Genomic DNA, 114998 nt, shown 5'->3' with positions numbered 1-114998 from the left:
CACCTGATTTTGGTGATTTTCTGGCAACTGTGCAGCAGGCACAACAACTCCTAGGAGAACGGGCTGTCCCGATCGTTTTAGGTCCTTTGACATTTCTCCGCCTGAGCAAAACAGAATTAGACAAAGAACGGGTAGTGGCAAGACTGACAGAACGCTATCTACTGTTATTACAGCAGTTGCAGCAACTGGGAGTGACGGAAGTACAGATACATGAACCCACCCTTGTGCTCAGTGATGCCAATCAGTGGCAGGCACTTTATCAGTCTGTTTACCACAGCCTAGGGACTGTGGGAGTACCCATTCAACTGGTTACCTACTTTGATGACTTGGGAGCAGCCTATCCCTGGGTGATGGCATTACCAGTAGCGGGCATTAGTTTGGATTTCACGCGGGGAGAAAATCTCTCTCTCCTGGAAAAGTATGGTTTTCCTAGGGACAAACAGTTGGGTGTGGGAATCATAGATGCCCGCAATGTCTGGCGGCTGCAACCTGAGGGGGTGATCAAAACCCTTGCTGTCATCCGATCGATAACTGATAACATCCGACTACAGACTTCCGCATCTTTGCAATTTGTGCCCTATGACGTGGAGTTAGAGACTAATCTGCCTGCTCCCCTAAAAAATGTCCTTAGTTTTGCCCAACAGAAACTAGGGGAGTTGCGCTGGTTAGCCGATTATCTAGAGGACAGAGACACCCACAGTGCCAAACTGGAGTTACTAAAGCAGCAATGGCAGGAGTTTGCCTCCTTCCGCCCCGTCAATACCGCTGTGCAAGAGCGTTTAGCCCATCTCTCCCCTGCAGACCTGCAAAGACCTCTGCCCTACGCAGACCGCCAGGAGTTACAACCCCCCTTACCCCTGTTGCCGACTACAACGATCGGGTCTTTCCCCCAAACTGCAGCAATTCGCCGGCTGCGGCTCCAGTACAAACGGGGAGAGATCACGCAAAAGGAGTACGAGCAGGCGATCGATGCTGAAATTGCCAAATGTATTCGTTGCCAAGAGGAAGTGGGGTTAGATGTATTGGTGCACGGAGAATTCGAGCGTACCGACATGGTGGAATTTTTCGGGCAACAACTGGCAGGCTTTGCTTTTACTGAACACGGTTGGGTGCAGAGCTATGGCAGTCGCTGTGTTCGTCCCCCCATCATTTACGGTGATATTAGCCGTCCCCAACCTATGACCCTGCGGGAATTTAAGGTCGCCCAATCCCTGACGGACAAAATTGTCAAGGGCATGCTCACGGGCCCCGTCACCATGCTCAACTGGTCTTTCCCCCGTTCGGATATTTCCCGCCGAGAACAGGCTTGGCAAATTGCTCTGGCTTTGCGGGACGAAGTGGCAGACCTACAGGCAGCAGGGGCAAGGATCATCCAAATCGATGAACCAGCTCTGCGGGAAGGGTTGCCCTTGAAACAAGAGCGCTGGGATGAATATCTCACCTGGGCAGTGGATGCTTTTCGTCTGGCAGCGGCGGTAGCGAGACCAGAAACACAAATTCACACCCACATGTGCTACTCCGAATTTGGGGACATCATCCACCACATTCAGCGCCTCGATGCCGATGTTCTCTCGATCGAAAACAGCCGTAGCAACAACGCCACTCTGTGGGAGATTGCTGCAGCGGGATACAAGCACCAGGTGGGCAACGGTGTTTATGATGTCCACAGTCCTGCCATACCGAGCGTTGCCCAGATACTAGAACAACTACGAGCTGGGGTGGAGAAACTCCCCGTGCAACAGATTTGGGTCAACCCAGACTGCGGCTTGAAAACTCGCCAATGGGAAGAAGTAATCCCTGCCCTCAAGAACATGGTGGAGGCAGCCAAGCAACTGCGGGCAAAACTCTAGGTCATAGAGTAAGTAATCAGGGGGAATTTTCCCCTTGACCCTAGCAGAAAGAGAAAGGCAAGCTATAAACGCAGGAGATTAATGGTACAATCCTGGTGAAACTTACGACTTTGCGCCCCCGATTCCAACTCCACGGTGATCGCCTCTAGGCTAATTGTCATGTAACCAAGGGGAAATGTAAGCATGCTTTCTGCGTACAGTAGATGGTCTTGCGTCTGCCAATCCAAAAGCCAGCGGGGTCCATCTACCAATTTGCGGGTCTGACAGTCTTTCAACCACAGTTTTACCGCCCACTTCCCGGCTTGCTGGGGAATTGTCACCCTCAGGGTAAGGGGTCTACCTGGTTCAATCGGTTCAGGGGGTAAACTCACATGGGGCACAGGGGGAGGAATAAATTCCTCCGTCTTAGGGGGAGGTGGCGGCGGGGCTTCCTGCAGTAGCTCAGCAATGGGAGCAAAAATATCGTCCAAATCAGCAAACAGGGTGTCTTCTTCTACCACTGTTACCTTGCCATTGGTTACCTCCTGTTGGGGGGGAGTCATCGGCTGCATAGGGGAGCTTTTGATGGGAGGTAGCTTTACCTCTGGTTTGGCAGACGGTGGGGGAGTGGCAGGGCGCAGTCTTTCTGGGGGGAAGGTAAAAGTTAATGTGGCAATCGTATGGTTTTGGTAACGCACTTCTCCCAGGAGCACCAAGAAATCTACCAAATCAGGTAACTCGATCGGCAAATTAAACTCACCGGCACTGACAGCAAAAGTGCGATCGAAGAGGGGGCTGAGATTTTGCGGATGCATAACCAATACCTGCAGTTCCCCTGCTTGACTGGTAGTACCCCTGATATGGACAATCCTTTCCTGTTCCAAGAGAAAGTGGGTAGTAGCGAGATGGAACTGCGGCACTGCCGCTTCCTCTGCCTGGTCAGGTAAAACCACCAGTTCTAAACTAGTAGCAAAGTCCTTGCCCACTCTACAGTTAATCTGCCAACTGCCCTCCCTCAGCTGAGTAAAGGGCATAACCAGCAATAGCCCCTCCTCATTGATTTCCTGCTGCACAGACTGGCTAAGCTCTTGCTGCTCTGCTGTAGCAGGGGTGTAGTGCCAGGTAATGTCTACGGCTTGGCGCTGAAATCCCGATCGTGCTGCTAGACGGTATTCTCCTGCTAGAACTTCCACTTGGGCTGACTCCAGGGGCAACCAGGAGCGGTCTCCCTTCTTCTGTAATAGAAATTCCCAGCTGACCATACCTACCTGCCCACTCTCGCTAAAATCTTAGCGCAGAATCTGAAGAAATCATGGTAAAACCGACAGTTACCCTCCCCCCGCCCCTAAATTAACAGCAAGAACTAACACAACTGTCAGCCATGATGGACAGAGAACAAGCAGCAGCTATCCTGAGGGACAGTTTTGAACTTGTGCGGCAAAAAGAGGAAGACTTTGCCCGATCGGTTTACAGCTACCTCTTTTTCAGTGCTCCCTCTGCGCGGGCTTTATTTAGCCACACCAACTGGCCACAACAACAAAAAATGCTCATGGGTGCCCTGATTTTAATGGTGAAGAACCTGCACAACCCTAGTCTATTCCGCACGACCATGCGTGCCCTGGCAGAAAGACACGTCCGCTACGGAGTTAAAGCTGAATACTTTGCCCCCTTTAACCAAGCCGTCCGGCAATCCCTAGAACAACACCTAGGCAAGGATTGGTGTCCCGCAGTGGAGGAAGCCTGGGAATACGCCTTTGCCCAAATCCGTGAGCTGATGCTGGAAGCAGGCGTACCCACTTAAAAAGTGCTAGGATGGGGATACAGAGAAACAAAGGTTTATGCATTTTTTTGTGCAAAGAGTCGCGCCAGCAATAATTTTCGCTCTGTTTCTGTTGACTTTGGTAATTGTTACCTCCCGATCGTTTCTACCCCAGGAATTACTCCTTCCTGCTACCTAGCTCCCGCCTCCTCCTAAGGGAAGAAGCTCTGTTTTGTCAATAGGTAAATACCCCCAATCTATTGAAGATTCTATATGATTCCCTAGTGGGAAATTGGATTGATGTTTATGAAGAAAAGTTAAATTTTGTGAAAGAATAGAGAGTAGGTATTTACTCACGGTTTATAGAGAACAATGCAACATTTCCCTTGGCTTACGACTATTATTCTGTTACCCCTGGTGGCGGCTTTATTGATACCGGTTTTACCAGATAAGGAAGGCAAAAATATTCGTTGGTATAGTTTGGGCGTTGCTCTACTAGATTTTGTCCTAATGGTCTATGCCCTGTGGCGCAATTACGACCCCACAGCAGTGGGCTGGCAGATGGTGGACACGCTCCCTTGGCTGCCCCAGCTAGGGTTGTATTGGTCAGTGGGGGTAGATGGCATTTCCCTTTGGCTGGTGTTGTTGGCAGGACTAGTGACCACGTTGGGGATATTTGCTGCTTGGCAAGTAGATCACAAGCCCCGCCTGTTTCATTTTTTGATGCTAGTGCTCTATGGTGCCCAGATTGGTGTATTTGTCGCTAAAGACATGCTCCTGTTTTTCCTGCTGTGGGAGATTGAGTTGATTCCTGTATATCTCTTGATTTCCATTTGGGGGGGAGCAAAGCGGCGCTATGCGGCGACTAAGTTTTTGTTGTACACAGCAGCAAGTTCGGTATTCATTCTCCTGTGTGGGTTAGCTATGGCGTTTTCTGGGGAGACGAGTTTTGATATTGCCCAACTGGCAACCAAGGACTATCCCCTAACCCTGCAATTATTCCTTTATGCTGGTCTCTTGATTGCCTTTGGCACCAAGTTAGCCGTTTTCCCTCTCCATACCTGGTTGCCCGATGCCCATGGGGAAGCCTCTGCTCCTGTGTCCATGATTTTGGCGGGCGTTCTGCTGAAGATGGGGGGCTATGGTTTAGCCCGGTTTAACCTGGAAGCCCTCAGTGATGCCCACATCTACTTTGCCCCAGTATTGGCGATTTTGGGTGTAGTCAACATCATCTATGGCGCTTGCAGCTCCCTTGGTCAGGGCAACATGAAGCGGCGCTTGGCTTACTCTTCTATCTCCCATATGGGGTTTGTGTTGGTGGGTCTAGCTTCTTTCTCTGATTTGGGGATGAGCGGTGCTCTCCTGCAGATGATTTCCCATGGTCTGATTGCAGCAGCCCTCTTTTACTTGGCAGGGGTAACCTACGACCGTACCCATACGTTGGCAATGGCGCAAATGGGTGGTATTGCCCGCTCGATGCCCAAGACGTTTGCTTTATTTACTGCGGCAGCAATGGCTTCCTTGGCGTTGCCTGGGATGAGTGGCTTTGCTAGTGAGTTGTCTGTATTTGTGGGCTTTACGGCTAACGAAGTCTACGGCGACACCTTCCGCACGGTGACGGTGTTGTTAGCAGCGGTGGGTCTGATTTTAACACCCGTTTATTTGTTGTCCATGTTGCGGCAAGTGTTTTATGGTCAGCCTGTAGCGCAGATGGTGAGCGAGAATAGAGGGGCTAACTGCTTTGGTCATAGCTGCGCCCTTGAGCCAGAGACGATTTTCACAGATGCCAAGCCCAGGGAGGTATTCATTGCTCTCTGTTTCTTGGTGCCTGTGATTGCCGTCGGCTTATATCCCAAGCTCTGTACGACGGTGTTTGATGCTAAAACAGTTGCTGTCAATGCCGAGGTCAGACACTCCTTTGCTACAAGTAAGTTACCTGCTTTTGCGGCACGAACAGCTCCTCTAGTGGCAGAACTCCGCTAGGGGAAGGTAGAAGAGGCAGGAGTTTCAAGCAGCCCGATCGAGTTTGCTGGACTCTCTGCCCTTTTTCCTGTCTGCTTCGTCGCTAATCTGCAGTTGCAGGGGGAGTAAATCTAGAGTGCGCCAGAATCGATCGAATAGCCTGGAGCTGTAGTGAGTTAGGCTAGGGTACTGGGTTAGGCAATTCTGAATATCGTACAGTTGCTGGAGCAGGTTAGCACGGTAGAAGGCTTGGGCAGCGGCAGAACGAGCAGACAGAGTTCGGCAAAGGGAGGCAAGAAACACTTGCAGTTGCAAGGCAAAATCCCGATGGTAAGGCTGGCTTACTTCTATTAGTTCTGTCGCAAGGTGCAAGCGTTCTTGGGAATTCAGTTTACCTGTTTGCAGGTCAGAGAGGGTCTCTGCCAAGGCTAGGCAGTAATCCCAGTCGATGTAGAATTTGCCCATATCTTGTGGGTGACTAGAGGATACCGAGGGTGCCGCCGTAGACTGCTTTTGCCCCCAGTTCTGCTTCGATGCGCAGGAGCCGATTGTACTTAGCCACTCTTTCACTGCGACAGAGGGAGCCGGTTTTAATTTGCCCGACCCCCGTTGCCACTGCCAGGTCAGCGATCGTGGTGTCTTCCGTTTCCCCGGAGCGATGGCTAATTACCGATCGGTATTTGTTAGCTGTAGCCGTCATCACAGTTTCCAGGGTTTCCGTCAGGCTGCCAATTTGGTTGAGTTTGATTAAGATGGCATTAGCGCACTTTTCCTGAATGCCCCGTAACAGACGAATTTTATTGGTCACAAATAAATCATCCCCTACTAACTGAATATTCCCTAGTTCGGTAGTGAGAGTTTGCCAGTTGCCCCAGTCCTCTTCCTGTAGTCCGTCTTCTAGGGAAACGATCGGGTATTTCTGCACCAAATCTTTGTAGTAGGCAATGGTAGCACTTGGATTATGACTTGTGCCATCGAAGGTGTATTTGCCATCCTTGTACAATTCGTTAGCTGCCACATCCAGTGCCAGACTGATCTGTTTACCAGGGGTATAGCCTGCTTTTTCGATCGCTTCGATCAGCAAATCCAAGGCTGCCTGGTTGGACTCCAGGTTAGGAGCAAAACCCCCCTCATCCCCAACACTGGTGGAGAGTTTGCGCTCATGCAACACTTCCTTGAGCTTAGCAAATACCTCTGCCCCGTAGCGCAGTGCTTCCCGAAACGTAGGCGCACCGAGGGGAACGATCATAAATTCCTGAATATCGACATTATTATCGGCATGGGCACCGCCATTGAGGACATTCATTAAAGGGATAGGCAACACATGGGAGAGGGGATTGCCCAGGTAACGGTAGAGAGGCAACCGCAGGTACTGGGCTGCTGCCTTCGCCACTGCCAACGAGACTGCTAAAATTGCATTCGCTCCCAGATTAGCTTTGTTGGGGGAACCATCTAGCTGCAGCATTGTGCGGTCGCACAGTTCTTGGTCACGACTGTCTAGTCCCACCAAAGCGGGCGCAATTTGGCTATGTACATTCTCTACCGCCTTGAGGACACCCTTACCCCCATAACGGCTCTTATCCCCGTCCCGCAGCTCATGGGCTTCAAAACTCCCCGTCGATGCCCCACTGGGTACTTGGGATAAACCGATCGTGCCATCAGCTAATCTTACTTCTGCTTCTAGGGTAGGTCTCCCTCGCGAATCCAAAATCTCTCTGGCAACAATGCTGGCAATCGCCGCTTCCGTCTTTAGCATAATCCCACTCGTACTTGTTGACCTCAATCATAGTGGGAGATTAACTGCCCCTAGGAATAATTTTGGCTTTACTTCAATTTCTACTAACAGAACTTAACACAACCTGAAGAAAATGGACGTAACTGGACTCGAACCAGTGACCTTCACGATGTCAACGTGACGCTCTAACCACCTGAGCTATACGTCCCTGTGAGCTTCTACTATAGCACAAGTAATTACTTTTTATTCCCTAACCAACCGAAGAAACCGCCCTCATCTTTCTTGCCTTTAGTTTGTGTCTTTGATTTCAGTTTTTCTACTTCCTTCATCCCTAACAAGGCAATGGGGTTTTGCGGGTCATACTTCAATGCCTGCTGGAAGCTGACCTTTGCCATGCCCGGCACGTTTTGATGGAGATAGACCTTACCTAGGAGAGCATGACAGAGGCTGTTTTGGGGTTCTAGTTGTAAAGCTGCCCGCAATTCCTGGAGTGCCATTGTCCACAATTCCGCCTTCATGTGTTCCTGGGCCCTGACAATGTGTTGCTTGGCTGTAGGGGGGCTAGGTTTGCTAGTGTCTTTGACAGTACGGAAATCTTCGTAGCGGACTGCTGGTGCACTTTGGGGACTATGGGGACGAAAACCTTCCTGCAGTAGGAGATAAACTAAATTTAGTTCACTCAAACAGTTAATGTAGTCCCAAGTTTTGCTTAAATCCTGAAATTGTTTAGCAGCAATCTCTGTCACTAACCGCTCGTATAAACTGATACTGGGATTCGCTATTAACCTTTGCGCTGCTTCCGACTGGGGGGTAAAATCTTTGACGGATTGCTTCATTAGCCGCTTCGCCAGAAGACGTAGCAGGTCAAGATACTCCGATCGTTCCCGCTCCTGCTGCAAAACAGCGTAGGCAGGGTTGACTAACCGCGATAAATATTGATGAGCTTGGGGGTTCTGAGGTACAAGGTCTGGGTGGAGTTGCTTAGCCAGGGTGAGATAGCGCTGCCTTAGAGCCTCGGCAGTAGAGCTGAGGGGTACTCCCAAAACAGCATAGTAGTCATCAAGGTCATACCTGCCAATACCCTTGGTTATTTTGTAGGTTCTCACCTGTGCCACCATAGCTTTTCCCTATTCCTCTTTACACTTAGGCTACCCGCCCCTCCCTGGTCAGTGATCACCAAGGCTACGTTAAGTTTTATTAACAAAGTGAACCGATCGGTAAAACCAGTGGCGAAGTTGGGTAAGGGGGAAGTAAAGGACAGGGGACCACAAGCTAGTGAGGACAGCACAGGAGAGGGCAATGCGCTGATGGGCAGTCCAGACCTGCACAAGGTCTTCCCCGAGGCAAGTACGTTGGAGGGCGTTAATTGTTTCACTGATGACCACCATGGCAAAGACGATGAGAGCAACGGAGATGAAATCCTCCTGCACATAGCGCTGTTTTTGTAACATAGCTGTCAGACCCCCACTGATTCCTAAACCCAGGGCATGGGTGGGCAGGATACCTGCTGCGGGAGGCAACACAAATGTGTCCTGAAGTAACCCCAGGCAAACACCCACTCCTACTGCTAGGGGGATTGGCCGCCGTAGACTCCAGCCCACTAACCAAATCATGAGCCAGTTAGGGGCATAGCCAAAAATAGTTGTCCCCGGTAAACGAGCGGGTAACAACAGAAGACAAAGGAGTAAAGTTCCCCCTAACCCCAGACTATACAAACAGGTACAACGCAGGATGTGGCTCACGATGGCAGTACCCGCACATACTCTAACCAGCCCAAGGGTGCTAAAAATTCAACCACTGCTTCGGGAGCAGGCTGTTTATTGACATCTACCGATCGCACTCGCCCTACGGGAATGCCCTGGGGAAACAGAGAACTGACAGGGGAAGTGACAACAATATCTCCCGCTTTTACGTCCGCATCCCGCACAAAAAATTCCACAAGCCCTGTATTTTGATTTTGTCCCCGCAAAATGCCCATCACCCGCGAGCGGCTGACCATCACCCCTACCTGACTGGACATATCACTGATTAACAACACTTGGCTACTGCGCTCCCCCGCTTTAGTGACTCTCCCTACTAAGCCCCCCTGTCCCTCTACTACTGCCCCTGGCTGGATACCGTCCTGTTTGCCTTTGCCAATTAGTAACTGCTGCCACCAAGCATCAGCACTTCTGCCAATCACGGGTGCCCAAATGGCATTAGGTTGGCTAGCAGAAGGTAGCTGCAGTAAGGCTTGGAGTTGGGCAATTTGATTTTCCAGCTCGGCAATGCGGGCTTCCAATCCTTGTATCTGAGCGTCCCGTAGGTAGTCCTGGACAGAAATTGTGGCTTGAAAGGGACGGCTAAAAAATTCGTAAATTTCTCCCAAAAGCAGAGAATCTCCCTGGCGGAGGAGAAGAGCGAAGTAAATCCCCACACAAATCAGACCGACTTGCCAGCCGTAGCGCCACCAGCCCTTACCCACCTGCGCCATAGGATTAGGTCTGTCCCTTGGCAAAGTTAAACCGACTGATCGTCAGGGCACGATGGAGATTTTTATAGTCTTCTAGGACTCTCCCCGCCCCTAAAACTACACAATTAAGGGGAGCAGGGGCAACTAGTGTGACAATGCCTGTTTCGTGACTGATCAGGGTATCCAGTCCCCGCAACAAAGCACCACCCCCAGTCAGCATAATCCCCCGATCGATAATATCTGCCGCCAATTCGGGGGGAGTATTTTCCAGGGTACGTTTGACAGCCTCTACAATCACAGAGAGGGGTTCTGCCATACTTTCGCGAATTTCCGAAGTTTTTACTGTTACCGTGCGGGGTAAGCCAGAGGGGAGATGTAAGCCCCGTACTTCCATACTCTCTTCCTCTCCTGTGGGATAGGCGGAACCAATACGAATTTTGATCTCTTCCGAGGTGCGCTCCCCCACCACCAAGTTGTGTTCCCGTTTCAAGTAATTCATAATGGCGTTGGTCAGTTCGTCCCCTGCTACCCGCACCGATTCGCTAATTACTATCCCCTGCAAACTGAGGACAGCTACTTCCGTTGTTCCCCCTCCAATGTCCACAATCATATTGCCTGTAGGTTCTGTCACGGGTAACCCTGCCCCGATCGCTGCTGCTAGGGGTTCATCGATGGGATAGACTTCCCGCGCCCCTGCCCGCCGGGTGGCATCCATGACAGCTCGCCACTCCACTAAAGTCACACCACTGGGGATACCGATGGCAATGCGGGGGTTGAACAGCCCGCGCCGTACCCGCTGGATAAAAGCTCTGAGCATCATTTCCGCCGCATCAAAGTCAGCAATTACACCGTCGCGCAGGGGTCTAACTGTCCTAATGTCTTTGGGAGTACGCCCGATCATTTTGTTAGCCTCGTGACCCACGGCATAGGCAGTCCCGTCCCGTTCATCGATCGCTATTACCGAAGGCTCCTGTAGGACTATACCTTCCCCTGCTACATAAATCAGGGTGTTGGCGGTGCCCAAGTCAATGCCGATGTCTTTAGAAAAGCGCAGAATTGACACACTCCTTCTCCCAAACTGAATCTATACTTGGCGGACAGCGTAATTACGAAAGCGATTGAGGTCAGCTTGCAGGGTGGACTCCACCAGTCTCCCTAGAAACAGTCTGTCCATAACTTGCCCAATGATGCCCGGGATGGCATAGGCAACTGTCATCTTCACGATTGTGTGGGGATGGCGGTCATAGAAACGAATTGCTCCCCGATTAGGCAGTCCATCGATCGCTTCCCACTGAATCAATTGTAGGGGTATTTCCCTGACAACGCGGGAGCGCCAGGTAAAGTGAAATTGTTGTGTCCCTAGTACCCAGCTAGAGAGACCAGGCTGGTCGCGGGAAACCTGTACAGCTTGAATCCACTGCATCCAGTTGGGCATTTGTTCCAGGTCGGACCATAAGCGCCAGACATCTGCCACTGGTCGTTCCACTTGCACTTGGACAGTATGCTCTAACCACCCGTCTGGATTTGCCATTGTGTACAGTTCTTAACGTTGGCTTTATTCTATCAGGATTTACAGCAGTGCAAAATACCGCAGGGCATCTAAAATGGCGGCAGCGTAATCAAATTGGGAGAGGAGCAGTCGATCGCTTTGCTGTTGTGCGTACCACTCTAATAATTCCGGCTGGGCATTTTTGACAATCACACCGTAGAACTGGGGCTGGTACATAGTTATGTCATTGCCGGAGTCGCCGCAGACGAGGGTAGGGAGGGCACTAATCCCTAACTGTTGCTGTAGCCACAGAATAGCTGACCCTTTATGGGCGTGAGTAGGGGTTATATCCAGGGTGTTTCTATGGCTGAAGGTAATGTGGCACGGTAACTGGTTTGCTGACAGTAACTCAGTAATCTTGCTGATAGTAGCAGTGTCATCTTTAGTTATCAAATAAAAACTCAGTTTCCAAGGATTTTGTTCCCGATCGGATTGGGGGATTAAGCCCGGAAAACCCTGTAGTAAATGGGCAATTTTGTCTCTGTGCCAGTCCCGATCGATATATCTAGTCCAGGCTGGGTCTGGGTAGCTGCGGTGATAAATGGCTGTGCCCACACTGGCAATTAAATAATCAGGAGTCAGCAAAGGAGTGTGAGTCAGTAACTGAAAAAAGCCCATTAAATGAGCAACAGAGTCAAAATTTCTGCCTGTAGCATAGAACAGATAAAAGCGATCGCGGTGGGGCAACAAATGTCTAATTAGGTTGAGTGTCGCTTCATTGTCCCCAATTAGAGTATTATCCAGGTCTGTTACCAACAGAAACTGTTGCATTAGGCGATAAACTCTTCCCCCACCGTGTGGATTTTAATAAAATTGGTGCTATGGCTGGCAAGGACAGGGGTTCCGCCAACAATTAAAATCTGGTCGCCGTCACAGGCAACTCCCCTACTGCACAGCAGCTTTTCTACCATTCTGATAAAACTGGCGACACTGCCCACTTCAGACACCCACAGGGGTGTAATCCCCCACAGCAGATTCATGCGGTAATAGACCGATCGGTCTGTCGTCACAGCATAGACGGGGGTACGCAGACGTTCAGCTGCCACCAGGCGAGCACTCTCCCCCGTAATACTACACAGGACAATAGCCCGTAAAGAGAGAATTTCTTCGATCGTGTGAATCGCCTCACTGATGGCATGGGGAGCATCATTAGTTTCTGGCGGGTCATTGACAGGGTGATAGACAGCTTCGATCTCACGGGCAATTTTCACCATCATTTCCACTGCCTGCACTGGGTATTTACCTACCGCTGATTCCCCTGAGAGCATAATGGCATCAGTGCCGTCGAGGATAGCATTGGCAACATCACTCGCTTCGGCGCGGGTAGGACGGGGATTTTCAATCATGCTTTCTAGCATCTGGGTTGCTGTAATTACGGGAATGGCATGGCGATTGCATTTTTTGATAATTTCCTTTTGCGCGAGCGGCACTCTTTCTGGACTGAGTTCCACCCCAAGGTCACCTCTGGCCACCATCACCCCATCAGCGACTTGGATGATTTCATCTAGATGAGCCATAGCCTGGGGCTTTTCAATCTTGGCAATTACGGGCACATCGTAGCCCATCTCTTTAATCTTCTGTTTCAGGAGAGTCACATCCTGAGGTTTGCGGACAAAACTCAAAGACACCCAGTCCACACCCTGCGCTAAGCCAAATTCCAAGTCCTGCAGGTCTTTGGGAGTCATGGAGGGCAAGCTGAGGTCAATATCGGGCAAATTCACACTCTTACGGCTTCTGAGCATGCCCCCCCGCACAACTTCACAGACAGTGGCAGAATCCTTGGTGGCAAGTACCACCAGTTCCATCAGACCATCGTCTAGGAGGACACGGTTACCAGGTTTGGCTTCGCGGGCGAGAAAAGGATAATCAATAGGAATGGTGTTGGGCTGATTACGCCAGACTTCCAGGGGAACAAGCTCCACTGTTTCCCGAATTGCCAGGGGAATAGGTTCTGGCAATACTCCCACACGAATTTTAGGACCCTGCAGGTCTTGTAGCACTGTAACAGGAATGTCTAGTACCTGAGAAATGTGGCGGAAGGTGGCAATTATATGGGCGTGATCATCGTAGGAGCCGTGGGAAAAGTTCAACCTAGCTACGGATAACCCCGCTTTGATCAAAGCCTCCATCACCTCCGGTTTGTTGCTGGCAGGCCCGATCGTGGCCACAATCTTCGTCCTCTGGGGTAGCATAATTTCCTATCCAATTCCGGGCTTGATTAAGGCTTGATTATAAAAAGCCAGCAGGCACAAACCCCTGGAAGAAAGTCTAAAATCCTAGTAAATCTGCTATCATGGTTTTTTACAAGGGGCTATGGCGCAGTTGGTAGCGCGTCTCAATGGCATTGAGAAGGTCACCGGTTCGAGTCCGGTTAGCTCCATGGAGCAGGCTGGGAGCGGAAAGTGGTAAGGCGAAGTAGTTTGTCTAACTCTTGTACATCGATCGGTTTGGTTAGATAACCGTCGGCAAACTCTTGCACTCTAGCTTGTACATCGCTTAGAGCATGACCAGAGGTGATGAGAACAGGCAGGAATGGTCTGTAGTCTTTAATAGCCTTTGTTGCTTCTTCCCCACTCATCAATGGCATTTCCAAGTCTAGGATAGCAACATCAAACTGCTCTACCTTTGCCCTCGCCACTGCTTCTTGTCCGTTGCTCACTGCTACTACTCTGTGACCCTTGCGAGTAAGTATACGCTCAATAACCAGACGATTAGTAGGGCTATCTTCTGCCAACAAAATCCGTAAAGATGGGAGAGTATCTTTCATTTCGGGGTGAGATTCCTCAGGGGAGGGCGGGCTTGCCAAGGGAACAGTTAGGACAAATGAAAAGGTAGTACCCTCCCCCTTGGCACTGGTAAGTTGTAGATGACTGCCCATCAATTTTAATAACTCATTACTAATCGACAAGCCCAAACCTGTGCCACCATACTGCTTACTAACCTGATTATTAGCTTGACTGAAGGGAGCTAAAATTCTCTGCTGTTCCTCGGGTGTCATCCCAATCCCCTGGTCTCTTACCTGCACTTCTACTACCGCCTGTTCATCCGATCGTTCCACTAACACAAACTTCAACGTGATGGATTTTCCCGTAGGCGTGAACTTGACAGCATTACCTGTCAGGTTAAGTAGAACTTGGCGCACACGGTCACCATCTACACTTACCCAACTTGGTATATGGTCGTCGTAATCGAGGATTAAATTTACTTGCTTTTCCTGTAGTTGGGGAGTAACGATCGTTTGCACCTCCCTGGCAAGAGACTCTAGGTTGGTAGGTTGTGGCACCAGTTCCAATTTCCCCGCTTCAATTTTAGCAAGGTCAAGCACTTCATTGACGAGGGCAAGGATTGCTTTGCTGGAAATGTAGGCAATGTGATAGTATTCCTGCTGAGCTGGCTCCAGATTTGTTTGTCCTAGTAGATGCAAACTACCGATTACCCCATTGAGGGGAGTACGAATCTCGTGGGAGAGAGTAGCCACAAAGCGTGACTTGGCTAAATTTGCCTCCGCCAGAGCTTTGGCATACTGGTGGATTTTTTGCTGATACAGCTTGGACTCAAACAAATGCACCGCTTGCTCAGCCAAAGTCTGTAACATTTGTACTTTCTGCTGCTCAATTTGACGTGGTACAAAATCAATGATGCAAAACGACCCCAAGGAAAAACGGCGGGGAGAAATTAGGGGCACTCCCAAATAAAAGCGAACATGGGGGACTTGGCATACAAGGGGACTGTCGCTTACCTGAGCATCCTGAGTAGCATCCTCAACTATAAAGGGGCTCTCGGAAAGGATGGTGTAACTGCACATGGCATCTTGCCTTCCTACTTCACAAACTGGCAATCCATAGGAAGACTTGACCCACACCCGATCGGCATCGACCAGGTTTATCATAGCTACGGGAGCTTGACAGATATTTGCAGCTAGGAGAGTCAGCTTATCGAAATCTGGCTCAGGCGGCGTATCCAATATGCCGTAACGGTACAGTTCCTGCAAACGCTCAGACTCGTTGCTAGGTAGTGGAGCTGGAGGCATAGGTTTTTGTGGAATGTACTGCTACATCTTACCAAAATCGGGCACGGGATTCAGGATAATTGAAACTCTGGTATCGAAGAACTAGCAACTAGTTTCTGGAGAGTCTGCTCTAGTTGCTCAAAATCGATCGGTTTTGTCAAATAACCATCCGCAAATTCCTGTACCCTAGCCTGTATATCAGTAAAGGCATGAGCAGAGAAAATCACAATGGGTAAACTTGGTTTAAAACTCTTGATTAGCCTAGCAGCTTCTTCTCCTGACATAAGAGGCATTTCCAAGTCCATGACAATGACATCAAACTGTTCTTGTCTCGCTTTTAATTCTGCTTCCTCGCCGTTACTGGCTTCCTCAACTTGATGCCCTTTACGGGTGAGGAGACGGTTGATAACCAGACGGTTAGTAGGACTATCCTCTACCAACAGAATTCGCAATGGTCTAGAAACATCCTTCATGTTTTTTGCAGAATGGTTCATTTCAGGTGGTGGGAGTGCTATCGGTGCAGACAACGTAAAAGAAAATGTTGTTCCTTGACCCTTGACACTGGTAACCGACAATTGACTGCCCATCAACTTGAGCAGTTCATTACTAATCGATAGACCCAAACCCGTACCACCATAGGTTTTGCTAATTCTGGAGTTGGCTTGCGCAAAAGGACTGAGGATGCGCTGTTGTTCTTCCTCGCTCATGCCGATCCCCTGGTCAGTTACCCTTACTGCTACGGTTGCCATATCCTCTACCATTTTCACCAAAGAGAATTGCATGACAATCCACTTACCAGGGGGTGTGAATTTAACAGCATTGCTGATTAGGTTGAGAAGAATTTGCCGTAAGCGATCCCTGTCTAAATGCAAGCAGGCAGGTATGTTCTTATCGTAGTCAGTAACTAGAGTAAGCTGCTTCTCCTGCATCTGCGGCACAACGATCGTTTTAACTTCTTGTACTACCTCTTCTAGGTTAGTGGGTTGGGGAATTAGTTCTAATTTCCCTGCTTCAATCTTGGCAAGGTCTAGCACCTCATTGACTAGAGACAGTAGAGCTTTGCTAGAAGTTTGAGCAATGCGGTAGTACTCCATTTGACTCGTATCCAGCGTCGTCTCCCCCAGTAACTGCAAGCTACCGATGATACCATTGAGGGGAGTGCGGATTTCATGGGAGAGAGTAGCAACAAACTTGGACTTAGCTAGGTTCGCCTCTGTCAACGCCTTGGCATAGTCATAGATTTTGATTTGGTACAGTCTCGATTCCAGTAGGTGTACCACCTGCCTAGCCAAAATACGGAGCATTTCTATACGATCGGGGGAAATTTGGCGTGGGACAAAGTCAACTACACAGAGTGAACCCAAACGGAAACCCTTGGGAGTAATCAGTGGAAAGCCTGCATAAAAGCGCACGTAAGGAGGATAGAGAACCACTGGGTTATCACACACGAGGGGGTGGGTAGTAGCGTCTTCCACAATAAAGGGTTCATCAGACAGGATAGTGTAGGCACAGAAAGCTTGCTCTCTGGGAGTTTCCGAACCTGCCAACCCATAGCAAGATTTGAACCACTGCCGATCGGTGTCAATCAGTGTCACCAAAGCTGCGGGAGTTTCGCAGATCATCTTAGTTAGCCTAGTGATGTCATCAAAGTCTGGTTCTGGTGGAGTATCCAGTATTTGGTAGCGATACAATTCCTGAACGCGCTCGGACTCGTTGTCGGGAATAGGAGCAGCAGGCATCACTAGGTACAGAACTCAGCTGTATTTATTCTACCCTAGGAAGTACGAGTGTATAACCAAGGAGTTTGTAACTTGCCAAGGTTGCCATCAAGGAACACAATAGGTGCGTAAGGCAAGCAAGGTGGACTATGAAAGACGTACTGTGTATTATCCTAGGCGGTGGGCAAGGGACAAGACTATATCCCCTAACCAAACTACGGGCAAAACCGGCTGTGCCCCTGGCAGGAAAGTATCGCCTAATTGACATTCCTGTAAGTAACTCCATCAATTCTGGGATTGACAAAATCTATGTTTTGACTCAGTTTAATTCTGCCTCCCTCAACCGTCACATCAATCAGACCTACCGTCCCTCTTCCTTTGGGGATGGTTTTGTGGATGTCTTAGCTGCTCAACAGACACCGGAGAATACGGATTGGTTCCAGGGGACAGCGGATGCGGTGCGGCAATATTTGTGGCTGTTTGAGTCCTGGGATGTGCGGGATTATCTCATTCTCTCTGGGGATCACTTGTACCGTATGGATTATCGGCTATTTATTGAACGCCATCGGCAGACCAATGCTGATATTACTTTGGCAGTTTTACCCGTAGACTCAAAACGGGCTTCGGCTTTCGGGTTGATGAAGTTAGACAGCACCAATCGGGTAATTGGTTTTAAGGAAAAACCCAAGGGCTTGGAGCTAGAGGAAATGCGAGTTGACACTTCTATGTTGGGCTTGAGTCGAGAAGAGGCTATACAAAAGCCGTTTATTGCTTCTATGGGCATTTATGTCTTCCGTAAACAGGTTTTAATCGACACCCTGCGTAATAACCCCTCTCACATTGATTTTGGTAAAGAAGTCATCCCCAATGCGATCGACAAGTACAATGTGCAGACCTACCTCTTTAATGGCTATTGGGAAGATATTGGTACGATCGATGCTTTTTATCACGCCAACATCAATCTAACTCGCTACCCCAATCCACCTTTCCAGCTCTACGAGGAAGATGCTCCTATTTACACCAGACCCCGTTATTTACCCCCTACCCAGGTGGTGGACTGTCAAATCACGGACTCGATTGTCAGTGATGGCTGTGTAATTGAGCGGTCTAGGATCAGTCATTCCGTGTTGGGGTTGCGTCTGCACGTGAGAAATGGTTGCGTGATTGAGGACTCCCTGTTCATGGGTTGTGATTTCTACCAGAAGAAGGAAGAAATTGACCAAGATATTGCCTGTGGTAGGGTGCCGATGGGAATTGGGGAAAACACAGTTATCCGGCGTGCCATTATCGACAAAAATGTGCGGATTGGCAAAAATGTGCAGATTATCAACAAAGACCATGTGCAAGATGCTGACTTTGAAGAAAAGGGATTTTGCATTCGTGGTGGTATCGTTATCATTCTGAAAAATGCCACTATTCCCGATAACACCATCATTTAACTAATTGCTTCTTTGGATCGCTTGGATGGTTTGAGCTGTCCGATCGATCCAGGTTTGGTTCTGTTGTTTTTGGTAGAGCTGCAAAGCGGTCTGTAGGGAGTTGAGGGCTTCCTGTTTTCTGCCCGTGCGGCTATAGACTACGCCCAAGGTGAAATGGGCATCAGCTAGGTTGGGTTGCAAAGCAATCGATCGTTGTAGGTGTTGCACAGCGCTGGGTATATCTCCCTGCAAAAAGAAGAGAGCACCGAGGTTGTAGTAGGCTTGGCTGTAGCCGGAATTGAGGTTGATAGCTTTCTGGTAAGCATCAAGGGCACTGTTGTAATCCCCCTGTTCTTGGTAGAGTAAGCCTAAATGATAAAAGGTTTCGGGTTTTTTGGGGTCTAGTTTTTGGGCGGTCAACAGAGCAGTAATTGCCCCTTTGTTATCTCCTATAGCTTTGCGGGCTAGTCCTAAGTTGTAGTGGGCATTGGCAAAATTCCGATCGAGTTCTATAGCTTTTTGCAGATAGGGAATAGCCCTTTGGGGTTGACCCCTGTCTAGGAAGACGGCACCCAGGTCACTGTAAGCAGGGACAAAATCAGGTTTGAGTTTAATCACCGTCTGTAGGACTGTGGTTGCCTCCGCCAAATTGCCAGTCTGAGCTAGAGCTAATCCCAGGTTGTAGTGGGCAGGAACAAAACTGCTGTCCTTGGCAATGGCAAGACGATAGAGAGGAATAGCCTGCTGGATATTGCCTACTTTGACAAAACCATTACCTCGCTCCACTAACTCCCTTGCTTCTTCTGTATTGGACTGACTGCTAACCCTACCCCCTAAACCCACTAACAAACACAACAGTAGGCATATCGTCTTCATTGCAACAGTTCTGCAAAACCCTTTTGTTTCTTTGATTTTGTCTTTTTAGCAGCTGTCGTAGTTGGTTGGACTATCTGATCTTCTAAACCCAGGTCAGGCGGTAATTGCCGATTTGCCACTGCTTCCATCAGCTTGATGTGCTTAGGTAAAAGTAGATGATGGGAATAGCGCTCTAGGACGGTCTCTCTAGCTTTTTGCCGGATTTGGGCATACCGATCGGGATGGTCTAACACTTCTTCTATCCGATCGGCAATCTTTTCTGGGCTGAAGAAATCCACCAACAAACCGTTCTTGCCATCCTCTATTACTTCTCTTACTGGCTCAGTATCTGACCCTAAAACCAAACAACCCGCCGACATAGCCTCAATCATCGACCAGGAGAGGACAAAAGGACGGGTAAGGTAGACATGCACACTGGAAGCCTGGATCACCTGCAAATACTGACCGTAGGGCAACCCACCTGTAAAATGCACACGGGACATATCGAGGGGCACTTTTTCCAGCATCATATCTTTGTAGGTTGTGCCCGCAGGAGCTGCCTTGCCGTAGCAAACGCGATTTTCTCCCACAATCACCGCATGACAATAGGGACGACGAGCCAAGAGAATGCCCAGAGTTTCAATGAACTGGGGGAACCCACGATAAGGCTCCATGCCCCGCGCTACATAAGTCACTAGTTCGTCCACATGGGAGAGGTCGAGGTTTTTATCAGGCAAGACTAACTTCGCCCCTGGTTTGGGTTTGAAATACTCTGTGTCTACCCCATCGTGCAAGACCGTAATTCGGGGATGGAAGACTTCAGGAAATTGACTGCGCTGCCAGTAGGTGGGAGAAATCCCCCAATCGCAATGACCTAAATCCATGAGGATGGGAGCGTTTTTGGTGCGAATGCGCAGGTAATCATCGGCACTGAGGGGTTCACTGGGGTCAAAATCCGCATCTGCGCCCCGCGCGTTGTAATACCACTCAAAGTAGCTGAGGTGGGCTGCCTTGGGGAAAATATCTTTGACGTAGAGACTGGGACCCCAACCAGAGTGGGCATACACCAAATCGGGGTAGAAACCTTTGCGCTTGAGGTCTTCGCACATGCGATACACCCCTTGCCCCTGCAGCACTGCCCCTTCCAAAGTACGGACATAGTGATGGGTTTGGGGACTAGGTTCCCGCGCTACCTGGTACATCACCTTGAGTACCCCGCTGATTTGCAGGTTGTTTTCTGTCTTAGTGCCAAACACCAGTTGATTTTTGGGGTCACGACCCAGGAGAGTGGCCACGTGCCGAAACTGAGCCGGAAAGTTAGGATGGAGAAATAAAACGCGCATAGACAGACTGTCCCAACCAGAACAAAACAGCAGGGAAGCGATCGGGTCGCCAGTGCTTGATAATTCTAAAACATTCTCTCCCCAGTTGACTAAAAATATGCAGGAGAATTCTATTTTTCACTTTTGTCGGCACTTGTTGATAGTGGGGATGACTCAATACCTTGCACCAAACGGCATAAATCTCTGCCCACACCCGATCGTTTTTTTCATTTTGCCAGGTGGTTTGGTGGGGATGGACACGAAAGCTACTTAATTCCCGATCGATAAACCCCACAGGAAAATTAGCCATAATTCTTAACCACATTTCTAAATCGCAGTACTGGTGAAACTGGGGGTCAAACAGCCCTAAACGATCGAAGACTGCCATATTAATTAGTACATTACTTGGTTCGCCAATTTTGTTATCGGGGGGAGCTAGAAAGTGGGGGTCAGAAAAATAAGCTAAACCAGATTGGAGGGGTGTAATTTGTTGCCAGTGACTAGTTAAATCCCTGAGCCAAGATAACTGGGGGGGGAGTTGACCAATAACCGATCGGCGACTGAATACCATACCCACCTGGGGATGCATCTGACAAAAATTGACCATCTCCGCCAGACAATCGGAGTACAAAACATCATCTTGGCAGAGCAATTTTAGGTACTGAGTTTGGGGTAGATAGTGCTGGATAAACTCAATCCCATAATTCCAATTAGGGACTAGACCTAATCGATCGTGTTCCAACACATAAACAGGGAAATTAACAGTAGCCCGAAAACTCCGAATGATCTTCAGGGTGTCATCCGTGGAGTCATCATCGCTGATTACTAGGTTAAAGTTCCGATAGGTTTGGTGACGGACAGTGGCGAGGGTTTCCCCTAAAAATTGTCCCCCGTTATAGGTAGGAATGAGGATGGTGACCTCCATCACATAGACAGGCTAGAGGTGACAGGCACATCAAACAGCATAGTCGTCATGTAGCGTTCTGTCCATTCCGTGCCGAATGACTTTTCCAAAACCCTCCTAGTTTTATCGTTTTGTTGTTGTTTGAGGCAGTAGTTTTGTTGGCGGGAACGAATATGGTCTATCTCTTCTAAAGACTGCAGGGGCTGCGTCTCTATAGCAATTTCACAGTGAATGACCAAATACTCTTCCACTCTTTGTAAAAATTTCTGCCCTTCCTCAGGGTCGGTTAAACGGGCAAATAAACAATAATCGGAGAAAATATCTCCCCACTCGGGCAACGCCCTTGGTTCTTTCAACACTAAAGGTGCCAACTGACTGAGTCTCCTTTGATAACACAAAGGTAAAGACCGATCGGGATTGACGGGGGAAAGGTCCACAATAGCAGCACTAATTACACCCGTCTTACTCCCCACCAAATCTGTGCCAAAGATAGGTAGAGAATATTCCGATCGGGGGAACATGACGCAGTGCAAAATATCCAAGCCTTGACTAAGATGGGCTAATTCCAAATGCAACTTGCGAAACTGGGGAGCTTGGTAACAACGATTTTCAATTGTCAGGCGTTCTCCTTCCAGTGCCCCTTCCACATAGCCCAAATCCGCTGGCATGTCGTCGTAGGGAGCTAGTTCCAGATACTGCTGCCAAAGTGATTCAATCCGATCGGCTAACTGCCCCACCAGGGGATGAACAAACTCCCGCAGACCTGCCTTCATAAATGCCCAGTGAAATTTAGGTAAGAATTACAACACTTTCTATCTTAGTTCAACTAATGTGGCGTAATGTTAAGTTTGCTGTAGGCAAGAGAATACATCTGCCAGAGTATGGTGGGGACGCTGTAACCAAAAAGCCTGCAACCCTGCCCCGATCGCTCCTTCGTAATCTTCTCGCCGACTATCCCCCACATGCAATGCCTGAGTAGCTGGAACTTGCAATTGGGCTAGAGCTGTCTGAAAAATCAGCCGATCGGGTTTTGCGCCGCCCACCTGGGTAGAAATAATCACCCTTGCAAAAAAAGACGATAGCCCCAGAGCTGCCATGACTGGAAAAAGACGGGAATCAAAGTTAGAAATTACTGCTAAACGGTAACCGCGCCTTTGTAGTTCTGTTAGTACCTCCGCAGTTTCGGGATAAACTTCCCAGGGGTCAGCCTTGGCAAAAAAGTCGTATAGACGCTGGAAAAAGCGATCGAAGTCAGTAAATTTGCCGTAATAACCCGCTGCTTGAAACGTCTCCACTGCCCGTTGATACCACCATTCGTATTCCCTCTCAGGAATTAGAGCAGGGGGACAGCCAGGAAACGCCATGGGGGGAGCAGCCTGAAATACCTGGTAAAAACACCGATCGGTTACTTGCGGGTCAATCTCTACGCCCCACTCCTGTGCTACCACCTGGTACATCTGCCCCACACTGCCCCGCACCCCAAACAGAGTGCCCACAGCATCAAAGAAAATAACCTCTACCACGGATAAATCCGCAACCGCCGGTTTGGCTCTACCCCAAAACTATCCGATCGCAGTTGATAGTGCTCCACTAACTCATGCTGCAGCTTGCGGATACTCGCCGATCGGGGCAACAATTCTACTGCCTGTCTTTTGGGAATCACAATCTGTTCCACCGCTAGGCGGGCTTCTTCCAAAGCCTCTAGTTCATCCTCGGAGTCCCCATAGGCAAAGTCATACAAATCCGTCAGAGGTTCGTCTAGGTGTAGCATCCGCCGCAGCGCCCGCGTGATTTGGGGTAGGGCATTGCTTTTGACCGTATGCACAGGAATATCCCGCGATTCAATTAACTGTCGTAGCTTGCCATTACTCCTGAAGTGGGAGCGTAAAGTTAACACCATATCCGCTTGGTCGATTTCCTTGCAAAACACGATCGGTAACTGCAACGTACTTGCCACCTGTTCCGCCTGCTGCCTACTCACCCCGTAGAGATACACATAGGTCACCTCCCCCTGCTTCTCCCCTGGGGCTGGGACATGGGTTTCCTCCTCCTCCGAGGCAGGGGGTAAGGGCTTCATCTTACCCGTCGATCGCCAACCCTTAGCATAGGGATTAGTAATCAATTCAGGGCTAGAGGGCAGTTCGTGCGTAATCGTTACCTTACCTGTACTGTCCACCGATCGGATTTGGCGGCTAGGTTCTCTCCCCCGCAGCAGATTGTCGATCGTGTCTGCCACATCCGTATGGACAATCCAGCGATAGCGCTCCACCATTTCCACGGCAATTTCAAAAGTAGGGGGCGCTTTCCTCTCTAGGATACTCTTTTGCGTACCACGGCGGCGGGCTTCCTCATCCCCCAAAGTCACCGACTGAATCCCACCAATTAAGTCAGACAGAGTAGGATTTTTGATCAAATTTGCCACCTCATTCCCGTGGGCTGTACCGATCAGTTGCACCCCCCTTTCCGCGATCGTGCGGGCAGCCAAAGCCTCTAACTCTGTGCCAATCTCATCAATGACAATCACCTGGGGCATATGGTTTTCCACCGCCTCGATCATGACTCGATGTTGTAACTCTGGCTGTGCCACCTGCATGCGTCTAGCTTTACCAATGGCGGGGTGGGGTATATCGCCATCCCCAGCAATCTCGTTGGAGGTATCAATGATCACTACCCGTTTATTCATCTCATCTGCCAAGATGCGGGCAATTTCCCTGAGGGCTGTTGTCTTGCCCATGCCTGGTTTACCGAGGAGCAGAATCGATTTCCCTGTTTCAATCAAATCCCGAATCAACTCGCTGCTACCATAGATAGCCCTGCCCACGCGACAGGTAAGACCGATAATCTGTCCCTTGCGGTTACGGATAGCACTGATGCGATGTAAAGTCCGTTCTATACCAGCGCGATTGTCACTACTAAAATCCCCTACCCGTTCCACCGCTGTCTGTAAATCCTGCCAAGTTACGGGCTGATTGGAGATATAGGCAACTGTGTCAAAGTAACGCGCTTCTGGCAATCGCCCTAGGTCCATGACTATTTCCACCAATTGATCAAAGTTACCCAGGGCGGTAAGGGGATAACGGATAGAGTCGGGCAAAATTGCCAACAATTCCTCAATGTTATCAGTGACCTGTCTACGCAGAATGTCCGACATAGGCTTGCAGCGATCGTTGTTTCAGGGAGTTAACAAAAGGGGCTACCCGTGTGAGGGCTTGCTCCAATATTAAGGGAAAATCTTCAATCCTTGCCCCCACAGGTAACCGATCGAGGAGGTCTGCCACCAAGGCGCGGGCATAACTGCCGTAGGCAACCCCGTGGACAGGCAAGCCTTTTAGGTGCGCCACCGTTGTCCCATTTGTCCCCCCCGCCAGCTGCACAAAGCCTGGGAGATTCATTGCTAGCACTTTCTGCCCCAGCCGAATAGCTTGATGGGTAGTACCTGCCCCAATATCACCACTCATCGGTTTGCCGTCAGTTTGCCACAGTAGCAGAGCAGGGGGGGGCTGCATCGTAGTCAACAATGCCCTCAAATTGGCCTCCAGGTTAGGATGGTCAGGAAAACTCACTGCTACTAATTTTAGCCGCCCTAACCAAGGGGCTAACTCTCGCCACAATTGCCCAAAGGCGGCTATCCGATCGCTCGTAGTATGAATTTCCAGCGCATCAATCGGCAAATCCACCAAGTCCCGCCAGTCGTAGTGCTGTTCCCGCGTAGTGATGATACCCAGGGGACAGACAGGCAAACATCTACCACAGCCATAGCAGCGATCGGTACTCACCCCCGACCAACTAATTGCTTGGGTAGGGCAGACCCGCTGACAGGGAGCACTACAATCCTGGGGACAGAGTTGGTGATCAAACTGGGCCTTGCGAAAATGTAAGTCCTCCCCATTGCTGATACTGACCATCAACCAGGGTTTGCCCCCTGCTGCCTCTATGCCCTCCCTCGCCACGCGTACCACACTGGGGTCAGCCGCCACATCAATACAATCAGCTCCCGCCTTCGCATAGATAAAACAGAGATTCCGCACGGTGGGTAGGTGTTGGTAGCTAGCACCGCAGATAAGTTTGAACCACTGACCCGATCGGAGGGCGTTCACAGGCGAGGTCTCAGGCATTTGCCCCTCATACTAAGGCAGAAATTGGCAATAGGCAAGGCAATTTTTAGGGAGAAACGGCAGTATTGGAGGAAGAAGTGTTACTAGAGGGAGAGAACTCCTGGAGGGATTCAAAACCAATCCACTCATCCTCTTCTAAAGTATCAGGAGTGAGCACCAAATACTTCATCTCCACATCGGGAGCAAGGGTGATAATGTCACCGTGCTGCAGGTCATAAGAACTAACTTTGGTTTGCTTGTTGATAGTGACACCATTAACACTGGGCTTACCATCTATACTGCCATCCAGGATGCGGTAAATATACTTACCCCCCTCCCCTTTGGGAATGCGTAGCAATGCGGCATGATATTTCGAGACAAATTTAGAGTAAATCTGGATTGTGTTATCGGTTTGCCTACCGATTGTGTAGCGTGATGCCCCCAGTACAACCTTACGCTTGCCCCGCGTATCCGATATGAGTAACGTATGTTGGGTCTCAGGCTCTTTCATGGCGGCAGACGGTAGCTAAAATTATTTAATATAATAGCAGCGAGCTGTTACTCTAGTTTATCACACCCTGATCTATGGAGCTGTTAGACCTAAAGCGTCAGATTGAACAGTTGACTTTACGCCTGGGGCAAGCCCAGGACTATCTTTGACTTACCCCATTTACAAGCCCATCTCTATGACCTAGAGAGGCAATCTACTACACCCGACTTTTGGGATAACGGGCAAAAAGCCCAAAAAGTGCTCAAGGAACTGGATAGTATTAAAGGTACACTCCAGCAGTGGCAGTCCTGGCAGAAGCACCTCGAAGACCTGCAGACCATCCTGGAGCTATTGACAGAGGGAGAAGACCATAGCCTCAGCCAAGAGGCAGCGGAGCGGCTCCGAACATTGCAGCAGGAGCTCGATCGGTGGGAACTAGAGCGTCTCCTCGCAGGTCCCTACGACCAAAATGATGCCGTTCTGACGATTAACGCGGGGGCGGGCGGAACAGATGCCCAGGACTGGGCGGAAATGCTCCTGCGAATGTACACGCGCTACTGCGAAGCTAGGGGTTACAAAGTGGAGCTATCTGACCTATCAGAGGGAGAGGAGGCAGGGATCAAGTCGGCAACCCTAGTAGTCTACGGGCGCTATGCCTACGGTTATCTCGCAGGGGAAAAAGGTACCCACCGCTTAGTACGTATCTCCCCCTTCAATGCCAACGGTAAGCGGCAGACCAGCTTTGCCGGTGTAGAAGTCATGCCCCTTTTAGACGAAGAAGTGCAACTAGAGCTAGACCCCAAGGAATTGGAGATTACCACCAGCCGATCGGGGGGCAAAGGCGGGCAAAACGTCAACAAAGTGGAAACAGCGGTGAGAGTTACCCACATCCCTACAGGTATTTCCGTGCGTTGCAGTCAGGAACGCTCCCAGTTACAAAACAAAGAGAAAGCCTTACAGCTATTGAAAGCCAAACTCTTAATTATCGCTCAGGAACAGCGAGCACAGGCGATCGCCGACATCAGAGGGGACATGGTAGAAGCTGCCTGGGGCAATCAAATCCGCAACTACGTATTTCACCCCTACCAACTGGTGAAAGACCTGCGCACAGGCATAGAAACTACTGACATTCAAGCGGTTATGGACGGTGACTTAGAACCCTTCATTCAAGCTCAACTGCGCTCCCTACCACAAAAAAACTAATAAAAAACCCCCAACTGGGGGTAACTCTATCTAGGCTAGACCAGTATTGCGACCGGGCTTACCTGCCGCTAGTTCAACCTTGAGAATTTTGCCACCCATCTTCTGGATGCGCTGCTGTTCTTGGAACCAGTTGTCGTAGGGTACGAGCTTAGTGAAAAAGGTATTTTGTAACTCCCGCTGTGTCCGAATCCGCGTTTGACTGGGCACACAGGCTGTGATCTTAAACATCCGCATAATCGGTTCTCCTCTAAGTGGTAGGAGGGGGATGACCCCCCAGCAGTATTTAACTCAAACCAGAGCAGATGTAGTCAAAGTACACGCCCATTTCCTTGCCCGCCTCAGGACCAACTAGGGCAGCCGTAACTTCCTTCATCGCTTGGATAGCTTGGATAGTGGAAACGATCGGTACCCCCAAGGAGTTATAGGTTTCCTTGAGACCGTTCAACACCCGCTCATCGAGGATAGAGGCATCCCCTGCCAGCATAGCGTAGGTGGCATAGCGCAAGTAGTAGTCCAGGTCACGGATACAAGCAGCATAGCGACGGGTAGTGTACATGTTGCCGCCAGGACGAGTGACATCAGAGTAGAGTAGAGACTTAGCCACCGCCTCCTTAACGATGCTAGCAGCATTGGCAGCGATCGTGTTAGCGGCGCGTACCCGCAGTTCCCCAGTGGCAAAGAAGGCTTTGAGCTTTTCTAAAGCAGCTACATCCAGGTATTTACCTTGAACGTCAGAGGAATTGATAACAGCAGTAATAGCGTCTTGCATTGTCGATATTCTCTTATAGGGGTTTGCACTGAAAACTAAAAAATGCAGGGTTACTGCATAGCGCTGACAACATAGTCGAAGTAGAAACCAGCTTCAGCGGCATCTTCGGGAGAAAGCAAGGAAGAAGCAACATTCTTCATGCACCGAATTGCCTCTGCTACCGCGGGAATAGGTGTACCCAGGGAGTTATACATTTCCTTTACGCCCACTAAGCCGATTTCCTCAATGGGAGTAACGTCCCCAGACACGATCCCGTAAGTAATCAAACGGAGATAATAATCCATATCCCGCAGGCAGGTGGCAGTCATTTCTTCACCGTAGGCGTTGCCCCCGGGGGAAACAATGTCAGGGCGCTTTTGGAACAACTGGTCACCAGCTTGCTTGATAATCCGCTCACGGGACTCTGTTAACGTTTGGGCAATCCGCAGACGGCGCTCACCAGAGCTGACAAAGCTACGAATGCGGTCTAGCTCCCCAGGACTGAGGTAGCGTGCTTCAGCGTCCGCGTTCACGATCGACTTCGTGATTACACTCATTTAAGTTTTTCCTCCACAAGAATCTAAAAGGCTTTATGCCCACTTCTGATTATAATGAGATTTCTGACACTCCTAGTCCTTTCGGACGAAAATTTTGCCCCAGTTTTAGGATTGACCCCAATTCCTCGGCAAAAAGGAGTATCAAGGGACATAACATATTTTTATACACTGAGGTAACTCTCAGACATTCCCACACACTTCTTAACAATTCTCGGTGCCCAGAAAAAGCCTATGGTAAAGCGGATCGTCATTATCGATGACCAGGAAACTGCGCTACAGGGGACAATTAACGCCCTTAAGCCCCACTACCCAGAGGCGGAGTTTTTGACTGCTCACAATGCCCGATCGGGTTGGGAAAAGGTCGATCGCTACAAACCTGACCTATTGATCATGGATTTATCTATGCCTGAGGAAGCCGGTGCTCCTCCCCAAAGTGAAGCAGGCATTAAACTCCTGCGCAATATTATGGACAAATACAAGCAACTCAACATTGTTGTCCACAGCATTGACCCCATGCCCCTAGTGCGCCTACGTCCAGCCATTGATGCCCACGAAGGGGGATTTACCGTTGCCAACAAAGCCATGACCATTCAGGAGATGGTGACCAGGGTGGAATGGGCAGTTCAAGGTCTGAACTACACCCCCAGAGAAATCCGAACGGGCGTAGAAGTCCGTCCAGAATGGTTAGAAGTCTTACACCTAGCGTTCAATGAGTCCCTGACTGACAAAGCTATTGCTGAGGTAATGAATGTTTCCGAGCGCACGGTGCGTAACTACTGGAGTAAGATGCAGGATGCCCTCGGTGTCTATCCCGAACCAGGCAAAAACATTCGCGTCCAGACTGGTAAACGAGCACGGGAAGAAGGCTTGATTGACTAATAAAAAAACCGATCAGCACTAGACCGATCGGTATCTACTCAGGAATAGCTAGGAACTACTCCTTAGCTACAGGGTCAATAGGAGCCATTTCCAGTACAGGTTCTTTCTTGCGATCGATACCCTTTTCAAAGCCAGCAGCAGCTGCTCTCGCTCTCCCTGCGTGCCAGAGGTGTCCCACCAAGAAGAAGAAGAACAGGCAGAAGTGGGAAGTAGCCAGCCAAGAGCGGGGAGACACATAGTTCACGGCATTAATTTCCGTGATTACACCACCCACAGAGTTGAGAGAACCTAGGGGGGCATGGGTCATGTATTCAGCTGCACGGCGGATTTGCCAGGGTTGTACGTCATTCTTGAGCTTATCGATGTCCAAACCATTGGGACCACGGAGAGGCTCCAACCAAGGACCACGGAAATCCCAGAAGCGCATCGTTTCCCCACCAAAGATAATTTCCCCCGTGGGCGAACGCATCAGATACTTACCTAACCCAGTCGGACCTTGGGAAGTAGCAATGTTAGCCCCCAACTTTTGGTCCCGCACTAGGAAGGTAAAAGCTTGGGCTTGGGAAGCCTCAGAGCTAGTGGGACCGTAGAACTCACTGGGGTAGACAGTGTTATTGAACCAAACGTAGCAGGTAGCGATGAATGCCATCAGAGAGAGGGCACCCAAGCTGTAGGAGAGATAAGCTTCCCCCGACCAGATGAAAGCACGGCGTGCCCAACCAAAAGGCTTGGTAACAATGTGCCAGATACCACCGGCAATGCAGATAAAGCCAATCCAGATGTGACCACCCACCACGTCTTCTAGGTTGTCAACACTGATAATATTACCCTCACCGCCGAAGGGAGCCTTGAACAGATAGCCAAAAATAATTGTGGGGTCAAGGGTGGGGTTAGTTACTACCCGCACGTCGCCGCCACCCGGCGCCCAAGTATCATAGAGACCACCCAGGAACATTGCCTTGATCACCAGTAGCCAAGCTCCCAGACCCAACAGGATCAGGTGGATACCAATGATCGTGGTCATCTTGTTCTTATCCTTCCAGTCATAGCCGAAGAACTGGGAGTAGTTCTCCAGAATTTCAGGGCCACGAATGGCGTGGTAAATACCACCCAGACCCAACACGGCAGAGGAAATCAAGTGCAATACGCCAATCACGAAGTAGGGATAGGTATCAATCACTTCCCCACCAGGACCAACACCCCAACCCTGGGTTGCCAAGTGGGGCAAAAGGATTAGACCCTGCTCATACATGGGCTTATCGGGGGTGAAGTGAGCTAGCTCAAACAGAGTCATAGCCCCTGCCCAGAACACAATCAAACCAGCATGGGCAACATGAGCACCCAACAGCTTACCAGAGAGGTTAATTAGGCGCGCATTCCCAGACCACCAGGCAAAACCACTGGTTTCCAAACTGCGTCCGCCTACACCCAGGCTATTAAAGTTAATGGTCGTAGTCACGACTGTAAAACTCCATGAAAACTAGTCATCTATTATGCAAAGACCAGCTACCTACAGTAGTAGATAGCCGATCGGACTGGTAAGAGAAATTAGAGAGCGTTACCGCGAGGCAGCACTTCTTCAGGGAAGACAAACCGTTCAGCCGGCTGGTCTTGGGGAGCCATCCAGGCCCGGATACCTTCGTTCAACAGCAGGTTCTTAGTGTAGAAGGTTTCAAATTCGGGGTCTTCTGCCGCCCGCAACTCCTGGGACACAAAGTCATAGGCACGGAGGTTCAAAGCTAGACCTACCACACCAATACTTGCCATCCACAAACCAGTAACAGGCACAAACAGCATGAAGAAGTGTAGCCACCGCTTGTTAGAGAAAGCAATCCCGAAGATTTGGCTCCAGTAGCGGTTAGCGGTCACCATGGAGTAGGTTTCCTCCGACTGGGTGGGATTGAAAGCAACGAAGGTGTTAGCATACTCCCCATCCTTGTAGAGGGTGTTCTCTACGGTAGCACCGTGAATGGCGCAAAGCAGAGCACCACCCAAGACACCAGCTACCCCCATCATGTGGAAGGGATTGAGAGTCCAGTTGTGGAAACCTTGGAAGAAGAGAATAAAACGGAAAATACCCGCAACACCGAAGCTAGGTGCAAAGAACCAACCTGCTTGCCCCAAGGGATAGAGCAAGAAGACAGACACATATACCGCAATGGGAGCAGAGAAGGCAATTGCGTTGTAGGGACGGATACCGACCAGACGGGCAATCTCAAACTGACGGAGCATAAACCCAATCAGACCAAAGGCACCATGCAAAGCGGTAAACGTCCACAGACCGCCAATTTGGCACCAACGGGTAAAGTCCCCTTGGGCTTCAGGACCCCAGAGCAAGAGCAAAGAGTGCCCCATGCTCAAAGAGGGAGTGGAAACAGCAGCAGTCAGAAAGTTGCACCCTTCCAGGAAGCTGGAAGCTAAACCGTGGGTATACCAAGAGGTAACGAAGGTGATGCCAGTGAAGAAGCCACCAATAGCGAGAAAAGCACAGGGGAAGAGCAAGAGACCGCTCCAGCCGATGAAGACAAACCGATCGCGCTTGAGCCAGTCATCGAGGACATCAAACCATCCCCGCTCTACCTGTTGTGATCTACCAATTGCTATAGTCATCGCGTTAAACCCAGTGATTTGTTAACGAGTGTAGAGCTAGAACCTTGTGTTAAGAATTCTAGCCTAACTACAATTGCTCTCAGCTTAACACATCTTAACGTTATCCAGAACACCACCTCCAGGAGTAGTTGCGCCTCAAGTCTTCTGGCAATTTGTTACATCGCTGTTGTAGGATAATTTAATAATTTTTTAATATTTCTGGTATCGATCGGTATAAGTGCTTATACATCTTGAAGGAAGGGCAAGCTAATGTCAGTGTGGCAAAATAATTGGACAGAGCGGGAGAGGGGCAAGTCTGTGGCAAAACATTTACTGGTTGGTTCAACGCGGGGAGGGAGTGGTAAGTCAGCGGTTATCTTAGGTTTGGGGTTGCACCTGCAAAAGCGTGGGCTAGCGGTAGGGTATGGTAAGCCCTTAGGTACATTTACTTCTAAGGAGTTACCCCAGGATGCCTACCCACTGGAGGTGGATGTCAAGTTTATTACCCAAGCTTTGGGGTTGCCCCCCAGTTTGATTCGCCCTACGTTGCTGTACCTCGATCGTCGTTCCTTAGAGCAGCAATTGCGTGCTCCCCAGGATTACAGTTCCCAGCTACGTCAGTATCACGCCTACAGTGAGGGGGATTTGGTACTAGTGGAAGCCCCAGCCAATACAGCAGAAGGAGCAATTTTCGGACTGTCCTTGCGACAAATGGCTGAAGCCCTGGCAGCTCCCATTTTGTTAGTGGTACGGCACAGCGATTTGCTGGTGGCAGATCACCTCCTAGTGGCAAAAGAGCGCATGGGGGGCTACTTAATGGGGGTAGTAATCAATGACATTCCCCCCCAGTCCATGGAGTTTGCCCGATCGGTTTTGACTCCTTTTTTAGAAGAGCGGGGAATTGCGGTGTTGGCGGTGATGCCCGAAAGTCGGATTTTGCGCAGTATCAGTGTAGCTGCCTTGGTGGAGGAGTTGGAAGCAGAGATACTCTATGCCCCTGACACTTTGCCGTTGACAGAGATTCTGATTGAGGACTTGAAAATTGGGGCTATGGATGTCAATTCTGCCCAGGTGTTTTTCCGCAGCGCTCCCCAAAAAGCAGTGGTAACAGGTAGCAGCAGAGTAGATTTGCAACTGGCAGCCCTGGAAACATCCACAGTTTGTCTAATTTTGACGGGTACCCCCCATGTGACACCAGAGGTACGGCAGCGGGCAGCGGAATTTGAAGTGCCCATCCTAGCTGTTAACAAGGACACTCTGACAACAGTAGAGATCATTCGGGAGTGCTTGGGGCAAGTGCGGTTACAGGAAGGGCTAAAAGTGAAATGTATTGTGGATTTACTGAGCGACCACTTTGACTTCCCCCGCTTCTATCGTCTGATGGAACTACCGGTGGCTGCAGCTAAGCCTTAGGTAATTGGATTGTCACCTGGGTACCCACTCCTTCGGTACTATCGATTCCGATCGTGCCTCCTATCTGTTCCAGGAGTTGTTTAGCAATGGCTAGACCAAGACCACTACCTTCGATCTCCTTATTTACCTTGTCACTGCGGAAGTGGCGTTGAAAAACGTGGGGTAAGTCTGCAGTAGAAATGCCTATGCCTGTGTCTTCTACTACAATTTGGCAGTGATGGTTGGTTACAGCCACTGTGAGAGTAACATTGCCACCAGGGGGTGTATACTTGATGGCGTTGTCCAGAATGTTACCGATTGCTTCCCGTAAGGCACTGGGGTGAGCTTTGACCAAGACAGGGTCTTTGGGCAGGAGGGTAGTAAACTGGAGACCCTTACTGTGGGCTAGGCTGGCAAAGGATGTGGCGATCGGTTCCAGTACCTCCGTCAGGTTAATAGGAGCAGGGGGTAGCAACAGGGAAGTAGCAGCAGGGGAGAGCAGGGGTGTTTGCTTGACTTCCCCTAACAATTCCTGCAGGTGAACAGTTTCCCGCACAATGCCCTTAGCAAGGGAATGATTGGGGTCGCTAGGTAAAATCCGTTTCACCAGTAGTTGGGCAAAGGTACGAATAGCAGTAACAGGATTTTTCAGTTGGTGGAGAAGATTAGCTAACAAGTCCCGTTCCTGTTTTTGTTGCTGCAACAGCCACTGATACCGCTGGTCTAGGGCACAGGCAATCGCCAGGGTACGACCAATTGCCTCTATTTGTTGTTGTTCTGCCGCTGTCCAGCCCTTTTCCTTTTCTGACACCAGTAACCCCAATATCCCCTCTTCATAGACCAGGGGCACAATCAGACGTCCTTGGGACAAGTGGGAGTCCCGATCGGGTGGTAAAGCTGGTTTGTCCTGGGGATAAGAAGCTAATTCCACCCACTGGGATGTTCCCTCAGGAGTAGTTTGGGCTAGATAAAGCACTGCCGACAGTAAACCCAGACTCTGCACCGCCAAGAGCAATTGGGCTTGCACGATCGCTTCCAGATCGGGACTAGCAGTAAACATCACAGGGCGCTGAGGAGTAAACAAAACAAACCTACCAGGACAACGATCGTACTAAACACGTTATTCCAACTTTGATGATAACTGCGAAAAGTTTGTTTTTCCCCCACCAGGGGACGCAGAGTAGCAAGATCAAGCACAGGAGCACGGAAGCGGCGAAACCAACCCGCCACGATCACTGATTCCCCCGTCAATTGTTCCAGTCTCTGCACCACGGCAACGCGGTCCTGGTACCACTCGATCGGTTCTGCTAGGGCATTGACGAGCAAGATTCCTCCCTGGTCTTCCAGTTTTAGCAGATAGCGCAAGGGGTCTTGAGCACTGTAGCTGAGGAGTTCCCCTGGCAATTGTACAGGTTCTCCCCGTACAGCACTGGCATAGGGGTCAAGGAGGAGACTGACTAAATCTGTATCCCGCACCCGCCGATAGGGAGGAAAGCGCAATGCCCCCACAAACATCAAACCGAAGCCCCACCCGAGGGAAATAAAACTAATAGTTAGCCAAGAATTGTACAGATCGAGGAGGACATTGAGAACTTCAGCCCCAATCAATCCAACCAGAGGGGCTAACCAGGGAGAGACATGGATTAAGAAATCCCGACCAAACCGATGGCGCAGTTGTCTCTTACTGAGTTTTCTGTTTAGCAAGTCAGAGAACTGATACTCAGGTATTAATCCCAATTGTTGGGCATAGAAAGTTAATCTACGCAGACGTTTGCCGATGGGGGGATGGGTAGATTGCCACTCCAGCCAACTTGCCCAGGGGTTAAAGAGTTCCCACAAAAACACCTCATAAATATTTTTATCCGACTGCCGTGAGTAAAGAATTTCCCAAGCAATACCAACTGCGATGACATTCTGGTAGTCGTAGACCCCCAATCCCCGTGTTGATGCTAGAATCCTTGCCTGCATTTCCTGGGGAATACCTGCCACTAAACCCCTAGCCATTTTGGGCAGCGCCCGCATCACGCCATTGGGATTACCCGTCAGTTCCGCCGCAAACCGATCGTTCAAATAGGTTGTTGCCCTGAGTAAACCACTGCTCAAATAATGACTGAGGTCAAAGAAAAAGTGGGCAGCAATAGCACACCATTTCGCCAACCGTGCCAGATACCATTTGACCTTACTGGATTTTCCCTGTTTGAGAACAAAACTCCATCGCTCTAACTGTACAGATAGCAGATAGAAAAGCTGCGTTGGAAGGCTGACAAACGTTAAAATGAAACAACTGCCGTTAGCTATTCTACCCAACAAATGGGCAATCGTACAGGCAACTTCATCCTCATCTAAAACTTCAAACAGCCCCCTGCTGACAACTATGCGCACTGAATTCGGTAAAACGCCATAACAAAAAGCAACAGGCTGGGGAGCATCAATCCAACCCAAACGGGGAATACCTAAGTTGCGCACATCACAGAAAAATTGCACCAATTCTACTGCCTCAGGACTACGGAATTCCAACTCCCCCCAAGTGATCCACTGCACATTTTGATAGCGTTTTTGCGTAATATCAATCAGCCAGGGGGACATAAAATAAAGTAGTACAGACGTAATGACAGTTACAGTCCCTAAAACCCACCACCAACCAGGGGTAATTTCCAAGACAAATCTGGTCAACCAAAACAGATAAAACCCCAAAATCAGACTAACAAAAACAAGCAAAGTAGCGATAGCAGCACCTAGACAAATCCACCGATCGCCCTTTTTTTGAGATAAAACTACGTTACGACGGCGATAGCGATTAGCTTGGGCAGTAACTACTGCTTCAGTTTGGGGAGCATTCGCCACCACAGGAACAAACTCACCCAATTCCTTTTGTAAATTCAGTAAATACTTTTTTGCCCAATCTTGAGTTTGTAGGTCAGCAGAGTTGAGTAATTTCTCACAGAGTGCTCTAGCTTTGTCCAACTGCCCCGATCGATGCCAGGCAGTAACTAACCACATCTGGGCTTGGAGAAAATCGGGGGCATGGGGGTCGGGGTGGTCTTGACAGTAGGCTTGCAAGAGAGCGATCGCCTCCGTATAGCGCTTCCTTTGCAGATATTCCTTGGCAACTCTGAGGGACATAACTAAATCCCAACTCCCCTATAATTTTACCCGCCCTTGACATTATTTTACTGTTAACCCTTGGCACTAATAGCTAAACATAATAAACTCAATTAGAGGGCTTGAGGGGAATAATGAACAAGCTGTTTAGGTATGTAACCGTTAGCTTAGCCATTTGTCTACTGATTGGGGGTATTTACTTTATCAACCGATTTGTCACTTCTTCCTCAAGTTTTACTCTCCAAATTCTCCATGCTAGTGATTTAGAGGCCTCCCTCAATGCTATCAAGGATGCGCCGAATTTTGCCGCCGTTGTTGATGCCTTGCGTCCCACTTTTGCCAATACAATTGTCGTTTCTAGTGGGGATAACTACTTACCTAGTCCCTTCTATAATGCCAGTACTGATCCCAGTTTAGCGGCACGGTATAATTTTACTCCAGGCAAAGCTGATATAGAAATAGCCAATGCCATTGGGTTGCAGGCTTCTGCCTTTGGCAATCATGATTTTGACCAGGGTTTACGGCAAGTGCGGGATTTAATAACACCAGATAGCAAACGGGGCTATAGTGGTGCTAATTTCCCCTATTTGAGTGCCAATTTAGACTTCCAACCAGGGGACATAGATGCTGATAGTATAGCTCCTGATGGAGAGGAAGTTAGTCAAATTGCCCATAAAGTTGCCCATACCGCTGTCATTACAGTCAATGGTAAAAAGATTGGTTTATTAGGAGCAACTACCACTAGATTAGCTCAAATTTCTAGCCCTGGTAAGGATGTTGTTGTCAAAGGTTCTGTTGATAACACTGACCAAGTAGATAGCAAAGTTCTCCAACCATATGTTGATAGTTTAACTAAGGCGGGAATTAAATACATTATTCTCCTTGCCCACCTGCAGCAAATACAGAATGAAATTGAATTAGCATCTCAACTACGGGATGTGGATGTAATTATTGGGGGTGGTTCCCATCAAGTATTAGCCAAACCCACCGATCGTTTAAGACAAGACCCCCCTGATCGCCCTTTTGACACTTATCCCATCCAAAAAACTACAGCCACAGGAGAACCGATCGTTATCGTTAACACGGGGGCAAATTATCGTTATGTTGGTCGTCTGGTAGTTACTTTCGATGACAAAGGTATCATTACAAGAATTGATCCTGTCAGCGGTGCCTACGCTACAGACCCAGAAGGGGTAAAGGCAGTGAACGGCAAACCCAATCCCCGTGTCAGTCAAATAGTAGCAGAGATTGCCCGCATTATTGAGACAAAAGAGAAAAATATCTTTGGTCAGACGACAACATTTTTGAATGGAATACGCAATGAAGTACGCACGGAAGAAACTAACTTAGGCAATCTCGTTGCTGATGCTAATTTAGACTATGCTAAAACAATCGATCCTGCCACTGTCATCTCCTTCAAGAATGGCGGTGGCATCAGAGCACCGATCGGGGCAGTTACAGGTAATGGCGGTAGTGAACCAGTGCAAAGAATCCCCCCCTTAGCTAATCGATTTGCCAATAAACCAGCGGGGGCAATTTCCCAGTTAGACATTGAGACAGCCCTAGCTTTTAATAACAGTCTGACCCTGGTGACATTGACTGCAGCACAACTCAAACAAACCATGGAACATGCTGTTTCCCAATCAGCTCCTGGGGCAACTCCTGGTCGCTTTCCCCAAATCAGTGGTTTTAGTTTTAGTTTCGATCCGCAGCAGCCAGTAGGGCAGAGAATTCAATCTCTAGTAGTTGGTCAGGATGTCGTAGTAAAAGAAGGTAAACTACAGGGCAATCCCGACCGTACTTTTCGGGCAGTGACTCTTAATTATTTAGCTGATGGTGGTGATGATTATCCCCTACCTAGGTTTCCTAACTTAGACAGAAAAGATTTGGCAACAACCAAGCCGATCGGGTTTGATACACCTGGCAGTGAACAATATGCCCTTGCTACCTATCTGAGGAAAATTGGCACTGTCAATCTTGTGGATACAGCTGCCCAAGCTGACCAAAGAATTAAGAATTTAGCGTTGCAATGATACTATGGTAAATCTGCTAGAACTCCTACAAGAACCTTTTATGCAGCGGGCTTTGTGGGGGGGAGTTCTTCTAGGAATTTTGGGGGGATTATTAGGCTGTTTTGTCATTTTACGTGGTCTGTCTTTGTTTGGGGATACATTGGGTCACGCTAGCATTTTAGGGGTAGTAATCGCCGCTTTAACAGAATTACCACCTACTCCTACACTGATCTTGTTCGCTGTCATCTTTGGTATTACTATTCGCTTGTTAGCAGAACGTACGCACTTGGGGGAAGATACAATTTTGGGAGTAGCTTTAGCGGGGTCTGTGTCTTTGGCATTGATTGGCTTTACATTTGTGCGAGGATTCCGCGGCAATCTGACAGCTGTTTTATTCGGCGATATTTTGGCAATTAGTAATTCAGACTTAGTGATATTAGTAGTATTGTTAGCAGTAGTGATAACAGGTATCTACTTTACACTGCCCCAGCAAGTTTTAATCAGTCTTAGTATCGATTTAGCCCGGGTGAAAAAAATCCCTGTTTTAACCTATCAGTATAGTTTCGTTATTTTACTGGCAGCAGTAATAGCTTTATCCCTAAGAGCGGCAGGTATCTTATTAGTAAATGGTTTTTTGGTTATTCCTGCTGCTACTGCCCGTCTTCTATGTAATAGGTTTATCCCATTTCTGATGTTATCTGCCACAATTGGTGTCCTTAGCGCTGTAACAGGTGTAGTTACTTCTGCTTGGTTTAACCTGCCGTGTGGCCCTTGCATAATTTTGCTGCAGATATTATCCTTTCTAGGAGCAGTAATTAGCAGTAGACACTAGTGCCCGCAAGCGCAATTCAAAGGGAGTAGGATTAATGTAGTGCCAGTTGAATACAGGCAAGGACAGTGGCATTTGTCTGCTAGGGGGAACGGAGAAAATAACGTTGCTACAAATCGATCGTTCAAACTCTTTACTGAAGCGGTAGCACGGTTCACCACGCCGTTGCCAGAATTTGAGAATGTCAGTGACAGAATTAACTTTATATCGTCCACGATAAATAGCTTCTACAATTGCTAGTCTAATCCATTCAGGGTCAAACTCTGCCCACTCTTCTAGTACCCTTTCCACGGAAAGATTGCCACAGTCAAAACGATAATAGTGGAGTAAAGCGGATAGACTAGCCATAAAGAATGACATAGTTAAATGGTACGAGTTTATGATAGCATGAGCTAGTTTTGACAAAAAACACTCTGGATTAGTTAGGCTAATCTCTAGGAGGGCGAGGAAAAAGTTTTAACCTGCACAGGAGTTTCTGTGGTATACTGTAAGCCCTGGGGGTCGGTGCCCGAGTGGTTAATGGGGGCGGACTGTAAATCCGCTGGCTTGCGCCTACGCTAGTTCGAATCTAGCCCGGCCCACCACTTTAGGAGAGTGTGCTGCTATAGCTCAGTAGGTAGAGCACGTCATTGGTAATGACGAGGTCACGGGTTCAAATCCCGTTAGCAGCTTAGTAAAGCTATCAGACTAGCAGGAGCCACGGTAGTGTAGTTGCTGGCTAGAGAGCGGGCTTTGTAAATTTTTTGTAAGTTTTTTCGTTTGTTTGGCCAATTTTAGCCTAGATAATAACCACAAGTGTAAGAGGAGAACAAAATGAATGTTGATGAACTAGTTAAAACATCCCTCAATCTTGTTACAGAGGGAGTGTTGAAGGCTATTGTTGCCATAATCTTATGGTTTGTGGGCAGACGGCTGATCAGTTTTGCCACCAGTTTAGTGGGCAAGGGACTGCGGGGACAAAGATTTGATGCAACTCTCGCTAGCTACATTGTCTCCAGTTTGGGGGTCTTACTCAACATAGTTTTGGTAGTAGCAATCCTGGGCTATTTTGGCATTGAAACCACTTCTTTTGCCGCTTTACTAGCAGCAGCTGGTGTAGCGATCGGGGCAGCCTGGAGTGGCTTACTAGCAAATTTTGCCGCAGGTGTATTCCTGGTAATTTTCCAGCCCTTCCGAGTGGGGGATTTTGTTGCGGCAGGGGGAGTAGAAGGCACTGTCAATGAAATTGGGTTGTTTGTTACCACAATTACCACGGTAGATAATATTCGCACCTACGTCGGTAATAACAGGATTTTTGCTGATAATATCCGAAACTTTTCTGCTAATCCCTATCGCCGCGTAGACTTAGTTGCCCAGTTAGATCACAATGTCAATCACCAAGAAGCAATCAGATTACTGCGGGAACGTCTGGTGAATATTCCCAATGTAGTGTCTAACCCTGCCCCTGAGCTGGAAATTTTAGAATTTAACCTGGCGGGAACCGTGCTAGCTGTGCGTCCCTACTGTCATAATGATCATTATTGGCAGGTGTATTTCGATACTAACCGCGTGATCCGGGAGTGCTTCACGGAAGCCGAGTTCCCTGTACCCCAACACCATCTGCATATCGAACAAGGCTAAACCTATGTTCCTCTCCAACCCCTGGCTCCTCGGTGCACTGGTCAATGGTGTGTTGCTCACTATCGGTCTATTCCTACCCCGCAAGGCGCTAACCACAGCGGGTCTATTCCATGCCTTTGCATTGGGGGTGCTACTGTGGGGCTGTCTGGGTTGGCAGGGCTACCTGGTGATGATGACCTATTTTCTGCTAGGGACAGGGGTAACTTATGTGGGCAAAGACATCAAGGAAGCCAGGGGAATTGCGGAGAAACGATCGGGGGCACGGGGACCAGCTAATCTCTGGGGGTCCGCCTTTGTGGCAACGGTCTGTGCCGTGGGCTATGTTTTTTTTCCCCATCCCCTCTGGCAATTGGGCTATGTTGCCAGTGTGGCTACTAAGCTTGCTGATACCATGGCGAGTGAGGTAGGCAAGGCTTACGGACGAACTACTTATTTGATCACTAATTTGCAACTAGTGCCCCCAGGCACAGAAGGAGCAGTAAGCCTGGAAGGTACGCTGGCAGGGATATTGGGAGCGATCGTCCTTGCCTTGGTAGGCTGGCTTGTGGGTTTAATTAGCAATCCCCAGGAATTACTCCTCTGCGTGGGAGCGGCTTTTATTGCCACTAATCTAGAAAGTGTGATCGGCGCTACCCTACAATCCCGCTGGCAGTGGCTGACTAATGAAATCGTCAATGCTATCAATACCTGCTTGGGGGCAACGATCGCTGTTGGGTTACGGTTACTGATTAGCCGCTAAGCTATAGACGCTCACCCGCTGGCGAGTTTTGCCGTAGCGTTCAAATTTGACTACCCCATCGATGAGAGCGAAGAGAGTGTCATCTCCACCAATGCCGACATTTTTGCCAGGGTGAAACTTGGTGCCCCGTTGGCGTACTAGAATGTTCCCTGCTCTAACTACTTGACCACCAAAGCGCTTTACCCCTAACCGTTGGGCATTAGAATCCCGACCGTTGCGGGTGCTACCAGAACCTTTCTTATGTGCCATGTTGCTTCTCCTTCCTCGTCCTTCCTATTGTACTGTAGTGGGCTGGGGCGCAGCGTCCAAACGGATGGTATCAACCATAATTCTAGTCAGTTGCTGCCGATGTCCCCGTTTCTTGCGCGTCTTTTTCTTAGGTTTCATCTTATAAACGATCACTTTTTTGGCTTTGTAGTGCTTGAGGACTGTCACATCAACACAAGCATTAGGGACATGGGGTTGCCCCACCACGATCGTGCCATCGAGGTTGACCAGTAGGACATTGGTAATAGAGAATTTATCCCCTACTTCTCGATGAAGTAATTCGACATCGATAAAGCGTCCTGGCTCTACCTGGTACTGTTTGCCACCTGTTTCGATAATTGCGTAACCCATAACTTGCTCCTAACTAAAGTTAACGCTGGCAGGGCACAGGGTCAGCCCCTTTCAAGCGCAAAGAATTCTATACTAGCATGAAGCTCTGGTTTTGGGTAGGTAATACCCGAGGCTTAACTATGGAGAAGTGCTGTACCAAGTTAACCCAATTTCTACTTCCTTGCTTCTGAGTCGATTATTGCGATATTATTGCATTTGGTTAGAAAATTATGGCTAGGCAGTGCGATACTCTCTCATCTTCTGTGTAGTGGTTTTCCTGGGGATTTTTCTCTCCCCTATCCTGTTTGTTTTAGGTAGCATTTTTGCCTATAACCACGAAACTTGGCACCACCTTGCCCAAACAGTTCTCTGGGAATATATCCTCAACTCTATTTATCTATCGATCGGGGTGGCCGTCGGCACTGTAGTCATCGGTGTCAGTACGGCGTGGTTAGTAAGTATGTGTAGGTTTCCCAGCCGATCGTGGTGGGAATGGCTGTTACTGATGCCTTTGGCTTCCCCTGCCTATATCCTAGCCTATGTCTATACAGAATTTTTAGCTTTTTACGGTCCTGTGCAGACCCATTTGCGCCAGTGGTTTGGTTGGCAAGCTATGGCAGATTACTGGTTTCCCAATATCCGATCGTTAGGGGGCGGCATCCTGATGCTGACTTTGGTGCTCTATCCCTACGTCTATCTGCTGGCACGGGTGGCATTCCTGGAGCAATCGGTGTGTACGATGGAAGCCAGTCGGTCTTTGGGGGCAAATCCCTGGCGTAGTTTCTGGCAGGTGGCTCTCCCCCTAGCCCGTCCTTCTATTGTCAGTGGGGTTACCTTGGCATTGATGGAAACTCTCAATGACTATGGCACGGTGCAGTACTTTGGTATTGATACCTTTACTACGGGAATTTTTCGCACTTGGTTCGGCTTGGGGGAACGACAGACGGCAATGCAATTGGCAGCAGTATTGACTCTGCTGGTGTTGTGGCTGATTTTGGTAGAAGGATGGACTAGAAGACAGAACCGCTACTACCAGGACTTTAGGTTACACCAGTCCCCTGTGCGCTATCAGTTGAGGGGGTGGCGAGCCTGGGGGGCAATTTTGGTCTGTGCTTTACCTGTGGTACTGGGCTTCTTTTTGCCCCTAGCCCTGTTAATCGAGATGGTGTGGGAGCATAAATCCATCGGTCGGGATTTCTTTCTGCTGAGTCGCAATAGTTTTCTGCTGGCGCTGGTGGCGGCACTTCTGGGCGCTGTCCTGGGTACGGTGTTGGCTTACATCAAGCGAGTGGGACGGGAGAGGCTAGTACAGTATGGCTTGTATTTGGCTTCTATGGGTTATTCCATCCCTGGGTCAGTGATTGCTGTGGGTACGCTAGTACCCCTGGGGACAGTAGATCAGTGGTTGAATGATTTTTGCCAAAATACGATCGGGACTCGCCCTGGGTTGGTTTTAAGTGGCAGTCTGTTTGCTCTTGTTTTTGCCTATCTGGTCAGGTTTCTGGCGATTCCTTTTAATGCCATTAGTGCCAGTTTGGAGAAAGTGAAACCCAACTTAGATGAAGCTGCCCAAAGTCTAGGCAGTCCCCAGTTTGCCAATCTCTGGAAAATTCATACCCCCCTAATCCAGGGCAGCATTTTGACTAGTTCTCTGATTTTGTTTGTCGATGTCATGAAAGAATTGCCTGCCACGATCGTTATGCGCCCCTTTAATTGGGAGACCTTGGCTGTACGAGTATACCAGTATGCCTCTGATGAACGTCTGATGGAAGCCACTGCCCCTGCCTTGATGATATTGCTGGTGGGATTAATTCCTGTGTTGATTCTCAGTTGGCAAATCAAGCGCACACGTCCCCAGAATTAGCTGCTTTTTGTTTGCGGGGTCTGGGTAGGATAGGGGCTAGGGATTTGTGTTCTCCTAGGAGGAAGTGTACGTATTTTTCTTCGATTTTGTAACACTGTCCCAAAAAGGTGGGGATAGTCATTTCCCGTTTGAGTATCTTAATAATGCGTTTTTTTAGGAGTTTGCCATTTGTCAGAAAGGAAAGACGATTAACCTGCCATTCCTTATCGTTCTTGGAGAAAAGACGGAGGGCTAAATCAATTGTTGGTAATCTGGCGTTGGTATCGTCTTCATTCAAAATCATGAACAGTTTTTCGTAACGGCGGGCAATCTCAGGGGCAAGACCAAGCAAAATGACATTCTTTTCAAATTCATTCAACTTAAAATGCTGGCATAACTCTGGCAGAGCGAGAAACACTCCCGCCTCTTTGCTTTTCTGAATCCGATCGCTAATTCTGACGCAGGGGCTAGGTTGTTCCTTGGGTACTTCCCGCCCGCCTTGGGCAGGGTCAAGGGTGACAAAGCCATACCACCAATGGGCAGTCGCCCGATCGGTTGCCGTTTTCGCCACTTTGTTTATTTCATGGGTAATTTGTCGTTGCCGTGCCACTGCTTTGGTAATCACCCGATCGAGCCAACTGATCTCGGCTTTGATGTAACTGAGATTGTCGGGGAAGGGAGTCATGCAATGCCTTTGCGTAGAATGCCACGGATGGAAATCGCAATCAATATTCCCAAACCTAACAAAATCAGGAGAGAATTAGCCAGAGTTAAATCACCCCAGGGTGCCTCTAACACCACTGCTTGCCACTGCCATTGGGGATGACTATAGACATAACGAATTGGCTCGATCGCTAAAGAGAGGGGATTGAGACTGGCAAGCCATTGCAACCAAGTGGGCATGACTGACAGGGGGGCTAAAGCGGTGCTGGAGAAGATAAGAGGTAGGTTGACCAAAAAAATTAACGCTAACATCTCTTGGTGCCCCGGCAGGGCAAAAGCCACCGCCAAACTCAACATAGTGAAGTTGATGACCACTAAGCCCACCACCAAAGCCAGTATCGCCAAGCCACTAGCATTAGGTAACGTCGCTCCCATCAAAGCACTGACCAGAATAATTGCCGCCGATTGTATTAAACTCAGACTCAAAATGAAGACCGCCGAGGCTAGAACAATAGAAAAACGAGAAGCCAAGGGAGCAACCAAAATCCGTTGCAAAAAGCCAAACTCGCGGTCAAACATCAGGGGCAACCCCGCATTCAAAGCACCGCTAAAGGCGGTAAAAACAACGATGCCCGCTGCTAAAAATTGGATGTAGCTCTGCCCTGCCCCCAAAAATTCCGTCGGTACATTGCGGAATAACGCACCAAACAGCAATAACCACATCAGGGGCTGCACTACCCCCACAATCAATGTGGCAGGACGACGCACCAACTGAAGGAACCAACGCTTAGTCAAAGCAACGGTCTCTTGGTAAAACTCAGCTAGCATATCCCTTATCCACGTTTCCCCTATCCAGTCTAATTCATAGACGACCAGCCAAGGGTTGTAGGTTGCCACTCTCCCTAGTAGCAAAATTTACCAAATACTGCGAAAAATTAAAGAAATTCCGTGCCCCGCTGTCACAATCAGAAAGTATTGTTAAAATAGCCAGTACGTCTTTTTATCTAGTAAAAGCTATGGTGGCGTATAGCATTCCAGGACAACCTTGGTTAGTGGCAGAACGGGATAGTTGCGGAGTTGGCTTCATTGCCGATCGGTTAGGGCGATCGAGTCATAAAATCCTGTCTTTAACCCTCAAAGCCCTGGAGTGCGTGGAACACCGCGGCGGTTGCAGTGCCGATCGGGATTCGGGGGATGGGTCTGGCGTACTTACAGCTATTCCCTGGCAAATTTTTCAGAGGGAAATGGTGGGGGTTGACCCCAATACCTGTGCAGTTGGCATGTTCTTCCTACCCCAAGACCCAGATAAGCAGACAATTTGTCGAGAGATAACCGCCACTGTAGCGCAAGAAGAGGGGTTGACTGTATTGGGTTGGCGGGTAGTGCCCTGCAATAAAGACGTGTTGGGCAGGCAGGCACGGGAAAACCTACCCCAGATTGAGCAAGCAGTTTTTCTCTCCCCGGATGACCGCTCTACCTACATTACAAGGCGGCGTATCAAGTTAGCCATTGAAAAACACTACCCCCACTGGCATCAGGAATTTTACATCGCTTCCCTATCAAAGAAAACCATTGTTTACAAAGGAATGGTACGGGCAGAGGTGCTCGATCGGTTCTACCTGGATTTACAAGACCCTGACTTTGTTACCCCCTTTGCTGTTTACCATCGGCGATTTAGTACCAACACCATGCCCAAATGGCATCTAGCTCAGCCCATGCGGTTGCTGGGACATAACGGGGAAATCAATACACTCCTGGGTAACATCAACTGGTTTAAGGCGCGGGAGGGGAGTTTAGAGCACCCTACCTGGGGCGATCGTTTAGCAGATATACGACCGATTTTGAAGGAGAATGAGAGCGATTCTGCCAATTTAGACCATGTATTTGAACTGTTGGTGGAGACAGGACGCAATCCCCTAGAAGCCTTGATGATTCTGGTACCCGAAGCCTACCGCAGTCAACCTGACCTGGAGGATAAACCAGCAATTGTTGACTTTTACGATTTCTACAGTGGTATTCAAGAACCCTGGGATGGTCCAGCCCTACTGGCATTTAGTGATGGCAAGGTGGTGGGTGCTCTCCTCGATCGCAATGGTCTGCGGCCGGCGCGCTATCTAATTACCAAGGACGATCTAGTGATTGTCAGTTCGGAAGCGGGCACGGTTCCTGTCCCGGAAGAGAATGTCCTGGAGAAGGGGAGATTGGGACCGGGGCAGACGATCGCTGTGGACTTGGAGCAGCAGCAGATTCTCAAGAATTGGGACATCAAACTCGACATTGCCCAACGCCAGCCCTACGGTCAGTGGGTGCGGGAACACCGCCTGGAACTTTTACCCCAACCCTTTGCTAACCACACTAGCCTAGACGAGAAGCGCCTGCTTGCCTACCAAACTGCCTTTGGCTACACCCAGGAAGACGTGGACATGGTGATTGAAGCCATGGCGGAGTCAGGCAAGGAACCGGTCTTTTGTATGGGGGACGATATTCCTTTGGCTGTGCTCTCCCAGCGCCCGCGACTCCTATATGACTACTTCAAGCAGCGTTTTGCCCAAGTGACCAATCCCGCCATTGACCCCTTACGGGAAGGGATGGTGATGTCTTTGGAGGTGTATCTGGGGCGCAAGGGGAACTTACTCAATCCCGACCCCACAGCAGCCCGTCTAGTGCATTTACAATCTCCTGTCCTGAATGAGGCGGAGCTGGAAGCCCTCTACGAAACTAACCGATCGGTACAATCTCTCCATATTCTCTTCCCCCTGGCTGATGGCATAGATGCCCTAGAGCAGACTATTGACACCCTATGTCAGCGGGCAGTGGAGCTGGTAAAAAATGGCTGTGAAATTTTGGTCCTGTCCGATCGGGGCTTGGATGCCAATTGGGCGTTTATTCCCCCCCTGTTGGCAGTGGGAGCGGTCCACCATCGCTTGATCCAGGAAGGCTTGCGCATGCAGGTATCTTTGGTGGTGGAAACAGCCCAATGTTGGAGTACCCATCATTTTGCCTGCTTGATTGGCTATGGGGCTAGTGCAGTATGTCCCTATTTGGCGCTGGAAACGGTGCGGCAGTGGTGGCAGAAACCCAAGACCCAAACCCTGATGGCACAGGGCAAGTTGAAGCAAATGACAGTGGCGGAGGTGCAAGCTAGTTATCGCCAGGCGGTGGAGGGGGGCTTACTGAAGATTCTCTCCAAGATGGGGATTTCCTTGCTATCTAGCTATCACGGGGCACAGATATTTGAAGCGATCGGGTTGGGGCAGGCAGTGATTGCCAAGTGTTTTGCGGGGACAGTTTCCCGTATAGGGGGCATGAACTTCCGCGATTTAGCCAGGGAGGTAATTAGCTTCCATCAGCAGGCTTTCCCTGAGTTGCAGGTACAAAAGTTAGAAAACGCGGGTTTTGTGCAATACCGTCCTGGTGGGGAATACCACATGAACTCTCCGGAAATGGTAAAAGCACTCCACAAGGCAGTGGAAGGCAAGGACTACAACCACTACGAACTCTATCGCCAGCATCTGGAAAACCGTCCCCCCACAGCACTGCGGGATTTATTGGAATTTCACTCCGATCGGGAGCCGATTCCCTTGGAAGAAGTAGAGCCGGCAGAGAATATTGTCAAGCGTTTTTGTACAGGGGCAATGTCTCTAGGGGCGCTCTCCCGGGAAGCCCACGAAGTCTTGGCAATCGCCATGAATCGGCTGGGGGGCAAATCTAACTGCGGTGAGGGGGGCGAAGACCCTATCCGGGCCCAGGTGATCGACGATGTCGACCCTGAGACTGGTATATCCCCCACATTTCCCCATCTGCGGGGTTTACGCAATGGTGATACCCCTAACTCGGCAATCAAACAGGTAGCGTCGGGGCGATTTGGCGTAACCCCTGCTTACCTTGTCAGTTCCGATCAGCTGGAAATCAAGATTGCCCAGGGAGCTAAGCCAGGGGAAGGGGGACAACTGCCAGGGACAAAGGTCAGTGAGTATATCGCCATGCTCCGCCATTCCAAGCCAGGGGTACAGCTGATCTCCCCACCCCCCCACCATGACATCTATTCGATCGAAGACCTTGCCCAGTTAATTTATGACCTGCACCAAATCAATCCCCGTGCCAAAGTTTCGGTCAAGCTAGTGGCGGAAATCGGCATCGGCACGGTAGCAGCAGGGGTAGCCAAGGCTAACGCAGACATCATTCAAATCTCTGGACACGATGGCGGGACAGGAGCTTCTCCCCTCAGTTCCATTAAACATGCTGGCGTTCCCTGGGAGTTGGGCTTAACCGAAGTACATCAGGTATTGCTGGAAAATCAGCTGCGCGATCGGGTGTTGCTGCGGGTAGACGGTGGCTTCAAGGCGGGCTGGGATGTAGTGATGGCGGCACTTTTGGGGGGTGAGGAATACGGCTTTGGCACAGCCGCAATGATTGCAGAGGGCTGCATTATGGCGCGAGTCTGTCATACCAACAAGTGCCCCGTGGGGGTCACGTCCCAGTTGGAGCAGTACCGTAAACGTTTCCCTGGAGTGCCTGACCATGTAGTCAATTTCTTCCTATTTGTGGCAGAGGAAGTCCGTCACATCTTGGCGCAGTTGGGCTATCGGTCGCTCCAGGAAATCATTGGGCGGTCTGACCTGTTGCGGCGACGGCAGGATGTGGAGTTGACCAAACTGGATGTTAATCAGATCGACCTAGACTGCCTACTGCGGTTGCCTGAGGTGAAAACCGATCGTGCTTGGCTTGCTCACCCAACTACAGCTCATAGTAACGGTACTGTCCTGGATGATGCCATTTTGGCGCGGGCGGACGTGCAAAGAGCGATCGAGGAACAGCAAGACCTAAACCTGCAGCTAACAATTGTTAATACCGATCGGGCGGTGGGGGCGCGCATAGCTGGAGTGATTGCCAAGAAGTATGGCGATAGTGGTTTAGCGAGTCGGCTGCGGTTGGAGTTTCGGGGGGCAGCGGGGCAGAGCTTCGGTGCCTTCAATATCGACGGGATGCATCTCCATCTGATTGGGGAAGCCAACGACTACGTAGGCAAGGGGATGCGGGGCGGCATGATCAGCATCACTCCCCCGGCGGGCTATACTTATGACCCCTCGGAGAACTCGATCGTAGGTAATACCTGTCTATATGGAGCCACAGGGGGGTATCTATTTGCCTATGGCAGGGCAGGGGAACGGTTTGCTGTGCGTAACTCTGGTGCTAAGGCAGTAATTGAAGGCGCAGGGGATCACTGTTGCGAATACATGACGGGGGGTGTAGTGGTTGTTCTGGGGACAACGGGGCGGAATGTCGGTGCCGGTATGACAGGGGGCATTGCCTACTTCCTAGATGAGGACGGTCGCTTCAAGGCGCGCTTGAGTAAGGAAACTCTGACGGTGCAAAGGGTGAAAACCCAGGCAGGAATTGCCCAACTGCAGGATTTGCTGCAGATGAGTTTAGCAGCAACGGGCAGCCACAAGGTGAAGTTAATTCTCGATCGCTGGGAAGACTATTTACCTCGATTCTGGCAAGTGGTTCCCCCTTCGGAACTGAATACACCTGAAGCCACTGATGCCGTTGCTTTGGATTCTGTGGTAGAACAGCAAACCCGATCGTTGAAGCTCTCCTTACCCCAGTGAACACCCATCGCAAAATCTAGAGGTAGAGACCGTGACATACAAAGAACGCACCCAGCGGATTCGCCAGCACACTGCCAAAATCCAAGAGGCATTGCCTGAGGTAATGAAATCATTTTATGCTCTCAACAAAAGTGCTAGTGCCAGGGGTGCCTTGGATACAAAAACTAAAGAATTGATTGCCCTCGCCCTAGCTGTTGGCAGTCGTTGTGATGATTGCATCGCTTTTCACACCCAGGCGGTTTTGCAGGAGGGCGCATCCAAAGAAGAGATCATGGAAACCTTGGCAATTGCTGTGTTTATGGGGGGAGGGCCTTCTCTAATGTATGCCGCTCACGTTATTGAAGCAATGGAGGAGTGCCAATCTAGTCAATGATTTTGGGGGTAATCAACACAACTACCTCCCTTCTTTCCTTGGCTGTAGTAGTCGATCGGAATAAACTACCAATCAACGGAATATCACCGAGAAGGGGAGTTTTGAACACATTCTGTCGATCGATTTCCTGAATAATCCCTGCTAGAAAGAGAGTTTGTCCGTCCCGTAGGCGGATATTGCCTGTGTCGAGGCGGCGGCGATTAACTAACTGTTGAATTAAAACCTGGTCTGGACCGCGGATTGGTTCTCCAGGGGAACTAACCTCGGGGGAAACAGAGAGAGTAATAAAGCCATTGTCATCAATTTGTTCCACGGCGATATTCAAAATTACACCGACATCGATCGGTTCTCTGGGGTCAGAAATAGTGCGGGGTTGATTACCAGGACCAGTTTCAGAAATCGTCCTCAGTCCGGCAAACACTTGGGTAGTCAAGTTAACTTGGGAAGCACTCCCTTCTTGAACGATTAAGGTCGGGTCAGTGAGAATTTTGGCTTTGTTATTTCTAATCCTAGCTTGGAGATTAGCCAGGAATTTTGTGGGAAATTGGAAAGTGTTAGGCTGTCCTGGTTGGGGAACATTAGTGCTATTAATCGTGGGGGGGCTGAACAAACTGGAAGGTCCTTGGGAGCCGTCAGGAGCGGGAACAGGAGGTACAAAGGTGGGATTGATATTGCCAAAGTTGCCCGTAATTAAGCCCTGACTGTTGCTGAAGAAACTATCATCCACACCGAAGGAAAAACTACTGCCAAAATTTTCCTGGTCATCGAGAGTAACTTCCACAATTTTCACATTCACAGAGACTTGGCGGCTACGGACATCCACTTGTTTCAAATAATCAATCGCTGCTTCCACCAAATTGGGAGTACCAATCAAAGTGACAGAATTTGTACGATTATCGGCTGTGACTTGTAAGCCATCAAAAATTTGGGCAGCGGGGGGACGTTGCGGCTGAGGCGTACGGGGTTGAGTACCACCGCCATTAGCGCCGAGGGCCTCTAGGAGTTGTTGGGCACCTTTAATGGGAATTTGGCGTTGTAACGTTGTAGTGCGACTGAGTTGACTGGTAGTGACATTAGTTTGTCCTGCTCCCACTGTGCCGCCACCACTAGAAATACTGGAAGCACTATTAGTAGTACTAGTAATTCTCACCTCTGGCAGGCTCGCTTTGATTTGATTTAACCGTACAGTTTTAACTACTAAACCCCTAGCACTCAGGGGCAATTCTTTGCCAATCAAAATTGTGTTCCCCACTCTAGTAGCTTGTAAATTACTGACTTGCAAAATGTAGTTGAAAACATTCTCTACTGTCTCATTCTTGACTTCCATAGATACAGTGGTGCTTACCCCTTTCTTATCTCCTTCTGAAGTTTCCACAAATACAGTGTTCAAGCCTACAGTCATCGCTAAAACAGACAGTACATCTTCCACTGGTGCAGACTTCAAAACCAAGGTAGGAATACGCTCATTGGAACCTAGACTGATGCGCAAAGGGGTAAAGGGTAAAGAACTAATAGCTATGTCTCCCGCGGGGGGCACGATCGCCTTGGGCACAAAGGGGGTAAAGGGTGGTTCTGGTGGCTGTACTGCTGGTTCGGCAGGAGGGACAAGCCGACCTTTATCCGTGTTTTTTGCCGCCGCAATGGGAAACTTGAGGACAATGCCATTCAGGTTCTGCCCTACTTCCACGCGATTGCCGGGCTGGGTAGGTGTAAAGATGACTTGGACAGTCCGATCGTCTAAGGGCAAAATGGTGACCGCACTAATCCCTGGGGCAGGATTGGCACGAAAGAAGGTATTGCCTTCGGGTAGTTGCAGAGCAGTATCGCTAATTTCCACAACCCAATTTTTACCCCGTTGAGTGGTGCTAATTCTGGGTAGCTGTGTTACCTGGGTTTCCAAAACTACTTCCAGGGCGGTTTCTGTCACTTTTAGCTGGGCTTTGCGGATGGTGTTAGCCAAAAGGGGGCGGGCAAGACAAGTAAAAGCCACTACTGTCCCGATCGTTAAAGCCAGCGGCAGTCTTCCCATAGGTGCAGTTGATGAAGTCCCATTCAGTATAGCGAGATTAGTTCAATCCTTGAGCACACCTTGGGCGAATGTGGTTTCAATTTCCTGCACTAGTTTTGCCTGACTCCACTGGGCATAAAGATGACTGACAATGGCACTAGCACCTGCTCCCACTCCCTCCTTCACAAACCCCTGTTCATAACATTGCAACTGGGGATAACGGGCATCACGAAAATGTAACTCGCTACAAACCAGGGGTATGTCTAACTCTGTGGCTAACTCTGCCAATTGACAACTGGGGTCATCCACTACCCAACGGGTCGTACCCACCACAACCCGATCGGGTTGCCAGGGCAATCCGTAATACTCTGCTAATTTCTGTGCCAAGACATACACCGCTACCATCTGGCTGCCTCCCCCCAACAGTACTCCCCCATAGCTACTTGCCCCGATCGTCATACCTGCTATTACAGGCTGCATGGGGTCACCCACGGCGGCAACAATTGTTGAAGGGTCACGGGTTCTAAGGTTCACCGATCGGGCTAACCCCTGTTGTACCACTGCCCACTTTTGCTGATGATTACAGATGGGATGGGAACTACTGACTTTGCTATGAGCATCAATCCCCAAGGCGGTGAGGACAGCAAGAGCCGTAGTTGTCCCCCCTGCCACACATTCACTGAGCACCAGGTAAGGATGAGCAGCAGCTAACTTCTTGCCCCATTCCAACCCTTTCTGAAACAGGTGGTCTACGGTTGCCCAATCCTGTGCCCTCCCTGTACTTAAACACCTAGACGGAGCACCGCCCAACCCGATCGTGGGTACAGTGGGAGGCTGGGGTAACCCACTGTCAAAGATATAGAGGGGCAAACCTAACTCTTGCACCACTGCCCTGCTGATTACAACAGGAGAAGCCCCAGCTATGAGAGGGGGAAGGGGGAAATAGACATTCCTGCCCCAGTAAAGGAACTCCGCATCAGCGATCGCTGTGGTTTTACGACTGGCAGGGGTAGCTCCCGCCGCTGAAATCCCCTCAATCAGGCAAGTATCAGTAAAGCCCAGTACCAGGACAAAGGCAGGTTTAAGCCCCCTATATCTAGCTAGCCACTCCCGCGCCCGACCACCACCACTGACAACCCGAATCACTAGAGGGCATTAGCTTGAGCCTGAGCCGCCTCTTCTGGATGGATACCTAAACGGGTGAGATTAAACCTACCCTTCTGGTCAATCTCCCGCACCTTGACCACAATGTTGTCCCCCACATCAATCACATCCTCTACCCGCGCTACCCGATTCTCCGACAGCTGGGAAATATGTACCATCCCCTCCTTGCCAGGTAAAAACTCCACAAATGCCCCGATCGGGATAATCCTGGTTACTTTGCCCAGGAACACATCCCCTACCGCAATCTTACGGGTCATGGACTCGATCATCAATTGGGCGCGGCGTGCCCCCTCACGGCTAGTAGAAGCGATCGTGACAGTGCCATCATCACTAATATCAATTTTTGCCCCCGTTTCCTCAATGATGCCCTTGATGTTCTTGCCCCCAGGACCAATCACCAAACCAATTTGATCGGGGTTGATCTTCATAGTGGTCAGACGGGGTGCATAGGGAGATAACTCAGGACGGGGTTTGGGCAGAGTCTGCAACATCTTATCCAGGATAAATAACCGCCCCGCCCGCGCTTGGTAAATCGCTTCCCTCAAGGTCTTCAGAGAAATGTTAGTAATCTTCATATCCATCTGCAGAGCCGTAATTCCTGTATCCGTCCCTGCCACCTTGAAGTCCATATCCCCCAAGAAGTCCTCAATGCCCTGAATATCTGTCAGGATGCGTACCTCATCCCCTTCTTGCACCAAACCCATCGCCACACCAGAGACAGGCTTCAACAGAGGTACCCCCGCATCCATCAGCGCTAGGGTAGAAGCACACACCGACCCCATAGAAGTGGAGCCATTGGAAGAGAGTACCTCTGACACTACCCGCAGCACATAGGGAAAATCCTTCTCCGAAGGAATCACTGGCACCAAAGCCCTTTCCGCTAGCGCTCCGTGCCCCACCTCCCGGCGACCTGGCGATCGGAGGGGTTTTACTTCTCCCACGGAATAGGGGGGCATATTGTAGTGATGGAGATAGCGTTTTTTCTCTTCCACGTAGAGTTCATCGGACATATCCTGGGCATCTTCACTTGTACCCAAGGTTGCCACTGATAGTACCTGGGTCAAACCTCGATTAAACAAGGCACTGCCATGCACCCTGGGCAATACCCCTACCTCACAGGAAATGGGACGAATTTCATCCAACTTGCGCCCGTCAATGCGGATATTCTGCTCAATCACCTGCCGCCGCATCAACTTCTTAGTTAGTTCCTTGAAGGTAGCATTGAACACATCACTACTGACTGCACGGAATGGATGGTCCTCCGGCAACGCCTCGATCGCTGCTTTTACATCTTCCTTAATGGCATCTAACTTAGCATCCCTAACAGCTTTTTCCTTCTCGCAACTGGCAATTACCTCCTGCACCCGATCGGTGGCTTTTTCTGCCACAAACTGTTCAAACTCCACATATTCGTTGGGGGGAGGAGTTAGATCAGGAGGCTCAATACCCAATTCCCCCATGATGCGCTGTTGCGCCTTTACCAGTTCCTCTACTGCTTCATAGCCAAACTCGATCGCTTCCAGCATGTCCTGTTCGGGGAGTTGATTTGCTCCTGCCTCCACCATCACTACCCCCTCAGGCGTGCCCGCTACTACCAAATCCAGGTCACCGGATTCAATTTCCGCAAAAGTGGGGTTGATAATGAACTCATCCTGATGCAGACCCACACGCACCCCCGCCATCGGTCCCTTGAAGGGCAACTTTGCCAACCAGCAAGCCACCGAAGCTCCCGTTACTGCTAGGACATCCGCTGGCACCTTTTCATCTAAGGAGAGGGTAGTAGCCACTACTTGAATTTCCTCCCTAATCCAGTTGGGAAAGAGGGGACGTAAGGGGCGGTCAATCAAGCGGCAGGTCAGAATTGCTTTTTCGGGGGGTTTACCTTCCCGCTTCAAGAACCCACCAGGAATCCGTCCTGCAGCATAGAGCCGTTCTTCGTAGTCCACTACCAGGGGGACAAAATCAATACCTTCCCGCGCCTCACCTTTGGTTGCCGTCACCAGTACTGCTGTATCACCACACTGAATCAGGACACAACCTCCTGCCTGGGGAGCAAATTTGTTAATAAACAGCTTGATCTCTCTGCCAAAAAAGGGGATAGTTTTTTCTATAGCACTCATTGCGCTTTGCTTTGCTCTCTATGTCATTCCTAGGCTCATCCTAGCATCCTTAGCTATAAGTGGGGCATTTTTGTCAGAACTTTTTCACAGAGTGGTGGTGGGTGCTATAGCTTATTAAATTGACGCTAGTTGAAATTGATGACGGACATCATCAAGGGTAGGTACTTTGGGGTAGTTTTTCCTACCATTCGAGGACGGCAGGTATCTCTGCAACTATTTTTAGACGAAAATGAATATACCCAAAGGTTGATCTTATCTAACTTTGCTAGGGGTGTTCCCTACGAGCCAGAGATTTCTCGCTTGTTTTTAGAGTTTCTGACAGAAGGTGACACTGTAATTGATGTCGGTGCTCATGTTGGTTACTATTCCCTGCTTGCCTCTGTTTTGGTGGGTGCCCCAGGGAAAGTAATTGCCTGTGAAATGTCCAAGGCTAATTTACTGCGGTTACTTTACCACTGTCAAATCAACAATGCCAGCAACATAAGTATAGTGGCAGGGGCAGTGGGTGATCAATGCCGCGAAGTTAGCTTCTTTGTCAATCTTGATAACGATGGCGGACATGCTCTGTGGAATGTGGGCAATCATCCCTACAACCAAAACAGTGCCAAACAGCGCCAGCAGGAAAAAGTAATTATGCGTACCTTGGATGCAATTACCCAGGAATATGAGGTTGCGAAAATTAAACTCATTAAAATTGATGTAGAAGGAGCTGAACCCCTAGTACTAAAAGGTGGTAGGAATACGATCGATCGCCTCAAGCCTCCATTTGTTATATGTGAAATTAATGAGTTTGGGTTACAACAAATGGGCTATAGCCAAATGTCTGTGCGGCATTTCTTTTACGATTTGGGCTACCATAGCTACGTCATTACCGATCGGTTATTGCCGCTTTTGCCTAACAGTAACTGGCAGCAAGGTTTATTCAATGTTTTATTTTCTATACATACAGACTTGCACAAGAGCTAGTCAGAGACTTGCTTTAAGAGATAGTAGGGTGAGCAACGATCGTTTGTAGCATTGGGGAATGGTTTAATAGCTCTTCCGCCTTCAGATAGTAGCCCGCAGTGACGGAATTTTCATTGGTCAAATAAATAGAAGAATTACAGCTTTCCTTTCCGCAACCTGTTTTCTATCTACTTCCGTCAGAAATGCGCAGGGACAAGATTTACAATACCTTTTTCACCGCCATAGTTTAGCAACAGGTTAAATTGAGACTTAGCTTGGGGCAGCAAATACAGTACCCCTGTAGTTTTGGATAGACAGAAGCAACAGCAGCCCAAATGGGTGCCGCCTCCCCTACTCAATACACTAAGAGCAAAGTTGCAATTCACACAGCGTGGTCCGTAGAGTTTAGAAAACAGCTAACGCACTGCCTGGTGAAATTCCTGAATTGCCTGAACCGAGAGGGGGGCTTCCTTAAGGGCACGAATGGCAGCGATCGTGGCTTTAGCTCCCGCAATAGTGGTGATAACAGGAATTTTGTACAGAAGAGCAGCCCGGCGGATCATTTGGGCATCGGTCTGGGCTTCACTGCCGGAGGGGGTGTTCACAATTAGTTGTACCTGCCCATTTTTGATCGCATCCCCGATGTGGGGTCTACCTTCGTGGAGTTTTAGGACTTGCTGACAGGGAATGCCATTGCGCTGCAAAATCCTATAGGTCCCTTCTGTAGCAATGATTCTAAAACCTAACTCGGCAAAGCCTTCGGCAACACTGGTAACGCTGCGTTTGTCTCTTTCATTGACTGAAATAAATACAGTCCCACTTAGGGGTAAATTCTGCCCCGCTGCAATCTGGGATTTAGCATAGGCGCGCCCAAAGTCTGTATCAATGCCCATTACTTCCCCCGTCGATCGCATTTCTGGTCCCAAAATCGTATCTGTGCCAGGGAATTTGGCAAAGGGTAAGACAGCTTCCTTGATGGATATCCGATCGGGGAATACTTCCCTTGTAAATCCCAATTCAGGCAGTGAGTAGCCCGCCATCACCTTAGTTGCCAGGTTGACCAGGGGCACACCGATCGCTTTGCTAACATAGGGCACCGTGCGTGACGCTCTGGGATTGGCTTCTAGGATGAACACCTGCTCTTTCTGATAGCCATTGCGCTCTACTTGCACTGCGTATTGTACGTTCATTAAACCAACCACCTGCAGACGCTTAGCCAGAGCGATTGTCCATTCTCTGATGGTATCGAGGGTGGCTTTGCTGAGGGAGAAAGTGGGAATAGCACAGGCGGAATCCCCAGAGTGAATCCCCGCTTCCTCTATGTGTTCCATGATCCCCCCAATCACTACGTTCCCCTGACTGTCGGCAATGGCATCTACGTCAACTTCGATCGCCCCCTCCAGAAAATGGTCAATCAATACAGGGTGCTCCGGTTCAATTAAAACTGCCCGCAGCATGTAGTTTTCTAGTTCGCTATCGGTGTAGACGACTTCCATCCCCCGCCCCCCCAAAACGTAGCTGGGACGGACTACCACGGGATAGCCAACGCGACGCGCTACTTCTAGAGCTTCCGGAAATGACCGCGCAATGCCATTGGCAGGCTGACGGATACCCAACTCTTCACAGATTTTTTCAAACCGCTCCCGGTCTTCAGCAATGTCAATCGAGTCAGGCGATGTCCCCCAGATTTTTGTTGGCAATTCTGGATGGGCTTGCAGATACTTTTGCAGGGGAATAGCTAACTTGAGGGGCGTCTGTCCCCCAAATTGAATGATAATACCGATCGGTTTTTCCGCCTCAATTATATTCAATACATCTTCGCGGGTTAGGGGTTCAAAATAGAGACGATCGCTAGTGTCGTAGTCGGTGGAAACTGTTTCGGGGTTAGAGTTGACCATGATCGTTTCATAACCCAACTCCTGCAGAGCGTAGCTAGCATGGCAACAACAGTAGTCAAACTCAATCCCTTGCCCAATGCGGTTGGGACCGCCCCCTAGAATCATCACCTTGGGCTTCTCTGTTGGTCTAATTTCCGTTTCTGTTTCGTAGGTGGAGTAGTGATAGGGAGTAAACGCCTCAAATTCAGCAGCACAAGTATCTACGGTTTTATAGACAGGAACTATCCCCAATTGCTGGCGATATTCTCGTACATCGTCTTCGCTAGTTCTGGTCAAAAAGGCAATTTGCCGATCGCTAAAGCCCATTCGTTTTAGTTGGAGCATTTCCTCTGGTGCAATTTCCGCCAGAGCTTTGCCCTTGATTGCCAATTCTTGGTCAGTGATTTCCCGCAATTTTTGGATAAACCAGGGGTCAATCTTGCTTAAATTAGCCACTGTTTCCACTGTCAACCCCGCTAAAAATGCCTGGCGAATCATCAATAACCGATCGGGATTGGGGGTGCGCAAACTCGCCTTAATTTGCTCTAGGGAGTAAACGGGGTCTTCGCGGTCGGCACCAAAGCCAAACCTGCCCGTCTCTAACGAGCGAATCGCTTTTTGCACTGACTCCTGGAATGTCCGCCCGATCGCCATCACCTCTCCCACCGACTTCATTTGCGTGGTCAGGGTGGGGTCAGAACCAGGGAATTTCTCAAAAGCAAAGCGCGGAATTTTGGTGACAACGTAGTCGATGGTAGGTTCAAAACTGGCGGGTGTCTTTTTGGTGATGTCGTTGGGAATTTCGTTGAGGGTATAGCCCACCGCTAACTTCGCTGCCATTTTAGCAATGGGGAAACCCGTCGCCTTGGAAGCCAGGGCGGAACTGCGGGACACACGGGGATTCATCTCAATAATGATTACTTCTCCGTCCTCTGGGTTGACGGCAAACTGCACATTAGAACCACCAGTTTCCACACCGATGGCACGCATCACTTTGATGGCATAGTCCCGTAGCCGTTGATACTCTTTATCGGTCAAGGTTTGGGCAGGAGCGACGGTAATTGAATCCCCTGTATGTACGCCCATCGGGTCGACATTTTCAATACTACAAATGATCACCACATTGTCGGCAATATCCCGCATCACCTCTAGTTCATACTCCTTCCAGCCCAAGAGGGACTGTTCAATCAAAATTTGGGACCGTGGGGAAGCCTCTAACCCACCACTGGCAATCTGTTCAAACTCTTCTTGGTTGTAGGCAATGCCACCGCCTGTGCCCCCCAGGGTGTAACTGGGACGAATAATCAAGGGATAACTGCCAATACTCTGCGCCACTGCCCGCGCTTCTGCCATGGTGGTCGCCAACCCCGACGGACAGACCTTGATGCCTATCTGCTGCATCGTCTCCTTGAACAATTTGCGGTCTTCTGCCTTTTTGATCGCCTCTAACTTTGCCCCGATCAGCTCTACACCATACTTGTCTAACACACCCCCCTCTGCCAAAGCCACAGCGGTATTGAGAGCAGTTTGTCCCCCCATAGTGGGTAACAGCGCATCAGGGCGCTCCTTAGCAATGATCTGCTCCACAATCTCCGGTGTGATAGGCTCAATGTAAGTCCGATCGGCAGTACGGGGGTCAGTCATGATCGTAGCGGGGTTGGAGTTGACTAATACCACTTCGTAGCCCTCTTCCTTGAGGACTTTGCACGCCTGGGTGCCTGAATAGTCAAATTCGCAGGCTTGACCAATGACGATCGGACCCGCACCGATGAGCAGAATTTTATGGATGTCGTTACGCCGGGGCATGGAGAAATTACTGTTTACAATCAGTCGATTATTTTACTGTCTTACATCCCAGTTATTTGTAAGCAAGTTTACTGCGGCGGTCTTCACAGAACTTAACAAATTCGGCTATGATGGGGTATGATAAGATGCTTGCCCGTTCTACCTGCGGCAGTTTAGCTACTGATTGAGGAAGGGCTGGGCAACGGTACACATAGCTAGGAGCAACTATGCCCACTTTTCTTGACCTTGGTATTTCGGTACAGCGTGTAGAACTGTTGCAGACTTTAGGTTTTGTCCATCCCACTCCTATTCAAGCCCAGGCGATTCCCCATTTGCTCATGGGCAGGGATGTTTTGGGACTGGCACAGACGGGGACGGGTAAAACCGCGGCTTTTGCGCTGCCTCTGCTGGAGTTAATTGACCCAGCCAGTCCCCTGCTGCAGGGGATTATCCTCACTCCCACACGGGAATTGGCGTTGCAGGTGATGCAGGCGGTTAAAAGTTTCAACCTCAAACCAGGGGGAGCACGAATTACCTGTGTCTATGGCGGACAAGCGATCGAGCGGCAGATTAAGCAACTGGAGCAGGGGGTACAGATTGTCGTGGGTACGCCAGGACGGGTGATTGATTTGCTGGAGCGGGGGGTACTGGACTTGCAACAGGTTCGCCATTTTGTGCTGGATGAGGCGGATGAAATGTTGAATATGGGATTTATCGAGGATGTGGAGAGGATTCTCAGTGCTACCCCCAAGGACAAACAGTCGGCGTTCTTCTCCGCCACGATGCCGATCCCTGTCCAGAAACTGGTGCAACGCTATCTCAAAAACCCTGTCACCGTCCAGATCAAAACTGATGCTGTCACCAAAAAACAGATTGAACAGCAGGCTTATTTTGTCCCTGCCCACCTCACGAAGGAAGAGGCTTTACTGCCAATTTTGGAGTTGGAGTCCCCCGAGTCGGCGATTATTTTCGTCCGTACCAAAGAGACGGCCAGCCGTCTGAACACACTTTTGCAGGAAGCAGGACACTCGGTAGATGAATACCACGGCAATCTCTCCCAGTCCCAGCGAGAAATGCTTATCCGCAGGTTTCGCAGCCAGCAGGTTAAGTGGATTGTGGCTACTGATATTGCCGCCAGGGGCTTAGACATTGATGGGCTAACCCATGTGTTTAACCTAGATTTGCCCGACGACCCCGATCGCTATATCCACCGCATTGGGCGTACAGGCAGGGCAGGCAGGACAGGCAAGGCTATTTCTCTGATCACCGCCAAGGAAAAGTACCGCCTCAAACAGTTGGAGAAGCTGACAGGACAACCGATCAAAATCTGTGAGATGCCTACCCTACAACAACTCCAGGCTTGTTGGATCGCCCGCTTTACCACCCAGATTCACAATGCCCTCACTGGGGAAAGATTAGCTTCGTTTCTCCCTTTGGTCTCCCAGCTGACGGAAATTTATGACCCCCAGGCAGTAGCGGCAGCCGCTTTGCAGTTGGCATACTCCCAGATGCAATCCGACCGGGCGGAAAAGGCGGTGATGGAAATTTTGGCAAAACAGCCCCCTAAACCCCTTCGCCGTCAGCACAATTCTAGCCAGCGGGTTGTCAGTAGTCCTAAACGTTAGTGCTCATGTCTGTTTCTGCCATCTTTGCTTTTGTTGCGGGTTTAAGTTTTTGGTCGAGCATGGGGTGTAATTTACCGATTATGCCCCTCTATGTGGGAGAGGAGTTAAAGGGAGAAGCCTACGTGGGCTTGGTGATGGCTACCTTTGCTACGGGCTTAATCCTGTTTCGCGGTGCCCTGGGGCGCTTGACCGATCGCTGGGGACGGAGACGATCGATGCAGATGGGTTTGATCATTGCGGGGACAATTCCCCTCCTTTATCATCTCTTGCCCCATGTACCTGTGGTGATTGCTCTCCGTCCAGTTCATGCTTTGGCGGTGGGGTCATTTGCTACGGGTTATGCTGCCCTGATGGGAGATATAGCTCCTCCAGGCAAAAGGGGACAGGTAATTGGTTTCTTGAGTCTGGTTAACCCTTTGGGCTTGGGACTGGGTCCTTGGGCGGGGGATACCCTGAGGGCTGCTCTGGGCTACGGGGCGGCCTTTGCCATGGCTTCCACCTTTGCCATGATTGGGCTATTGTGCACCTTGTTTGTCCAGGACAACTACGAGCCTCGCCTTTACCACAAGCAAAAATACTTACCCATCTGGAAACTGGTCACCACGGCTAAAGTGCGATCGCCTGCCTTTGTCCTCCTGGCAGTGGGTATGGTATTCGGCATTGTCAGTACCTACTTACCCAAACTGATGGATGAGTTGAACCTAGGGGTGGGAGCTGGTACGTTTTACGCCGCTGCCTCTATGGCGCAATTTATCTTTCGGATGCCTGTGGCTAGCCTGGGAGACCGTTACGGACGCGGCATATTTGTCACCTTCTCCCTAGTCTGTTATGCCCTGTCCATGGTTATTGTCGCTACGGCTAACTCGGCGGAAGCGATCGTGATGGGTGCCATCCTCGACGGGGTAGCAGCGGGGACAGCGATCCCTACTGTCATTGCTTGGCTAGCAGACCGCACATCGCCCCAGGAGAGGGGGACAGTCATGGGGACTGCCTGGTTAGGTTTTGACGTAGGGATTGCCACTGCTGCCAGTATGGTGGGATGGGTGATGCAGCTCCTGCCGCCCAGCGTACCCCTTGTAACAGTATTTTGGATAGCTAGCTTGCTCTCCCTCCTTGCCTTGGTTGTATTTGTCGTAACCTGTAGTGACAATGTGGCAGAGTCAGTAAAATTCGCCTTGGGACGGGGTAAGGATAAGTACGCAATTACCAACCAGACGTAGTACACTCAATCCATAGAGACTGGGCAATCATGGTGTTTTGGAAGAGCCTGTTTAGTACCACGGAAGTTCCCGAAGCGGCAAAGAAAGCCAAGATGCGGCGGTTGCCAGGCTACACGGAACAGATATACTTCAGTACAGACAAAAATATTGACCTCTACGAACTAGAAGAACTCTGTGATGCAGTGGGTTGGTCCCGTCGTCCTCTGCACAAGGTAAAAAGAGCTTTGCAATATAGCTTTGTGGTAGCTTCCCTGTGGTATTTTCGTGGTTCTTACCAAAGATTGATTGGTTTTGCTAGGGCTACGTCCGACCACGCTTTTAATGCAACGATATGGGATGTGGCGATTCATCCAGAATTTCAGAATCGGGGATTGGGCAGAGCGTTGATGCTGGAGTTAATCAATGAGCTGCGGCGGGCAGACATCAGTAATATCAGTCTCTTTGCCGATGCCCATGTGGTGGAATTCTACAAGCGCCTTGGTTTTTGCCCCGACCCCGAAGGGATTAAAGGGATGTTTTGGTACAATTAATCCAGCTGTACCTCTGTGAAAAAACAGCTGCGAGCACCTGTATGACAGGCTATACCTCCTATTTGCTCCACCTTGACTAGTAGAGTGTCAGCATCACAGTCGTAGAAGAATTGCTTTAGTTTTTGAATATGCCCTGAGGTTGCCCCCTTGTGCCATAACTCCTGTCGCGATCGGCTCCAGTAATGGACTTCCCCTGTCTCCAAGGTCTTAACGATCGCTGCCGCATTCATCCACGCCATCATCAAGACGGTATTATCGCGGTAATCCTGGGTAATTACAGGAATCAAGCCCTGGTCATTGAATTTGAGGGTATCTAACAGTTGTGAGAGCTGCATAGTTCGATTGCTGCGGCAGTACTGATTGTACCAGAGGGGGTAGGAGTACCGAAGAGGTGGCTGACTATAATGAGGACGCAAGGTTAGGCGATGTAGCTGTGGCTGAAATCTTCAACTTAGATACGCTGTTGCAGTTAGCCCACCGTTACGGCTATGGGGTGATTTTTGCAGGAATTTTGCTAGAAAATGCAGGTATCCCTTTGCCAGGGGAGACTTTGACTTTGATTGGCGGTTTTTTGGCAGGGAATGGCGAGTTGAGTTACCCAGGGGTACTGATAAGCGCGATTGGGGGTGCCATCATTGGCGATAGCTGTGGCTACTGGTTGGGGCGCTGGGGTGGCTTGGTATTGGTAGAAAGGATTGCCCATGTATTTGCGATCCCCCATGAACACATAGAACGGGCGCAGGAAAAATTTAACGCTAATGCCGATCGGGCAGTGTTCCTGGGCAGATTCGTCGCCCTTTTACGCATTTTTGCTGGTCCGTTGGCAGGTATTGCGGGTATGAGTTATCCCCGTTTTTTAATTTTTAACAGTTTGGGGGCAATTACTTGGGGGGCGACGATGACTTCCATAGCTTACTTTTGCGGTCAGTATATATCTCTCTCGGATTTAGTGAGCTATGTTTTACGGTTTGCTGTTCTGGCTCTATTGGTGTTGGTAATTTGGCTATGGCGGTCTGATGCTCGCCCTAGGAAAACTGACGGGCATGGAGTTGGCTATAGCGACCGTTAAGGGCTAGTAACTCTTGATGGCTACCCGATTCGATGATCTGACCCTTATCGAGGACAAAAATCCGATCGCAGTTCCTCACGGTTGCCAAGCGGTGAGCAACAATTAATACGGTGCGGTCGTACATTAATCTTTGCAGTGCTTCTTGCACTAGGGCTTCTGATTCACTATCCAAAGCAGAAGTAGCTTCGTCTAAGAGGAGAATTTTGGGATTATGTAACACGGCTCTGGCAATTGCTATTCGCTGGCGCTGTCCACCCGACAGATTTACTCCCCGTTCCCCTACCCAAGTGTCGTATTGTTGGGGGAGTGCCATAATGAAGTCGTGAGCATTAGCAACTTTTGCTGCTTTTTCAATTTCTGCCCGATCGATATTTGTCTTGCCAAAGGCAATGTTAGCGGCTACTGTACCGGAAAAAAGGATAGTTTCTTGGGGCACAATAGCGATTTGCTGACGCAGGCTGCGGAGGGTAACTTTACTAATATCCTGGTCATCAATTAATACTTTGCCCTGCTGGGGGTCGTAGAAACGCAGTAACAAATTCATGAAGGTACTTTTGCCTGCCCCTGATGCCCCCACGAGAGCGACAATTTCCCCTGGATAGATAGTAGTGTTGATGTTTTTTAGTACCCAATCCGTCTGGTCAGGATACTTGAAATAAACGCCCCTAAATTCAATTTTTCCCTGAATTGTACCTAAAGTAATTGCTGCGGGATGCTCCGTAACAGCTGGTTGCAGTTGGAATAATTCAAAAACTCGATCGGTGGATGCCTGCACCTGTTTCAATTCATTGTAATTATTGGTAACATTTCTAATCGGGTCAATCAAGAGAGCAACAGCGGCACAAAAGGAGACAAAATTTTTCACTGCTAGCACCCCCTGGGCAATCTGCCATACAGCAATCCAAATCAGAATAATAATTGCCAATGCCTGCAATAAACTGACCACCGGATATTGGATGGAACGAATCCGATCGGTGGCATATTTACTTTGTCTGTGTAGTTCCGCCGCTTGCTGAAATCGGCTAGTTTCAAATGCTTCTGCCCCAAAGGCTCTCACCAGACGAATACCACTAAAAATCTCCGCCAGGAATGCCGATAAACTAGATACTTGGTCTTGACTCCTACGGGCTAAATTCAACATCCGATCGCCAAACCAGGCCACAATCACCGCTAACAAAGGAGCCACAATCAGGACAGTCAGAGTTAGAATCCAGTTGAGGTAAAACATATACCCCAAGATCAAAATTAACTGTAACAGTGAGGGAAGAAACTGATAGAAAAACTTGCCCATCACTTCCCCAATCCGATCGATGTCCTCTGTTAAGCGGTAGGATAAATCCCCTGCCCTTGCCTCGGCAAAATAGCTCAAATCTAAAGATTGTAAGTGGGAGAAAGCATCTACTCGTAACTCCTTTGTTACCTGCAGGGCTGCCTCCGCCATCATCACATCCTGTCCATACTGACAAAAACCCTGCACAGTGAATAACAAAACTGTGTAACCTGACACTGTGGTAATTTTGCTAATACTTCCTTCCCCTACCGCCTCCGAAACCAGCCCAAATATCATTGCTAGAATGGGCATACCACCGATGTAAACGATCGTGCAGGCAATCGCTTTAGTTAATAACCACCATTGGGTTTTAATGTAAGGTAAAAGAGCAAAGTAAGAGCTACGCAATCCACTACCAGGAAAACCACGGCTTTTATTCTACCTATACCCTAGGAAATTTGACCGATCGGGCAATTAGTTTTGTCGGACATTTACAGTGCGAGTAACATCAATCAGTCGTTCCCTGTTGCGCTCTAATCGAAAAGTGGCTGTCCACACCCCAGGGCTAAGCCGTCGCGTTCCTGTGAACAACATAAACAAGCGATTGTCTTTCTCTAGGGTAGTGCGATAGTCTACTACTTTTTGTTGGGCTGGATTGACAATGATCATGGACAACTGGTCACCTCTCTTCACACCATAGGAGCGTGTCCAAAATACCAGCGCTTTGTCCTTTGTGGTAATCTCTACTCCTTCCCACTTGCCCTGTTCCAGCTCTGCCATGGTTGGTGCCTGGGGACTGAAGCCAGCATGAATTAGACCCGTCGGCACGTAGGGGATGGGTTGCTGCCAAAGACCAGTTCTATTAGCTTGACAATCCCTAGCTAGTTCTACCCCCCCATGGGGGTCGATCGGTTGCCCCTGATACCGTACCTCTAGGTGTACATGGGGAAAGGAAGCTAAGCCAGACTGCCCAACCAAGCCCAGTACTGTCCCCTGCTCTACCCGTTGCCCTGGGCGCACCCGCACTGACCCCTGCCGTAAATGGCAATATTGCGTTTCCCAACCCTCCCCATGGTCAATGACCACACCATTACCGCACTCCTGCCCCTTCACTGAGTCGGGATTGCTCACTTTCCTGTCGGGTACCCCATCTCGCACCCGCAGCACTCTGCCCGCCGCTACTGCCACTACCTTTACCCCCATTGCCATCCGCCCCTCATCAGCTATGGCAAAATCCGTGCCCCTATGCCCGTCATAGCTCAAATCCCCGCAGCGGTAGTCCTTAAATCCAGGAGAAGTATCCCGATCGGGGTAGAGCAACACAAAGCACTCAGTACAGGGGGAAGCCAGAGCGAGAGCTAGTAGGAGAGGCACCATCACCGAGGGACAGCAGTAAAGGGAGATAACTTCCGTTGGCAACTGCGCACTGACATAAATAACTGGCGCATCAACTCATCTTTACCCAGGGGTGTATCTGCTTCATAAAAGCCAGGTATCCAGGGTAAGTGCCCCCTAGGGGCTTCGTGGCTGTAGTTAATGCGGGTACCGTTAATCCATGCCATTGACCCTGCCCGCTTGACCCGATAACCGATCTTTTCACAGAAGTTGCGATAGTTTTGCCCCTCCGCCTCATAAATATCACACTTAACACTGAAGCCGAAGCGATTATTGCTGTAGCGCAGCCACAGTATATCCAGGTTGAGCAACTCATTACAGGGGATACGAGCTATGTCCCGCTCGGCAAACTTACTCCCTGTTGGACGACCCAGGGCACGACAGAGCAAGTTCCAGGTTTCTATGTCCGCTGCCTTTAAGTCCCCGATCGATAAAAAGTATTCCAGCTGGGCATAGTCCAAGCGCGATGGGTAAAGGCTAATCATACTCTTGGACTGCTCCCGCAGTAAACCAACCTCCAGGTCCTTGAGGGCTTCTCCACCAGACTTATAGCGATCGAGGACAGCCCCCTGCAGTAACTTGTCCAAGACATTGCCCAAAAAATCAGGAATTTCCACCCCTGGGGGTAGATGTTTCCGCCAGGGCCAAGTATCTGTCAGCAAATCCCTCACGAGGGAGGGTTTTTTGCCCGTAATTAAATGGACACAGGTTGCTCCCAAGCTGTAGAGGTCACTAGCAGGTACGGCGTTGCCCACCACCTGTTCCGGGGGGACATATTCCATACTGCCAATCATCGTTCCTGGGGCTGCCGCTGCCTCTGCCCAGCGGTTAATCTCCTTCGCTGCCCCAAAATCTACCAACACTAGCTCCCCTTTGCTATTGCGAATGATGTTAGCTGGTTTGATGTCGCGGTGAATAACGTTGTGCTGATGCAGAAAGTCAATTACCGGTAATAAACCCTTCAAAAAATCGATCGCTTTTTCCTGATTGAAGGGACCCTCCGTTTCCAGCTCCTTGAGGAGGTCCTTGCCATCAATGAATTCCATCACCAGGTAGTACTGGTTGCGCATAGTAAAGTAGGCATAAAGGGTGGGGATTTGGGGATGACTGCCCAGTTTTTCTAGTAACACCGCCTCCCGTTGAAACATTTCCAGGCTTTTCTGCAGCATTTCAGGGGGGAGGTTGCCAGGCAAAAATTGCTTGATTACTACTTTTGGGCGTGAGGGCATATCTATATCCACTGCCAAAAAGGTACGCCCAAACCCTCCTTTCCCTAGCATTTTGATTGCCACATAGCGATTGCGCAGGAGTAAAGGACTACCACAGGCTTGGCAGTGAGTCACCTTGTTGGGGTTGACGGGCTGTGGGCAGGCAGGATTAAAACAATAACTCATTGGTACCACTATTCCCCATATCTACAGGATAGCTCATATGCTCCAGAAAATTGTTCTTTTCCTTCCCATCTCCTATACGTCAGCAGGGCGAGTCACCCGATCGAGTAGCCACAGAGATATAAGGGTACCCAAAAAATGGGCGAGGATGATCAGTAAACTTGCTTGTACGACAAATAAATCGATCGGTTCCACAAAGCGGCTGGGGTCATCGACAATCACACCCTGGGTACGGAATAGTGCCCGCTGCGCCAAGGTACCAACAATAGCAAAGGCTGCCACCAGAGCCGTAAACTGTCCCCCCAAGCTAATCCCCAATCCGATTTTTAACTGCATCAAAGTTTGCGCTTTAGTGGGGCGCTGGATATCTGCCAACTGTTTAGCCCAGCGAATGTAAAGATAACTCCAAATAAACCCACCTACTACCAACGCCCAGGCAAGCCACGCCGCCGCCACCCCCGGCAGAGTCCCTGGATTGTTACTAGCACCCTCATTCCCGCGAATGCCAGCAAATAGGAGTAATACCCCCGCAATTACTCCTGGTACCCCATGAGTCCATAGCCCTACTAAACCATAAAAGCGGAATGCCTGAATTGTTTTGACTAAACGAGGAGAAAGAGTCATAGCTTGCTAGCTACTGGGGATCATCACCCGTTAGCCTTTGCACGTCCTCCCCGATCGTTTGGGTTGTGTCATCAGTAAAGCCCCGCTGCGGTCTGGTTTTGGCAGATTTGGGAGTGGGCAGGGGTGGGCGGTCATCCAGACATATTTGCAACTTTGGTCCCGAAGAAGCCAGACGAATTACCATACCATCTACTACCTTTTGCTTGCTAATCGGCTTCTCATCCCAAAATGTACCATTTGCGCCTTTATTATGCAATTCCCAGTGGTTGTTGACGTAGTGCAATTCCAGGTGATAGCGAGAAACGACGGAACTATACAGCACCACCTCATTGTCGGCGGAGCGTCCAATCCGAACTACCGATTCAGAGGGGAAACTCCAACTTTGCACAACAGACATGTTCGAGGGGTGCAAGAGATTGACAGTGATCACAGGCATAGTTCAGCGCTAAGATAAATTTAATCACGATCGGCACTGCCTACACAAGCTCATTTTTCTCAACCTGTGTTACGCATCCCCGCCGCAATGCCATTTACTGTTAACAGGGCACCGCGCAGTAGTTCATTCTTAGAATAGGGAGAGCGCAGATCAACCCGCTGACTGCTGAACTGGCGCAGACGCTTGAGTAAAGACACCTGAATAAACCCCAAGGGAACGATGGAGTAATTGCGTAGAGCCACCGATCGCTGTAGCTCTTTATCCCCATCTAGGAGACGCTTATGGTTAGTAATTTTCAACACCACCTCGCAGGTACGTTGATACTCTGCCACAATCTGGTCAAAGAAGAACTGGGAATGTTCGCGGAAATCCGGCAGAGTTAGTTCGTTGACATACTGAGCAGCCATCTGCAGGTCAGTTTTAGCCAGAGTCATCTCCACCTTGGAAATAATCATCTTGAAAAAAGCCCACTTTTGGTAGAGGAACTGGGCTAAATTCAAGTGCTCGGGATTTTCCGCCAAAAACTCGCTAAAAGCTGTACCCAGACCAAACCAAGCTGGCAATAAAAAGCGGCTCTGTGTCCAACCAAACACCCAGGGAATCGCTCGTAAACTGCTCAAGTCTTTTTTACCCGCCCGCCGCGCCGGTCGCGAACTAATCTGCAATTGACTGATTTCTTCTATGGGAGTTACCTGATGGAAAAACTCGACAAAATGGGGGTTGTCATAGATCAAACCGCGATAGACCTGCCGCGATCGGTTTGCCAGAGCTTCTATAATATCCCGCCAGCACTCCAGGGTATCCAAGCTATTGGGCAGCAAACCCGCCTGAATCACTGCTGTTGCCACTTTTTCCAAATTGTAGAGGGCTAAATTAGGCAGGTTATATTTAGAGGCTAAGACCTCCCCCTGCTCCGTAATTTTAATTCTCCCATCCACGCTGTAGGCAGGTTGCGCTAGGATTGCCTCATAGGTAGGTCCCCCCCCACGCCCCACGGAGCCACCCCGCCCGTGAAAGATGCGTAACTCTACCCCAAACTGCTTGGCTACCTGATTAAGCGCTTGTTGTGCTTTATAGATTGCCCAGTTACTACTCAAAAACCCCGAATCTTTGTTGCTATCAGAGTAACCCAACATCACTTCCTGTAGATTGTTTTGTCTAGTTAGCAGTTGTCGATAGAGGGGCAGAGACAACAAAGCTTCCAATACCTGCGGTGCTGCCCTCAGGTCTTCTACAGTCTCAAACAGGGGTACAATGCACAACGTCCCTGCCCCCGTATCAGGGTCATATAATCCTGCTTCCTTAGCCAGCAACAGAACTTCTAAAACATCGCTGACACTGTGATTCATGCTGATAATATAAGTGTGGCAAATGTAGGGAGAAAACACTGTCTGCAGTTTCTGTACTACCTGCAAAGTTTGTAAAATATTTTCCGTCCCCTCCGAAAAGCGTAGACGACTAGAGACGATCGGTCTGGGGTTACCCAACTCCTGCACGAGCCATGCCTGTTTTTCCGCTTCTGTCAAACTGTCATAGGGCACGGGCAACAGCCGCAACCGTTCTGCAATCTCCGTAATTGCCTGTTCGTGTTTACTACTTTCCTGGCGAATGTCCAAATGGGCGAGGTGAAAACGATAGACCTCCACTTGAATAATTAAGCGCTCCAACTCCTGACAGGTGATATTTAACTTTGCCAGAGTTTCCTTAATTAGATTTAATTCCGCCAGAAACTGATCGGCGTTGTCATATCTGTCCCTTTCCGTCGCTGGGGCAGGATCAACAGTCTGCCAAGGGCTATGTTTGAGTTTAGTAGTAAAGGCTAAAGTGTTCTCCAAGCGCGCCAGAATATAGGACAACTTCATGCGCAGGGGTTCGCGGCGATAGCGCACTGACAAACGTTCATAAACCTTGGGGAAAATTACCTGGTCTTGACTGAGGCTGTGGGTCAATTCGTCTGCAAAATCCGCTATGCTTTGGGACAGGGATAGCCTCTGTACCAGTTGTTTAACTGATTTGATGTATTTGTTTAATACCAACTCCCGTTGATAGCAAGCAGTCTGCCATGTTACAGCAGGAGTAACCGCCGGATTGCCATCCCGATCGGAGCCCACCCAGGAGCCAAAGGTACAAAAACTGGGAGCAGGGGGCTCCAAAGTGGGAAAAGTCTGCTTAATTGCCCTCACTAATTTCTCATAAAGGATGGGAATGGCATCAAATAGCACCTCCTCAAAGTAGTGGAGCGTGTATTCCGCCTCATCTAACACCGTGGGCTTGTCTTGATTTAATTCGTCTGTGTACCACCAAAGCTTAATCTCCTCCCGCACTTGCTCTAGCAGGATAGGACGATCATTGACGGGAGCCATCTCCCATTGATTCAACAAACAGGCAATCCGCCTCTGTCTTTCCCGAATCGTTTGGCGCACAATTTCCGTAGGGTGGGCAGTAAATACCAGTCTTATATCCAAGCGCTGTAACAGTCTTTGAATGTGGGCAAAGGGCACATTTTGCCGTTTTAATTCAGGAAAAAGCCAGGCAAAGGTACCGATCGGTTGGTGTTCTGTGGCATCGAGGGCTTCCTCCTGTTCATTCTGCTGCTCGATGATGTTAATCAACTGAAAATAGAGGGCGAAGGCACGGGTAGCGATAATCGCCTTTTCCAAGTCCAAATTCTCCACGATCGTTGCGGAGGGGTACTGGGCGTAGTGGTGGCGCAGTTGCTGCAACAAAGCGACGATTTCCGCTCCACAGGTCTCTGCCAAAACTTCATCTAGCAACTCCTCGACCAACTGCAAGCGGTGGTGCAGGCGCGGGGAGCGCACGAAAGTCCCATTTTCAGTATTTAAGAGCAAGTGGGGCGAAACAGCAATCATAGGGGACAGAGCAGACAATAGTGATCAATATACTAGGTTGCCAAGTTACTAATGTGACAGATTTAACGAAATCCCTTAAGAATCTGGCAAGGCTTGTAACATCAAATACAAATAACTGCCCTCAGGTTTGTTGAGATAGGACAATGATCAGATTCAAGAGGTTTTAGAGGTGTTAGCAGCACGATCGTTTAGGCGCAGACAGCAGCAACGCACTAAAGTCAACTGGCGGGTGTGTTTACCCTTTGCTGCTTTGATTGGGGTGTTTTGGGTGTATGCCGCTAGTGCCCAGAATAGCCCCACGCCCGAGCAGATGGCCGCGGACCTGAAAGTAGGCTTAGATACCCTGTGGGTAGCTGTGGCTTCCTTCCTGGTATTTTTTATGAATGCTGGTTTCGGTCTGGTGGAATCAGGCTTTTGTCGCCGTAAGAATGCGGTCAATATTTTGGCAAAAAACCTAATTGTGTTTGCTATTGCTACCGTTGCCTTCTGGGTAGTGGGCTTTGGCTTGATGTTTGGGGATGGGAATGACTTTGTTGGTCTCAATGGTTTCTTTTTGACGGGGAAAGATAACAGTCCAGCCACAGGGGATGCCTACGAAGGTGTTTTTAGTTCCCTCAGCTGGACGGGCATACCCCTCCAGGCGAAGTTTTTGTTCCAGTTAGTCTTTGCCGGCACAGCTGCCACGATCGTTTCTGGGGCAGTAGCAGAGCGAATCAAATTTGTGGCGTTTCTAATTTTTAGTTTCCTCTTAGTGGCGATTTCCTACGCTATTACAGGTCACTGGGTCTGGGGTGGTGGCTGGCTATCGAAAATTGGCTTTTGGGACTTTGCTGGTTCTACGGTTGTCCACTCGGTAGGGGGTTGGGCAGCGCTGGTAGGGGCGGGTTTGCTAGGACCCCGCATAGGTCGCTATGGCGAAGATGGGACTGTGCGGGCACTGCCTGGACACAATATGACTTCCGCTACTCTGGGCTGTTTAATTCTCTGGTTGGGATGGTTCGGCTTCAATCCTGGCTCGACAATGGCATTAGACGGCAGATTGATTACTCATATTGCTCTGACAACTAACTTAGCGGCAGCAACGGGGGGACTGGCAGCTACAGTTACAGCTTGGCTGGTTTTGGGTAAACCGGATTTGTCCATGATCATCAACGGTATTCTAGCCGGATTGGTGGCAATTACTGCCCCTTGTGCCTTTGTCACTCTGCCAGCAGCAGCTCTGATTGGAATCATTGGCGGGATTCTGGTTGTATTTGCGGTAGGCTTCTTTGACAAGCTACAGTTTGATGACCCCGTGGGAGCAACTTCTGTGCACTTGGTCTGTGGTATCTGGGGTACCTTAGCCGTGGGATTATTCTCTGTTGGGCCCAACACCGATATTGGCAACAACTTCATTCTCTACACTGCTGGACCAGCTAAGGGACTACTTTTAGGTGGTGGTTTAGATGGTCTCATTCCCCAAATCATCGGTGTCTTGACGGTGGGAGCCTTCACTACTATCTTTAGCTTTGCTGCCTGGTTAGCAATTGCTGCTGTCACAGGTGGGATAAGGGTAGATAAAGAAGAGGAACTAAAAGGCTTGGATGTGGGAGAACACGGCATGGAAGCCTACAGTGGCTTTGCCCTGGAAACGATCGAGTAGTTGGCAGGGGGTATACCTCCTTGTAAAGGTTTGTTGCATTTATCTGAGTTAAAGGTTTAGGTGCTTTATACTTATTTTTACAACCTAGGATAGATGAGGAATATGCACCTAACCCAGAAAGAAGCGCTCAGTGACTATGTAGCAAATCTGCAGCTGCATATGGCTCTGCAAGCCCGCAACCTCGTTCCTTCTCTGACTATTAGCAGTTGTCAAGACAGCCGTAAGCAGATGTTACAATCAACCCAGGCAGAGTTTGAGCGCTGGGCTTCCCGTTGTTAATGCTTAGTTACATCCTGCAGGACAGTTTAACAATTTGGTGGGGAGATTGGCTGGATTTACGGGTGCGGTTACCCCAGGTAATTGCTTCTGGTCTAATTTCCCCGATGATTTACATCATTGCCTTTGGCTTTGGCTTAGGAAACACGATAGACATCAAAGTGACAGGGGGCAACTATCTCTTCTTTATTTTGCCGGGGATGGTCGCCCTCTCTTCTATGACTATCAGCTTTGGCGGTACGACCTTTTCGGTTTGTGGCGATCGACTCTACAGTAAGACCTTTGAGGAGTTATTGATTGCACCTGTTCATCCCCTCTCTCTGTATCTAGGTAAAATGTTGGCGGGGGTAACTAGGGGCGGCATTACAGCTATTTCCCTTGCCATTGTAGGCTTGCTAGTGTCTGGCAATTGGTATTTTCTCCATCCCCTATTTTTGTTCGTGGTATTTGCCAATTCCATGGTGTTTTCCGGTTTGGGGGTGATCGTGGGATTGAAGGTGCGTTCCCTGGAGGCAGTCGGTCTCTATAACAACTTCTTAATTGTGCCCATGTCCTTTCTGGGTGCTACCTTCTTTGAACCCACTCAGCTCCCTCTGGTCTTGAAACCGATCGTTTATCTTTTACCGCTTACCCATGCCAGTATAGGTCTACGGGCAGTCTTGGCGGGTAGCATCCCACCCTGGAATACATTTGTGGTTCTGTTGGGGTTGTCTGTCTTCTTAGGATGGCTGGGGGCTTACCAGTTCTCCCACCAGCAGGAGTAACTAGGGCTCAAAGCCCTCTAACTCAGGCACATCGGCTACTAGGTGTACCCCCTGGATGTAGAGGGAACGGCTAAACTTGCCTATATTCTCCACCCGCATCCTACCGCCAATTTTCTTAATCTGTACAGCTATATCGATCGCTGCTCCCACACCCCGACTCACTACCTTGGTCACCCCAGAAAAGTCCAGGATAATTTCAGCCACAGGACGATCGAGGTAAGGCTGCACCGTTTGGCGAAAGTAGGGCACCGTGGTAGCACTCAGAGCACCCTCTAACTTGAGGGTAACTTTGTTGTCTTCTTCCTTGGAGGAAATTTTTAACTCGTCTTGTAAAAAGGAGGAGTGAGTCATGATTGGTTATCTGCCTTGGACAAGAAGGTACTCATACGGACTACTGTGCCCTTATTAGAGGACTCGATCTCTAGTTTGTCAACTAGGGCTTTGATCATGTGGATACCAAACCCACCATTTTTTACCCCCATTTCTGAGATTAACTCAAAATTGGGAGGGGGTACGGCATCGGGTTCAAAGCCAGGACCTTTGTCCCTGACCTCTAATATTAGACTATTTTGGCACGCCAATATCACAATTTCTACATCAGCATCGGAATCGCTGTAAATTATGGCGTTGACACAGGCTTCCGTCAGGGCTTGGGCAATGTCTTGTACCCGATCGGGGCTAAATCCCATTTTAGTCGCTAGGGCTTGCACAGCAGCAACAGGTATATCCTCCGCCCCCTCGATGGGGGGGATAGAAATCTGCATCTTAATAGAAGTATCTGCCATGCCCTAATCATGGTTGCTGGGCTAAATATAGCATACCTAGGAGAGGAAATTTTGTAAGGTGGGCAGAAGGGTTTCTAGTAGCTGGGGGGGCAGTTTGGGGGTATTGCTAGTCAAAACTAGGAGGTTCATGGGAATTTTGTATAGAATGAAATTTTGATCACCATAGTGAAATTCCAGGGTATCGTAGTGGGATAGAGGATTGGCAAACTCTATACACTTTTGACGCAGCTTCTCCCTTTGGGAGGGGCTAAGCTGGTGAAACAAACCGCAACTGCGCGGGGGGCAGCGCCTAGCCATTAGTAAAACACCCCTAGCAGTGAGTTCTTTTACGATTTGGTTGAAGTCCATGACTGACATTCCTTTTACCCTTGACCAACTGCGTATTTTGAAAGCCATCGCTGTAGAAGGCAGCTTTAAGCGGGCAGCGGACAGTTTATTTGTGTCACAACCGGCAGTCAGTTTGCAGGTGCAACATCTGGAACGTCAATTAAATGTACCACTTTTCGACCGCGGCGGACGCCGGGCCCAGTTGACAGAGGCAGGGAAATTATTGATTGACTATGGGGAACGGATTTTGAATCTCTGTCAGGAAACCTGCCGCGCTATTGAAGACTTACAGAATTTGCACGGGGGAACACTGGTGATTGGGGCTAGCCAAACGACGGGAACCTATTTGATGCCCCGCTTGATTGGTCAATTCCGGCAGCATTATCCCGCTGTGCAGGTGCACTTACATGTCCATTCTACCCGGCGTACGGCCTGGAGTGTAGTCAATGGGCAGGTGGATTTGGCAATTGTGGGAGGAGAGATTCCGCCGGAGTTGCGCCATTCCCTGGAAATTATCCCCTATGCTCTGGATGAGTTTGTTTTGGTGGTGCCCAAGGACCATGCCTTGTCCCAACGACAGTCTATCCCCAGAGAGGAGTTGTACAATCTGCAGTTTATTGTCCTGGATGGTCAGTCCACCACTAGGAAAGTGATTGACCAAGTGCTCGCCAAAAATGGGGTGGTGCCCCGCCAGTTGCCCGTAACCATGGAGCTAAATTCTATTGAAGCAATTAAAAGCGCAGTACAAGCGGGTCTAGGGGCGGCTTTCTTGCCTCTGACTGCCCTGGAAAAGGAGTTGGAGTTGGGGGTATTGGCACGGGTTCCGATCGAGGGAATGGTAATCCGCCGTCTGTTAGTGCAAATTATGAATCCCCACCGCTACCGCTCAAAAGCAACGGAGGCGTTTTGCCAGCATATCCTGCCTATGTTCCGCGATGAAAGTGTGGCGAACCTACAATTGACGGAGCACTTAGATTTTTAACTTCTGGCGCACTTGCTCTACTTCAGGCAGCCGCAGCGGGAGGAGTAACAGACCGATCGTTAGCAGTCCTGCTCCCCCAGCAATACCTAACCGCCCGCACTGCCACCAGAAATTGGGAAGAAGGGGCAACTGTCGTTCTATGCCCCAGCTGACTAGACCGCCAAGGGTACTGATCAGGCTAATGGCACCGATCGGGAGGCTCCAAGCCCCCAGGGGAAGTCCTCCTAATTTCTGGGCCAGCAAAATCAGTAATAAAATTACGGAAATCAAATTGACAGAGGCGGTTGCTACTGCCAGACCCGGTGCTCCTAGTTGCCCTACCCATAGCCAGTCAAAGAGAGCATTTAGCCCCACCCCCAATACACTCAGACGAAAGGGGGTAGTAGCATCCCCCAGGGCATAGAAAACCCGCACTAATACATCCCGACCCAGATAAACAAACATCCCCACACCATAACCCACTAGCACTGCTGCTACAAATTCTGAGGCTGCCCCCGTAAATTTGCCCCGTTGGTAGATGAGGGACACGATCGGGTTTGCCAGGGCAATCAGCAAAGCACTGAGGGGGAGCATGGTCAAAGCGGTAACTACTAGACCTTGCCGAATTCTTGCCTGCAGTTGCGGAAGGTGTTCAGGGGCAGTTAACCGTGACAGGATTGGCAGCAGGGGCACTAAAATCATGTTGGACATCAGACCCAGGGGAGTTTGCACTAACAGTTGCGCGTAACCCAGGGCAGCCGCCGCCTGGGGAATGTAGGCAGCAAAAAATAGATCGACATTGACATTGATGTAGAGCAAGCCAGAAGAGAGGGTGGCGGGCAGCAAAATGCCCAGAATCTCCCTAACTCCAGGATGACGGATGTGCCATCGTAGCCGTAACCCCCCTAGCCCCGATCGGATTTGGGCTGGTACCTGGGCTAGCCACTGTAAAATTGCCCCCACCAGAGTCCCCCAGGCTAGCAAACGTCCCCCTTGCCACATATCAGCACGATCCCCCAGAGCAAAGATACCCACTGCCACAATCACTGCCAGGCTGGAAAAAATAGGACTGATGGAAGGGAGCCAATACTGCTGACTAGCGTTGAGGGCACCAAAGCCGATGCCAATCAAACCTGCCAGTAATGCCATCGGTGCCATAATCCGCAACTGTTCTACGGCGATTGCCTTCGTGGTCAAACCGACCTCACTGGCATTCAACCCCTGCCACAGAGAAGTAATTGGTTCAGCAAAAATTACTAACAAAACTGTCAGCAATAGCAGAAATAGACCCACGATCGTGTTGACCGTTTCGATAATCACTGCTGCTTCTGCCTGGGGACGACGGGAGATGACACTGACAATGGCACTGTGAAAGGGTCCATTGATGCCCCCCAACAAAATCAGCAAAAAGCCAGGAATGACGTAGGCATAGTTATAGGCATCCACTGCTTCCCCCACACCAAACGCCCAGGCAATTATCACCTGCCGTGCCAGTCCCATCACTTTGCTCAAAAGCGTGGCAATGCCTACAATGCCCGCAATGTTTAATATCGATCGGTTTTGCACATTCTTTACTATCCAGTTTTGCCACTGAGTAAATATAGGGCGGCAGGCGGTCCTTGTCCACTGCAGCCAGCAATTCTGGAGAAAAGCTAAAGAATATCTGGATAGGTTCTGTTTGAGTCTACTGTGGCTGTATCCATTGCGGAAATAGTAACTATGAATACGGAACAAGGGCAGACACCAGAACAGAAAAGTGCAGGCGGTCTAGGCGGTCTAATCAGCGGTTTGCAGCAGAAAGCCAGTGAGATTGCTGAAGGGGTCAAGGACAAAATTGAGAGCGTAGTTGGGGAAGAGACTGTGAAGAAAGTCACAGAAACCTTAAACACAGATGTAGGGGAACTGGCCAAGGATGCTGCTGGTAAGACAATCGACGCCGTAGAGAACCTGGTCGGCAAAGACCTCAACCGTGACAGTACGATCGGGGGCAAACCCGCTGCAACTAACCCAGAAAAAGCAGAAGGTTAAACTAGACCGACAATGACTCGCGGGTGGAACGGCGGGTCAGGGGATGGAGTTCATCAATCCCAGGCAAGCTGAGGAAAAATTGGCGTAACCGATCGCTCATGCCCACTGCCAAGGAAAAATCAGCCCCAGCGATGCTGTCAAGCCGATCGATGTCTACCTCCGCCCAATTCGTTGCCCGCAGGTCTGCCCCCGCCAGATTTGCCCCCGTTAGACGCGCTCCCTGCAAATTCGCCCCCGTTAAAAAGGCGTAGCGTAAATCGGCTTGGCTCAGGCGTGCTCCCCGTAAATTTGCCCCCGTCAGGTCAGCACCCCCCAGATATGCCCCCAGGAGGCTGGCTTCGCTAAGGTCGAGGTGGCGGAGATAGGCTGTGTTAAGTTGTGCCCCGTTCAAATTGGCTCTCGGTCCAATCATCCCCACCGATCGGTAGTTGAAATAGGCAGGAAAGCGGGTAGCTTGGTCGTAGATTGCTCCCTGCCACCGACATTCCACAATCTCGGCTTCCTGGAGATCAGCCCCCCGTAAGTCCGCCCGTAAAAAGCAAGTGTAGTGTAGAATAGCGCCGCGGAGATCGGCCCCCTGTAAGTTTGCCGCCCGTAAGTCTGCGTAGCTAAAATTGCCCCCCCTTAAGTTCGTTGCCCGCAGGTCGGCTCGAATTAGCACATCGTAACTCCAGTCCCGCTGGGATAAATTCTGTCCTGCTCCTACTAGCCCGTAGTGGTCCTGTCTCATGCCCGCTGCCATTCCTCAGTAATTGTTAGGCTATGATAGAACAAAGCGCTCCATAATTTATGACCCTAGACTTGCGTGGTGTCCCCTGTCCCCTTAGTTTTGTCCGCACAAAATTAAAATTAGAACAAATACCGATCGGTGCAACTCTAACAGTTTGGCTTGATCCAGGGGAAGCGATCGAGCAGGTACCCAATAGTCTGTCCGTGGAAGGACATTTAATCGAGAGCCTGATAGAAAAAGATGGTTTCTACGAATTAGTAGTGCAGCGGGGACAAGGTAAATAAACCCACTATGGAATTAACGGGTCAAGTTTTCGCCGTCCAAGCCAATTTCTATCGGGTCAAACTGGACGAACCCTGCCACAATGTCGATACGTTGCTGTGTGTCCGGCGTGCCCGCCTGAAAAAAATCGGTCAGCAGGTGTGGGTAGGGGACCGCGTTGTTATCACAGAACCAGACTGGCAGGGACAAAGGGGAGCGATCGCCGAGGTCTTACCCCGCCGCAACTACCTGGAACGCCCTGGCATTGCTAATATCGACCGGGTAATTCTCATGTTTTCCTGCCAAATTCTTGACCCTGTGCAGATCAGTCGCTTTCTTGTCTACAGCGAATACCTACAGACAGAAATTCTGCTCTGTCTTAACAAACGGGACCTAATTGATGACCAAACTTGGCAGGAATGGCACGATCGGTTGTCAAGTTGGGGCTATGAACCCTTGCCCTTGAGTGTGGAGCAGGGGGAAGGTATCGATTGCCTGGAAAAACGGATTAGCAAGGGGGTAAGTATTCTCTGCGGTCCATCGGGGGTAGGGAAATCCAGTTTGATTAAGTATCTATTGCCCCAATTACCGATCGGGGTGGGCACCGTAGACCCCAAGTTAGGGAGGGGCAGGCACACTACCCGCCATGTGGAGTTATTTGAGGTGCCAGGGGGGGGGAAATTAGCTGATAGCCCAGGGTTTATTCAGCCCGCTTTACCCATGGGGTGCAGGGAACTAGGGCAGTGTTTTCCCGAAATTCGCCGCCAACTGCAGGACAAGCAGTGTGAGTTTAGCGATTGTCTCCATCGGGAAGAGCCAGGTTGTCAGGTCAGCAAAGATTGGGAGCGCTATGAGCACTATTGCCAATTCCTAGCAGAAGTGCAGGAGCAAGAATCCCGCCAGGCTATGACCGCTACTCCCGATGATCCTCTCAAAGTGAAAAAACGAAGTGGCGGTAGAACAATTGTTGAACCCCGGCTCAATCCCAAAAAATATCGTGCTGTTTCCCGTCGGCAATTGGTGCAATCCCTGGAAGCAGACCTAGAGGGCACCGGGCAACCCTAGTTCATTGGTGAGGGCTTCCATCTTGTCCTTCATTGTCTTGGCGGAGAGATGGTAGGCGTTGCGCATTGCTGTCAACACCAAATCTTCTAATACTTCCTTGCCCTGATCAATCGCCTCTTGGCTGATGACAATAGCTGTGGGTTCTTGGTTACCGGTAACTGTCACTTTGACTAGCCCCCCCCCTGCCTCTGCTTCTAGGCGCATTTCTTCCAATTCCTGTTGCAATTCCTGGGAGCGCTCCTTGAGCTGGGTCGCCTTTTGAAAAGCCTCTTTGATTTTGCCTAAGCCAAAACCGCCGAATCCTGCCATATTTTTTTGTCTGCAACTTCCCCTGTATTATGACAGAAATCAGGCGGGGACGATCGAGAATCTGCCACACTCCTAGCCAGCCCCCTAGATAATCCCTGTCATAGTGGAGGTGTAGCAACGGGAATAACTATGCAGAAAGACTTGGTACGTCCCCCCTTAGCATTTCTCCCCCCCCAACCCAATCCGTTGGTCATGGGCGTGGCAGACCTACTGTTACCCCTGTTGACCCGCTATCAGTGCGGACTCAGACAGATGGAGACCGTCAACCCCGACAAGTTGGTGGCTATTGCCCAAGCTTTCCTCCAGCAGCAGGCACGGGTAATTTTTGCTTTTCGCCACCCCACGATCGATGACCAATATGCGCTTGTCCACCTCTTTGGTCACGTCTTGCCCCAAACCGCCCGCAAAATGGGAGTAAAATTAGCCCGTCCTGTACGTCCCTACTTTGCCTACGATCGGGGCATTCCCCTGTGGGCAGGGGAAATCATCACTTGGCTCTATCCCCGCATGGGGGGCATTTCGGTATATCGGAGTAAAGCTGACCGCACTAGTTTGCAGTTTATCCGCCAAACCCTCAAGGATGGAGTGCAACCCCTAGCAATTGCCCCTGAAGGGGGAACCAACGGCTGCAGTGAGGAAATTCGCAAATTAGAACCGGGAGTAGCCCAATTGGGATTCTGGTGTGTAGAGGATTTGGTCAAAGCAGGGAGAGCGGAACAGGTCTGGATTGTGCCCCTGGGTTTCCAGTACATCTATGTCAATTTGGGCTGGCAGAAGTTAGACCAATTTTTACTGCGCCTAGAGCAGGACTGCGGTATTGTTAAACCCCTACCCCATTCCCTGGAAGAGCGGTATCAGCGTCTAGCGGAACTGGGAAATTACATGATTGACTACGTGGCTAACCACTACCAGAAATTTTATCCCCTGCCCCTACCCCCTGCGGTCAAATCTGACCAACTGCAAACCCGCCTCCAGGCTCTATTAGATCACATCCTCACCGTTGCTGAATATCACTTCGGTGTCAGTCCTAAGGGTGACCCCATCGATCGTTGTCGCCGTTTGGAACAGCTGGTGTGGGACCAGGTATTTCGTACGGATATTAAGGATGTAAAGTCCCTATCGCCCTTTGCCAAGGGTTTTGCCAACCAGTTAGCCCAGGAAGCCCTCAACAGTGAATGGCATATGCGCCTAGCAGAATCGATCGTGCACATCTCTGGGGAATACGTAGTTGCCCATCCCTCCCCCACCAGGTTTGCGGAAACTCTGCTCTTGGTGTGGCGTGTCCTCGATCGGATTAAAGGCAATCCTTACGGTCGTCCTCCCTACTTGGGCTTAAGGGATTGTCGCATCAGTATTGGTGCCGTTATCAACGTCAACGATCGGTATGAGAGTTACAAAATCAATCGACCCAAGGCGGTGCAAACCTTGACGGAGGAACTCCAGCAGGAGATGGAAAAGTTAATCATTCCCTCCCCTCTCTAGGTAGCGCTGGTAGAGATCGGGGCGGCGGGTTTGGGTACGCAAAATTTGCTGTTCTTTGCGCCACTGGGCAATGGCAGCATGGTTACCAGTCAGAAGCACTTCTGGCACTTGCCAACCGCGAAATTCCCTGGGACGGGTATATTGGGGGTAATCCAGCAACCCTGCCTCAAAACTCTCATACTTGAGGGAATCTTCCTTGCCCACTGTGCCTGGTAAGAGCCTGACGACGCCGTTAATCAGTGCCAAGGCGGGAATTTCCCCACAGGTCAAAACAAAGTCCCCCAAAGATACCTCCCGCGTCGCCAGATGTTCCGCCACCCGTTCGTCCACTCCCTCGTAGTTGCCGCAGATTAATACTAACTGCGACCTGGTAGCTAACTCCTTTAACAGGGGCTGACTCATTACCTCTCCCTGGGGTGTAAACAAGATCACTTCCCGCTCTTCTATCTGGGGCAGGGATTCCACGGCGGCAAACAGGGGTTCTGGCTTCATCAACATCCCTACTCCCCCCCCATAGGGTTCATCGTCTACTCTGTGATGGCGATCGGTAGTGTAGTCGCGGGGGTTAGTGCAGACAATTGTTGCTATCCCCTTGGCTAAAGCTTTACCCAAAAGTCCCACCTGCAGGGGTGATGTAAAAAATTCCGGAAAGAGGGTGATAATATCAATCCGCATCCCCTATTGTTTCTCTGCCCGCAGTTGTTCTAATTCCTGTCTCAACTTGGCAATTTGTTCTGTCAGCTCCCGCAATTCCTGTTCCGTGTTGTCCGCCACGGTCGTAGCTACTGCTGTTACTGTAGTGCCATCCTCCGTTTTGCTAGTCTGCGTGCCCCGTGCCATTATTTGATCAACATAGCTGCGGGCTTCTGCTTCTGTGCTTACTCCCTTTGCCACTAATTCATCGAGAAACCGATCGAGGTCCTTGATCCGCTCCTCCCGCTTCGTGGCATCCTGGGCAATCTCTAACAGAATAGAAGTGAAACCCAAAGTCACGTAGTACCCCCGTTGCAGTAATTTACCCCAGTCGATAGTATTCATCAATTTCTGCCCCAACTCTACTCCTATTATGTCCCACAACCTGGAGGGTCTGGGTAGGTTTGCTCCCATTTCTGGTAAAGTATTAAGAGTTACTTAAATCAAGTTTAAGAATATGAGCAAAAAGCCAGATCGCGTTGTGATCATTGGTGTGGCAGGAGACTCCGGTTGTGGCAAGTCTACTTTCCTACGCCGTCTTGCCGACCTATTTGGAAAAGATTTAATGACTGTCATTTGTTTAGACGACTACCACAGCCTCGATCGAAAACAACGGAAGCAGACTGGCATCACTGCCCTCGACCCCAGGGCGAACAATTTTGACCTCATGTACGAGCAGATTCGGGACTTGAAAGCAGGGAAATCCGTGATGAAGCCCATCTATAATCACGAAACGGGCACGATCGACCCCCCTGAGCTAGTAGAACCGACGGAAATTATCGTAATTGAAGGTCTGCATCCCCTCTACGACGAACGGGTACGGCAGTTGGTGGATTTTAGTGTCTATCTCGACCTGAGTGAACCAGTCAAAATCGCCTGGAAAATTAAACGGGACATGGCAGAACGCGGTCATACCCTCCAGGATGTGTTACAAGCGATCGAAGCCCGTAAGCCCGATTTTATGGCTTATATTGATCCGCAAAAGCAGTATGCTGATGTTGTCATTCAAATTTTACCCTCTAATCTGGTGCCTGAGGACCCTGACCATAAATATTTACGGGTGCGCCTAGTGCAAAAACAGGGAGTGGATGGATTTGAGCCTGTCTATCTCTTTGATGAGGGTTCAACGATTACTTGGACTCCCTGCGGTAAGAAGTTGACCTGCTCCCACCCTGGTATGCGCTTCTACTACGGACCAGATGAATATTATGGGCATCCTGTGACTGTCCTGGAAGTAGATGGGCAATTTGAGCGCCTAGACGAAGTCATCTACATTGAAACCCACCTCAGTCGTCTGTCCACCAAGCACTACGGGGAATTGACGCAGTTACTGCTCAAGCATCCCGACTACCCTGGCTCTAACAACGGTACGGGCTTGTTGCAAGTAATTGTGGGCTTGAAGATGCGGGCAATGTACGAAAAGTTGACCCAAAAAGAGGCAGTGTTAGTGGGTGCGGCACATTAAGATTGCCATTGTAGGGGACATTCACGATCAGTGGGACGGGGGGGATCATCTGGCTCTGTCCCATCTCCAACCTGATCTTGTCCTGTTTGTGGGGGATATTGGCAACGAAGCTCTACCCCTGGTGGAATTTATCAGTACGCTGACCATCCCTAAGGCGGTTATTCTCGGCAATCACGATGCCTGGTATACGGCTTCTGAGTGGGGGAGAAAGAAATCTCCCTATAAAAACGATGGGCAGGGCTGTCGGGTGACCAAACAACTGGAGATTCTGGGGGACTGCCATGTGGGCTATGGTTACAAAGACTTTCCTGAGTTGGGCTTGTCGGTGGTGGGGGGCAGACCCTTTAGCTGGGGGGGGGCAGAGTGGAAAAATGCTAGCTTCTATGCCGAGCGGTTTGGCGTAACGGATTTTCAGTCATCCCTGGATTTGATTTGTGCTCAAGCTAGGCAGGCGCAGTGTCCTCATCTAATCTTTCTAGGGCACAACGGTCCCATTGGCTTGGGGGAACTGCCTTCTTCTCCCTGTGGCAGGGATTGGCAACCCCTTGGTGGGGATTACGGTGACCCCGATTTCTACAGTGCCATTGAGGTTTGCCGCCTTACCCGATCGGTTCCCCTGGTCGCTTTCGGCCACATGCACCATCACTTGAGAGTCCAGCCCTACTACAGAGAAACGATCGTTGTGCAAAATGGTACTGTCTATGTCAATGCTGCTTGTGTGCCGCGCTGGCGGTTGGTGGGGGCAAGTATCTTTCGTTTTTTTACGGTTGTGCATTTAGTTGATTATCAAGTGGAATGCGTCAGGCAAGTCTGGGTGGATGAAAATGGTACGATCGGCATAGAGGTTGTCACTACAATACCAACTGTACCTGGGAACCTTTGTCTGTTTTAGACACTTCAATAACAGTAGAGAAGGCTTCTTTGAGTTTGGGCATGTGGGTGATGACAAGAATACAGGCAAAGTCCTGGGCAACGGCTTCAATCGCGGCAACTAACCGATCGCAGCCTGCTTCATCTTGACTGCCAAAACCTTCATCGATAATCAGAGTTTGGAGTGTGCCCCCTGTGCGTTGGGCAAGGATACGGGAAAGGGCGAGGCGGACAGCAAAATTAATGCGGAATGCTTCTCCCCCTGAGTAGGTTTCATAGGGTCTTGTCCCCTTGGCATCAGCAATTTCTATGTCTAGGGTTTCAATGAATTTATCTGCCTTCTTGTTGGACTTTTGCGTGATAAATCTCAGGCTGAGTTGGTAGTTGGTCAGCTGACCTAGTATTTGATTAGCCTCTGCTTCAATTTGGGGAATAATGGTTTCAATGATGAGGGTGGGAATGCCATTTTTGCCAAAGCAATTTGCTAGTTCTTGATAGATGTTTTGTTTATGTTCCAGTGCTTGTTTTTGTAGTTGTAGTTCCTGGATTTGCTGTTGATATAGTTGTAGTTGGTGGCAGAGTTGTTCCAGTTTGCCTATCTCGATCGTGTAGTTGTCTAATGTCTCCTGGGCAGTGGCAATTTTCTGGTTGATGTCGGCCAGGGCGGCAGTGTAGTCAGGGCAGGCATCTAGTAGTCCTTGATAATTCCTCTGTTCTTGCTGCCAAGTTGTGATTTGCTGTTGTTTTTGCTGTAGGATGTGACAGGTGGAGTAATATTGTTGCTGTATTTGGGGTAGTTGCTGCAGTGCTAGTTGGAGTTCTTGGTATCGCAGTAGGTAGGGTTTGTATTCTGCTTGGGTTTTACTAATTTGCTGATGGAGAGCAGGACTATAACCAAGGGCTTGTAACTGTTGGTCACATTGATGGATTTGGGCTTGTACATAGGGGTCAATTTGTCGTTGCTGTAACCGATCGGTCAATTTGCTGACTTGCTCTTCTATCTGGGGTACAAGATGGGCAATTTGCTGTAATTGTTGTTGGGCTTGTTGCAGTTCCGCTAGCTTGATTTCTGACCACCGTAATCTCTCTACTTCATTCCGTAACAGAGCATGGTCACGTTCGTCATAGCCAATTTGTTTGATACTCTCCCTTAACAGTTGCATTTCTGTTTGGATTTCCTCTGCCCAATTCCCTTGGGTGATTTGGGTCTCGATTGCTTGTATTTCTTGGGAGAGGAGGGAAAAACGATCGGTAATTGCTGTCATTGCCTCTAACTGGGATTGAATTCTGCCTTTTTGTTCTAGGAGACGACTATAGGGCTGTAATTCTTGGCGTAGGCGGACGTATTCTTCCCGGAGGACTTTAATTTCTGTTTCTGAAGTAGCCTGTTGTTCTTTAATCAGCCATATCTCTAGTTGCAGTTCTTGTAGCAGCTGTTGGTGTTTTTTTTGCACGTACTGGCGGTGATGGGTAGCAAGGGGCTGGTCACAGAGGGGACAATTAGCTTGGGGGGCTTGCATCTGTTTGAGATTGATTTCTGTCTGCTTGATCTTCTCTTCGTACTCTTGCATGCGCACTTTTAGTCTTTCCAGGAAGTCGCGTCGTTCCAAACCTTTTTCATGGACTCGCTGTTGATAGACCTGCTTCTTCTGTAATGCGGCAAGTTGTTGCTCTAATACCTGCAGTTGCTGTTGTAGGGGCTGTTGTTGAGATAGTTGCTGTTGCAATTGACCTTGTTGTTGTAACAATGCCTCTCGCTTTGCCTGCAAGTTAGCTTTTATCTGCTCCCACTGTCGTTCCAAGGTGTGCAATCGCTGTTGCAGGGGGGTGACTTGGGCTTGTCTGCGGTCGTAGTCCTGTAATTGCCATTTTTGGGCTTGGTATTGCTGATAAGCAGACTCAATTTCTGCCTGGCGCTGTAGTGTTTTGCCCAGCTGTTGCCGTTGTTTCTGCAATTCTTCCAGTTGGGTTTGATATTGCCGTATTTCTAACTTGATCTCCGTTTCTATTCTCTGTAACTGTTCCCTTAGTTGTTGTCTTCTTTCCCCAATCTGTTGATACTGGCTTTGCTTTTGCCCGATCGCTATTAATTCCTGGGTAATTTGTTGGTATCGCTCGTAGTTTTGCTCGATCGTTTCCCGCTCCCTAATTATGCTACCTAACTGTTTCCACTGGCGATATTGTGCTTGCCGCTGCTGCTCTAGGGCTGATTGCTCTTGCTCTGCCTGCTGAATTTGCTGCTGTAACCAGCTGATCTTTTGCAGTAATTCCGAGCGGTAGCGCTGTTGCGCTTCCCACTGCTGTTTTTGTGCTTCCTGTTGTGCTATAAACTCCTTTATTTGCAGTTTTGCCTGGCGTAACTCCTCTAGTTTTGCTGTTACCTGACCCTGGGGTTGTAACTGTTGCTGTAATCGCTGGATTTGCTGACTGATAGCTGTCAATTCTCCCCGTGTTTGTCTGGCAACATCCTTAGCCCGTTCCGCCAGTACTTCGTATTGGTCTAGTTGCAAAATTTCCGCTAGGAGTTGTTTACGTTCCTGGGGGCGTTTGACCATCAATTCATCCGCTTTGCCCTGGCGCAGATAGGAACAATAGATAAAAGTGTCATAGTCCATCTGCAGTTGTTGGTTGAGCATCTGCTGAGTTGCTCGCAGTCCCCGTTCTGTGAGGGAGCGAAATTTACCATTGCTCAATATCTGCACTTCTAGGTTGCTGGCTTGCCCCCTGACCCGCGTGCGCAATACCCGATAACAATTCCCCCGATTGAGAAAGGTAAAGTCTACTTGCATTTCCTTCTGTCCCTGATGAATGAGGTCATCTTCCGTCTCCGCACGGGATTTTCCCCACAACACCCAGGTTATGGCATCTAACAAAGAGGATTTGCCCGCACCATTTTCTCCACAAATACAAGCAGTGTGTAACCCCTCCAAGTTCAGCACGGTGTGGGTGTGGCTCAAAAAATTTTTTAAGACTAATTTCTGTGGTATCATTTCTTAACTTCAGGTTATGCTAATAGTTAAAATATCATGCCTCCTCTACCAATATTATGGAGCTGCAAACTCGCATCGCGCGACAGCGTGTTCTGCATATCATTGACTCCTATTGCCTACGGGGTAGTGATCCTGCGCAATTTAACCGCCGCTTAGAACAACTTTTTGCTCTCTACCAAACCAGCCAAATTGAATTAGCAATCGTCGATACCCTTGTGACTACCTGGACAATCTTACCCCCCGTTAAAGGTATCGATTTTATCGATCGGGTAGAATTTCGGTTGACTGCAAATCTTCCCCCCATAGTATCGACAATTCACTACCAGGCAATTACAGGACTAGACGGCACTCACCTCTTCCAGCGGGATAATGTTAAGATAAATTAACAAAGTCTTGGTTTAACCATGGGAAAACTGGTGTTGTTGTTACCTTTTTTCTTGTGGGGAACGGCGATGGTGGTGATGAAATCTGTCCTACCCCACACGACTCCGCTGTTTATGGCGGGTTTACGGCTGGTGCCAGCGGGTATGCTGCTTTTACTGGCGGCAAGTTGGTTTAATCGTCCGCAGCCGAGAACCTGGCGAGCGTGGGCTTGGATTGGGGTGTTCGCTTTTTTTGATGCGTTCCTATTTCAGTTATGCTTGGCGCTGGGTCTAACAGAGACAGGGGCAGGTCTGGGTTCCCTGCTGATTGATTCCCAACCGATCGCGGTAGCTGTGCTTGCCTTCCTGATTTACAAAGAAAAAATTGACAGATATTGTGGTTTAGGTTTGGCGCTGGGGATTGTGGGCATTACTTTGGTAGGTATGCCAGCAGAGGTGCGTCAACTAGTCCTAGCGGGAGATTGGCAGGGGGCATGGCACTCAGGTTTGTTTGCCAGGGGGGAATGGTTCATGCTGGCGGCTTCTCTGTCTATGGCGATCGGGACGATTTTGATTAGACCTGTGGTGGCAGTGGCTGACCCCGTGGTAGCAACAGGTTGGCATATGGTGTTGGGGGGATTGCCCTTGTTGTTGTGGTCGGTGGGAGATAGGGCTGCCTGGGGAAGTCTGTCGGGCATAGATTGGGCAGGGATGCTCTACATGAGTGTGATGGGGAGCGCGATTGCCTATGGTCTCTTCTTTTATTTCGCTTCCAGGGGCAATCTGACATCTTTGAGTGCCCTAACTTTTTCCACACCCATGTTTGCTCTCCTATTTTCCAGTTTCTTTCTGCAGGAGCGGTTAGCCTGGGTGCAATGGCTAGGAGTGGTAGTTACCCTCGGCAGTATCTATTTGGTAACTCGTGCCCATGACTAGCAGTGAGGATGGCCAAACTGGGGCGGCTGATTTAGAAGTAGCCGTAGGACTTTTCAACCAACAGGATTTTTATCTCTGCCACGACATCTTGGAAGAAATTTGGCACAACGCTCCCCCAGAGGAACGCAATTTTTATCAGGGATTGTTGCAAGTGGCAGTGGGTTGTTATCACCTTCAGCAGGGGAACACCAACGGGGCTAAGATTTTGTTAGGGGAAGGCATTTATCGCCTGCACCAGTACGAAGATGGCTATCACGGTCTTGATCTAGGACATTTCCTAGAAGGGGCAGAAAATTTACTCCTCGCTTTGCAGGCAGATGCCCCACTCCCCCCCTACCCCAACCTGGGGTATTATGAAGAAAGATGAATTTCCCCTACTCTATGAACTTAGCGATTCCCGACAACCTCCGTCCTGTCTTGACTTTTGTCCATCCGACTTTGATGTGGGTGACTTTAGCTGTGATGCTCTATGCTGCTTACCTCGGTCTGCAAGTGCGCAAACTCCGTCTGGCGAAAGGGGAGGAGAAGAAGGCTCTGCAAGAGGAAGCGGGCGGTACCCTCAAAGCTCTCAAGGATAAGCACTTTGTCACTGGTTCCCTCCTGCTGATTGGCTTAGTGATGGGGAGCATTGGTGGCATGGCAGTTACCTACATCAATAACAACAAGCTGTTTGTCGGACCCCATTTAATCGTGGGTTTGAGTGTGGCGGGTTTAGCTACCCTCAGTGCTGGTCTTGTACCCTGGATGCAAAAAGGCAAGGAGTGGGCAAGACTGACTCACATTTCCCTCAACACCCTGTTGGTGAGCTTCTTTCTCTGGCAAGCAGCTACAGGGGTACAAATCGTGCAACGGATTCTGGAATCGATGACCAAGGCTTCCTAGTATGGCGTTTGCTGTTCACTGTCTACCGGCCCTCAAAGATAACTATATTTTTCTGCTCCACGACCCCGATCGTGCAGAGGCGGCAGTAGTTGACCCAGCGATAGCCGAACCTGTTTTGAGCAAGTTAGCAGAACTAGGGGCAAAACTGGTAGCTATTTTCAATACCCATCACCACAGCGACCATGTGGGGGGCAATCGGGACTTACTATCCGTCTATCCCCAGGCAACTGTCTATGGTGGCGCGGCGGACAAGGGGAGAATCCCAGGGCAAACGGTGTTTTTACAGGAAAACGATCGGGTTACTTTTGGCGGGGAAGAGGCAGAGATTTTATTTATCCCAGGGCACACGCGGGGACATATTGCCTACTACTTTCCCCAGTCTGGTCATCTTTTCTGCGGCGATACGCTCTTTAGCGGCGGCTGCGGTAGGTTGTTTGAGGGAACGCCCAGCCAAATGGTACAGTCGCTGTCTAAATTACGCCAATTGCCCGAAGCAACCCAGGTGTGGTGTGCCCACGAATACACCCTCAATAATCTCAAGTTTGCTCTCACTGTTGACCCCGATAACTATGCTCTGCGTGCTCGTTTCCAAGTAGTCCAGGAAATGCGCGCTAACTACATTTGCACTATCCCCTCCACGATCGGGCTGGAAAAAGCGATCAATCCCTTCCTGCGCTGGGATACCCCTGCTATACAGGCGGCGACTGGGTATACAGAACCCGATCGGGTGTTTGGTAAGCTGCGGGGTATGAAAGACCTATATGTCGCCTAGGGAAACGGGGGAGCGGCGGGTCAAAGATGTGGGAGAGGCGGGCTTGTTGGAACTGTTCCGCCCCTTTTGCCACAACAGTGTTGGCGATGATGCGGCTCTTTTAGGGAGTACCTTGCCCCACCACAGTGTGGTAATTACAACAGATATGCTGGTAGAGGGGGTACATTTCAGTCCCCAAACCACCAGTGCTGAAGACGTGGGCTGGCGGGCAGCGGCGGCGAATTTGTCTGACTTGGCAGCTATGGGGGCAAAGCCTTGGGGGTTGGTCGTAGCAGTTGGTCTCCATCCCGAAACCCCTGTGGGCTGGATCGAGGGGGTTTATCGCGGCTTCAGGGAGTGCCTGATCGCCTACAACACTGTCCTGGTGGGGGGTGATACTGTCCGCTGTGACCGCAATGTCATTAGTGTTACTGCTCTGGGACAAGTGCTCTACCACCAAGCAATCTATCGCCATACTGCCCAACCAGGGGACCGGGTATTAATTACCGGTGACCACGGTCTGTCCAAGGCGGGCTTAGAAATCTTACTCCATCCTGAACTAGGAGAACCTCTGACACCAACGGAACGGCAGCTGCTCTGTCATGCCCATCAACGTCCCCGCCCCCGCTTAGATGTGATTCCTTTGCTGTGGCAATACAGCGATCGGGTCTGTGGGATGGACAGCAGTGACGGACTAGCGGATGCTATCTATCAAATTTGTCGGCTGAGCCAAGTGGGGTGTGTGATTGACTGGGAGAATTTTCCTGTGCCGAAATTACTGACAAAAGTAGCAGGGGAAAATGCCCTGGATTGGGTACTATATGGCGGCGAAGATTTTGAATTAGTTCTCTGCCTGCCGGAAGCAGCTGCTATTAACATAAACCAGCAATTGCCAGGTAGTTCTATCATCGGTACAATTACCGACCAAGGCATTAATCTACCTCAGGGTAGAGCCTTTCAACATTTCACCTAACTGTCTCTCCCACAGGATATACTAAATGGAATCGAGAGCGAGAGAAAGGGGAAAGTGTGAACTACGGTCGCAAGCAAATCATTGCCGGCAACTGGAAAATGTATAAGACCCAGCCAGAAGCGCGGGATTTTCTCATTAAGTTTTTGCCCCAACTCCACAGCGATCGGGTGTGGTGGCTAGATGAACAAAAGAGTAACCATGTACCCGATATTGTGATCTGTGCGCCTTTCACTAAGTTACAATTCCTCTCCGAAATTCTGGTATTAGCTCCTAGAAATTTAATGATCGGGGCGCAAAATATTCACTGGGCAGATGAGGGTCCCTTTACAGGGGAAATTTCCGGGCAGATGCTCAATGAGTACAATGTCCGCTATGTGATTGTGGGGCACAGTGAACGTCGCCACTATTTCTGTGATACGGATGAAACAGTACGCAAGCGGGTCATGGCTGCCCAAGCCCATAATATTACTCCCATCCTGTGTATTGGTGAAACTAAACTGCAGCGGGAGTCAGGGGTAGCGGAAGATGTCTTGACCAGTCAATTGACTAATGCCCTAGAGGGAATTGACATTACTAACTTAGTCATTGCCTATGAACCTGTCTGGGCGATCGGGACGGGGGATACCTGCCACCCCCAAGAGGCAAATCGGATGCTCAAACATATCCGCTCTGTGCTTAACTCCGATCGGATTACGCTCCTCTACGGTGGCTCAGTCAAGCCGGACAACATTGATGAATTAATGGCGCAACCGGAAATTGATGGTGTACTGGTTGGTGGTGCTAGCCTTGACCCCAATAGTTTTGCGCGGATAGTTAATTTCCATCTCCCCACTCCTAGACCATGAGCGACCTGGAAAAACCTAAACGTCCCAAGCGTCCCCATCCTCCACCTGCTCCACCCCCCGCCAAACCCAAATTAGAATTGGTGCGGATTACTCCTGCCCAACCACCCGCACCCCCTACTAAGCCTGCGGAATCAGTCCCAGAGGCGGCAGCAAAGCCGCAAGAAGTAGAGCAAGCAACCCAGCCAGCAGAACCTGTTCCTAAGGGATTACAGCCTATTCTTCCCCCCACAACTCCCCTACAATACCGGGCGGTTGGTCTGGTGGAAGGGCGATTTGTGCCTGAAGAGTCCGACATAGGCAAGGGTACTCTGGTTACCCCGGATGGGCAGTCCCTCTCCTGCGTAGTTTTGGGCAAGATGATGTCTCTAATTAAAAAGAGGTTGGCACCCGATCGTTCCTATCTGTGGGTTGTCTATCCCCGTACTCGCAATCAAGATGCTGAACTCCATCTACAAATTGCAGGGGTGTGGGCACCAGTAGAGTTGGGCAAGTCGGAAACACCTATTGATCCTGGTTTTCCAGAGGGGCAATTTTCTATCCGTGGTGAAGTAGTGCAGGTAGAGCCAGAACAAATTGTGGTGAAAATCAAGCGCAGTGATGCCAAGGCACAGATTAACAAAGCATTGCGTAAGTTCAAGCTCAAGATTGCTGGCACTGTCCCCCCAGAACAGAAGAATTACTTTTGGGATATGACGGTAGTGCGAGAGGGTAAAACTCTGAGGTTTGTCGAGGGAAAGGCGCTAGAACCGATCGTGCAACAGAAGAAAATTGCCAAACCGAAAAAGAAAAGCAGACCCAGGGGCAAAACTCCTGCCCCTCCTAAAACTGCCGCTCTCGATCGTCCCCGCCTGCCCCGCCGCCCTGTCCGTCCTGCTCCCCCCCAGTAGAGTGGTAAAAACGGGGGGTGTAAACCCAAACCTGATTTCTCTTGCTGATGATTTTGGTGTGACTGGAACCGACTAAAACGATCGTTTGCATATCGACTAAATCGGGGTTGAAGTCTTGCAAAGTTGTGATAATCACTTCTTCACCTGGGCGATCGAGATTTTTCCCCACCACCACCACATTTTGGGGCGATCGATATTGGGCTAGTATAGCTTTAGCTTGATGGATTTGGCTGCGACGGGTACTAGAGGCAGGGTTGTAGATAGCAATGACAAAGTCGGTTTGGGCAAGGGCACGGAGACGATCGGCAATTGTTGACCAAGGTTTGAGATGGTCGGACAGGGAAATTACGGCAAAGTCATGACCGAGGGGAGCGCCCACCTTAGCTGCCAAAGTTTGGACTGCCGAAATGCCAGGGTGGAAGGTGAGGTCAAAATTTATATCCGTGTCTGTTTTATCTAACACTTCCAAGACCGTAGTTGCCATGCCAAAAATGCCTGCATCCCCTGAAGAAACTACCACTACCTGTTTTCCCTGTTGGGCTAACGCAATAGCTAGATGGGCACGATCGGTTTCCTGTTTGTTATCAAAACTGTGGACAGTTTTATGACCAGTAAATTTAGATAGCAGTTTGATGTAGGTGTGGTAGCCGACAATATCGGTACTGCCAGATATGATTTGTTGTACTGCAGGAGTAAGCTTGTCAACATCCCCAGGACCTAATCCCACAACTGCTAATTTGCCCCTAAGGGGTGTACATTGATAGGCTAAATGGCTATGACTCAAGTCATCAATTTTGCTTGCCGTGGTAATAGTAATTTGATGGGTAGCATTATCACTAATGGGTAAATCGCTATTGGTCAGCCAGTCAGGATTGGGGCAATCGATCGACACATTGAGCTTGACTTTTGCCCCTGCTAACAAGTCTGCCAAGAAATGTTTAGCCTCCCCAATGGGGTTCAACAATCTGTAGCCCTGGGGTGGCGATAGTAAACTTACCTTAAAGCGGTTACTGCCTGTGCTAGTAATGGCAGGCTGAGTGTGCAAAATTTGGGCAATCACTGTGGCTAACTCATTGGCTCCCTGCAGACCACCCAAGAGGGGAACTACGGTACTGCCATCCTCAGAGAGGGCAATAACAGGGGGTTCAATCGTTTTATCCTGCAAAATAGGGGCGAGACTCCTAATCAGAATACCTGCACTACAAATCCCCACTAAGCTGTAACCATCTCGGTATAGCTGCTGACAAGTAGGGGCAAATTCTGTAAAAAAAATATCAGCAAAGCATACCCGTTTTGCCCAGCCATAGATTTTACTGCTAGGGTAGTGAGATTGCAGCAACTGAGCTATCCTTATCCCCCCTTCTCCTAACACTAAAATCGCTAACTCTCTCATAGACGGCTAAGGCTGGGCACTAAAATCAGAGAGAAATAGGGAACACGATCGGGGTCAACCAATTCTAGGGGTATGACTTTTTGCTCCGCCATGGTTGCTCTTTCAATGTAAATAGCCCTGGGTAAGAGCTGTAGTTCTTGCAAGACCGATCGTACCTTCGCAAAATGTCTAGTCAGCTTAATAATGGCACAGGCATCGACAGAATCTAGTTCATTTCTTAGCCTAGCAGCATCCAAAGTAGCGGGGATAATTTTGAACACTTCCTGACGATAACTTAGGGGCAAACCCAGTGCCGCCGCTGCGCCCAAAGGCGAACAAATACCAGGAATAACCTCGATGGGATACTTACCCTGCAATCTTGTAAATACATACATAAATGAGCCATATAACAGGGGGTCACCCTCACAAATGACAGCCACGTCCTGACCCAATTCCAAATAGGGCAACAGGGGAGCGATTGCCCTGTCGTAATCCACTTCTGTGGCATCTAAAGAGCGAGGCAAGTGATAGACAACTTCAATTTGGTGGGGGCACAAATAACCCTCCACTATCCGCCGCGCATTACTTTTGTGACCATCGGCTGCCTGATAGACCACCACCCCACAGGACTGTAAAATACGCAAGCCCTTGACCGTAATTAGTTCAGGGTCACCAGGACCAACACCAATGCCATAGATTGTGGTCATGCCAAAGCCAACCCGTTGACCGCCGCTACTGCCAGGCTACTCCCCCCCCTGCGCCCATGGAGAGTGAGAAAGGGTATACCCCAGGGATTCTCCGCCAGGGCCTGTTTGGCTTCCGCTGCCCCCACAAAGCCCACAGGAAAACCTAAAATCACGGCTGGTCTGGGATACCCCACCGCTAACAATTCTAGGAGCCGAAACAAAGCCGTAGGGGCATTGCCAATAGCTATTACTGACCCCGCTACATATTCCCGCCATAAATCTACTGCCACCGCCGATCGGGTATTGCCTAGCCTTTTTGCCAACTCCGGCACCCGCGGGTGATGGAGCGTACAAATTACCTGATTTTGAGCGGGGAGAAAAGCTTTGTTAATCCCTTGCGCCACCATCTCACTATCACATAAAATGGGCGACCCCCCTTGCAGCGCTTGCTTGCCGATCGTTGCTACATCCCCACCATAGGCTAAATCCTGGACAATATCCGGCATGCCGCAACTGTGGATTAAGCGCACCACGATCGGTTCTAAGGCTGGGGGCAGGTGGGACAGGTCTGTCTCCGCTCTAATGGTGGCGAAGGAACGGCGATAGATTTCTGCCCCATCCCGCAGGTAGTCCATCTAGGCGTTGAGCAGTGCTTCAATGTCTTTAATCAACTCAGGGTTATCGGGCGCAACACTTGAGGGGTAGTATTTGACCACCTTACCCTGTTTGTCCACCAAGTACTTGTTAAAGTTCCACTGCACTTCCTTGTTGGTTTCAGAAGTGAGGCACTGGTAAACGGGCACTTTATCTGGACCCTTGACTTTCACTTTGCTGAACAGATCGAAGGTTACCCCATAACGGGACTTAGTGAACTCCTTGATTTGCTCCTCTGTGCCAGGTTCCTGTGCCCCAAAATCATTACTGGGGAAGCCCAGAATAACGAAACCGCGGTCTTTGTATTTCTGATACAACTCCTCCAAGCCCTTGTACTGGGGTGTATAGCCGCACTGGGAAGCAACATTCACTACCAAGCAGACCTTCCCTGCGTACTGGGATAAATTCACGGGCTGTCCGTCAATATTAGTAACCGTATATTCGTGTAAAGTGGGCATAGATTCTTCCAGCTAAAGGACATGGCAGAGGCGATCATCCTCATCGGCGTACCTGGGAGCGGCAAATCTACCCTCGCTCAAGCCCTGCTCCAGCAGACCAGTAATGCAGTGATTGTCAGCCCCGATCGGGTGCGGGAACAGCTCTACGGTGATGCTAGGATTCAAGGTAACTGGAGTGAAATTTGGCGAGCAGTGGAGTCCGCTTTTGCCAGAGCCAGTGCCGATCGCCACTCCGTGATATATGATGCCACAAACTATCGGGCGGAATATCGGCGGAAAGTCATAGACCTGGCACGGAAGTACGGCTTTGACCCCATTCGCGGCTGGTGGCTGAATGAACCCCTATGGGTATGTCTTATGCGTAATCAACAGCGCGATCGGCAAGTGCCCGAAGATGTAATTGTGGAGATGTATCGCCATCTGCAACTGTCGCCCCCCCGCCTGCAGGAAGGATTCGATTATCTGCTATCCCCTTTAGCCAAAAATGAAAGTGAATGGATTGACTAATTGGTTACAACAGTTAGGTAGCTGTCATCTAGAACATCAAAAACTAAAACATCGAGGGTATAGCCCCCTACCCCCAAATTCCCCTCATCTAAGGAATCATTTAAGAGCAAGAGAATGCCCGTCTGCCAAAGTCTCTTATAATTCTGCCGTGGTCAAACAGTATTAGTTAGTTAAATCTGTTATAGGGTTGAGGACTGCTACAAATAGACTGAGACCTATGTAGCCTATGGGGATAACTCAGGTCAGAGACTTGCCAGGATTGATTAAGATGATCAAAAACTCCCATAGCAAACCATGGCAACTGCTCCCACTTTTGATCAAAAATCTCCTCCCAATCCCCAATTGATTGATGCCTGTGTCCATTGCGGTTTTTGTTTGGCTACTTGCCCTAGCTACCGTGTCATCGGTAAGGAAACGGACTCCCCCCGTGGACGTATCTATCTGATGGATGCCATCAATACCCAAGAGATTGGACTTGCTCCTAATGTAGTGCAACACTTTGATACCTGTTTGGGTTGTCTAGCTTGTGTTACTACCTGCCCCTCAGGGGTGCAATACGATCGGCTTATCAGTGCCACCCGTGCCCAAGTGGAAAGAAATTTCTCCCGATCGCCCTTTGACTTCCTGCTGCGTTGGTTTATCTTTCACATCTTTCCCTACCCCCAGAGAATGCGCTGGTTGCTGTACCCGCTGTGGTTGTATCAAAAACTAGGTCTGCCCTCACTTCTGCGTCAACTGGGTGTATGGCGACTGCTGCCCGATCGTCTCCGCGCCATGGAATCGATCTTGCCGCCTGTGACGAAAGCCGCCTTTAGCGATCGGTTACCGGTCTTGGTACCTGCCCAGGGACAAAAGCGCTATCGAGTGGGGGTAATCCTTGGCTGTGTGCAACGCCTGTTTCAACCCCAGGTGAATGAAGCAACGGTCAAGGTACTGGCGGCAAATGGTTGTGAAGTGGTGATTCCCCCCGTACAGGGTTGTTGTGGGGCGCTATCCCATCACCAAGGGCAAGAACAACAGGCACAGCAGCTGGCAAGGGAAATGATCGATTGCTTCAGGGCAGCTAATGTGGATTATGTGATTATCAATGCAGCGGGATGCGGTCATACCTTGAAGGAGTACCACCATTTGTTGGCAGATGACCCCCAATACAAAGACCAGGCGAAGGAGTTTGTGGCTAAAGTCAGAGATATTCATGAATTTTTGGATGCAGTGGGCATGACAGCAGAGTTAAAACCGATCGGGTCTGCTCCTTTGAGGGTGGTTTATCAAGATGCCTGTCATTTGTTGCATGGACAAAAGATTAGCTTGCCACCCCGACGATTGCTCAAACAGATTCCTCAACTAGAACTAGCAGAAATTGTCGATAATGCCATCTGTTGCGGCAGTGCGGGAGTCTATAACATTCTGCAACCGCAAGTGGCAGAGGAATTGGGCAGACAGAAAGTGCATAATTTGTTAACGCCGCGACCTGATGTGATTGCTTCCCCGAATGTAGGGTGTGCTTTGCAAATTCGTAAGCACCTCGCTTTGCAGCATAAAGATGTGCCTGTGTTACATCCTGTGGAGTTATTAGCCCGCTCCCTAGGAAATCCTCTATCATAGAGTCACTGCCAGACGAGGGTTGCCTATGTGTATTTGTGTCAATTGTTACTTTGTCGATCAGTGCATCACCTACCATGCGGTGGAACACCAACACCAACAACCCCATCTCACGGCTTACCCCGATTTTATGCCCCATAATCCCCAAATTAATGTCAATATTCGTACCCAAGGGGAAGAAATTCTCATGGAATGGGATGTGGTCGGCTGTGATAGTTTCCGTCTGGAACAGGGGAAATGGTCTCGCCTCCGCCCTGGGGTGGCTGTACCGACCTAGATGTTGTTAACCGATCGGGCTTATTTCTTGTTGGTGGTAGTGGGCTTAGTGGGAGCGGTTTTCTTTGGGCTGTCTCCTGCTTCCTCCCGTTGGCAAGTGGCAGCTTTGGCACTGGTAGTCGGCAATCTGGCTGTCCTCGGTCTGGCGGTTATTGATGTTCTCACCATCGATCGGGTCAAGGTCAGACGGTCGATAGCTCCCCGCCTCTCCATTGGTAAACCCAATCCTGTGGAAGTGACGATCGAGACTGCTTCTCAACCTTGCTATGTGGAAATACGGGACAGTTACCCACCGCAGTTTTCGGTGTCACGGGATACGCTACAGCTGCAACTGGGAGCAAGGGTAAGGTATGAATTGGGTTACACGATTAGACCCGATCGGCGGGGGCTTTTTACCTGGGGGGACATTTATGTGCGGCAGCGGGGGCGATGGGGGCTAGCTTTTTCCCAGTGGACTGTACCTGCTAGACAAGAGGTGGCAGTCTATCCCGATCTGGTCTCCCTCAAGGCTTTGACAATTAAACTGGCAATGGAGGCAGGGGGGGCGATCAGACAAAAGCGGCGCTGGGGCATCGGGACGGAATTTGCGGAATTGCGGGAATATCGTTTGGGGGATGACACCAGGTTAATCGATTGGAAGGCGACAGCGCGGCGGAACCGCCCTCTAGTAAGAGTATTAGAACCAGAACAGGAGCAGACTTTGATTATCCTGCTCGATCGGGGTCGGCTGATGACGGCACGGGTGGCGGGTTTAACCAGGTTCGATCATGGTTTGAATGCTCTTTTAGCTCTAGCGCTGGCGGGACTGCACAGGGGCGATCGGGTGGGAGTAGGAGTATTCGATCGGGATATGTACTGCTGGCTACCGCCAGAACGGGGACAACATCGCCTGGGGAAGATCATGGAGCAACTGACGGCAATTGAGCCTCAGCTCTTGGAACCTGACTATATGACAGCAGTGGGGAAGGTAGTACAGCAACAGACTAGGCGAGCATTGGTGGTAATGCTCACAGACATCATTGACGAGACAGCTTCAGCAGAACTGTTGACAGCTATGACCCATCTCACTCCCCGCTATTTGCCCTTCTGTGTTACCTTGCGCGACCCTGAAGTCGATCGGTTAGCCCACACTTTCCCTGACCCCGCCAGTGCCGATCGGATACCTATTGCCATCAAGGATGCTTTTAATCGGGCAGTTGCCCTCGATTTGCTTGACCAACGGGAACTAGCTTTTGCTAAATTGCGCCAGCACGGGGTGTTAGTTTTGGATGCCCCTGCCCATCAGGTGAGCCAGCCCTTGGTCGATCGGTATTTGCAGTTGAAGCAACGCAGTCTCCTATGAGTGATTGGTACTGGGAAGGCGGAAGTTTACGGTGTCGTTTACTCGATCGGTGGCAACACTGTTTTCTCACCAAAGACCAGAATCCTCCAACTGATGCCCTCTTTGCCAAACAAGTCCATGGCAATCGCTGTGTCTATGGTCTGTTGGTTCGGCAAGCTCACCAACCCCAGGACTGTCAAGCTCACCAACCCCAGGACTGTCAAGCTCACCAACCCCAGGACTATCAAGCTCACCAACCCCAGGGCTATCAAGCTCACCAACCCCAGGGCTATCAAGCTCACCAACAACCCCAGGACTATCAAGCTCACCAACCCCAGGACTATCAAGCTCACCAACAACCCCAGGAATATCTGGATCAAGGTCACCAAACTCATCAAACACAAGAAGAAGACCAGCAGCCCCACAAAAATACGCAGGCAGAAGACAGACTGGAAGCAGATGGCTTATGGCTCGATCGGCAAGTTGCCAAATCAATCTGGGTCTGTAGTGCCGATTGTGTACCGATTTTAGTGGGGGATAGGAAGAGGGGCACAGTAGCCGCCGTTCACAGTGGTTGGCGGGGGACAGCAGCAAAGATTCTCCCCATCATGGTGGCAACTCTGGTCGAGCAGGGCAGCAACTTGACTGATTTGTTATTTGCTTTGGGTCCTGCTATTAGTGGGGAGAAGTACCAAGTGGGGCAAGAAGTAGCCGATCGGGTGTTAGCCACCCTGACAGACCCTGTGGGAGTATTGCCCGATGAACTACCTGGGCATTGCCGTTTAGATTTGCGTCTTGTGCAGCAACAACAACTCCTGGAGCTGGGCATCCCCCCTGAGCATATTGCCATTGCTCCCTACTGCACCTACCAAAATCCCCATCTCTTCTACTCCTACCGCCGCAGTTGCCACACCCAGGACGGACAGACAGGCAAAGTCCAGTGGTCAGGTATTACACCTTGGTCGCCCGATTGATGGATTTTTCTACTTCCCGCACCTTCTTGCCCCGCCACATTAACTTCAGGGGTGTACCCTCAAAGCCCAAGGATTTGCGCAGTTGATGCTCAATGTAGCGGCGATAGGTGTCATTAAACCGATCGGGGTCATTGACAAACAGCACGATGGCAGGGGGAGCAGTTGCCACCTGAGTACAGTAATAAATCTTGCCCTGCTTGCCGCCCCGGGAAACTGGGGGATTGTGCCAAGCGATCGCTTCATTGAGCGCATCGTTCAAAACCGCTGTGGGTACACGACGTTGATGCTGCTCTGCTACCTTATCTACCAAGTCCAGAATTTTAGGTACCCGTTGCCCCGTCAAGGCACTGACAAAAATTAGAGGAGCGTAATCAATGAACTGCAAGTCCGTTCTGATATTTTTGGTGTACTCATAAATTGTGTAGCTGTCCTTTTCGATCAAATCCCACTTGTTGACAACAATAATGCAGCCCCTGCCCTCTTCTTCAATGCGTCCCGCTAACCGCTGATCCTGCTCCGTTACCCCCTCCTGGGCATCCAACACCAAAAGCACCACATCCGATCGACGAATTGCCTTAAAAGCACGGTTGATACTAAAAAATTCTGCCCCATACTCCACATTCTTTTTGCGCCGAATCCCCGCCGTGTCAATCAACCTGTAACGCTTCTCTCCCCGAGTGACCACCGTATCAATGGCATCTCTAGTCGTACCCGCAATGGGACTGACGATCGCCCGCTCTGAGCCAGTAAAAGCATTGAGGAGACTGGACTTGCCCACATTTGGACGACCCACGATCGCCACCTTTGTTTCCTCCTCCTCCGTGACAGATTCTGGGGGGGGCAAATAGGCTACCAACGCTTCCATCAACTCCCCTGTACCCACACCGTGAATACTGGAAATGGGGAAGGGTGCCCCCAAGCCCAACCGCCAGAACTCCGCCGCTTGGGACAGCCCCACACTTTCCGACTCACACTTATTTACCGCCACTAGGACAGGAATAGGATGGTGGCGCAACCACTCCGCAATCTGTAAATCCCCTGGGGTTAAGCCCTCCTGTCCATCCACCACAAAAATTACCGCCGTTGACTCCTGTACCGCCGCCAGGGTCTGCTGACGAATCTGGGGCAAAAACGCCGAATCATCATCAAAAACCAACCCCCCCGTGTCCACCACCATGAACTCATGGGCTCCCCAAAACGCCCTACGGTAGGTACGGTCCCGCGTAATGCCAGGCTCGTCATAGACAATCGCCCACTGCTCCCCTGTAATGCGGTTGAGGAGCGTTGACTTACCCACATTGGGGCGACCTACAATAGCAACGATCGGTAAGCTCATTGGGCAGGTTGATTGTTTTGCGTATTCTGTGGCAGAAAAGCAGCCTGGGCGTTCTGACTTTCGTAGATACAGTCTACCTTGACACTCTTAGGGTCTTCTATATTACCAGAATAGCCAAAGGTATTGAGACGGGCACGGCAGCGCTGAATATCTTCCCCCGTAATTAACTGCCTTTGTTGTAACTGATTCCAGTTATTGGGTAGAACCACACACCCAGGCTGGGAATCTGACTGACTCACATAGACATTGTAGGGATTGAGGGTGACATAGATGCGATTAGTGGTGACCACCGCAGCATAGCCAAAATTCGTACAGAACTGCCCCGCCAAATACTCCAGCCTAGTCACATCTACTGTGCGCACTGTGGGATTAAGGGTACTGATGGCTAGACCTACCCCAATGCCCAAAACGAATATCGCCCCCGCAATGGCAATTTTCAGGCTGGTATCATCCCTGGGGGGACTAGCCGCAAACGTCGAAGACCGTCTCCTTGCCATAGTGTCATCCTATACTTACCCCATCATACCTCCCCCCTGATCCTAAAAACATTCTTAGAAACCAGTCAAAATCCCTAACATTGTCAGACTTTACAAGAAAAAATTTCGCCAGGAAGGAGAACTTCCCTATAATTTTTACTATCCGTGGCGCTCCCAATAGGACTACATGGACTAAGATCAATGGTAAATGAGGAGTAACCTATGAGTATCTTCAATAAACTGCGCAGTTTCGTGGGATTGTCTGAAGACCAGGAATACGACTACGAGTACGAGGAGACAGGCAGTAGGGAGTATACCCCGCCGGCAGAAGAACCTGCTCGCCCTGCTCCTGAGCCAGAAGATTTTTCCACGCGGCGGCGGGAGCGTCCTTTTCGCAGTGAAGTGGGTAGTAATGTGATCGGCATGCCCGGTGCGAGCAATGTTGTATCCCAGGTGGTGTTGATGGAGCCACGGAGCTTTGAGGAAATGCCTGCTGCCATTCAAGCGCTGCGGGAACGTAAGTCGGTGGTCTTAAATCTAACCATGATGGAACCTGACCAGGCGCAGCGGGCAGTGGATTTCGTCGCAGGCGGCACCTATGCTATCGACGGACACCAAGAACGCATTGGCGACAGTATCTTTCTGTTTGCCCCCTCCTGTGTGCAGGTAACCACTATGGGGGGTAACTTGAGTGAGCCACCTCTGCCACAGGTGAAAATTCCCTCCCGTCCTGCCATGTCTTCCCCCGCTTGGTCGGCAGAGCCTTCGGTGAATCGCTTTGCGCAACAGTAAATTTGCCCTCGGCATTGTGGGTGTGGGGGTGATGGGGGAAGCTATCCTCTCCCGTCTTCTCTCCACGGGTACCTATGCCCCAGGGGAGGTGGTGGCTAGTCATCCCCGATCGGAGCGGTGTACTTATCTGGAGTCTCATTACGGTGTGAGAGTGGTAAACCGTAACTCAGATATACCGCCCTGTGAAATTCTCTTGCTGGCTGTAAAGCCCCAAAAATTTACCACGATCGCTTCGGAGTTAGCCTCTATCATCACTGACCTGGTGCTATCTGTCATGGCGGGCGTTAGTTTGAGCAGTTTGGGCAGAGTGTTTCCCCAGTTACCGATCGTGCGGGCCATGCCCAATACCCCTGCTCAGGTGGGGGCAGGAATGACTGCCTTTGCCTGTAATGATCTGGTGACAGCCCCCCAGAAGGAAAGGGTGAAATTTACGTTGCAAGCAGTGGGGGAGGTAGTGGAAGTGCCGGAGGAGTGGCTAAATGCTGTCACAGGGTTGGCGGGATCGGGTCCTGGTTATTTGGCAGTGGTGTTAGAAGCTCTGATTGATGGGGGAGTGTTGATGGGTTTACCCCGTGCCCTGGCACAGACCTTAGCGATACAGACTATGTTGGGAACAGCCCAGTACCTTAAAGCCAAGCATATTGACCCTGCTGACTTGAAAAGTCAGGTTACTAGCCCCGGGGGAACAACTATTGCAGGGATTTACGCGCTGGAGTACCATAGGTTAAGGTTGGCATTGATGGCGGCAGTGGAAGCAGCTAGCAGGCGAGCAGCAGAACTAGACTATAGTCCATGACCCAGGCACTGACCCACGAAGATTACACAGTTACCTATGATGCTAACGAGGGAAGAGTAGTTTTCACTGGTAGTATGCGTTTGCCAGGGGCTAATGCCTATCGACCTCTTGCTGAATTCCTTGACCACATTTTAGCAAGTGGTGTTAGCCATCTAACCCTTGACCTCAAAGAACTCAAACTCCTCAATAGTTCTGGGATTACTGCCCTATCGCGCTTTGTTATCAATGCTCGCCAATATCCTGAGCTAAAGTTAGTAGTACGGGGGTCGAAAGCTGTATTTTGGCAGGAACGTTCCCTGGGTAATTTGCAACGCCTGCTCCCCACCATGGAACTTTACTTAGAATAGAGTTAGCTGACCTGGCGGTAGCGTTATCCTCAGGGAAATGGCGTACCTGGCTCCCTTGCTTCTGTTAACTTTGCTGGCTACGGCTCAACCCAGAATCATCAAAAATAGTCAGGATTTGCCGCAGATAACTACTGTGCAGGTAACTCCGATCGTATCTGGCTTAGCACACCCCTGGGGTATGGTCTGGTTACCCGACGGCAGTGCGTTAATTACGGAAAGACCAGGCAGAGTCAGGCATTGGCAGGATGGTAGGTTGCGTCTGGTAGAGGGAGTTCCTCCTATGTTTGCCGCTGGTCAAGGGGGTTTACTAGACATTGCTCTCCATCCCGATTTCCCCCAAAGTTCCCTTGTATACTTTACCTACGCCCAAGGGAATAGCAGTGCCAATCAGACAACGGTGGCAAGGGCGCAGTTTGACGGCAAGCATCTCCGCAACTGGCAGGTAATTTGGCGGGCGCAGCCTAGTAAGTCAGGGACTCAGCACTTTGGTGCACGGTTATTGTGGTTACCCGATCGCACCTTACTTGTTACTGTGGGTGATGGCGGCAATCCCCCCAATAGTCTGGGGGGCAAGTTGATTCGGGAGCAGGCGCAAAACCGACGGAGCCACCTGGGCAAAATTGTCCGTATGACTGCTGACGGCAAGGTACCCCCTGATAACCCCTTCGTCAACGACCCTAATAGTGATGGTTTCCTATGGACGATCGGGCATCGCAACATTCAGGGATTAGCCCTGGACCCCCAAACTAGAGAAATATGGGCAGCGGAGCATGGTGCACGGGGGGGTGATGAACTAAATCGTCTGCGGGCAGGCCAAAATTATGGCTGGCCTGTGGTATCGCGGACAAGGGAATATAGTACGGGCGCACCGATCGGTAAACCCTCTGCCCCTGGTATGGTTGACCCTGTGGTGGTGTGGGAGGAGGCGATTGCTCCCTCTGGTTTAGCAGTGTATCGGGGAGACAAGTTTCCCCAATGGCGGGGCAATTTATTAGTGGGGGGATTAGTATCTCAGCAAGTGCAAGTCCTCAACCAGAAAGGAGAGGTGATTGGGGCAATTCCGATTGGTAGGCGGGTTCGGTATGTAGGACAGGGTAAAGATGGTTTTGTGTATGTCTTAACAGATGAGCCGAACGGACAATTGCTACGCTTAGAGCCATGAAGACAGCGGTCGTATTGCTCTCAGGGGGATTAGATTCCTCAACGGTGCTTGCCCAGGCACTGGCAGACGGCTATACTCCCATTGCTCTTTCCATTTTCTATGGACAAAAACACCAGCGGGAACTAGAGGCGGCGAAAGCGATCGTTGCCCACTTTCATATCCAGGAGCATTACATCCTAGCAATCGACCTATCCCAATGGGGTGGCTCTGCCCTCACCAGTCCTGATATTCCTGTGCCTACAACAGGCGTTAATCCTGCTATTATTCCCCCCACCTACGTCCCCGGCAGGAATACGGTTTTTATCGCTGTAGCTTTATCCTTAGCGGAAGCCAAAGGAGCAGAGGCGGTCTACTTGGGGATCAATGCTGTGGATTATTCTGGCTACCCTGACTGTCGTCCTGAATATTTGCAGGCATTTCAGCATTTGGTCAGCCTCTCTTGCAAAGTGGGCATTGCGGGAAATCCACCCCGTCTAGTGGCACCGCTAATTCATGACCGCAAAGTGGATATTGTTAAAAAAGCACTAGCACTAGGAGTACCGATCGAGTTAACCTGGTCGTGCTACCAAGGGGGAGAGAAGCCCTGCGGTGTCTGCGATGCCTGTCGTATTCGCCAGCAAGCCCTGATAGAAGCAGGTAGGCCTGATTTGGTCTAGGTTCTTTGGTAACGCATGCCTGGGTGTTGTATGACAATGCCTAGGATTTCTAGCTCTAACAATTGGCTAGCCAGTTCTCCTGACTGTAAGCCCGACAGGGCAATTAACCGATCGAAACTAATCGCTTCACTGTAGGGGATGAGGTCTACCACACGGCGGTAGGCTTCTGGAATTGGCAGCTGGCTGGCATCCGCTGGAGGGTCGAGGAGGGGTAATTCCCCCAAAACTGCTAGGAGTTCATCTACTCCCAAAATAATTTGCGCCCCTCTCTGCAACAACTGTAAACAACCCCGCGCCTGTTTTGTGTCCAGATTGCCAGGCAGAACAAATACCTCCCGCTGATATTCATTGGCTTGGTAGGCAGTAATCAATGCCCCTGACCCCTCTGGGGCTTCCATAACAATTACACCGCGGCATAGCCCGGCAATAATCCGATTGCGTTTGGGAAAGTGACTCCGATCGGGGGGTGTCCCCTGGGGATACTCACTTAAAACTAGACCTTGCGCCAAAATTTGCTCGTAGAGTTGTTGATGACGACTGGGATAGACCCGATCGACCCCTGTACCGACCACAGCGATCGTTTTTCCCCCGGCCTTGAGGCAAGCTCGTTGGGCGCAGCTATCGATCCCCTCCGCTAACCCTGAGACGATCACAAATCCCCGTTCCGCCAGGGCAGTGCTAATTTTTTCTGTCCAGCGTAATCCATAGCTGGTGGGGCTGCGGGTACCGACAATAGCGATCGTGTAACTTTCCGACCAAGTTTGCAGAGTCCCTTTGTAGTAAAGAATTGGTGGTGGGTCAGGAATTTGCCACAGTAGTTGGGGATAGTGGGGGTCAACCGGAGTCCAAACCTGGGGGTTTTGCTGCAAATGCTTTTGCCAAAGGGGGAGGGGATCGAGGAGGGAGCGCTGTTCTAGAATACTGGCAATGGTAATTTTACCCAAACCCTCCACCTGCCACAGTTCCTGCTCCCCGCTGTACCATGCCCGCTCCAGACTGCCGAAATATTCAAAAATCCGCTTCAGTAAAACGGGACCAATCCCCCGCATTTGTGACCAAGCATACCAATAGGCAGCTTCCATTAGCCCAAGCGTTCCCCCGTCGTTGGTGCAAAGAAGTATAAACGATCGCGGTCAAAGTATACTTTCTCCCCTAGGGGTTGGTTTGCCACTTTCATGAGCACTTCTCCCTGGGGACAACCTGTGATGTCAGCGTGTACTAACGTTTCTGCTCCCAGCAACTCCGTCAACTTAATTGCTACCGCCAGCCCTAACTCCCCCTGCGGCTGAAAGCGCAAATCTTCGGGGCGAATGCCCACTTCGATCGGTTGCCCCACCGGTACGGTCGTGTCGATCGGTAGAACCTGTCCGCCAATTTTGATTCCCTCTGGTACTACCACGCCCGGCAGGATATTCATGGGCGGATTGCCAATAAATGTCGCCACCATGCGGTTAGCGGGCTGCTGATAAATCTCCTGCGGTGTCCCAATTTGCTGAATCTGCCCCTGGTACAAAACTACCATCCGATCGGCTAGGGTCATTGCCTCCACTTGGTCGTGGGTGACGTAAATCATGGTGGTTTGCAGTTGGCGGTGCAGGAGCTTTAGTTCTGCCCTAGTGGTATCCCGCAGTTGGGCATCCAAGTTAGAGAGCGGTTCATCCAGAAGAAACACCTGGGGTTGCCGCACGATCGCTCTGCCCAGTGCCACCCGCTGTTGCTGTCCGCCGGAGAGCTGACTGGGTTTGCGTTGCAGCAGGTTTTCCAACCCCAAAGCCTTAGCCACAGACTGTACCCGTTCCCTAATCACACTTTTATCTACCCCCCGCATCCGCAGACCAAAGCTCAAGTTTTCTGCTACTGTCATGTGGGGATAGAGGGCATAATTCTGAAATACCATTGCCACATCCCTATCTCTAGGGGGCAGGTCATTTACTTTTTTTTCCCCTATGTAAATCTCCCCCGTCGTTGGTGTCTCTAGCCCTGCAATCAAACGCAAAATTGTACTCTTGCCACAGCCAGACGGACCGACCAAAGTACACAGCTCCCCGTCCCCTATCTGTAAATCGATCGTGCCTAACCTGTACCCTATTTCCTGCGTCTTACCCAAGGGCTGCCATTCCTTAGTGATACCTGCCAAGCGAACCCCTGCCATTAGTTAATCCCTGTATAGGGTCGTAGGCGGTAACCAATCCCCCTTACTGTTTCGATGAAATCCGGCGGGGCACCTACCGACATCAGTTTATTTCTAATAGAGAGAATGTGAGCTTTCACCGCATATTCTGTGGGTGGGTCATCTTGATCCCATAGTCTTTCCAAAATAGCATTACGGGTGAGGATATTTCTGCCACTAGCAATCAGCAGTTCTAGCACTTCAAACTCTTTACGCGTAATTGGCACTTGCTTTTGTTGATAAGTCACTTCCCTGGTTGTGGTGTTTAATTTTAAGCGCCCCCACTTCATAATTGTCGCTGCCGGCTTTTCCGCTGGTACCTGCACTACAGGGGGGGGAGTAAACTCAAAAATGCGCCGCTCCCATACTCTCAACCGCGCAAACAACTCCAGTAAATCGATCGGTTTGGTCATGTAATCATCTGCCCCTGCATCCAGACCGAGAACCTTGTCGGTAATAGTTTTACGGGCAGTGAGCATAATGACTGGCATAGTATAGCCCTTGTGGCGCAGACGACGGCACAGACTAATTCCATCCAGCTTGGGCAACATAATATCCAACAACAAAAGGTCAAACTTTTCCTGCGTACACTTCTCCCAACCCTCTTCCCCATCTGCTGCTATCTCCACACTGTATCCCTGATCTCGCAGGGCTTCCATCAGGGCTTCTCCCGACTCCGTATCGTCTTCCACCAGCAGAATCTTTAATTTATTCATTGTGAACTTATCGATTTCCTTGCGAACCTATAGCTTAATCGAATTATAGAATATTTCACTGCTGCCGGCGAGGGGAGTTAATTAAGTGTAAATAAATTATACAATTAATTGTCCTAGGACAGCAAACTTAGCCTGCAATTACTTTTTACCTCTAGGCTCTACTAGGAGAAAAGCTATCCCGGCAAAAAAACTTGGGCTAATAGGTCAGTAGCTTCTTTGACAGGTAAGGGCGGAGAAAACAAAAAACCCTGCCCATAATCGCAACCGATTCCTCTTACTTTGGTTAACTGTTCTACTGTTTCTATTCCCTCTGCAATCACTTCTACCCCTAGACTATCAGCAAGGAGCTGAATGATGTTAGCAATAACCCAATTTTTCTGTTTAATAAATGTCCGATCGATTTTAATGACATCAATAGGAAATTCCTGCACGCGACTGAGAGAAGAGTAACCAATGCCAAAGTCATCGAGGCAGACTTTTACTCCTAATTCTCGTAGTTGCTGCAGCTGGTTAATTGCCCGATCAACGTCCGTAATAATATCACTTTCCGTAATTTCTAGCTTAATCTGACTCGGTGAAACACCTGTAATACTCAACCCATTCTCAATCACATTGATAAACTGGGGATCAAGGAGTTGGCTCCCTGCCACATTTATACTCACCATCAATTGGGGATAGGCACTGTGCCAGCGGCTAAGTTGTAACATCGATCGTTGGGCGACCCAAGCACCCATGTTGTTAATCAAGCCTGTTTGTTCCGCAATCGGAATAAATTCCCCAGGGGAGACCTTGCCTCTAGTCGGATGTTGCCAGCGCAATAGGGCTTCAAACCCACTAATCTTGTTATCAGCAATAGACACGATCGGTTGATAGTAAATCTCCAGTTCTTGGTTAGGAATGGCTTGGCAGAGATCATTATATAAATCACGATCGATATTAAACCGTTCCTGAATTTTGGTTTGCAGGGTTTGGTTTTCTACGAGAAGTTGTCGTTGTAACCTGTACAGAGAAATGTGAGTGTTAACCCTGGCAATTACCTCTTCGATTTGAAAAGGTTTTGTAATATAGTCCACTGCCCCTAAGCTAAAGCCATGCACCACATCTTGAATATCGTTGAGAGCACTGATAAAAATAATGGGGATACTTTTCAGTCTGTCATCCAATTTCAAAGTCTCGCAGAGTTCATAGCCACTCATGCCTGGCATATTGACATCCAGGAGAATTAAATCAGGCAGAACAGACTGCAGCAACTGTAATGCCATCTGGGCGCTATAGGCGGCAATTAACTCAAAGCCTTTGCGACTGAGAATATTAGTGAGCAGCCGAACATTGTCGGGCATATCGTCCACTATCAAAATCTTAGCAGGGGAGAATTTACTCATCACAAAAAATTACTCTTAGCTTATGGTATCCTGTGGGGCTGCCAATTGTAGCATTTTCCTTGTCATCGCACAAAAAAGGGAGAATGTCTAGGTCTTGTATAATCGCCGCAATAGAATTTTAATTAAGGGAGTACCATTAGCAGTTGGTCATGAGTACTACTCCGGAAGTAACCTGTCCCCAAGCACCCCAGTGCGCCGAAAATCAGAGATTGCTCATGGAGTGTCAAGCTAAGTTACACCAATGTCAATCCCTACTGGAGCAGCAGGAAAGTCGCAACCAGTTTCTGCGGGAGCGGGTACGGTTACTAGAGGAGGAACTACTGGCAAAAAAGGAAGAACTAGCAATCTCCCAAAGCACCTGCGAGGAATTGCGTAATCGCTTGAAACGGGAACAGCATCAATGCTCCCAACTTAAAGCTGCTCTGGAACGGTGTATTGATGTGCCTACTACTATTGCTACCCCCCCACCCAAGGCTGACCCTGACCCCATCCCTGAGACTTCCTGGACGGACGTAGAAGCTATTTCCTTTCGAGAAGAGGAGAAGCCCCAACCTACCCCTCGCCCCCCCACCGATCGCCGTTCCCCTTCCCCCCTCATCCGCCGCGACCGCGAAAAGCACCTGTCCTCTTTCGCCGCTGTGGAACTACCCCGCTTTCCCAAATTACCCAAGCCCCAGTCATGATTGCTCTCATCCGTGGTCGGGTAGTGAGTATAGAAATCGATCGCAAACCTGTAAGCAATATTTTGTGTTTGGAGGTAGGAGGCTTAGGCTACGATGTGCGTATTACTGGTCGCCACGCTAGTTCTTTAGTAATTAATGAAGTAGTAGAAGTATTTACCCATCTGCAAGTGCGAGAGGAAGAATTATGCTTGTTTGGCTTTCCCACTAAGGCAGAGAGGGATTTATTTCGCAAACTAATTCAGGTAACGGGAGTCGGTACACAAATGGCACTAGCCCTGTTGCACACTTTAGGTTTGACTGATTTGGTGAAAGCAATTATTACCTCTAACATCCGGGTTTTATGCTTAGCGCCAGGAATAGGCACAAAAACGGCAGAGAGATTAGCCTTAGAATTGCGCACTAAACTGGCAGATTATCGATCGGGAGTTGTAGTACCTCTCCCCACACCTTGGCAAGAGGAAATAGAAATGACTTTGCTAGCCCTAGGCTACACCCATGACGAGGTCACAAGAGCTATGCAAGCGGTAGCAACTATGCCCCATTTAAGGCAGACAGAGCAGTGGGAAGATTGGCTCAGAGCAGCGATCGAGTGGTTAACATTACAGGAGAAAAAGCTATGAGTTATTTGCTCGTGGGAGACATTGGTGGCACAAAAGGGCTGCTGCGTTTAATCGATCAGAATGGTCAACCTCTCTACACAAATCGCTATGAAATGAGGAATTTTCCCCACCTAGAAGCAGTGATCGAGCAATTTTTGACTGATGTCAAGGTTAATTTACAGATTACAGAAAAACCCCAGATGATTTGTTTAGGAATTGCAGGTAGTATTGTTGGGGATGAGTGCCGCATGGTCAATTTAGGTTGGGTGATCGATCGACGAGCCGTGAGTCGCCATCTGGAAATTGAGCGAGTAGTGTTTATTAATGATTTTACAGCCGTGGGCTATGGTGTTTTAGGGTTAGATAAACAAGACTTACTGACACTCCAGAATGTTACCCCTGTAGTAGGGGCACCGATCGGTGTTATTGGTGCTGGAACTGGTTTAGGGGAAGGTTTTTTGATTAAGCAAGGAGAGGGATACCAGGTTTATCCGACAGAAGGTGGTCATACCGAATTTGCTCCCCGATCGTTGCTCGAAATAGAGCTATTGAAATATTTGCAGCAA

General features: G+C 49.8%; 112 protein-coding genes and 4 tRNA genes (2 of these 116 running past the window's edge). 53 read left to right on the top strand and 63 right to left on the bottom strand.

Annotated elements, in window-relative coordinates:
• On the top strand, window positions 1-1850 hold the 3' portion of the coding sequence (gene metE, locus NZM01_02760; protein ID MCS6958950.1) for a 5-methyltetrahydropteroyltriglutamate--homocysteine S-methyltransferase. It extends 382 nt beyond the left edge of the window; only the last 1850 of its 2232 coding nucleotides appear in the window; the start codon falls outside the window, past its left edge; it ends in the stop codon at window positions 1848-1850.
• 62 nt (window positions 1851-1912) lie between these two features.
• On the opposite strand, the gene NZM01_02755 is transcribed toward metE, so the two are convergent.
• A complete protein-coding gene (locus tag NZM01_02755) occupies window positions 1913-3091 on the bottom strand; it encodes a hypothetical protein (GenBank protein MCS6958949.1) in 1179 nt (392 codons plus the stop codon).
• A 119-nt stretch (window positions 3092-3210) separates the two neighbouring features.
• Between NZM01_02755 and NZM01_02750 the strand changes: the two genes are divergently transcribed.
• Both NZM01_02750 and NZM01_02745 read left to right on the top strand, forming a co-directional pair.
• Window positions 3211-3630 carry a globin domain-containing protein gene (locus NZM01_02750; GenBank protein ID MCS6958948.1) on the top strand — a complete coding sequence of 140 codons (420 nt, stop codon included), beginning with the start codon at window positions 3211-3213 and terminating at the stop codon, window positions 3628-3630.
• Between the two features lie 330 nt (window positions 3631-3960).
• Window positions 3961-5571, top strand: coding sequence for an NAD(P)H-quinone oxidoreductase subunit 4 (locus NZM01_02745; GenBank protein ID MCS6958947.1), 1611 nt, complete (start codon window positions 3961-3963; stop codon window positions 5569-5571).
• A gap of 24 nt (window positions 5572-5595) precedes the next feature.
• Here the strand turns inward: NZM01_02745 and NZM01_02740 are convergent, their stop codons facing one another.
• From NZM01_02740 to pyk, 10 genes are all read right to left on the bottom strand, one after another.
• Complete coding sequence (locus tag NZM01_02740) at window positions 5596-6015, bottom strand: DUF29 family protein (protein ID MCS6958946.1); 420 nt, start codon at window positions 6013-6015, stop codon at window positions 5596-5598.
• 13 nt (window positions 6016-6028) lie between these two features.
• Window positions 6029-7306 carry a phosphopyruvate hydratase gene (gene eno / locus NZM01_02735; protein ID MCS6958945.1) on the bottom strand — a complete coding sequence of 426 codons (1278 nt, stop codon included), beginning with the start codon at window positions 7304-7306 and terminating at the stop codon, window positions 6029-6031.
• Between the two features lie 113 nt (window positions 7307-7419).
• Window positions 7420-7493 (bottom strand) — tRNA-Val (locus NZM01_02730).
• Window positions 7494-7521: 28 nt separating this feature from the next.
• Window positions 7522-8403 (bottom strand): J domain-containing protein, encoded by an 882-nt coding sequence (locus NZM01_02725; GenBank protein ID MCS6958944.1) that lies wholly within the window; start codon window positions 8401-8403, stop codon window positions 7522-7524.
• Window positions 8404-8472: 69 nt separating this feature from the next.
• Window positions 8473-9027, bottom strand: a complete 555-nt coding sequence (gene mreD, locus NZM01_02720; protein ID MCS6958943.1) for a rod shape-determining protein MreD — start codon at window positions 9025-9027, stop codon at window positions 8473-8475.
• Window positions 9024-9758 carry a rod shape-determining protein MreC gene (gene mreC, locus NZM01_02715; protein ID MCS6958942.1) on the bottom strand — a complete coding sequence of 245 codons (735 nt, stop codon included), beginning with the start codon at window positions 9756-9758 and terminating at the stop codon, window positions 9024-9026. Before mreC ends, mreD begins: the two co-directional genes overlap by 4 nt.
• A gap of 4 nt (window positions 9759-9762) precedes the next feature.
• Window positions 9763-10800 carry a rod shape-determining protein gene (locus NZM01_02710; GenBank protein ID MCS6958941.1) on the bottom strand — a complete coding sequence of 346 codons (1038 nt, stop codon included), beginning with the start codon at window positions 10798-10800 and terminating at the stop codon, window positions 9763-9765.
• A gap of 21 nt (window positions 10801-10821) precedes the next feature.
• Complete coding sequence (locus NZM01_02705; protein MCS6958940.1) at window positions 10822-11268, bottom strand: SRPBCC family protein; 447 nt, start codon at window positions 11266-11268, stop codon at window positions 10822-10824.
• A 39-nt stretch (window positions 11269-11307) separates the two neighbouring features.
• A complete protein-coding gene (locus NZM01_02700; protein ID MCS6958939.1) occupies window positions 11308-12057 on the bottom strand; it encodes a sucrose-phosphate phosphatase in 750 nt (249 codons plus the stop codon).
• The gene (pyk, locus tag NZM01_02695; protein MCS6958938.1) at window positions 12057-13478 is read right to left on the bottom strand and encodes a pyruvate kinase; all 1422 of its coding nucleotides are present in this window, start codon (window positions 13476-13478) and stop codon (window positions 12057-12059) included. Before pyk ends, NZM01_02700 begins: the two co-directional genes overlap by 1 nt.
• A gap of 115 nt (window positions 13479-13593) precedes the next feature.
• Between pyk and NZM01_02690 the strand changes: the two genes are divergently transcribed.
• A tRNA-Ala gene (locus tag NZM01_02690) sits at window positions 13594-13666 on the top strand.
• Here the strand turns inward: NZM01_02690 and NZM01_02685 are convergent.
• Window positions 13658-15316, bottom strand: coding sequence for an ATP-binding protein (locus NZM01_02685; GenBank protein ID MCS6958937.1), 1659 nt, complete (start codon window positions 15314-15316; stop codon window positions 13658-13660). The two genes, NZM01_02690 and NZM01_02685, sit on opposite strands and share 9 nt — an antisense overlap.
• A 50-nt stretch (window positions 15317-15366) precedes the next feature.
• Window positions 15367-17034 (bottom strand): ATP-binding protein, encoded by a 1668-nt coding sequence (locus NZM01_02680; protein MCS6958936.1) that lies wholly within the window; start codon window positions 17032-17034, stop codon window positions 15367-15369.
• A 128-nt stretch (window positions 17035-17162) separates the two neighbouring features.
• Between NZM01_02680 and NZM01_02675 the strand changes: the two genes are divergently transcribed.
• Window positions 17163-18452, top strand: a complete 1290-nt coding sequence (locus NZM01_02675; GenBank protein MCS6958935.1) for a glucose-1-phosphate adenylyltransferase — start codon at window positions 17163-17165, stop codon at window positions 18450-18452.
• On the opposite strand, the gene NZM01_02670 is transcribed toward NZM01_02675, so the two are convergent.
• The 8 genes from NZM01_02670 to NZM01_02635 all read right to left on the bottom strand — a co-directional run bounded on the left by NZM01_02670 (window position 18453) and on the right by NZM01_02635 (window position 26117).
• Window positions 18453-19307, bottom strand: coding sequence for a tetratricopeptide repeat protein (locus tag NZM01_02670; protein MCS6958934.1), 855 nt, complete (start codon window positions 19305-19307; stop codon window positions 18453-18455).
• The gene (locus NZM01_02665) at window positions 19304-20629 is read right to left on the bottom strand and encodes a glycosyltransferase family 4 protein (protein MCS6958933.1); all 1326 of its coding nucleotides are present in this window, start codon (window positions 20627-20629) and stop codon (window positions 19304-19306) included. The genes NZM01_02670 and NZM01_02665 overlap by 4 nt, the downstream gene beginning before the upstream one ends.
• The gene (locus tag NZM01_02660; protein ID MCS6958932.1) at window positions 20604-21533 is read right to left on the bottom strand and encodes a glycosyltransferase; all 930 of its coding nucleotides are present in this window, start codon (window positions 21531-21533) and stop codon (window positions 20604-20606) included. The genes NZM01_02665 and NZM01_02660 overlap by 26 nt, the downstream gene beginning before the upstream one ends.
• Window positions 21533-22285 carry a phycocyanobilin:ferredoxin oxidoreductase gene (locus NZM01_02655; protein ID MCS6958931.1) on the bottom strand — a complete coding sequence of 251 codons (753 nt, stop codon included), beginning with the start codon at window positions 22283-22285 and terminating at the stop codon, window positions 21533-21535. The genes NZM01_02660 and NZM01_02655 overlap by 1 nt, the downstream gene beginning before the upstream one ends.
• Window positions 22286-22354: 69 nt before the next feature.
• Window positions 22355-23035: an HAD-IA family hydrolase gene (locus tag NZM01_02650; protein MCS6958930.1), complete on the bottom strand. Its 681-nt coding sequence runs from the start codon at window positions 23033-23035 to the stop codon at window positions 22355-22357.
• Window positions 23029-24663: an AAA family ATPase gene (locus NZM01_02645; protein MCS6958929.1), complete on the bottom strand. Its 1635-nt coding sequence runs from the start codon at window positions 24661-24663 to the stop codon at window positions 23029-23031. The genes NZM01_02650 and NZM01_02645 overlap by 7 nt, the downstream gene beginning before the upstream one ends.
• Window positions 24644-25627, bottom strand: coding sequence for a 4Fe-4S binding protein (locus tag NZM01_02640; GenBank protein MCS6958928.1), 984 nt, complete (start codon window positions 25625-25627; stop codon window positions 24644-24646). The genes NZM01_02645 and NZM01_02640 overlap by 20 nt, the downstream gene beginning before the upstream one ends.
• 46 nt (window positions 25628-25673) lie before the next feature.
• The gene (locus tag NZM01_02635) at window positions 25674-26117 is read right to left on the bottom strand and encodes an FHA domain-containing protein (GenBank protein MCS6958927.1); all 444 of its coding nucleotides are present in this window, start codon (window positions 26115-26117) and stop codon (window positions 25674-25676) included.
• Between the two features lie 74 nt (window positions 26118-26191).
• Between NZM01_02635 and prfB the strand changes: the two genes are divergently transcribed.
• Window positions 26192-27299 (top strand): peptide chain release factor 2 gene (prfB, locus tag NZM01_02630; protein ID MCS6958926.1). Its coding sequence is split into 2 segments (ribosomal slippage): window positions 26192-26263 and window positions 26265-27299, totalling 1107 coding nucleotides; the frame shifts between segments, so codons are not numbered across the junction.
• Between the two features lie 30 nt (window positions 27300-27329).
• Here the strand turns inward: prfB and NZM01_02625 are convergent.
• Genes NZM01_02625 through NZM01_02615 form a run of 3 tightly spaced genes read right to left on the bottom strand, consistent with a single transcriptional unit; the run spans window position 27330 to window position 28604 of the window.
• A complete protein-coding gene (locus NZM01_02625; protein MCS6958925.1) occupies window positions 27330-27533 on the bottom strand; it encodes a phycobilisome linker polypeptide in 204 nt (67 codons plus the stop codon).
• A 49-nt stretch (window positions 27534-27582) separates the two neighbouring features.
• Window positions 27583-28068, bottom strand: a complete 486-nt coding sequence (gene apcB / locus NZM01_02620; protein ID MCS6958924.1) for an allophycocyanin subunit beta — start codon at window positions 28066-28068, stop codon at window positions 27583-27585.
• A 50-nt stretch (window positions 28069-28118) separates the two neighbouring features.
• Window positions 28119-28604: an allophycocyanin gene (locus tag NZM01_02615; protein ID MCS6958923.1), complete on the bottom strand. Its 486-nt coding sequence runs from the start codon at window positions 28602-28604 to the stop codon at window positions 28119-28121.
• Window positions 28605-28835: 231 nt separating this feature from the next.
• On the opposite strand from NZM01_02615, the gene NZM01_02610 reads away from it, so the two are divergent.
• Entirely contained in the window at window positions 28836-29483 is a 648-nt protein-coding gene (locus NZM01_02610) for a response regulator transcription factor (protein MCS6958922.1), read from the top strand.
• 55 nt (window positions 29484-29538) lie between these two features.
• On the opposite strand, the gene psbC is transcribed toward NZM01_02610, so the two are convergent.
• Window positions 29539-30942 (bottom strand): photosystem II reaction center protein CP43, encoded by a 1404-nt coding sequence (gene psbC, locus NZM01_02605; protein MCS6958921.1) that lies wholly within the window; start codon window positions 30940-30942, stop codon window positions 29539-29541.
• 89 nt (window positions 30943-31031) lie between these two features.
• A complete protein-coding gene (gene psbD, locus NZM01_02600; GenBank protein ID MCS6958920.1) occupies window positions 31032-32093 on the bottom strand; it encodes a photosystem II D2 protein (photosystem q(a) protein) in 1062 nt (353 codons plus the stop codon).
• 249 nt (window positions 32094-32342) lie between these two features.
• Between psbD and NZM01_02595 the strand changes: the two genes are divergently transcribed.
• Window positions 32343-33485 carry a phosphotransacetylase family protein gene (locus NZM01_02595; protein ID MCS6958919.1) on the top strand — a complete coding sequence of 381 codons (1143 nt, stop codon included), beginning with the start codon at window positions 32343-32345 and terminating at the stop codon, window positions 33483-33485.
• On the opposite strand, the gene NZM01_02590 is transcribed toward NZM01_02595, so the two are convergent.
• Both NZM01_02590 and NZM01_02585 read right to left on the bottom strand, forming a co-directional pair.
• On the bottom strand, window positions 33475-34524 hold the full coding sequence (locus NZM01_02590; GenBank protein ID MCS6958918.1) for a GAF domain-containing sensor histidine kinase: 1050 nt from the start codon (window positions 34522-34524) through the stop codon (window positions 33475-33477). The genes NZM01_02595 and NZM01_02590 overlap by 11 nt on opposite strands.
• A complete protein-coding gene (locus tag NZM01_02585) occupies window positions 34524-36587 on the bottom strand; it encodes a zinc metalloprotease HtpX (GenBank protein ID MCS6958917.1) in 2064 nt (687 codons plus the stop codon). Before NZM01_02585 ends, NZM01_02590 begins: the two co-directional genes overlap by 1 nt.
• A gap of 113 nt (window positions 36588-36700) precedes the next feature.
• Between NZM01_02585 and NZM01_02580 the strand changes: the two genes are divergently transcribed.
• Complete coding sequence (locus NZM01_02580) at window positions 36701-38599, top strand: bifunctional metallophosphatase/5'-nucleotidase (GenBank protein MCS6958916.1); 1899 nt, start codon at window positions 36701-36703, stop codon at window positions 38597-38599.
• A 4-nt stretch (window positions 38600-38603) separates the two neighbouring features.
• Window positions 38604-39410 (top strand): metal ABC transporter permease, encoded by an 807-nt coding sequence (locus NZM01_02575; protein ID MCS6958915.1) that lies wholly within the window; start codon window positions 38604-38606, stop codon window positions 39408-39410.
• Here the strand turns inward: NZM01_02575 and NZM01_02570 are convergent.
• Complete coding sequence (locus tag NZM01_02570) at window positions 39381-39755, bottom strand: hypothetical protein (protein ID MCS6958914.1); 375 nt, start codon at window positions 39753-39755, stop codon at window positions 39381-39383. The two genes, NZM01_02575 and NZM01_02570, sit on opposite strands and share 30 nt — an antisense overlap.
• 150 nt (window positions 39756-39905) lie before the next feature.
• On the opposite strand from NZM01_02570, the gene NZM01_02565 reads away from it, so the two are divergent.
• The 4 genes from NZM01_02565 to NZM01_02550 all read left to right on the top strand — a co-directional run bounded on the left by NZM01_02565 (window position 39906) and on the right by NZM01_02550 (window position 41766).
• Window positions 39906-39991: transfer RNA gene (locus tag NZM01_02565), tRNA-Tyr, on the top strand.
• Window positions 39992-40005: 14 nt separating this feature from the next.
• Window positions 40006-40078 (top strand) — tRNA-Thr (locus NZM01_02560).
• A 142-nt stretch (window positions 40079-40220) separates the two neighbouring features.
• The gene (locus NZM01_02555; protein ID MCS6958913.1) at window positions 40221-41027 is read left to right on the top strand and encodes a mechanosensitive ion channel family protein; all 807 of its coding nucleotides are present in this window, start codon (window positions 40221-40223) and stop codon (window positions 41025-41027) included.
• Between the two features lie 4 nt (window positions 41028-41031).
• Window positions 41032-41766, top strand: a complete 735-nt coding sequence (locus NZM01_02550; GenBank protein ID MCS6958912.1) for a TIGR00297 family protein — start codon at window positions 41032-41034, stop codon at window positions 41764-41766.
• On the opposite strand, the gene rpmA is transcribed toward NZM01_02550, so the two are convergent.
• Window positions 41749-42015: a 50S ribosomal protein L27 gene (gene rpmA / locus NZM01_02545; GenBank protein ID MCS6958911.1), complete on the bottom strand. Its 267-nt coding sequence runs from the start codon at window positions 42013-42015 to the stop codon at window positions 41749-41751. The genes NZM01_02550 and rpmA overlap by 18 nt on opposite strands.
• A 24-nt stretch (window positions 42016-42039) precedes the next feature.
• Complete coding sequence (gene rplU, locus NZM01_02540) at window positions 42040-42384, bottom strand: 50S ribosomal protein L21 (protein ID MCS6958910.1); 345 nt, start codon at window positions 42382-42384, stop codon at window positions 42040-42042.
• 220 nt (window positions 42385-42604) lie between these two features.
• Here rplU and NZM01_02535 point away from each other — a divergent pair, with 220 nt between their 5' ends.
• Window positions 42605-44227, top strand: a complete 1623-nt coding sequence (locus tag NZM01_02535; protein MCS6958909.1) for an iron ABC transporter permease — start codon at window positions 42605-42607, stop codon at window positions 44225-44227.
• Here NZM01_02535 and NZM01_02530 read toward each other — a convergent pair.
• Both NZM01_02530 and NZM01_02525 read right to left on the bottom strand, forming a co-directional pair.
• Window positions 44202-44891, bottom strand: coding sequence for a hypothetical protein (locus NZM01_02530; protein ID MCS6958908.1), 690 nt, complete (start codon window positions 44889-44891; stop codon window positions 44202-44204). The two genes, NZM01_02535 and NZM01_02530, sit on opposite strands and share 26 nt — an antisense overlap.
• Window positions 44888-45697 carry an ABC transporter permease gene (locus NZM01_02525; GenBank protein MCS6958907.1) on the bottom strand — a complete coding sequence of 270 codons (810 nt, stop codon included), beginning with the start codon at window positions 45695-45697 and terminating at the stop codon, window positions 44888-44890. Before NZM01_02525 ends, NZM01_02530 begins: the two co-directional genes overlap by 4 nt.
• A 188-nt stretch (window positions 45698-45885) precedes the next feature.
• Between NZM01_02525 and NZM01_02520 the strand changes: the two genes are divergently transcribed.
• Window positions 45886-50481 carry a glutamate synthase-related protein gene (locus NZM01_02520; GenBank protein MCS6958906.1) on the top strand — a complete coding sequence of 1532 codons (4596 nt, stop codon included), beginning with the start codon at window positions 45886-45888 and terminating at the stop codon, window positions 50479-50481.
• A 31-nt stretch (window positions 50482-50512) separates the two neighbouring features.
• Window positions 50513-50854, top strand: a complete 342-nt coding sequence (locus tag NZM01_02515; GenBank protein MCS6958905.1) for a carboxymuconolactone decarboxylase family protein — start codon at window positions 50513-50515, stop codon at window positions 50852-50854.
• On the opposite strand, the gene NZM01_02510 is transcribed toward NZM01_02515, so the two are convergent.
• From NZM01_02510 to NZM01_02500, 3 genes are read right to left on the bottom strand one after another with little or no spacing between them, the layout of a single operon-like run.
• Window positions 50844-52883, bottom strand: a complete 2040-nt coding sequence (locus NZM01_02510; GenBank protein MCS6958904.1) for a secretin and TonB N-terminal domain-containing protein — start codon at window positions 52881-52883, stop codon at window positions 50844-50846. The genes NZM01_02515 and NZM01_02510 overlap by 11 nt on opposite strands.
• Window positions 52884-52925: 42 nt before the next feature.
• Window positions 52926-54008, bottom strand: coding sequence for a TIGR00303 family protein (locus NZM01_02505; protein ID MCS6958903.1), 1083 nt, complete (start codon window positions 54006-54008; stop codon window positions 52926-52928).
• On the bottom strand, window positions 54008-56146 hold the full coding sequence (locus NZM01_02500; protein MCS6958902.1) for a polyribonucleotide nucleotidyltransferase: 2139 nt from the start codon (window positions 56144-56146) through the stop codon (window positions 54008-54010). The genes NZM01_02505 and NZM01_02500 overlap by 1 nt, the downstream gene beginning before the upstream one ends.
• Before the next feature lie 138 nt (window positions 56147-56284).
• Here NZM01_02500 and NZM01_02495 point away from each other — a divergent pair, with 138 nt between their 5' ends.
• Window positions 56285-57112: an FkbM family methyltransferase gene (locus tag NZM01_02495; GenBank protein MCS6958901.1), complete on the top strand. Its 828-nt coding sequence runs from the start codon at window positions 56285-56287 to the stop codon at window positions 57110-57112.
• A gap of 395 nt (window positions 57113-57507) precedes the next feature.
• Here the strand turns inward: NZM01_02495 and carB are convergent, their stop codons facing one another.
• Window positions 57508-60774, bottom strand: a complete 3267-nt coding sequence (gene carB / locus NZM01_02490) for a carbamoyl-phosphate synthase large subunit (GenBank protein ID MCS6958900.1) — start codon at window positions 60772-60774, stop codon at window positions 57508-57510.
• 206 nt (window positions 60775-60980) lie between these two features.
• On the opposite strand from carB, the gene NZM01_02485 reads away from it, so the two are divergent.
• The 3 genes from NZM01_02485 to NZM01_02475 are packed head-to-tail and all read left to right on the top strand — an operon-like array spanning window position 60981 to window position 64128.
• Window positions 60981-62378 carry a DEAD/DEAH box helicase gene (locus tag NZM01_02485; GenBank protein MCS6958899.1) on the top strand — a complete coding sequence of 466 codons (1398 nt, stop codon included), beginning with the start codon at window positions 60981-60983 and terminating at the stop codon, window positions 62376-62378.
• A 5-nt stretch (window positions 62379-62383) separates the two neighbouring features.
• Window positions 62384-63598, top strand: a complete 1215-nt coding sequence (locus tag NZM01_02480; GenBank protein ID MCS6958898.1) for an MFS transporter — start codon at window positions 62384-62386, stop codon at window positions 63596-63598.
• A gap of 29 nt (window positions 63599-63627) precedes the next feature.
• Complete coding sequence (locus NZM01_02475; GenBank protein MCS6958897.1) at window positions 63628-64128, top strand: GNAT family N-acetyltransferase; 501 nt, start codon at window positions 63628-63630, stop codon at window positions 64126-64128.
• Here NZM01_02475 and hisI read toward each other — a convergent pair.
• Entirely contained in the window at window positions 64125-64463 is a 339-nt protein-coding gene (gene hisI, locus NZM01_02470) for a phosphoribosyl-AMP cyclohydrolase (GenBank protein MCS6958896.1), read from the bottom strand. The genes NZM01_02475 and hisI overlap by 4 nt on opposite strands.
• 98 nt (window positions 64464-64561) lie before the next feature.
• Between hisI and NZM01_02465 the strand changes: the two genes are divergently transcribed.
• The gene (locus NZM01_02465) at window positions 64562-65197 is read left to right on the top strand and encodes a DedA family protein (protein MCS6958895.1); all 636 of its coding nucleotides are present in this window, start codon (window positions 64562-64564) and stop codon (window positions 65195-65197) included.
• Here NZM01_02465 and NZM01_02460 read toward each other — a convergent pair.
• From NZM01_02460 to ppc, 6 genes are all read right to left on the bottom strand, one after another.
• The gene (locus tag NZM01_02460) at window positions 65154-66875 is read right to left on the bottom strand and encodes an ABC transporter ATP-binding protein/permease (protein MCS6958894.1); all 1722 of its coding nucleotides are present in this window, start codon (window positions 66873-66875) and stop codon (window positions 65154-65156) included. The two genes, NZM01_02465 and NZM01_02460, sit on opposite strands and share 44 nt — an antisense overlap.
• Before the next feature lie 66 nt (window positions 66876-66941).
• A complete protein-coding gene (locus NZM01_02455) occupies window positions 66942-67844 on the bottom strand; it encodes a M23 family metallopeptidase (GenBank protein MCS6958893.1) in 903 nt (300 codons plus the stop codon).
• Window positions 67844-69256: a serine/threonine-protein kinase gene (locus NZM01_02450; protein MCS6958892.1), complete on the bottom strand. Its 1413-nt coding sequence runs from the start codon at window positions 69254-69256 to the stop codon at window positions 67844-67846. Before NZM01_02450 ends, NZM01_02455 begins: the two co-directional genes overlap by 1 nt.
• A gap of 72 nt (window positions 69257-69328) precedes the next feature.
• Window positions 69329-69877, bottom strand: a complete 549-nt coding sequence (locus tag NZM01_02445; GenBank protein ID MCS6958891.1) for a DUF3611 family protein — start codon at window positions 69875-69877, stop codon at window positions 69329-69331.
• Window positions 69878-69887: 10 nt separating this feature from the next.
• The gene (locus NZM01_02440) at window positions 69888-70313 is read right to left on the bottom strand and encodes an FHA domain-containing protein (protein ID MCS6958890.1); all 426 of its coding nucleotides are present in this window, start codon (window positions 70311-70313) and stop codon (window positions 69888-69890) included.
• 59 nt (window positions 70314-70372) lie between these two features.
• Window positions 70373-73183, bottom strand: coding sequence for a phosphoenolpyruvate carboxylase (gene ppc / locus NZM01_02435; GenBank protein MCS6958889.1), 2811 nt, complete (start codon window positions 73181-73183; stop codon window positions 70373-70375).
• Window positions 73184-73352: 169 nt separating this feature from the next.
• Between ppc and NZM01_02430 the strand changes: the two genes are divergently transcribed.
• The 3 genes from NZM01_02430 to NZM01_02420 all read left to right on the top strand — a co-directional run bounded on the left by NZM01_02430 (window position 73353) and on the right by NZM01_02420 (window position 75865).
• Window positions 73353-74825 carry an ammonium transporter gene (locus NZM01_02430; protein MCS6958888.1) on the top strand — a complete coding sequence of 491 codons (1473 nt, stop codon included), beginning with the start codon at window positions 73353-73355 and terminating at the stop codon, window positions 74823-74825.
• A 93-nt stretch (window positions 74826-74918) separates the two neighbouring features.
• Window positions 74919-75104 (top strand): hypothetical protein, encoded by a 186-nt coding sequence (locus NZM01_02425; GenBank protein MCS6958887.1) that lies wholly within the window; start codon window positions 74919-74921, stop codon window positions 75102-75104.
• The gene (locus NZM01_02420; protein MCS6958886.1) at window positions 75104-75865 is read left to right on the top strand and encodes an ABC transporter permease; all 762 of its coding nucleotides are present in this window, start codon (window positions 75104-75106) and stop codon (window positions 75863-75865) included. Before NZM01_02425 ends, NZM01_02420 begins: the two co-directional genes overlap by 1 nt.
• On the opposite strand, the gene NZM01_02415 is transcribed toward NZM01_02420, so the two are convergent.
• Genes NZM01_02415 through NZM01_02405 form a run of 3 tightly spaced genes read right to left on the bottom strand, consistent with a single transcriptional unit; the run spans window position 75866 to window position 76998 of the window.
• On the bottom strand, window positions 75866-76216 hold the full coding sequence (locus NZM01_02415; GenBank protein MCS6958885.1) for an STAS domain-containing protein: 351 nt from the start codon (window positions 76214-76216) through the stop codon (window positions 75866-75868).
• Window positions 76213-76650, bottom strand: coding sequence for an ATP-binding protein (locus NZM01_02410; GenBank protein ID MCS6958884.1), 438 nt, complete (start codon window positions 76648-76650; stop codon window positions 76213-76215). The genes NZM01_02415 and NZM01_02410 overlap by 4 nt, the downstream gene beginning before the upstream one ends.
• 36 nt (window positions 76651-76686) lie before the next feature.
• On the bottom strand, window positions 76687-76998 hold the full coding sequence (locus NZM01_02405; protein ID MCS6958883.1) for a hypothetical protein: 312 nt from the start codon (window positions 76996-76998) through the stop codon (window positions 76687-76689).
• Here NZM01_02405 and NZM01_02400 point away from each other — a divergent pair.
• Window positions 76997-77959: a LysR family transcriptional regulator gene (locus NZM01_02400; GenBank protein MCS6958882.1), complete on the top strand. Its 963-nt coding sequence runs from the start codon at window positions 76997-76999 to the stop codon at window positions 77957-77959. The two genes, NZM01_02405 and NZM01_02400, sit on opposite strands and share 2 nt — an antisense overlap.
• On the opposite strand, the gene murJ is transcribed toward NZM01_02400, so the two are convergent.
• The gene (gene murJ / locus NZM01_02395) at window positions 77948-79504 is read right to left on the bottom strand and encodes a murein biosynthesis integral membrane protein MurJ (protein ID MCS6958881.1); all 1557 of its coding nucleotides are present in this window, start codon (window positions 79502-79504) and stop codon (window positions 77948-77950) included. The genes NZM01_02400 and murJ overlap by 12 nt on opposite strands.
• Before the next feature lie 153 nt (window positions 79505-79657).
• Between murJ and NZM01_02390 the strand changes: the two genes are divergently transcribed.
• Window positions 79658-79966 (top strand): hypothetical protein, encoded by a 309-nt coding sequence (locus tag NZM01_02390; protein MCS6958880.1) that lies wholly within the window; start codon window positions 79658-79660, stop codon window positions 79964-79966.
• A gap of 1 nt (window position 79967) precedes the next feature.
• Here the strand turns inward: NZM01_02390 and NZM01_02385 are convergent, their stop codons facing one another.
• Window positions 79968-80696, bottom strand: a complete 729-nt coding sequence (locus NZM01_02385; protein MCS6958879.1) for a pentapeptide repeat-containing protein — start codon at window positions 80694-80696, stop codon at window positions 79968-79970.
• Window positions 80697-80755: 59 nt separating this feature from the next.
• Here NZM01_02385 and NZM01_02380 point away from each other — a divergent pair, with 59 nt between their 5' ends.
• Together NZM01_02380 and rsgA are read left to right on the top strand one after the other, a co-directional pair.
• Window positions 80756-80980 (top strand): sulfurtransferase TusA family protein, encoded by a 225-nt coding sequence (locus NZM01_02380; protein MCS6958878.1) that lies wholly within the window; start codon window positions 80756-80758, stop codon window positions 80978-80980.
• 7 nt (window positions 80981-80987) lie between these two features.
• Complete coding sequence (gene rsgA, locus NZM01_02375; protein ID MCS6958877.1) at window positions 80988-82022, top strand: ribosome small subunit-dependent GTPase A; 1035 nt, start codon at window positions 80988-80990, stop codon at window positions 82020-82022.
• Here rsgA and NZM01_02370 read toward each other — a convergent pair.
• Window positions 81999-82331 carry a YbaB/EbfC family nucleoid-associated protein gene (locus NZM01_02370; protein ID MCS6958876.1) on the bottom strand — a complete coding sequence of 111 codons (333 nt, stop codon included), beginning with the start codon at window positions 82329-82331 and terminating at the stop codon, window positions 81999-82001. The genes rsgA and NZM01_02370 overlap by 24 nt on opposite strands.
• A gap of 129 nt (window positions 82332-82460) precedes the next feature.
• Between NZM01_02370 and NZM01_02365 the strand changes: the two genes are divergently transcribed.
• Window positions 82461-83813, top strand: coding sequence for a 1-acyl-sn-glycerol-3-phosphate acyltransferase (locus NZM01_02365; protein ID MCS6958875.1), 1353 nt, complete (start codon window positions 82461-82463; stop codon window positions 83811-83813).
• Here the strand turns inward: NZM01_02365 and trmD are convergent.
• Together trmD and NZM01_02355 are read right to left on the bottom strand one after the other, a co-directional pair.
• Window positions 83790-84488, bottom strand: coding sequence for a tRNA (guanosine(37)-N1)-methyltransferase TrmD (gene trmD, locus NZM01_02360; GenBank protein MCS6958874.1), 699 nt, complete (start codon window positions 84486-84488; stop codon window positions 83790-83792). The genes NZM01_02365 and trmD overlap by 24 nt on opposite strands.
• Window positions 84489-84491: 3 nt before the next feature.
• Entirely contained in the window at window positions 84492-84851 is a 360-nt protein-coding gene (locus NZM01_02355) for a hypothetical protein (GenBank protein MCS6958873.1), read from the bottom strand.
• 112 nt (window positions 84852-84963) lie between these two features.
• Here NZM01_02355 and NZM01_02350 point away from each other — a divergent pair, with 112 nt between their 5' ends.
• Entirely contained in the window at window positions 84964-85971 is a 1008-nt protein-coding gene (locus tag NZM01_02350; protein ID MCS6958872.1) for a phosphoribulokinase, read from the top strand.
• Complete coding sequence (locus NZM01_02345; protein MCS6958871.1) at window positions 85958-86863, top strand: TIGR04168 family protein; 906 nt, start codon at window positions 85958-85960, stop codon at window positions 86861-86863. Before NZM01_02350 ends, NZM01_02345 begins: the two co-directional genes overlap by 14 nt.
• Here NZM01_02345 and NZM01_02340 read toward each other — a convergent pair.
• Window positions 86823-89831, bottom strand: coding sequence for an SMC family ATPase (locus NZM01_02340; GenBank protein MCS6958870.1), 3009 nt, complete (start codon window positions 89829-89831; stop codon window positions 86823-86825). The two genes, NZM01_02345 and NZM01_02340, sit on opposite strands and share 41 nt — an antisense overlap.
• A gap of 56 nt (window positions 89832-89887) precedes the next feature.
• Here NZM01_02340 and NZM01_02335 point away from each other — a divergent pair, with 56 nt between their 5' ends.
• The 8 genes from NZM01_02335 to NZM01_02300 are packed head-to-tail and all read left to right on the top strand — an operon-like array spanning window position 89888 to window position 95467.
• Window positions 89888-90217 (top strand): hypothetical protein, encoded by a 330-nt coding sequence (locus tag NZM01_02335; GenBank protein MCS6958869.1) that lies wholly within the window; start codon window positions 89888-89890, stop codon window positions 90215-90217.
• A gap of 18 nt (window positions 90218-90235) precedes the next feature.
• Window positions 90236-91129, top strand: coding sequence for a DMT family transporter (locus NZM01_02330; GenBank protein MCS6958868.1), 894 nt, complete (start codon window positions 90236-90238; stop codon window positions 91127-91129).
• Complete coding sequence (locus tag NZM01_02325; protein ID MCS6958867.1) at window positions 91122-91496, top strand: DUF309 domain-containing protein; 375 nt, start codon at window positions 91122-91124, stop codon at window positions 91494-91496. Before NZM01_02330 ends, NZM01_02325 begins: the two co-directional genes overlap by 8 nt.
• A 14-nt stretch (window positions 91497-91510) precedes the next feature.
• On the top strand, window positions 91511-92011 hold the full coding sequence (locus NZM01_02320; GenBank protein ID MCS6958866.1) for a DUF4079 domain-containing protein: 501 nt from the start codon (window positions 91511-91513) through the stop codon (window positions 92009-92011).
• Between the two features lies 1 nt (window position 92012).
• Window positions 92013-92783 carry a hydroxyacylglutathione hydrolase gene (gene gloB, locus NZM01_02315; protein ID MCS6958865.1) on the top strand — a complete coding sequence of 257 codons (771 nt, stop codon included), beginning with the start codon at window positions 92013-92015 and terminating at the stop codon, window positions 92781-92783.
• Window positions 92773-93735: a thiamine-phosphate kinase gene (gene thiL, locus NZM01_02310; GenBank protein MCS6958864.1), complete on the top strand. Its 963-nt coding sequence runs from the start codon at window positions 92773-92775 to the stop codon at window positions 93733-93735. Before gloB ends, thiL begins: the two co-directional genes overlap by 11 nt.
• 56 nt (window positions 93736-93791) lie before the next feature.
• A complete protein-coding gene (gene tpiA, locus NZM01_02305) occupies window positions 93792-94580 on the top strand; it encodes a triose-phosphate isomerase (GenBank protein ID MCS6958863.1) in 789 nt (262 codons plus the stop codon).
• A complete protein-coding gene (locus NZM01_02300; GenBank protein ID MCS6958862.1) occupies window positions 94577-95467 on the top strand; it encodes a hypothetical protein in 891 nt (296 codons plus the stop codon). Before tpiA ends, NZM01_02300 begins: the two co-directional genes overlap by 4 nt.
• Here NZM01_02300 and cobJ read toward each other — a convergent pair.
• From cobJ to NZM01_02280, 4 genes are read right to left on the bottom strand one after another with little or no spacing between them, the layout of a single operon-like run.
• Window positions 95400-96860, bottom strand: a complete 1461-nt coding sequence (gene cobJ, locus NZM01_02295; GenBank protein ID MCS6958861.1) for a precorrin-3B C(17)-methyltransferase — start codon at window positions 96858-96860, stop codon at window positions 95400-95402. The genes NZM01_02300 and cobJ overlap by 68 nt on opposite strands.
• Window positions 96857-97546 (bottom strand): precorrin-2 C(20)-methyltransferase, encoded by a 690-nt coding sequence (gene cobI, locus NZM01_02290; GenBank protein ID MCS6958860.1) that lies wholly within the window; start codon window positions 97544-97546, stop codon window positions 96857-96859. Before cobI ends, cobJ begins: the two co-directional genes overlap by 4 nt.
• Entirely contained in the window at window positions 97543-98160 is a 618-nt protein-coding gene (locus NZM01_02285) for a precorrin-8X methylmutase (GenBank protein MCS6958859.1), read from the bottom strand. Before NZM01_02285 ends, cobI begins: the two co-directional genes overlap by 4 nt.
• Window positions 98161-98637: a glutathione peroxidase gene (locus NZM01_02280; GenBank protein ID MCS6958858.1), complete on the bottom strand. Its 477-nt coding sequence runs from the start codon at window positions 98635-98637 to the stop codon at window positions 98161-98163.
• Window positions 98638-98658: 21 nt separating this feature from the next.
• On the opposite strand from NZM01_02280, the gene NZM01_02275 reads away from it, so the two are divergent.
• From NZM01_02275 to pgeF, 5 genes are all read left to right on the top strand, one after another.
• Window positions 98659-99144: an AAA family ATPase gene (locus NZM01_02275; GenBank protein ID MCS6958857.1), complete on the top strand. Its 486-nt coding sequence runs from the start codon at window positions 98659-98661 to the stop codon at window positions 99142-99144.
• 294 nt (window positions 99145-99438) lie between these two features.
• Window positions 99439-100749 carry a heterodisulfide reductase-related iron-sulfur binding cluster gene (locus tag NZM01_02270; GenBank protein ID MCS6958856.1) on the top strand — a complete coding sequence of 437 codons (1311 nt, stop codon included), beginning with the start codon at window positions 99439-99441 and terminating at the stop codon, window positions 100747-100749.
• Window positions 100750-100774: 25 nt separating this feature from the next.
• Window positions 100775-101023: a Ycf34 family protein gene (locus tag NZM01_02265; GenBank protein ID MCS6958855.1), complete on the top strand. Its 249-nt coding sequence runs from the start codon at window positions 100775-100777 to the stop codon at window positions 101021-101023.
• Window positions 101024-102364 carry a DUF58 domain-containing protein gene (locus NZM01_02260; GenBank protein ID MCS6958854.1) on the top strand — a complete coding sequence of 447 codons (1341 nt, stop codon included), beginning with the start codon at window positions 101024-101026 and terminating at the stop codon, window positions 102362-102364.
• Window positions 102361-103317 (top strand): peptidoglycan editing factor PgeF, encoded by a 957-nt coding sequence (gene pgeF / locus NZM01_02255; GenBank protein ID MCS6958853.1) that lies wholly within the window; start codon window positions 102361-102363, stop codon window positions 103315-103317. Before NZM01_02260 ends, pgeF begins: the two co-directional genes overlap by 4 nt.
• On the opposite strand, the gene der is transcribed toward pgeF, so the two are convergent.
• Window positions 103295-104653: a ribosome biogenesis GTPase Der gene (gene der, locus NZM01_02250; GenBank protein ID MCS6958852.1), complete on the bottom strand. Its 1359-nt coding sequence runs from the start codon at window positions 104651-104653 to the stop codon at window positions 103295-103297. The genes pgeF and der overlap by 23 nt on opposite strands.
• Window positions 104650-105150: a DUF3172 domain-containing protein gene (locus NZM01_02245; protein MCS6958851.1), complete on the bottom strand. Its 501-nt coding sequence runs from the start codon at window positions 105148-105150 to the stop codon at window positions 104650-104652. The genes der and NZM01_02245 overlap by 4 nt, the downstream gene beginning before the upstream one ends.
• Before the next feature lie 201 nt (window positions 105151-105351).
• On the opposite strand from NZM01_02245, the gene NZM01_02240 reads away from it, so the two are divergent.
• From NZM01_02240 to queC, 5 genes are read left to right on the top strand one after another with little or no spacing between them, the layout of a single operon-like run.
• Window positions 105352-105921, top strand: a complete 570-nt coding sequence (locus NZM01_02240) for a cell division protein SepF (GenBank protein MCS6958850.1) — start codon at window positions 105352-105354, stop codon at window positions 105919-105921.
• Window positions 105908-106717, top strand: coding sequence for a pyrroline-5-carboxylate reductase (gene proC, locus NZM01_02235; GenBank protein MCS6958849.1), 810 nt, complete (start codon window positions 105908-105910; stop codon window positions 106715-106717). The genes NZM01_02240 and proC overlap by 14 nt, the downstream gene beginning before the upstream one ends.
• Window positions 106714-107064: a hypothetical protein gene (locus tag NZM01_02230; GenBank protein MCS6958848.1), complete on the top strand. Its 351-nt coding sequence runs from the start codon at window positions 106714-106716 to the stop codon at window positions 107062-107064. Before proC ends, NZM01_02230 begins: the two co-directional genes overlap by 4 nt.
• Window positions 107065-107101: 37 nt before the next feature.
• Window positions 107102-108226: a PQQ-dependent sugar dehydrogenase gene (locus NZM01_02225; protein MCS6958847.1), complete on the top strand. Its 1125-nt coding sequence runs from the start codon at window positions 107102-107104 to the stop codon at window positions 108224-108226.
• Entirely contained in the window at window positions 108223-108882 is a 660-nt protein-coding gene (queC, locus tag NZM01_02220; protein MCS6958846.1) for a 7-cyano-7-deazaguanine synthase QueC, read from the top strand. The genes NZM01_02225 and queC overlap by 4 nt, the downstream gene beginning before the upstream one ends.
• On the opposite strand, the gene dprA is transcribed toward queC, so the two are convergent.
• The 4 genes from dprA to NZM01_02200 form a co-directional block, all read right to left on the bottom strand.
• Window positions 108879-109964 carry a DNA-processing protein DprA gene (dprA, locus tag NZM01_02215; protein ID MCS6958845.1) on the bottom strand — a complete coding sequence of 362 codons (1086 nt, stop codon included), beginning with the start codon at window positions 109962-109964 and terminating at the stop codon, window positions 108879-108881. The genes queC and dprA overlap by 4 nt on opposite strands.
• Window positions 109964-111034 carry a sn-glycerol-3-phosphate ABC transporter ATP-binding protein UgpC gene (gene ugpC / locus NZM01_02210; protein MCS6958844.1) on the bottom strand — a complete coding sequence of 357 codons (1071 nt, stop codon included), beginning with the start codon at window positions 111032-111034 and terminating at the stop codon, window positions 109964-109966. The genes dprA and ugpC overlap by 1 nt, the downstream gene beginning before the upstream one ends.
• The gene (locus NZM01_02205; GenBank protein ID MCS6958843.1) at window positions 111034-111768 is read right to left on the bottom strand and encodes a response regulator transcription factor; all 735 of its coding nucleotides are present in this window, start codon (window positions 111766-111768) and stop codon (window positions 111034-111036) included. The genes ugpC and NZM01_02205 overlap by 1 nt, the downstream gene beginning before the upstream one ends.
• A gap of 173 nt (window positions 111769-111941) precedes the next feature.
• Entirely contained in the window at window positions 111942-113150 is a 1209-nt protein-coding gene (locus tag NZM01_02200) for an EAL domain-containing protein (GenBank protein MCS6958842.1), read from the bottom strand.
• A gap of 149 nt (window positions 113151-113299) precedes the next feature.
• On the opposite strand from NZM01_02200, the gene NZM01_02195 reads away from it, so the two are divergent.
• The 3 genes in view from NZM01_02195 to NZM01_02185 are tightly spaced (each overlapping or abutting the next) and all read left to right on the top strand, a layout consistent with a single transcriptional unit that may run on beyond the window.
• A complete protein-coding gene (locus NZM01_02195) occupies window positions 113300-113833 on the top strand; it encodes a hypothetical protein (protein MCS6958841.1) in 534 nt (177 codons plus the stop codon).
• Window positions 113830-114453: a Holliday junction branch migration protein RuvA gene (gene ruvA / locus NZM01_02190; protein MCS6958840.1), complete on the top strand. Its 624-nt coding sequence runs from the start codon at window positions 113830-113832 to the stop codon at window positions 114451-114453. The genes NZM01_02195 and ruvA overlap by 4 nt, the downstream gene beginning before the upstream one ends.
• Window positions 114450-114998, top strand: the 5' portion of a protein-coding gene (locus NZM01_02185; GenBank protein MCS6958839.1) for a glucokinase. Its footprint extends 462 nt past the window's final position; the window shows 549 of its 1011 coding nt (coding positions 1-549); its start codon is at window positions 114450-114452; the stop codon falls past the right edge of the window. The genes ruvA and NZM01_02185 overlap by 4 nt, the downstream gene beginning before the upstream one ends.

The sequence above is a fragment of the Pseudanabaenaceae cyanobacterium SKYG29 genome (assembly GCA_025055675.1).
In the GTDB taxonomy this organism is placed as follows: Bacteria; Cyanobacteriota; Cyanobacteriia; order Pseudanabaenales; family Pseudanabaenaceae; genus M5B4.
This window is presented reverse-complemented; position numbering and strand designations above follow the sequence as displayed.

Excerpts from the sequence above, each read along its gene's own strand:
- pyk (MCS6958938.1), bottom strand. The coding sequence starts at position 13,478 with ATGCTACCCCAGAGGACGAAGATTGTGGCCACGATCGGGCCTGCCAGC.
- NZM01_02725 (MCS6958944.1), bottom strand. The coding sequence starts at position 8,403 with ATGGTGGCACAGGTGAGAACCTACAAAATAACCAAGGGTATTGGCAGG.
- NZM01_02335 (MCS6958869.1), top strand. The coding sequence starts at position 89,888 with ATGGAGCTGCAAACTCGCATCGCGCGACAGCGTGTTCTGCATATCATT.
- NZM01_02520 (MCS6958906.1), top strand. The coding sequence starts at position 45,886 with ATGGTGGCGTATAGCATTCCAGGACAACCTTGGTTAGTGGCAGAACGG.
- NZM01_02270 (MCS6958856.1), top strand. The coding sequence starts at position 99,439 with ATGGCAACTGCTCCCACTTTTGATCAAAAATCTCCTCCCAATCCCCAA.
- NZM01_02440 (MCS6958890.1), bottom strand. The coding sequence starts at position 70,313 with ATGCCTGTGATCACTGTCAATCTCTTGCACCCCTCGAACATGTCTGTT.
- queC (MCS6958846.1), top strand. The coding sequence starts at position 108,223 with ATGAAGACAGCGGTCGTATTGCTCTCAGGGGGATTAGATTCCTCAACG.
- NZM01_02340 (MCS6958870.1), bottom strand. The coding sequence starts at position 89,831 with ATGATACCACAGAAATTAGTCTTAAAAAATTTTTTGAGCCACACCCAC.
- NZM01_02400 (MCS6958882.1), top strand. The coding sequence starts at position 76,997 with ATGACTGACATTCCTTTTACCCTTGACCAACTGCGTATTTTGAAAGCC.
- NZM01_02390 (MCS6958880.1), top strand. The coding sequence starts at position 79,658 with ATGAATACGGAACAAGGGCAGACACCAGAACAGAAAAGTGCAGGCGGT.
- NZM01_02355 (MCS6958873.1), bottom strand. The coding sequence starts at position 84,851 with ATGAATACTATCGACTGGGGTAAATTACTGCAACGGGGGTACTACGTG.
- NZM01_02500 (MCS6958902.1), bottom strand. The coding sequence starts at position 56,146 with ATGAGTGCTATAGAAAAAACTATCCCCTTTTTTGGCAGAGAGATCAAG.
- NZM01_02740 (MCS6958946.1), bottom strand. The coding sequence starts at position 6,015 with ATGGGCAAATTCTACATCGACTGGGATTACTGCCTAGCCTTGGCAGAG.
- NZM01_02635 (MCS6958927.1), bottom strand. The coding sequence starts at position 26,117 with ATGAAAGAGCCTGAGACCCAACATACGTTACTCATATCGGATACGCGG.
- NZM01_02625 (MCS6958925.1), bottom strand. The coding sequence starts at position 27,533 with ATGCGGATGTTTAAGATCACAGCCTGTGTGCCCAGTCAAACGCGGATT.
- cobJ (MCS6958861.1), bottom strand. The coding sequence starts at position 96,860 with ATGAGAGAGTTAGCGATTTTAGTGTTAGGAGAAGGGGGGATAAGGATA.
- NZM01_02745 (MCS6958947.1), top strand. The coding sequence starts at position 3,961 with ATGCAACATTTCCCTTGGCTTACGACTATTATTCTGTTACCCCTGGTG.
- rsgA (MCS6958877.1), top strand. The coding sequence starts at position 80,988 with ATGGAATTAACGGGTCAAGTTTTCGCCGTCCAAGCCAATTTCTATCGG.
- ugpC (MCS6958844.1), bottom strand. The coding sequence starts at position 111,034 with ATGGCAGGGGTTCGCTTGGCAGGTATCACTAAGGAATGGCAGCCCTTG.
- NZM01_02260 (MCS6958854.1), top strand. The coding sequence starts at position 101,024 with ATGTTGTTAACCGATCGGGCTTATTTCTTGTTGGTGGTAGTGGGCTTA.
- ruvA (MCS6958840.1), top strand. The coding sequence starts at position 113,830 with ATGATTGCTCTCATCCGTGGTCGGGTAGTGAGTATAGAAATCGATCGC.
- NZM01_02675 (MCS6958935.1), top strand. The coding sequence starts at position 17,163 with ATGAAAGACGTACTGTGTATTATCCTAGGCGGTGGGCAAGGGACAAGA.
- NZM01_02510 (MCS6958904.1), bottom strand. The coding sequence starts at position 52,883 with ATGGGAAGACTGCCGCTGGCTTTAACGATCGGGACAGTAGTGGCTTTT.
- NZM01_02645 (MCS6958929.1), bottom strand. The coding sequence starts at position 24,663 with ATGTCGGACATTCTGCGTAGACAGGTCACTGATAACATTGAGGAATTG.
- NZM01_02300 (MCS6958862.1), top strand. The coding sequence starts at position 94,577 with ATGAGCGACCTGGAAAAACCTAAACGTCCCAAGCGTCCCCATCCTCCA.
- NZM01_02680 (MCS6958936.1), bottom strand. The coding sequence starts at position 17,034 with ATGCCTGCTGCTCCTATTCCCGACAACGAGTCCGAGCGCGTTCAGGAA.
- NZM01_02455 (MCS6958893.1), bottom strand. The coding sequence starts at position 67,844 with ATGGTGCCTCTCCTACTAGCTCTCGCTCTGGCTTCCCCCTGTACTGAG.
- NZM01_02570 (MCS6958914.1), bottom strand. The coding sequence starts at position 39,755 with ATGGCTAGTCTATCCGCTTTACTCCACTATTATCGTTTTGACTGTGGC.
- NZM01_02320 (MCS6958866.1), top strand. The coding sequence starts at position 91,511 with ATGAACTTAGCGATTCCCGACAACCTCCGTCCTGTCTTGACTTTTGTC.
- NZM01_02380 (MCS6958878.1), top strand. The coding sequence starts at position 80,756 with ATGACCCTAGACTTGCGTGGTGTCCCCTGTCCCCTTAGTTTTGTCCGC.
- NZM01_02325 (MCS6958867.1), top strand. The coding sequence starts at position 91,122 with ATGACTAGCAGTGAGGATGGCCAAACTGGGGCGGCTGATTTAGAAGTA.
- NZM01_02245 (MCS6958851.1), bottom strand. The coding sequence starts at position 105,150 with ATGGCAAGGAGACGGTCTTCGACGTTTGCGGCTAGTCCCCCCAGGGAT.
- NZM01_02230 (MCS6958848.1), top strand. The coding sequence starts at position 106,714 with ATGACCCAGGCACTGACCCACGAAGATTACACAGTTACCTATGATGCT.
- NZM01_02420 (MCS6958886.1), top strand. The coding sequence starts at position 75,104 with ATGCTTAGTTACATCCTGCAGGACAGTTTAACAATTTGGTGGGGAGAT.
- NZM01_02685 (MCS6958937.1), bottom strand. The coding sequence starts at position 15,316 with ATGCCTCCAGCTCCACTACCTAGCAACGAGTCTGAGCGTTTGCAGGAA.
- NZM01_02200 (MCS6958842.1), bottom strand. The coding sequence starts at position 113,150 with ATGAGTAAATTCTCCCCTGCTAAGATTTTGATAGTGGACGATATGCCC.
- NZM01_02495 (MCS6958901.1), top strand. The coding sequence starts at position 56,285 with ATGACGGACATCATCAAGGGTAGGTACTTTGGGGTAGTTTTTCCTACC.
- NZM01_02585 (MCS6958917.1), bottom strand. The coding sequence starts at position 36,587 with ATGTCCCTCAGAGTTGCCAAGGAATATCTGCAAAGGAAGCGCTATACG.
- cobI (MCS6958860.1), bottom strand. The coding sequence starts at position 97,546 with ATGACCACAATCTATGGCATTGGTGTTGGTCCTGGTGACCCTGAACTA.
- NZM01_02425 (MCS6958887.1), top strand. The coding sequence starts at position 74,919 with ATGAGGAATATGCACCTAACCCAGAAAGAAGCGCTCAGTGACTATGTA.
- thiL (MCS6958864.1), top strand. The coding sequence starts at position 92,773 with ATGTCGCCTAGGGAAACGGGGGAGCGGCGGGTCAAAGATGTGGGAGAG.
- NZM01_02590 (MCS6958918.1), bottom strand. The coding sequence starts at position 34,524 with ATGTTTACTGCTAGTCCCGATCTGGAAGCGATCGTGCAAGCCCAATTG.
- NZM01_02655 (MCS6958931.1), bottom strand. The coding sequence starts at position 22,285 with ATGAAGGCAGGTCTGCGGGAGTTTGTTCATCCCCTGGTGGGGCAGTTA.
- NZM01_02530 (MCS6958908.1), bottom strand. The coding sequence starts at position 44,891 with ATGACTCCCTTCCCCGACAATCTCAGTTACATCAAAGCCGAGATCAGT.
- gloB (MCS6958865.1), top strand. The coding sequence starts at position 92,013 with ATGGCGTTTGCTGTTCACTGTCTACCGGCCCTCAAAGATAACTATATT.
- NZM01_02285 (MCS6958859.1), bottom strand. The coding sequence starts at position 98,160 with ATGGACTACCTGCGGGATGGGGCAGAAATCTATCGCCGTTCCTTCGCC.
- NZM01_02700 (MCS6958939.1), bottom strand. The coding sequence starts at position 12,057 with ATGCAACAGTTTCTGTTGGTAACAGACCTGGATAATACTCTAATTGGG.
- NZM01_02480 (MCS6958898.1), top strand. The coding sequence starts at position 62,384 with ATGTCTGTTTCTGCCATCTTTGCTTTTGTTGCGGGTTTAAGTTTTTGG.
- psbD (MCS6958920.1), bottom strand. The coding sequence starts at position 32,093 with ATGACTATAGCAATTGGTAGATCACAACAGGTAGAGCGGGGATGGTTT.
- NZM01_02475 (MCS6958897.1), top strand. The coding sequence starts at position 63,628 with ATGGTGTTTTGGAAGAGCCTGTTTAGTACCACGGAAGTTCCCGAAGCG.
- hisI (MCS6958896.1), bottom strand. The coding sequence starts at position 64,463 with ATGCAGCTCTCACAACTGTTAGATACCCTCAAATTCAATGACCAGGGC.
- carB (MCS6958900.1), bottom strand. The coding sequence starts at position 60,774 with ATGCCCCGGCGTAACGACATCCATAAAATTCTGCTCATCGGTGCGGGT.
- NZM01_02195 (MCS6958841.1), top strand. The coding sequence starts at position 113,300 with ATGAGTACTACTCCGGAAGTAACCTGTCCCCAAGCACCCCAGTGCGCC.
- trmD (MCS6958874.1), bottom strand. The coding sequence starts at position 84,488 with ATGCGGATTGATATTATCACCCTCTTTCCGGAATTTTTTACATCACCC.
- NZM01_02550 (MCS6958912.1), top strand. The coding sequence starts at position 41,032 with ATGTTCCTCTCCAACCCCTGGCTCCTCGGTGCACTGGTCAATGGTGTG.
- NZM01_02205 (MCS6958843.1), bottom strand. The coding sequence starts at position 111,768 with ATGAATAAATTAAAGATTCTGCTGGTGGAAGACGATACGGAGTCGGGA.
- rplU (MCS6958910.1), bottom strand. The coding sequence starts at position 42,384 with ATGGGTTACGCAATTATCGAAACAGGTGGCAAACAGTACCAGGTAGAG.
- NZM01_02750 (MCS6958948.1), top strand. The coding sequence starts at position 3,211 with ATGATGGACAGAGAACAAGCAGCAGCTATCCTGAGGGACAGTTTTGAA.
- NZM01_02225 (MCS6958847.1), top strand. The coding sequence starts at position 107,102 with ATGGCGTACCTGGCTCCCTTGCTTCTGTTAACTTTGCTGGCTACGGCT.
- eno (MCS6958945.1), bottom strand. The coding sequence starts at position 7,306 with ATGCTAAAGACGGAAGCGGCGATTGCCAGCATTGTTGCCAGAGAGATT.
- NZM01_02595 (MCS6958919.1), top strand. The coding sequence starts at position 32,343 with ATGTCAGTGTGGCAAAATAATTGGACAGAGCGGGAGAGGGGCAAGTCT.
- NZM01_02755 (MCS6958949.1), bottom strand. The coding sequence starts at position 3,091 with ATGGTCAGCTGGGAATTTCTATTACAGAAGAAGGGAGACCGCTCCTGG.
- NZM01_02385 (MCS6958879.1), bottom strand. The coding sequence starts at position 80,696 with ATGAGACAGGACCACTACGGGCTAGTAGGAGCAGGACAGAATTTATCC.
- NZM01_02485 (MCS6958899.1), top strand. The coding sequence starts at position 60,981 with ATGCCCACTTTTCTTGACCTTGGTATTTCGGTACAGCGTGTAGAACTG.
- NZM01_02640 (MCS6958928.1), bottom strand. The coding sequence starts at position 25,627 with ATGCCTGAGACCTCGCCTGTGAACGCCCTCCGATCGGGTCAGTGGTTC.
- NZM01_02275 (MCS6958857.1), top strand. The coding sequence starts at position 98,659 with ATGGCAGAGGCGATCATCCTCATCGGCGTACCTGGGAGCGGCAAATCT.
- NZM01_02280 (MCS6958858.1), bottom strand. The coding sequence starts at position 98,637 with ATGCCCACTTTACACGAATATACGGTTACTAATATTGACGGACAGCCC.
- NZM01_02410 (MCS6958884.1), bottom strand. The coding sequence starts at position 76,650 with ATGGCAGATACTTCTATTAAGATGCAGATTTCTATCCCCCCCATCGAG.
- NZM01_02240 (MCS6958850.1), top strand. The coding sequence starts at position 105,352 with ATGAGTATCTTCAATAAACTGCGCAGTTTCGTGGGATTGTCTGAAGAC.
- rpmA (MCS6958911.1), bottom strand. The coding sequence starts at position 42,015 with ATGGCACATAAGAAAGGTTCTGGTAGCACCCGCAACGGTCGGGATTCT.
- NZM01_02415 (MCS6958885.1), bottom strand. The coding sequence starts at position 76,216 with ATGACTCACTCCTCCTTTTTACAAGACGAGTTAAAAATTTCCTCCAAG.
- der (MCS6958852.1), bottom strand. The coding sequence starts at position 104,653 with ATGAGCTTACCGATCGTTGCTATTGTAGGTCGCCCCAATGTGGGTAAG.
- apcB (MCS6958924.1), bottom strand. The coding sequence starts at position 28,068 with ATGCAAGACGCTATTACTGCTGTTATCAATTCCTCTGACGTTCAAGGT.
- NZM01_02330 (MCS6958868.1), top strand. The coding sequence starts at position 90,236 with ATGGGAAAACTGGTGTTGTTGTTACCTTTTTTCTTGTGGGGAACGGCG.
- dprA (MCS6958845.1), bottom strand. The coding sequence starts at position 109,964 with ATGGAAGCTGCCTATTGGTATGCTTGGTCACAAATGCGGGGGATTGGT.
- NZM01_02575 (MCS6958915.1), top strand. The coding sequence starts at position 38,604 with ATGGTAAATCTGCTAGAACTCCTACAAGAACCTTTTATGCAGCGGGCT.
- NZM01_02670 (MCS6958934.1), bottom strand. The coding sequence starts at position 19,307 with ATGAAGACGATATGCCTACTGTTGTGTTTGTTAGTGGGTTTAGGGGGT.
- NZM01_02265 (MCS6958855.1), top strand. The coding sequence starts at position 100,775 with ATGTGTATTTGTGTCAATTGTTACTTTGTCGATCAGTGCATCACCTAC.
- NZM01_02350 (MCS6958872.1), top strand. The coding sequence starts at position 84,964 with ATGAGCAAAAAGCCAGATCGCGTTGTGATCATTGGTGTGGCAGGAGAC.
- NZM01_02665 (MCS6958933.1), bottom strand. The coding sequence starts at position 20,629 with ATGCGCGTTTTATTTCTCCATCCTAACTTTCCGGCTCAGTTTCGGCAC.
- NZM01_02370 (MCS6958876.1), bottom strand. The coding sequence starts at position 82,331 with ATGGCAGGATTCGGCGGTTTTGGCTTAGGCAAAATCAAAGAGGCTTTT.
- NZM01_02660 (MCS6958932.1), bottom strand. The coding sequence starts at position 21,533 with ATGGAGGTCACCATCCTCATTCCTACCTATAACGGGGGACAATTTTTA.
- NZM01_02365 (MCS6958875.1), top strand. The coding sequence starts at position 82,461 with ATGCAGAAAGACTTGGTACGTCCCCCCTTAGCATTTCTCCCCCCCCAA.
- NZM01_02450 (MCS6958892.1), bottom strand. The coding sequence starts at position 69,256 with ATGAGTTATTGTTTTAATCCTGCCTGCCCACAGCCCGTCAACCCCAAC.
- pgeF (MCS6958853.1), top strand. The coding sequence starts at position 102,361 with ATGAGTGATTGGTACTGGGAAGGCGGAAGTTTACGGTGTCGTTTACTC.
- NZM01_02405 (MCS6958883.1), bottom strand. The coding sequence starts at position 76,998 with ATGGACTTCAACCAAATCGTAAAAGAACTCACTGCTAGGGGTGTTTTA.
- NZM01_02555 (MCS6958913.1), top strand. The coding sequence starts at position 40,221 with ATGAATGTTGATGAACTAGTTAAAACATCCCTCAATCTTGTTACAGAG.
- NZM01_02525 (MCS6958907.1), bottom strand. The coding sequence starts at position 45,697 with ATGCTAGCTGAGTTTTACCAAGAGACCGTTGCTTTGACTAAGCGTTGG.
- NZM01_02615 (MCS6958923.1), bottom strand. The coding sequence starts at position 28,604 with ATGAGTGTAATCACGAAGTCGATCGTGAACGCGGACGCTGAAGCACGC.
- NZM01_02610 (MCS6958922.1), top strand. The coding sequence starts at position 28,836 with ATGGTAAAGCGGATCGTCATTATCGATGACCAGGAAACTGCGCTACAG.
- ppc (MCS6958889.1), bottom strand. The coding sequence starts at position 73,183 with ATGATTGCTGTTTCGCCCCACTTGCTCTTAAATACTGAAAATGGGACT.
- mreC (MCS6958942.1), bottom strand. The coding sequence starts at position 9,758 with ATGGCGCAGGTGGGTAAGGGCTGGTGGCGCTACGGCTGGCAAGTCGGT.
- NZM01_02705 (MCS6958940.1), bottom strand. The coding sequence starts at position 11,268 with ATGGCAAATCCAGACGGGTGGTTAGAGCATACTGTCCAAGTGCAAGTG.
- NZM01_02580 (MCS6958916.1), top strand. The coding sequence starts at position 36,701 with ATGAACAAGCTGTTTAGGTATGTAACCGTTAGCTTAGCCATTTGTCTA.
- NZM01_02445 (MCS6958891.1), bottom strand. The coding sequence starts at position 69,877 with ATGACTCTTTCTCCTCGTTTAGTCAAAACAATTCAGGCATTCCGCTTT.